Genomic DNA, 114427 nt, shown 5'->3' on the forward strand with positions numbered 1-114427 from the left:
CCTGGCCGCCGCCCTGTCGCTCATCCCGCTCGTGGCCATCGTGGCGTACCTGCTGGCGATGCGGCGCACCGGCGCCTTGGAGAACGTCTGATGCGATCGGTTCGGACCCGGTGGGTACTACGGTGCTGGACCGCCCTGGTGCTGCTGTTCCTGTACGCACCCCTGCTTCTGGTCGTCGTCAACGCGTTCAATGCGTCGCGCAGCTTCGCCTTCCCACCGACCGGGTTCACGCTGCGCTGGTGGGTCGACGCCGCGAGCAGCGCCGGGATGTGGCAGGCCCTGGCCAACTCCGCGGTGGTCGGCCTCGCCGCCACCGCGATCGCCCTGGTGCTGGGCACCATGGCCGCGTTCGCCGTACAGCGGTACCGGTTCTTCGGCAGGCAGGCGGTGAGTTTCCTTGTCGTGCTACCGATCACGCTGCCCGGCATCGTCACCGGCATCGCGCTCAACGCGAGCTTCACCTCGGTACTCGGCGTCACCCTCGGCATCACGACGGTGATCATCGGGCACGCCACGTTCTGCATCGTGATCGTCTTCAACAACGCGCAGGCCCGGTTGCGGCGCCTCGGTACGCATTTCGAGGACGCCTCGGCCGACCTGGGGGCCTCATCATGGCAGACGTTCCGCTACGTCACGCTGCCGATGATGCGCGGTGCGCTGGTGGCCGGCGCCATCCTCGCGTTCGCGCTGAGTTTCGACGAGATCGTGGTCACGACGTTCACCGCAGGGCCGGCGGTGCAGACCCTGCCGATCTGGATCTTCGCCAATCTGTTCCGGCCCAACCAGGCGCCGGTGATCAATGTGGTGGCCGCGGCGCTGACCGCTCTGGCGATCCTGCCGGTGTGGCTGGCGCAACGGTTCGGCGGTGATCCGGCGAACACGCGCCTGTGACGGTCAGCGCGGTTCGCCCAGCGCCCGGTCCAACCGGTCAGTCGCCACCAGCCGGCCCAGCTCGTGGTGCTCGGCGACCGCGCCCTTCACCCCGCCCACCGTCGCCGACACCCCGTCGACCAGCCGCCGCACGTCGCCGTCGACCGCCTCGATCAGTTGCAGGATGAACCGGACGTAGCCGCGCTGGTCGTCGGTCCGCGCGACGATGCCCCCGATCGCCGGGTTCGTCCATGCCAGCCCGTCGGCGGTGCGCTGCACCAGCCCTGCCTGCAGCAGCGCATCCGCCTCCGGACCGTCGAGCGCGATCACGAATGCCTGCGGCCACAGGCCCAGGAGCTCGATGAGATCGCTGCCCCGCCGCACGGCGTCGAAGAACTCGGCGATATGCGCCGAGGTGAACCCGCGGCGCAGAAGTTGGTCGATGGCCCGCAACTGGGCCAGATGGTGATCGTCGTAGATCGCGGCCCTGCCGGCCCGGCGTGGCGGGTCCAGCAACCCACGTTCGCGGTAGGCACGGATGTTGCGGGCAGTCACCCCGGAAACTCGGGCCAGCTCACCCACGCGGTAGTCAGGCAAGATCGAGAGCCGATCCGCGTCTGCAACCATCCATGTTTCCATGCTAGCTCGCAGTTCGGCAGGCTGAGCGAATTCCCCGACGGCCACCGATCACAGGGTTCGAATACCGGGTTCACAGTCTCCATCTGCGCGAATTCTGGTTCGACCTACCCGCGAACCCGCCGACGCCGGCGGCTCCAGCCAACTCCGGACACGTACCACCCGTTGCTGGTGAGCAAATTCACCGGAAATCGATTGGCGATTCGTCCCATCATTTTGGGAGAATATGACAGGACAAAGCTCGTCTTTCCCGATTCCGGCTGTCACCGCCGAAGAGAGGCTGTCGCCGTGCGTCCCTGGATCGTCTGGGCCACCGGGCTACTGGCCTATATCGTCGCCGTCCTCAACCGGACCACCTTGGGTGTCTCCGGGCTGGAGGCCGCCGACCGCTTCCACGCCAGCCCCAGCGTGTTGTCGACCTTCGTCGTGCTGCAGGTGATCGTCTACGCGGGCGCCCAGGTACCTGCCGGTGTGCTGCTCGATCGATTCGGCTCGAAGGTCCTGATCGTGTCGGGCGCGGCACTGATGGCCGCCGGGCAGCTCGCCATCGCGCTCACGGAGTCGTTACCGCTGGCGTTGGCAGCCCGCGCGGTCGTGGGTCTCGGCGACGCCATCACCTTCATCTCGGTGTTGCGCCTGGTACCGCACTGGTTCCCGGCCCGACAGATCCCGCTGCTTACCCAGTTGACCGGCATCTCCGGGCAGGTCGGCCAGGTGCTCTCGGCCATCCCGTTCCTGTCGCTGCTCGGCGTCTCCGGATGGACGTCGGCGTATCTGTCGGTGACCGCGCTCGGGGTACTGGTCCTGGTGCTCGCCGTGGTGGTCGTGCAGAACACCCCGCACGGCCGGCTGGCCGCCACCGAGACCATGGGCGTGCGCGACACCCTGGCCAGCGTGCGCACGGTATGGATGCGGCCCGGCACCCGGCTGGGGTTCTTCACCCACATGGGCACGCAGTTCTCCGTGACCATCTTCGCCCTGATGTGGGGCGTGCCCTACGTGATGGTGGCTCAGCACCAGTCCCGGGCGGCGGCGGGCATGCTGCTGACCATCTCCGTGGTCACCGCCATCATCGCCGGCATCGTGCTGGGCATCTTCACCGGTCGTTACCCGCACCGTCGTTCATGGATGGTGCTCGGCATCATCGGCAGCAACGCGGCGATCTGGACGGTGGTGCTGGCGCTGCCGGGACCCGCGCCCCTGTGGCTGCTGGTCGTGCTCATCGTCATCATCTCGGTCGGCGGGCCCGGCTCCATGGTGGGCTTCGACTTCGCCCGCACCTTCAACCCGAGCGCCACCCTGGGTACCGCCCAGGGCATGGTGAACATGGGTGGCTTCCTGGCCTCGCTGATCCTCATGCAGGCGATGGGCTGGATCCTCGACGCCGCGGGCGGCTATTCGTTCGACTCATTCCACCTGGCGTGGACACTGCAGTACGCGGTCTGGGTACTGGCGGTCATCGGCATCCTGGTGACCCGCAAGAAAGCGCGAAAGCTGCTCGCCGAAGAGGAAGAGCGGGAACTGCTGGAGACCGTCGAGATCGGGGCCGTCCACCCCGCCGACCGCCGGGCGCGCTAGGCGACCAGTCGCCGGGCGAGCGCGTCGGCCATGTGCCGGTGCCCGACGAGTTCGTACCCGACCACCGTCACCATCGGCGCGGCCGTGGCGACCAGCAAGCACAGCGCCATCGACACCCCGGCCAACGCCAGCAGGACCGCAGCCAGCAGCACCGCAGCGGTGAGCGCGAGCAATACGAGATGGAACCAGTCGGTCCCCCGCACCATCAGCGAATAGATCAGGAACACCAGGCAGACGAACAGACCGACCGGGATCACCACCGAGAGCACCGTGCCCACCGATCCCAACTCGGAATGCCCTTCCAGGTAGTAGGCGGCCACGTGCAAACCGGCGCCGGTGGCGACAATCGATCCGAACAAGAAGATGGGCAGATAGCCGAACCAGAACGACTGCTCACGATGGGCGTGCAGCAGGTCTGCGGTCGGCACGATGAAGTACACCCACCACATGCCGAAGGTCAGACCGATGCCGGCGATCGCGACCAGGACGGCATCGGTCGTCCAGCCCTGTTCCTGCACCACCGCCGACAGGGTGGCGACCGTCCCGACCACACCCTCACCCAGGGCGATGATGGCCATCAGCCCGTACCGCTCACTGATGTGATGCGCATGCCAGGGCGTGCCGCCGACCTGCCGCTCGGCCAGCACCGGCACCGAGATCTCCAACAGGATCAGCACACCGCACCAGACCAGCGTCACCATCAGCGAGGTGTGCGTGAAGATCTGGGCGATCCAGCCGATCTGCACCACGCTCACCGAGATCGCGTAGGTGAGGCAGGCCCGCCGCCGCGCCGGATCACCGGCCGCCGCCCGTAACCACTGCGCCACGAGTCCGACACGCATCACCACATAGCCGGCGACCAGCACCGCGTTGTCGACGTGCCCACCGTGCTCGATGGACGCGAACACGGGGGGAATCCCGAGCGTCAGGATCACCACACCGACCATCTGCACCATGGTGGTCACCCGGTACACCCAGTCGTCGGTGTCGTAGGCCGACGCGAACCAGGTGAAGTTGATCCAGGCCCAGCAGATCGAGAAAATCGCGAATGTGAACGCGATCAACCCCGCTCCGATGTGTCGGCTCGTCAACGCATGGGCGAACTCCGAAGCGGCGGTGCCGAAGCCGACGACGAAGGTGAGGTCGAAGAGGAGTTCCAGCGGGGTGGCGACCCGGTGCTGCTCATGCGGGTCTCGCCCCGACATCACCCGGACCCGATGTGTGTACGCACTCATGACACCGCCCCTTCCCCACCCGACGCGCTAGCGTGGGCGGATGCCCACCCCCGACACCCTAGGGTCCGCCGTCGGCGTCGTGCTCGCCGCAGGTATCGGATCGCGGGTCGGCGCCGACGGCAACAAGGCGTATCTCCGGCTGGCGGGCCGTTCGATGGTGGCGTGGTCGGTGCACGCCGTCGCGGCCACCCCCGAGATCGGCCGCACCATCCTGGTGCATCGCAAGGGTGAACGGGATATCGCCGAAAGCACCGTGCGCGAAGACCTTCCGGACACCGCGGTGGAATACGTGGAGGGCGGGGACACCCGCCACGACTCGGAGTCCAATGTGCTGGCCCACCTCGCCGGCGATATCGATGCCGGCGAGGTCGACGTGGTGCTGATCCACGATGCCGCCCGCCCCCTCGCCACGCCGGATCTGATGCGGGCGGCACTGACCACCGCGCGCACCTTCGGCGGCGCGGTGCCCGCGGTGGACGCCCACGGCACGTTGCGGGCCGATACCCTCGCCGGATTCACCGAACACCTGGTGCGGGTGCAGACACCGCAGGCGTTCCGGGCCGCGCCGCTGCTGGCCGCCTACCGGCGGGCCGGTGAGGAGGGATTCGACGGCACCGACACCTCGTCGTGTGTGCAGCACTTCACCGATGTCGACGTGCGGGTGTTCCCCGGGGCGTCCGCCAATCTGAAGGTGACCTTCCGCCACGACATCGCACTGGCCGACCACCTGCTCAGCGGCAGGCGATGAGCGCCTCGATCAACGCGGTGTCGGCCGGCAGGTCCGCGAGGATCGCGTCGGGATCACCTTCGACGGTGACGATGTCCACGTCCGCCAGTGCGTCGACGGCGGCACCGTAGGGGTACTGGGCGGTCCGCAGCGCCGACCGGTCCACGGTGGCCAGGATACGTCCTTGTGCGTCAACGGTTTTGACGGTGTCGGTGACCGGCACGATCGGCACCACCTTGGCGGCGCCGCCGGCCAGCGCCGCCCGCACCCGTACGATCACCTGCGGTGAGATCAGCACCTGACGCGGGTCGGCCACCAGGACATGGGAAACCGCCTCCGCTCGAAGGTGTTCCACGGCGGCGGGTAAGCCGTCACCGTCCGGTGCGGCCAGTACCGTCGCCGCGGTGCCTGTCAGCGCACGCTCGACATCGGCCATCAGGGCCGGCGCGACCGTCACCACCACGCTGTGCAGGTCGGCCGTCGACAACGAATCCACCACGCGCGACAACGCCGGGCGGCCCGCTATCGGTGTCAGGACCGCGGCACGGTGGTCTGCGGAAACCGGCACTATCGCTGAGATCTTCACCGCGGGTCAGATTATCGGGCTGGTCGGACGGAACCGGAGCAGGTAGGTCTCCCAGTCCCAGCCGGCCAGGAAAGCCTGCGCGGCGTGATAGCCCTTGGCGTACAGGGCCTGCACTTGGGCATCGGTGATGTCGAAGTCGAGAAACCCGACCTCGGTCGAGTCGACCCGGATGGTGCGGGCGCTCACCCACGGCTGATTGAGGTAGGCCTGATCCCGCCCGACCAACACCGTGGTGATGACATCGTCGAGCAGCCGCGGCGGCCCCAGCCGGTGCAGCAGACCCCAATCGGGCAGCACCTGGTCGATACCGTCCGGCAGATCGGGCAGCAGCGTGATGCCGAAGCTGGGCCAGCGCGGCGCCACCCCGTCGGTGCGGTCCAGGGAATCGACCGGGAAGTTCGACAGCAGACCACCGTCCAGCAGGGTCGAGGTGAGACCCGCGGCGCTGGTCAAGGTCACCGGACGGAAATAGAACGGAATGGACATCGACGCGCGCACGGCGTCCGCCACACTCTGTTCATCCGGGTCCAGGCCGTAAACCCGCCGATAGTCCCACGGCAGCCGGACCAACTGACCCGTGGTGACATCGGCGACGGTGACGACGAGTTTGTAGCGCTGTTCGGGCGCCAGCTCATCGTCGTCGATGGCGAGATCACCGAACGTGCGGACGCCGAGATTGCGCAGCTGACTCTGCACCCAGTCGTGGGCGTAGTCACCGCGGTACATTCCGTCGCCCAGCAGCACCGCCAGCGAACTGCCGATGACCGGCAGCCGCTGCGCCGGGACGGGATCGCGGAACTTGTGGTAATCCAGTTGCAGCGCAAGGTCTTTGACCTCGGCAGCGGTGAGTTCCGATCCCGCCGCCACGATTGCGCCGACGATCGATCCGGCCGACGTACCGGATACCCGCTGCACGGTGTACCCGGCCTCCAGCAGCGCGACGACGGCACCGACGAGTCCGACACCCTTGACTCCCCCACCGGAGAGCACCAGATCGGCGGACAACGACGACACGATCCGACGATACCGCGGCGGTCAGACGAGTTCGTTCTTCATCACCTTGCCGGTGGCGTTGGTGGGCAGCGCATCCACGAAGTGGACGTACCGCGGCACCTTGTATCCGGCCATCCGTTCCCGGCTCCAGCCGATCAGCTCGTCGGCACCCAGCGGGTCCTCATCCCCCGTCGCTTCGCTCGCCCGGCGGTGGCACACCACGAAGGCCTTGCCCACCTGGCCCATCCGCTCGTCGGGCACGCCGATGACGGCGACCTGAGCCACGGCGGGATGCTGCATCAGGACACCCTCGATCTCGGCCGGATAGGCGTTGAACCCGCCGACGATGAACATGTCCTTCTTGCGCCCGACGATCTTGAGCCGGCCGGATGCGGTGAACTCACCGAGGTCACCGGTGTGCAGCCAGCCGTCGGCGTCGATCGCCTCCGCCGTGGCGGCCGGGTCGTCCAGGTAACCGCGCATGACGCTGTAGCCCCGCACGAGCACCTCGCCGTCTTCGGCGACTCGGACGTCGACGTCCTGGCACGGCACCCCGGCCGTGGTGGCGACGTCGTCGGGCGTATCGCCGGGCCGCGACAACGTGACATTGCCGGCCTCGGTCAAGCCGTAGCCGGTCATCAGGCTCCGGAACGGCAGCTCGTCGCGAATGCGGCTTATGAGTTCGACGGGGATGTCGGCCGCGCCGGTCACTCCCGCGCGCAGCGTCGCCAACTTGGACTTGTCGGCGACGGTCAACAGCGAGTGATACAGCGTGGGCGGCCCGGGCAACATCGTGATGCGTTCGCGTTCAACGAGATCCACCACCGCGTCGATGTCGAACACGGCGACGGGCAACATGGTCGCACCGCGCAGAAAGGAGGCGACGAGGCCGGCTTTGAGCCCGAAGGTGTGGAAGTAGGGGTTGATCATCAGGTAGCGGTCACCGCGGCGCAGATCCGCCAGGGTGGCCCATTCCTCGTACATCCGCAGCGTCTGGCGATGGCACATCATCGCGCCCTTGGGCCGGCCGGTGGTACCCGAGGTGTAGATGACATCGGAGACGTCGTCCCCGTCGACCGCACCCACGAAGGGCGTACCGCTGCTCAGGAAATCCGAGCGCAGGTCGATGCTCGGAACACCGGGAATCGCGAACTCCTGGCCGAGGAAACCTCGTTGCACCAGAACGGCTTTGGCGCCGCTGCGGGCCACCACGTCGGCGGCCTCGTCGGCCTTGAACCGGGTGTTGACCGGCACCAGGACACCGCCGGCGGTCATGATGCCGAACGCGGCGACGATCCACTCGACGGAGTTGGGCGCCCACAGGGCCACCCGATCCCCTTTGCCGATACCGAACTCGTTGAACGCACCCGACGCGTGCCGGATGCGTTCCACGAGTTCGACGAAAGACAGGCGCTGCGGACCGTCGACGACGGCCTCGGCGTCACCGAACCGGTCCGCAGCGCGCAGGACCATCTCGGGGATGGTCCGCCAGTCGCTCACGCGGTGATGAGGCGTCCGAGGTTGCCGCCCATGATCTTCGCCTGGTCTTCCAGGGCGAGATGCTCGAGCGCGGTGATGTAGTGCGTCGGCTCGGCCAGGCCCTCGGGGTGCGGCCAGTCCGAACCGTAGAGCACCTGGTCCACACCGATCAGGTTGATCAGGTCGTCGATGCCCTCTTCGTAGAACGGGCTGACGTAGATGCGGTTCTTGATCTCTTCCATCGGGTTGCCCAAGAAGGCCTCGGGGGCCTTCTTGTACACCTCGGCCATCGAATCCAGCAGCGGGAACATCCACTTCGAGCCGGCCTCGACGATGCCGACCTTCAGCTTCGGGAAGCGGAACAGCGCACCGTGGATCACCCAGGACGCCACCGCATCCTGGATGGGGCGCCACTCGTTGAGGATCGACATGGCGTTGGTCTGGAACGGCAGCATCTCTTGCGCGGCGCCGTCCCATTCGGAGGTGTAGCGCGAGTAGCCGCTGTCCGATGAGTGCATGCCGACGAAGATGTCGTGGTGCACGACCCGCTCCCAGAAGGGATCGAATTCCGGCAGCGCGAAGGAACGCGGCCCGCGGAAGCCCGGCACCGGGGCGGGACGGATCAGGATGGCGCGGGCGCCGCGCTTGACGGCCCATTCCAGTTCCTCGATCGCCTTCTCGACGATGGGCAGCGTGATCACCGGGGTGGTGAAGATGCGGCCCTTGTGGTTGAAGCCCCAGACCTCGTGCAGCCACTCGTTGAGTGCGTGGATGATGACGTGGATGGCGACCGGATCGTCGGACAGCCGCTCCTCGATCAGGCTGGCCAAGGTCGGGAACATCAGGCTGCGGTCGACGCCGAGTTCGTCCATCACCTTGATGCGGGGCTCGGGCTCGAAGAAGGCCGGAATGGCCTTCATCGGCTCACCGAACAGTTCCCGCTTGCTCTTGCCGTCGGGGTTTCCGTACTTGAAGTACTCCTCCCAGGCGCCGGGCTTGGCGACCACCGAGAAGGTGGGGTTCGGGATGTAGTTACTGATCTGGCCCTTGAGCGCGATCTTGGTACGACCGTTGACCTCGACGTACTGAACGATGTCCTTGTACTCCTTCGGGAGGTACTTGGTCATCGCCTCCGGCGGTTCGTACAGGTGGTTGTCCGCATCGAAAAGCGGAAACGGCACGTCGACACGATGCGACAGTTGTCCCATGAGATGCTCCTTTTCGGTTCGTGAGAATCATATTCTCACGAACCGGATGCCGCAATGCCCCTAGGGGGTCTTGGCCGCCGCCTCGCGGACGAGCTGGCGGATACGGAACTTCTGCACCTTGCCGCTGGCGGTACGCGGGTAGTCGTCGCCGTCCGGGACCTGGTGCAACTCCTCGGGCCACTTCTGCCGCGCCGCCCCGGATCGGTCGAAATGTCCTCTGACCTGCTCAAGCGTCGGCATGACCTGACCGCTGCGGACCCGCAGTACCGCCGCCACCCGCTCGCCCAGTCGGGCGTCGGGAGCGGCCACCACCGCAGCCTCGGCAATCTGGGGCATGCTCAGCAGCACTTCCTCGACTTCGAGGGCGCTGATGTTCTCGCCGCCCCGGATGATCAGGTCGGTGGCGCGATCGGTGATGGTCAGGTAGCCGTCCTCGTCGAGTACGCCGATGTCACCGGTGCGATACCAGCCCTCCTCGTCGAAGCATTTCGCGGTCAGCGCGTCGTCGGTGTAGCCCAGGCACAGGTCAGGGCCCCTGCTGAAGATCTCACCGTCGGGCCCGAGCCGGATCTCGACCCCCGGCCGAACATTGCCGTCGGTGAACAGGCGCTTGTCCTCGGGCGCGCCGACACCGGACCCCGTGATGGACGGATGTTCGGTACTGCCGTAGGAGCGGTAGACGAACAGGCCCTGGTCGGCCAACCGCCGGGTGACGGCCGCCGGCACGGTCGAGCCACCGAGGCCTACCGTGGTGAACTTCGCGAGGTGACCCTCGTCGAACCGCGGGTGATCCATCAGGCTGGTGACGAAGTAGGGCGGCCCGCCACCGATGGACAGGCCGTCGCGCTCGATGAGGTCCAGCACCTTGCCCGGATCCCATACATCGCAGAGGTCGATCGGCGCACCTTCCAGCACCGGGATCAGGAACGCACCGATCATGCCGATGAAGTGGCCGATCGGTGTCGCGGTGAGCTGTCGGCCCCGGTTGGGTGGGTAGTTGTCCAGCAGCTGGCGGGTCTCGAAGCCGAGCGTCTGGTGACTGTGCACGACACCCTTGGGTTCCTTGGTGGTCCCGGAGGTGAAGGCGATGAGCGCCCTGGCGGCCGGGTCGGCGGCGACCGTGCCCACCAGCGGTTCGTCGGCCAGTAGATCATCGAAGGTGCGGTGTCCGACCAGGCCGACGATCGGTATACCGGCGCACAGATCGGGCTGGAAGGACATGCGGCCGAACCGTTCGGTGGACAGGAAGACCTTGGGTTGGACGGTGGCGATGATGTGCCCGAGTTCCTTGCGCCCGTAGAAGTGCACGATCGGCACGGTCACCGCACCCAGCAATGCCGACGCCCAGAACGCGACGGCGGCCTCCATCCAGTTGGGCAGCTGCAGCGCCACCACATCACCGGGACCGACGCCACGTTCTTGCAGCCCGGCGGCCAACCTCCTGGCCTGCAGTTCGACCTCGGCGAAGGTGCCCGCGTAGGGCCTGGTCTCGGAGTGCACATAGAAGCCGGCATCCGGGCTGGCCGCCAGGCCGTCGGCCAGCATCTGACCGAGGGTCTCCGGCCGCCACCACCCTTGCTCCACGTACCGTTTGGTCAGGTCAACGGGGATGGTACGCATCTTGGTGATGCTATTCTCACCCTGCGAGAATGCCAATATCGAATCTGGAGAATGCTTGATGGTCGACCTCGAGATCGAGGACGGATTGGCGGTTGTCACCGTGAACCGCCCGCACGCGCGCAATGCCATTTCGTTGGACACCATGAACGAACTCGGCGCGGCGTTGGACAGTGCGGCGGACGCCTCCGCTTTGGTCATCACCGGCGGTGGTGACAAAGCGTTCGTCTCGGGCGGCGATCTCAAGGAGCTGGCCGCGCTGCGCACCGAACTGGAGGCCGCCGAGATGGCCTGGCGCATGCGCACCATCTGCGACCGCATCGCCGGCTTCCCCGGCCCGGTGATTGCCGCCCTCAACGGTCACGCACTCGGCGGTGGCGCCGAGTTCGCCGTGGCCGCCGATATCCGCATCGCCGCCGAGGACATCAAGATCGGCTTCAACCAGGTGTCGCTGGCGATCATGCCGGCCTGGGGCGGAGCCGAGCGCCTCGGCGCGCTGGTCGGCCGCGGCCGCGCACTGCTGCTGGCAGGCACGGGCCGGGTGCTCGGCGCCGCGGAGGCGCAGCGCCTCGGCCTGATCGACGAGGTGGTCCCGCGCGCCGATTTCGCCGAGCACTGGCGCACGACGGCTCAGCTGCTCGCCCGCCGGCCCGGCGCGTCCATCAAGCGCGTCATCAATGGGACCACCACGACCGATGCGGTCGCCGCCTTCGCGAAACTATGGGTGTCCGACGAGCATTGGGAAGCCGCCGACAAGGTGCTGAACAAGGGCAGGTAGCCGCACTCGGCGACAGGGCGAACCTACGGCGCCGCGGGCACCACTTCGGGCACCCCGTCCTCGATGCGCAGCAGCTGACCGTCGGGCAGTGGGATCTCCAGCGGTTGCGCGGGTCCCTCCAACTCGTGCAGCCAGCGCTCCACGAACGCCAGCGTCTCGGCGTGCCCGGCGGACATACCGAGTTCCTGCTCCATGACGAGAACCCGGGACAGGCTGGTGGCGAACACCGTCCACACCACCGGCGGCACTTCCGAGGTATCGAGCCCGTAGCGGTCCAGCGCGGCGGCCACCGCGACACGCTGGTCATCACGAAACCGTTCGGCGAAGTGACCGATCTCGGCGCGCAGCGCCTTGCGATGGTTCGCCAGCCCCATGAACTCCATCGTCAGCCGCGTCGCCGCCGGATCGGTGCCGAACCGCCACAGCGCCCACAGCGGCTGCGCGGTCTGCAATGCCGCCGCCTGCACCGCCAGCCCTTGTTCGGCCCGGCGACGGAAGACCGCGAGGAACAGGTCGTCCATGGTGCGGAAGTAGTAGTGCACCAACTGCGGCTTGAGGCCGGCCTTGTCGGCGACCCGGCGCGACGTCACCGCGGCGTAGCCCTCCTCGAGCATCAGCGCCTCGGCGGCATCGAGCAGGACACCACGATTTTTGGCATCCGGTGCCCCGATCCTGCGCGACGTCGTCATGCTCTCCCCACTATGTGTCGGCGTGCACAGATGGTAGCGATCTGCCACACGTGTGACCTTGACCACGACTCTATCGCCATGCTAAGCAGGTGCACAGCACTTTGAGTGGCGATGACCTTGGATGAGTCGCCGATTCCCCGATTCCCGCACAGCCCTGGGAGAACCGCCATATGACGACCGACTACGCGACGCTGGATTTCCTCACCGAGCAGTCGCTGGTACCCAACCCGTACCCGTACTTCGACTACCTCCGCGACCAGAACCCGGTGCTGGAGGTTCCGCCTTGGGGCTGCATCGCGGTCACCGGCTACGAAGAGGCGGTCGCCGTCTACAAGGACACCGAGACCTACTCCAATGCGATCGCGGTCGGCGGACCGTTCCCGCCGCTGCCGTTCACCCCGGAGGGTGACGACATCTCCGAGCAGCTCGCGGCGCACCGGCACCTGCTGCCGATGTTCGAACACATGGTCACCATGGACCCGCCCGACCACACGAAGGCGCGCTCACTGCTGAACCGGCTGCTCACGCCGAGCCGGCTCAAGGAAAACGAAGACTTCATGTGGCGGCTGGCGGACAACCAGCTCGATGAGTTCCTGTCCAACGGACACTGCGAATTCCTCGCCGAGTACGCCAAGCCGTTCTCCCTCTTGGTGATCGCCGACCTGCTCGGCGTGCCGGAGGAGGACCACAAGGTGTTCCGCACCGTCCTCGGCGCCGACCGACCGGGGGCTCGCGTCGGCTCGCTGGAAGGCGAGGTCGTCTCGGAGAACCCACTGCAATTCCTCGACGACCAGTTCGTCGCGTACCTGCAGGACCGCCGCGCCAACCCGCGCGAGGACGTACTCACCTCACTGGCGACCGCGCTGTACCCGGACGGGTCGGTGCCAGAGGTCATCGACGTGGTGCGCTCGGCGACCTTCCTCTTCGCGGCGGGCCAGGAGACCACCACCAAACTGCTCAGCGCCGCCATGCGCGTACTGGCCGAGAACCCCGAGGTGCAAGACAGACTCCGCAAGGACCGGACCCTGATCCCCACCTTCGTCGAGGAGTCGCTGCGGCTGGAGAGCCCGGTCAAATGCGACTTCCGGCTCGTCCGACGCAAGACCACCCTGGCCGGTGTCGAGATCCCGGCCGGCGGCATGGTGATGGTGCTGCCGGGCGCGGTCAACCGCGACCCCAGGCGATTCGACAATCCGCACGAATTGCGCCTGGACCGCAAGAACGTCCGTGAGCACATGGCCTTCGGCCGGGGCGTGCATTCCTGCCCGGGCGGCCCGTTGGCCCGCGTCGAGGGCCGGGTGTCACTGGAACGGATCCTGGACCGCATGACCGACATCCACGTCGATGCCGACAAGCACGGCCCGGTCGGAGACCAGAACTTCAACTACGAACCGACGTTCGTCCTGCGCGGCCTGACCGATCTGAACATCAGGTTCACCCCGGTCGCCTGACCCGCCTCCGGATCGGCGAACCGGCAGTTCCGAGCACCTTAGGAGCGGCCGGTTCGGCATCGTCGGCTCAGGGATAATGGCCCCGTGACATCCGGGAGTCCCCCAACCGCCGAATCCGGTGATACGCGCCGTCGAATCCTGGACGCCGCGCTGGATCTGGCCTCGACGACCGGACTGCGCAAGTACTCCATGGAGCAGATCGCGCGGACCGCCAAGATCGGCCGGGCCACGCTTTACCTCTACTTCAACGGCCGAGAAGCACTGATCGCCGCGCTGGTGGAGGCCGAACTGGCACGCTACTTCGCCGATATCCAGTCCGTCATCGACCGCTACCAGGACACCGACGACCGATTGGTCCACGGCTTCGCCGCGGCATACCGGGGCCTGCACCACCATCCGGCGTTCACCACGGTCTTACGGGTGAACCCCGAGCTACTCATGCCGTACCTGATCGCGGACAACTCGACGGCCATGGAACTGGCACGCGCTTTCGTCTACTCGGCGGTCCGGGAGGGCGAACTGCCCGACGACGTCCGAGCTCAATTCGCCGAACATGTGGCGCGGGCGATTCACTCGTTCATCCTGATCCCCGGTGGTGTCCTCGAACTCGACTCCGTCGACGGTCCCGAGAACTACGCCCGACGGTTTCTGTTGCCGGTACGCCGGGCCCTCTCCGGCGACCGCTAGCGTTGCACCACGACCCGAAACGGTGATCTCTCATTTCGAGAATGATGTTCTTCAATTTGGCGAAGAAGGAATTGCGTTTCAGCCGAATGAGGGCGACAGTCGATCTATAGTCAGCCGAAGACGACTAGCCGTGGAGGGCGCCCGTGAATTCGGTGGTGAGGAATATCGCGACCCGCGTGTCGACCGTGGCCGTCGTCGCGGGCGTAACGATGACGGCAACCCTGCTCGGGGCGGTGCCTGCGCACGCCGACGATCCGGTGCTGCACCACGTCAAGTACACGGTGGGTGCCAGCCAGCCGATCAACGCCGAGATCTACTACCGGGATACCCAGCCGCCGAACTTCGGTGAGTACAGCCACAATCCCTACCAGTACAGCCCCAAGGCGGTGGCCGAACTCGGCCCCGGCAAACCCTGGGTCCTGGAAGCCACCTTGGCCGATCCGCAAGACTGGGCGATGGTGGTGGCCACCAAGAACGGTCACGATCCAGAACTCGCCGCCCCGGGCTTCGTCTGCGAGCTTCGCGTTGATGACATAGTGGTAGCGACGGATTCGGGGACCAAAGGGGTGCTTTGCTCGCTGCGCACGTGGTAGCACACCCACTGCCGGTGGGTTGCTGACACTGCCAGCGGAAACGACGTTTCCGCTGGCAAATACCTGTTAATAGCACCCGGCCGGGCAACTTCCGGCCCTCGGGTACCGTAGGAAAGATAATGCCATTCTCTAGACGAACGCCAGGCCCCAGGGTTCAGAACGGACAGGAGGCCGGATGCCGTCCCGCAAACCTGCCACGCCCGACATTCCCGATGACGATGCCGGCATGAGCACACCGATCAATACCGACGCCGAGGACTCCCTCGCCCTCGCCGAGGCAGAGGCCCACGAGGCGGAGGCCGCCGCGGCCGCAGCTCGGGCCAAGGCGGAGGTGCTCCGGCTGCGCCGTGACGCCGAAAAGGCGAAGACGGAAGCCAAGGCTGCCGATACCGAGCTTGCCGATACCGAGGACGAGCTCGCCGAGGACAGCGCCGAATCGGTCGCCGATGAGCAGACGGTCCCCGTCAGGTCGGGCCGACTGGGCCGCGCGCTGCGCTGGGCCGCCGCGGTGGTGACGGTACTGATCATCGGTGCCCTGATCACGGCAGGCGCCTGGATCGTCATCCAGCACCGCGGAGTCCAAGCCCATCAACAACGGACCGCCGAGTTCGAGGCAGCGGCGCGCCAGGGCGTGGTGACATTGATGTCGCTCGACTACAACAAGGTCGACGACAACGTGAAGGCCATCGTGGACAATTCCACCGGCGAATTCAAGAAGGACTTCGAGAGCTCAGCCGACGACTTCAAGAAGACGGCCCGCGATTCCAAAGCAGTCACCGAGGCCATGGTCAGCTCCGCAGCGGTGGAAACGTCCACGGACACCGACGCCGTCGTGCTGGTGGCCGCGACCACCAAGGTCACCAATGCCGCCGGCGCCAGGCAGGAACCGCGCAACTGGCGCCTGTCGGTCAATCTCGTCCGTGAGGGCGACCAGATCAAACTGTCGAAAGTCGAGTTCGTGCCGTGACCGCAGACGATAAAGACAGCACCGAGTCCGACGAGGTCGAGCTCTCTGCGAGCAGTGTCGACCAAGACAGCCAGGATGCCGCGGAGCCCGAAACGGACGGCGGCGCAACGGAGACTGTCGCCGCCGCGGCGCCGCGGCGGCGTGCCCCCAAATGGCTGGCAGCCGCGGTGCTGGCGGTGCTGCTCGTTGCCTCGGCCGGGGCGACGACGTGGCTCTACTTCAACCAGTATCGCCCGGATCAACTGGTGGACAACGACGCCCAGCAGGCGGTCCTCAAGGCCGCCAACGACGGCACGGTGGCGCTGCTGTCGTATTCACCGGACACGCTGGACAAGGACTTCACCGAAGCGAAGTCCCACCTGACCGGCGACTTCCTCTCGTATTACACGAATTTCACCCAGCAGATCGTCACGCCTGCGGCCAAGCAGAAGTCCGTGAAGACGTCGGCCGCCGTCATCCGCAAGGGAATCGCCGAGATCAATTCCGATCGGGCCGAGGTGCTCGTCTTCCTGAACCAGGTGACGACCAGCAAGGAAAACCCGGACGGCTCGTACACCACCAGTGCGGTCAAGGTCGGCTTGGAACGCCATGACGGCGCCTGGCTGATATCGGCCTTCGATCCGGTCTAGCGCACGCGTTCACATCCGCGTCAGTGCGAAAGTCCAGGTGTTCATCCCGGGCGGACCATTGAAACAGCCGACGTCGAAACGTGATTCGACCACACCTGCCAGGGTGTTCGCGTCCCAGGTGTAGGTGTCGCGGGTGGGCAGCACCTGACCGAAGCAGCGCAGGCCGTCCGGGACGTCCGTCGTGTAGGAGTACTGGCCATTGGCCAGGTTCGCGACGCCGCCGTAGTACGCGCCGCGCTGCGGACTGGGCAGGGCGGAGATCCGCACGCAGTTGATCGGGGTGCCCGCCACTCCGGGATTGCCTGGGTCGCACGGGTAGGCGGCCCAGATCCAGGCGGCATCCGTCCAACGGTTGCTCAGCACGTTGTAGTTGCCGTAGAGCATCGCCGCGTGCGCTGCGGGCGCCATGACGGTGGCGGCCACCGCCGCCGGGGCCAGCGCGATGGCGAGTATGGATCTGTTCAACTGTCTCCCCATCACAAGTCACCACGCAGCCACAGGGCGGCACCGTCTTTGGGCACGCAGGTCAGGAACAGACCGTCGGGCGCCTGTGCCACCTCGCCGTCGTAGCCGGCACAGTCGGCGTTCTCCACCTTGACGCCGTGCATCTCGGGTGATCGGAACCACCGCGGCTCGTACCGGCGCGGGGATCCACAGAACACCAGGCGGCCCCAATCCGTCACACCGAATACGTAATAGGTGGTGTTGGAACAGTTCGCACCCAGCACCACGTGTGGTGCGATACCCGGGGTGCACACCGGATAGTTACAGGACTCCGGGGTGGGGTCCGCGACCGACGGCGCTGCGGCAATCACCGACGTACTTGCCAGAGCGAGAAGCAATCCCGCGACCGCCACCTTCACACGACGCAGCTTCATGGCAGTCTCCTACAGCTTCCGAAGGGTCAACGGAATGCTGATCACCAAGGGTGTGTTGATTCCGCACGCACCGCTGATGCCGATGGTCCGGTCGTACCCCATCAATGTTCTGACGTCCAACCTCTCGATCTGCCCGTTGGCGTCGGCAGGCTGGAACTGGTATCGCTGCCGCCCAGGCGAAAAAGAGCCGTCCGGGCAGGGTTCCCACCGTTCGTGGTAGCGATCCAGGATCCACCGGGTGGTGCGGAATTCCACCGGTGCGCTCCAGCCCGCATCGCTGTTCACCGTTCCGGTGCAGGTGTGCGCATCGGCGCACGACGTCGAGAATGTCCAGATCTCACGAACCGGCACCTCATCCCGGTACTTCTCGTTGGTCTTGGCCCAGTCACCGTTCGAGGTCACCTCGTATGGGCCGTTGAGCTCGAACCCGAAGTCCGCGTGGGCATCCGGAGCCGAGATCAGACACAGAGCAAAACCTGCGGCCGCAATACTCAGTCGGTTCGTCCGCATCGAATCTCCTCCCACTCGGCCTGATGCCCGCTCACGTGGGCATCAGGTCTTTCCACGAGGTCGGCGCATGTGCACTGGTGACCAGGTTCGTCTGCTGCTCCAATTGGCCACTGCCCGACATGTATTTGCCGGTGCGGGGGTCGTACGGCACCACCGCGACCGACGGTCCGCCGGCGCCGCGGTCGGCATAGCCACTGGGTGCCGCGGGCACCGCGCCGTCGGCGGGCGGCCCCTCCACCGGCGGGATGGGCACACCGTTGAGCGAGTTGCCCGGTGGCGGCGGTGGCGGGGGCACATAGGCGGGTGCCGACACCGCCGGCACGCCGGGGGCCGGGGGCACTGCACCCGGGGCGTCCGGCGGTGTCCCGGAGGGCACCGCCCCCGGAGGCAACGGGGTGCCTTCGAGCGGCGCGAAGATCCGGTCGCCGAAATCCACCCTGTCATCGGGCGGGACGCCCTGGGAGATCAGGTTCGGGTCGAACGGCAGCGGTCCCAGGACATGCTGTCGCTGCGCGATCGGGATGAATCCCTTTGGATCGTCACACAATTGGACGGTCGGTGCACGCTTACCCGGATGCTCGATACACGGGAAGTTCCGGGCACCGCGCACCGAGACCGGCGAGTCCTGTGGCAGCTTGCAGTACAGGTTGTCGGGGGTGTCGATCGTGGTGGTGTCCGCGGGCGAACGCCACGACGACGGCGGCAGAAAGCCGACGGTGCACGGCTGCGGGTCGCCTAGGGTGAGGGTGAAGTCGCCCTGCGGCCACCCGGTGGCGTTGTTCTTGGGCAGACCGAAACTCTGCTGAGCCCCGATATAACCCGGCAGCAACACCATCAACTGCTCGATCGACGGGTTGTACGCGAGCAGCACCTGACCGACCGTGTTCATGTTGGCCAGCAACAGCGGCAGCGTCGGCTTGAGGTCGTTGAGCAGGCCCGACACTTCCTGAGCGAAGCCCGGCCCGCGCTGCAGCACGGTGCGCAGCTGAGGATCGTTCGCCACGACCTGACCGGTGATACCGGCCAGGCTGTGCGCCCAGGTACGGATGGCATCGGTGGTCTGCGCCTGCGAATCCAGCAACGGCCCACTGTCGTCGATCAGCGTGCGCATCTGATCGGACACCCCGTTGGTTGCCGTGCTGATCTTGGTGGCCGAATCCATCAGGGACTGGAAGTCCTCGCCGGCCCCGTTGAACGCTTTATATGTTTCGTCGAGGAGGTCGCTGATCCTGTCCTTGGGGATCGAGTCCACCAGTGCACTGACCTTGTCGAGCGTCGGCCCCACCGCCTGCGGCATGACCGCACGATCGCGCGGGATCACCGAGCCGTCCTGCAGATAGGGGCCGTTCGCGGAGTGCGGCCTCAGGTCGACGTACTGCTCACCGACAGCGGACACGCTGCGCACCTCGGCCTGCAGATCCGCCGGAACTTTGGGCGAACGATCCAGCGACAGGGTGGCCACGGCGCCGTTGTCGGTCAGCGCCACGTCGGTGACCTTGCCGATCTGCACACCGTTATAGGTCACGTTCGAGAAGCGGTATACGCCACCGGTTTCCGGTAATTCCAGCTTCACTGTCAGGCGTCCCACCCCCAGCAACGTGGGCACCTGCATGTACGTGAAGAGCATGACGGCAACGCCGACGACCGAGGCGATGGTGAAGATGATCAACTGGGTTCGGACGAATCTGGTCAGCATCTAGCCACCACTCCCCGGTGTCGGTGCGGCTTCCGGCGCGGGCGCGGGTGCAGAACTGTTGGCATACGGCCCTGCGAAGACGGGCCCGCCCGGGCTGGGCGGGGTGGCCAGCGGCATCAGCGGTGGCGGCGCCACCGGCAGTATCGGCTCGTTGACGACAGGCATGGCACCGGCCGGCGGCGGAGCCGCATCGGGCGGCGGCGGTGAGAGCGGCATGCCCAACGGGTCGTAGCTGTAGTTCAGATACCACGGTTCACCAGGAGCGGGAACGAGTTTCGCGTTCTCGTCACCCCAGCGCGTGCCCAGGAACAGCGACCGCTTCAGCCGAGGGTAGGAGAGGTCGAATATCGCGTACAGGTTCAGGTAGTCGCCCTTTACTGCGCGTTCGACGGCGTTGGGCCCGTATGGGAAGGCCGTCGCGTAGTACAGCGCGGAGGTGATGTCCGGCCCGATATCGGCGAGCGACCGGATGGCCGGTTCCAGGTGCTTGAGATCGGCCACCAGCTGATCGCCGGCGTCGTTGACCAGTCCGGTCGCGGTATCGCTGAAGTTGCCCAACCTCTGCAGCGCCGCGGTGAAGTTGGGTCGCTCCTTGACCAGTACGTCGATGGCCGGCGGGATGTCGCGCAACGCACGTTCCAGCACCGGGGTCTGGTCGGCGAAAGTGTGTGCCACCCGATTGAGCTGCTGAACGGAAGAGACGATGTTGTTGCGCTGGTTGTCCAGCACTCCGACAAACCGGTCCAGCCGGGTGATCAGCTCACGAATCTCGGGTTCGCGGCCCGACATGGAGGTGCTGAAGTTGTGGATGATGTCACCGATCTGGCCCAACCCCCCGCCGTTGACCAGAACCGACAACGAAGACAACGTCTGCTCGGTGGACGGATAGGTTGACGAGGCCTTCAGCGGGATCGTCGTCCCGCTGGCCAACCGGCCCGCGGGCTGCTCGCCGACGGGCGGATTGAGCGCCAGGTGCATGGAGCCCAGAAGACTGGTCTGTCCGACCGAGGCGACCGCGTTGCCTGGGATCACCACCCCCGGATTGACCCTGACCTCCACATCGGCGTGCCAGTTGTCGGCGGTCATCGTGCCGACGCTGCCCACCACCACATCGTCGACCATGACCGGTGAATTCGATTCGAGGGTGCCGATATTGGCGACCTCGACGTGGAAGATCTGCGCATCGCTCTCGGTGCCCTTGACCCCGGGCAGAGCCAGCGAGTTCACTCCCTGGAAGGCACAGCCACTGGCGGTGAGCGCCACTGCGCATCCGGCCACCAGGGCACGGTGGATCATTGCGAGGCGGTTCATGGCGTCGGCGTCCCTTCGGCGGGCAACAGCGGTCCGGCAGCGGGATCCGGCGCAGGGCCGGGCGGCGGGCCGGCGGGAAGCATCAATCCGTTGAACGTCGTCGGACTCGGTGGCGGGGCACCCGGATACACCGGAGGTGACGGATTGGCCGGCATGGCACCGTTCGGCAGGAACGCACTCGGCGGCCCCGGTGGCGCGTTCCATCCGGGCGGCGGCGCCACGTCACCGTTGAGTCCGGTGAAAGCGGATACCGTCGGCGGTGGTTCCGGCGGGCTCACCGGCTGGGTGGTACTGCCCGGCAACATGTTCGGATCGGTGTACACCAATTCGTTCGGGCTGGGAGCCTTCGTCAGGTACGGGTTGATCGGGAAGGGAATCCCGTTGAAATTGAGCAACCGCAGCGCAGGCCCGAGGTACTGGGAGCACAGTTTGGCGGTCTCGGGGGCGGTTGTGTTCTCCACCGCACCAACCATGGAACAGATCATCTGAACCGGGTTGCTGAAGTTCGCGAACGCGAACGATCCCACAGGCGTCCCGCTGCTCGGGTTGTACATGTTGAACGTGTTCGCGATCGCGTTGGGGGTGACGTGCAGGATGTTGCGGATCGCGTCCTTCTGCTCCGCCAGCACCTGGGTCACGTTGGCCAGCCGCTGCACCTGCTCGGTGGTCTCCTTCCGACTGCCGGCCACGAAGCGCTGCACATCGCCGACCGCCACGGACAGTTCGTTGAGCATGTCGTCCAGGCTGGACCGACTGTCGTCCACCACGCTGGTCAAAGTGGCCAGCCGGTCCTCGAACACCACGATCTGCTCGCTGCTCCCGCGTAGCGCGGTGACGAACGTCTGAAGACCCTTGACGATATCAACGATGTCACCGCTGCCGTCGGCGAAAATCCTGGCCACCCCTGATAATTGAGCCAACATCTCACGCAGCTTGGCGCCGTTGCCGTCCATGGCGTTGGCGGCGCTGTCGATGAACCGGGAAGCCGACGTCCCCGACACCCCACTCTGGGGCCCGAGTTCGGTTGCCAGCCGGTTCAATTGGGTCTTGACCTCATCCCACTCCACCGGAATGGCGGTCCGATCCCTGGGGATCACGGCGCCGTCAGGCATCGTCGGGCCACCACCGCCGCGATAGGCGGGCGCCAACTGCACGAAACGGGCCGCGACAAGGTTCGGAGCCACGATGATGGCCTTGGCATCGACCGGAACCTGGATGCCGTGATCCACCCGCAGTGTCAGTTTCGCCTGGTCGCCCTGCGGCTCGATGGTCGTGATCGTACCGACCTTCACCCCGGCGACCCGCACTTCATCACCCGGGTAGATCGCCGTCGCGCTCGGGAACACGGCGGTGATGGTGGTGGGCTTGAAAACCGTTTGGCGGGCCAGGAATACGGCGCCGGCAACCAGTGCCACCGCCACCGCGGCGACGCCGAGCATTTTCAGAGGTTTGCGTGTTTTCATCGTGGCGGTATTCCGTTGAACGGGATCGGGAACTCTGCTCGGGGGCCGGCGTTGTCCGGTGGCTGTCCGGCGTTGACGCCGCGCCGGAATCCGAATGCATAGTCCAGGAACGGTTGGAAGAACTGGCCGAACTGGAGGTTCGGGACGTAAGCGCTGTAATAGAAGCCGTTGGAGACGGCCTCGCCCTGCGTGAGTTCGTACTTGGCCAACCCGGGCAGCGCCTTCGCGATGTTGTCCCGGTTCTTCTCCAGCACCGCGGACACCGAGTTGAGCCGATCCAGGGTCGGTTTGAGTTGCGCCTCGTTGTCCTGCACCACGCCGATGAGGGTCCGCGAGACCTGCGCGGTCTGTGCCAGCAGGGCGACGATCGCCTGGCGGCGGGTGTCGAGCACCCCGACCAGGTCGTTGGCATTGAGGATCAGGGTGTTGACCTGGTCGCTGCGCTGCGCCAGGATGCCGGTGACATCGCCGGCGCTCTTCAACAGCTCACCCAGACTGTCGTTGCGGCCGTTCAGCGACTTCGACAATCGGCTGAGCCCGTCGAACGTCGGGCCGAGTTGCGGGGCGATCTGGTCGATGGTGGCCGAGAGGGTGTCCAGCGACTGATTCAGCGACGTCGTATCGGTACCGGCCGTATTGCTGGTCAACTCGCCCACCGCGTCGGTCAGGGAGTACGGCGACGACGTCCGCGACGTCGGGATGACGTCCATGGCGTGCATGCGACCATTGCCGGCCGGCTCCAGAGCCAGGACTCGTTCGCCGAGCAACGACCCGGTGCGGATGTGTGCCAGGGTGTCCGATCCGAGGCCGTACTTGCCGGCCAGGGTGAACGTCACCAATGCGTCGCCCTTGTCCAGTTTGATGTCCGACACCGAACCGACCTTGATACCGGACAAGGTGACGTCGTTCCCGCTCGACAACCCGCCCGCCTCATCGAAGCGCGCCTGATAGCGCACCGAGGTGGCCCAGTCGATGAGCTTGTCGGGCTGCAGGCCGATCGCGATGACCAGGACGATGAGGACCACGCCGATCACGCCGGACCGAATGAGGTGCGCGCCACGATACTTCAGCATCGGGGCTCACCTGCCCCCGCCGCGGTCACTCCGTGTCCTTGCATCGTCCCTCTTCCTGCTTGATCCACGGATACATCACGGAGCGACCCTGCAGATCGCTGAACCGGAGGGCAACGCCGCAAATGTAGTACTGGATGAACCCGCCGTAGGCACCCAGCCGGATCGCCTTGCGGAAGTTCTCCGGGGCCTTCTGCAGAGATACATCCAGACCGGCCTTGTCGGTATCGATGTTGGTCGCCAGTCGGTTCACCTGAGCGATGGTGTCCTTCAACGGCTGGCGCGCATTGCCCAGGAAGTCCGCCAGTGAGGCGGTGCCGTTGTCCAGCGCAGTGACAGCGGTGCCGATCGGGTCGCGATCCTCGGACAGCCCACCGACGAGCTTGTCCAACTTGTCGATCGCGCCGGAGAACTTGTCGCCGTCTTTGGACAGCGTGTTCAGCACGGTGCGCAGATCATCGATGAGCTGCTCGACCACCTGATTGTTGTCGGCCAGCGAATTCGAGAATGACGACGTCTTCGACAGCAATGACTCGATGGTGCCGCCCTGCCCCTGCATCACCTGGATCAACGAGGCCGTCAGCGCATTGACATCTTTGGGGTTGAGTCCCTGTATCACCGGCTTGAGGCCACCCAGCAGCAGATCGAGATCGAGCGCGGGCAGGGTGCGGTCCACCGGGATTTGAGATCCGGCCGGCTGCACCCTGGTGGATCCCGGTCCGTCGACCAGTTCGAGGAATCGGTCACCGACCAGATTCAGGTACCGCACAGCAGCTTTCGTCCCGGTGGTCAGGGCGACGGTGCGGTCGGCATCGAAATCCACCAGCACGGTGCCGTCGGATTGCAATGACACGTCGTTGACGGTGCCGACCCGTACCCCGGCCACCCGGACGCTGTCGCCCGATTTCAGCCGGGAAGCATCCTTGAACACCGCCGAATACGGGTTGGTCGAACCCACCCGGACCTCGCCGAAGACTGCCAGTAGCGCCGCGGTCAAGAGCACCATGACGACCGCGAAGGTGCCGAATTTGGCAATGGTCCTGCCCATGCCCGTCATCCCGGCTGTCCGATCTGCGCCGAGTTGCGCGGCGGACCGCCCAGCGGCCCGAACAGCCACTGCTTGAGTGCGTCGGAGTTCAGCAGGATGCCCTGATTGCCATATTGGTCGCGGCGTGCTCCGACGTCAGCGATCATGCCCGGCTGCTTGACCTCCGCGGGCACGTTCGGCATCTGGTACTCCTTGCAGAACGGATGATCGGCCTTGGCCGCCACCTTGGGCAGATCGTTCGGATAGCGGTAGCGCTCCTCGCCGAGCACGAAGCTGGCGGCGATCATGATGCCCGGCACCGGGAACGGCGGCGACTTCGCGAACGGCACCAGACCACCGATCGAGCAGTACAGCGCGTCGTGGTACTTGTCGAGAAGTTCGGCGGTGGGCACCAGGATCTGCGCCAAGTTGGTCAGCGCCGGCCTGTTGCTGCCCACCACATCGTTGCCGACATCGGCCAGGCCGATCGCGCTGAGCAGGAACGCATCCAGATTGTTCTGTTCCTCCACGATGCTCTTCGACAGCTTGCTGGTGTTGTCGACCGCGGTAGTGAGGTCCGGTGCCGCATCGGCGTACGCGGTGAACACCTGCGGCATGGTCCCGATCATCCGGTCCAGGTTCGGCAGGCTGGGGTCGATCTTGCCGAGGAAGGTGTTGAAATCCGACAGCGCCTGGCCGATTTTCTCACCGCGGCCGTTGAAGGCCTTGGCGACCGCACCGAGCGTCTGGTTCAGTTTGGCCGGGTCTATCTTGTCGAGCACCTGGGTGAGCTGCTGGAACACGGTGTTGATCTCGACGGTGACATGGTCACCCTGCAGCACCGCGCCCTGCTGGATTGGCTTGGGAGACGGATTCTCCGGAGCCTGGAGCTGGACGAACTTGGCGCCGAACACCGTCGACGACGTGATGTCGGCCCGCACATTGGAGGGAATCAGCTTGAGCTGTGCGGGATCCATCGCCAGGTGCAGGATCGCGGATCCATCGGGGCGGGACTCGATGGAGGACACGTTGCCCACCTGCACACCGCGCATCTTGACCTTGGCATCGGGATTCATCACCAGGCCGGCACGCTGCGAGACCACCGTCAAAGGAACAGTTTTGGTGAAGCTACCCGCGAACAGGCCGACCGCCATGGCCACGATCAACGCGATGACGATGAGGGTGCCCAGGCCGGCGAGCACGCGAATATTGTTGCTCTTCATATCGGTTCTTCCCCTAGCCCGACAGGTTGAAGTTGCCGTTGGAGCCGTAGACGGCCAGCGACACCAGCAGGGTCACCGAAACCACCACGACCAGTGAGGTGCGCACGGCGTTACCCACCGCCACTCCCACCCCGGACGGTCCGCCGGTGGCGAAGTAGCCGAAGTAGGTGTGGATGAACAGGATCGTCAAGGCCATCAGGATCGCTTGCAGGAAGGACCAGAACAGGTCGATCGGGTTCAGGAATGTGTAGAAGTAGTGGTCATACAGGCCACCGGACTGGCCGAAGAGCACCGTGGTGGTGAACTGCGACGCCAGGAACGACAGGATCACCGCGATGGCATACAGGGGCGTGATGGCGATCATGCCGGCCACGATGCGCGTGCTCACCAGGTATTCGACGGGCCGGATGGCCATCGCCTCGAGCGCATCGATCTCCTCGTTGATCCGCATGGCGCCCAGCTGTGCGGTGACGCCGGCGCCGAAGGTGGCCGCCAGCCCGATGCCCGCGATCACCGGAGCGGCGATCCGCACGTTGATGAACGCCGACAGGAAGCCGGTCAGCGCCTCGATACCGATATTGCCCAGGCTCGAGTACCCCTGCACGGCCAACGTGCCACCGGTCGCCAAGGTGAGGAACCCGACGATCACCAGTGTCCCGCCGATCATCGCCAATGCGCCTGCGCCCATAGATATCTCAGCGATCAGCCGGACGACTTCACGGCGATAGTGCACCGCCGCGTGTGGGATACCGGCCATCGCACGGATGTAGAACAGCGTGTGGTCGCCGAGGCTGGACAGCGTGTTGATCGGCTTCTTGACCGTGCGCACCACCCGCGGATAGGTGGAGGCGAGGACCGCTCTGTTGCCCATTGCGCTCACCGCGCCGTCATCTGGATGCCGATGGCGGTGACCACGACATTGACGACGAACAGTGCCATGAAGGCGTACACCACCGTTTCGTTGACCGCATTGCCGACGGCCTTGGCACCGCCGCCGCTGATGGTCAGGCCGCGATAGCACGCGATCAGACCGGCGATCAACCCGAACAGGCCGGCCTTCACACACGAGATGATCACCTCGGGCACCCCGGTCAACAGCGTGATGCCCGCGGCGAAGGCACCCGGGTTCACATCCTGGACGAACACCGAAAAGAAGTAGCCGCCGAGGATGCCGATGATCACCACCAGACTGTTGAGCAGGAGGGCAACCAGACCAGAGGCCAGCATCCGCGGCGTCACCAGCCGCTGCACCGGGTTGATCCCCAGCACCTCCATCGCGTCGATCTCCTCGCGGATGGTGCGCGAGCCCAAATCGGCGCACATCGCCGTCGCACCGGCGCCGGCCACGATCAGCACCGTGACCATCGGACCCACCTGGGTGACCGCACCGAACGCGGCACCCGCCCCGGATAGGTCGGCGGCGCCGAGTTCTCGAAGCAGGATGTTCAGCGTGAAGCTCACCAACACGGTGAACGGAATTGCCACCAGCAGTGTCGGTCCCAGTGCCACGCGCGCGACAAACCATGCCTGCTGTATGAACTCCCGCCAGAAGAACGGTCGCTGAAACAGGAACTTCACCGCATCGGCAGACATCAGGAACAACCCACCGACAGCCTGCATCGGACCTGACGCATTGCGCCCGATCGACACACCCGACGACCAGCGTTCCGGGCCTTTAATCGCCATGCCCATCCGGTCCTTCCAACAGAGTCACAGCCGCTACAGCGGTAGGACCACCGACATTGTGTGCCAACGCAACTCGAGCTCCGTCCACTTGATTGACGGCCTCCCCCCGCAATTGCGCGAACAGTTCGACGCACTGTGCCACACCGGTGGCGCCCGGCGGATGCCCTTTGGCTTTTAATCCCCCGCTGGGATTCACCGGCAGCGCACCGCCGACGCTCGTGACCTCCGTCTCGACGAGCTTGTGGGCCTCGAAGCGGTCGGCGAAGCCGAGATCCTCGTAGCTGATCAGCTCGATACCCGTGAAGAAATCGTGCACCTCGGCGACGTCGATATCGGCCGGTGTCAGGCCGGCCATCCGGAACGCCTGCTTGGCCGCCCGCACCGTGGCCGGGAAGGTCGTCATATCGCCTTTGTGCTGATGCATCACCGAATCGAGCCCGAGACCGACTCCGCGAATCCACACCGGCCGATTGGTGAAGCGGTCCACGACGTCCTCGGCGGCGATCACCAGCGCGGCCGCACCGTCGCTCTGCGGCGCACAGTCGTAGACGTGGAACGGGGTTACCACGGTCGGTGCGTCCAGGGCCTGCTGCAGCGTGATCTCGAAACGCAGCCGGGCCTTCGGGTTGGTCACCCCGTGCCGGTGGTTCTTCACCGCGATCATGGCGAGATGCTCACGGGTGGCCGGGGATTCGTGCAGATAGCGACGGACGTGCAGGGCGAATCCGGCCGGTGCCACCAGGCCCAGGGGGTAGTCCCAGGCCTTGTCCCGGGCCATCCCCTCCCACTCCCACAACATGTCCCTGCTCGTGGTGTCGCGCAGCTTGTCCGCGCCCATCACCAGCACGATGTCGAAAGCCCCGGAGGCCACCGCGTACAGCGCATTGCGTACGGCGTCGTTCCCGGTGGCGCACGAGTTCTCGATGCGGGTCACCGGCAGGTCGGGCAGGCCGAGGGTGTCCGCCAGGATTCCGGCCGGGAACCCGTCGGTGGTTCCCATGGAGCCATACCAAGCGGCTTGGAGATCATGCTTATCCAGGCCCTTGTCGATGCTGCGGACGCAGTCGGCGAAGGCCAAAGGCAGCAGATCCTTGAGTCCGAGCGCGAAATGCTCCCCGAAGGGGGTCATTCCGGCACCGACGATGGCGACGTTTCTCATGACCCTCCTCCGGCGTTCCGGTGGAGCGTACCGAATGCCTTACGGTAATGGTCGCGATCTTTGCGGAAACGGCGCCGGCAGGCGCTCATGCGGCAGCCCTGTCGGGCACGAACGCATACCCGTAATCGGGCACGCCCGAGCGCACCGCCACCCGCCGCAGCGCCATCCGGCCCCGATCACCGATGTCGACGGTGCCCGGCTCGACTCCTGTGACCTTCGCCAGCGCCCGTACCCCCACGCCGTCCAGTTCGACGATGACCAGTGAATAGGGTGTGCGCAGACCCGGTACCGGAACGTGCACCGTCACCTCGGTGTAGACGCTGCCGGTGCGCGGCAACGGCACGAGTTCGTAGTCCATCGCCAGCGATCCGTCCCGGGCGACGCGGAACCGCGGCGGGAAATCCAGCTCGTCACTGCCCGCGAAAGTTCCTGCTTCCCAGCGCACCTTGGCCTCGAAGGCCCGCTCGTAGGCGGCCAACGAGATCGGGATCTCGACGCCCGGCGTGGTCCTGCTTTCCGGTACCGCGCGGGAAGTCGGCTCGCGGCGGTGCGTCTCGGCGACGCCGTTGCTGACCGTGATACCGGACAGGATGGCCTGCTCGACGGCCACCAGCGGACCCGTCTTGCCGGTCTCCGCCAACCCGGCCAGAGCGAAGATGCTCGCGCTGGCGCCGGTGGTGGGCAACCGTGGCGGGTCCGGCAGGCAAAGCTCCAGTGCCCGCTCGTGATCCACGCCTGCGACCGCGGCGGGCGTGTCCAGCCACGCCGCCTCCAGCGAGGCGATCAGACCACGCTCGTGCAGCAGTCGCGGATCGCCGTAGTCCTGGATGCCGGCCTGGGTGCGGATGCGTACCGGCAGGCTGCGCGCCACCCGGGCCGCGGTGCGCACCTGTAATCCGCACTCGGCGGTCAGCAGCGCGGCGGCACCCGCGGGTTCCAGGTCGACGCCGATGATCAGGGTCCGCGGCCGGGCCGAGCTGACCGCGTCGGTCGCGGCGGGGGCTCCGCCGAGTCGCTCGTCGACCTCCAACTCGGAATCGAGGCCGAGGCCCGCCAGCAGCACCGCGGCATTACTGCTCTCCAGCAGAGGAAGGTCGCGACTCACCAACACGACGCGCTCGACCGCCCCGCCGGATTCCAGCGCCGCACGGCCGGCTTCGACGGCGAGGGTGATGGCATCCTCGTCGTCGCCGGGTACCCGGTGCTGGGCAGTACCCCAGCACGGAAGGTAGGTGCCGATAGCAGCGATATAGGGCATGAGCTGTACGACGGACCTCTCTGGTGATCGGTTAAGTAACTGCGCCTGCGGTTTTCAGCTCGATGATGCGATCCCAGTCGAGTCCGAGTTCCAGCAGGATCTCCTCGGTCTGTTCGGCGAATCCCGGCGCACCACCGGTGTGCGGCGCGACGACGTCGAACTGCACCGGATTGGCCACCAGCTCCAGCTCGCCTGCGGTGACGATGTAGTCGTTCGCGCGGATCTGAGGGTCCTCGGCGGCCTGCAGAGTGTCCTGCACCGGCGCCCACGGGCCGGCCAGCGTGGCAAACTTCTTGCTCCACTCGGACAGCGGCCTGGTGGCCATCACCTTGCGGAGGATCTCGACCGCCTCGGGGGTGTGTTCCGCGATCGACTCGGCGGTGGCGAACCTCGGGTCATCGGCCAACTCGGGGAGGTCGACGTGGTGGCACACGTCGGCCCAGAACTTCGTCGGCTGCATCATGACGAACGAAATGTAGCGTTCATCAGCAGTGCCGTAGACCCCAACGAGCGGATTGATCGGAGATCCGTGTACGCCTGGCGGCTGGGCCACCAGCCGTTGCTTCAGGTGCGAGGTGAGCGCGACGGTGTGCCCCATCGCCCACAAGCCACTGCCGAGCAGCGACACGTCCACCACCGAAGGCGCACCGGTGCGCTCCCGCTTCAGCAAAGCTGCGGCGATACCCCCGGCCAGGTTCGTGCCGGAAATGGTGTCACCGTAGGCGGGACCGGGCGGACCGACCATGCCCTCCACCCCCGGTGGGGTGATGGTGGCCGCGGTACCGGCCCGGCACCAGAAGGCGGTCATGTCATAGCCGCCCTTCTCGGATTCCTCACCGCGGGGCCCGAGCGCACTGCCGCGCGCGTAGATGATGGACGGGTTCACCGCGCGGATATCGTCGACATCGATACCGAACTTCTTGCGGTGCCCCGGCAGGAAGCTGGTCAGGAACACATCGGCGCGCCGCGCCAGTTCCAGTAGCACCTCTTTACCTTCGGGCACCGACATATCCAGGCCCAGACTGCGTTTCCCGCGATTGGCATGTTCGATATTCGGGTTGGGATCGCCCTCGACGCGCAGCGGCCCGGTCTGACGCAGACCGCGCTGCGGATCGCCCGTCACCGCGTGCTCGACCTTGATCACATCGGCGCCCCACTCGGCCAGCACCGCGCCGGCCGACGGGACGAACCCGTACATGGCGACTTCGAGAACGCGAATTCCGTCCAGCGGCTTGCTCATTACTGGGCCGCCGGTCCGATCACGGTGGCGAACGTCTTCGACTCCAGGAACTCGTCGAGCCCGGCGGCCCCCATCTCACGACCGATACCCGACTGCTTGAACCCGCCGAACGGGCTGTCGGGGCTGAAGTAGTTGCCGCCGTTGATGGAGAAGGTGCCGGTGCGGATCCTGCGGGCCACCGCCAGTGCCCGCTCCTGACTTCCGAACACCGCACCGGACAGGCCGTAGATCGAATTGTTGGCGATCGCCACCGCGTCGTCGTCATCGTCATAGGCGATGACGACGAGCACCGGCCCGAACACCTCTTCCTGGGCGATCTCACTGTCGGGATCGACATTCGTGAGCAGTGTCGGGGTGTAGAAGAATCCCGGATCCTTCTTCTCCCCACCGGTGACCAGCGTGGCGCCGGCCGCCACGGCGCGCTGCACCATGGCGTCGACCTTGTCGCGCTGCTTCGCACTGATCAGCGGTCCCATATAGACGGACGGATCGGTGGGATCCCCGAAGCGGACGTGCCCGAAATTGGTCTTGATCAGCTCCACGATCTCGTCATGGTGACTGCGCGGCACCAGCAGCCGGGAGGTCAGCGCGCAGCCCTGCCCGGCATGGGTCACCATGCTGAAAGCCGAGAACACGGCGGCCATACCGAAATCGGCGTCGTCGAGCACGATGGCCGCCGACTTGCCGCCGAGTTCCAGGAACACCTTCTTCAACGTGGCGCTGGCGGCCGCCATGATGGCGCGGCCGGTCGGGGTCGACCCGGTGAAGGTGACCATGTCGACATCCGGGCTGGTGGTCAGTACCGCACCGACCTGCGGGTCCGCGCCGCTGATGACGTTGACGACGCCGGCCGGGATGTCGGTGTGATGGGCGATCAACTCACCGAGGGCCAGCGTGATCAGCGGGGTGTCCGGCGCGGCCTTGAGCACCACCGTGCACCCCGCGGCCAGCGCCGGCGCGAGCTTGGCCAGCGCCAGCTGATTGGGGTAGTTGTACGCGATGATCGCGGCGACGACGCCCGCGGCTTCCTTCTCCACCCAACGGTGGTGCAGCGCGCCCCGACTCTCGATATTGCCCAGATCCTCGGTGAGCGGGTAGTCGCGCAGCAGGTCTGTGTAGTACTTCACGATGGCGATCGGCTGATCCAGCTGAGCGCCCAGGTTCAGCGCGGGTGTCGCGCCCACCTCCGCCGTCGTCAGTGCGGCCAGCTCGTCGCGGTGCTCGACGAGAGCCTGGTGGAACTGTTCCAGGCAGCGGATCCGCAAGGCGACATCGGTGGCCCAACCGGAATCGTCGAAGGCCCGGCGGGCGGCCGCGACGGCCGCCTCGGCATCGGCGACGGAAGCATCGGGCGCGTGGCCCAGCACCTCTCCGGTGGCGGGGTTGAGTGTCGCGAAGGTCTGCGCCGCGTCCACCAGTTGCCCGTCGATCAGCATCCGTCGGTCGGCCGCGCCGCTCCGGTTCTCAGACGTGATCGTCGAGGTCTCGCTCACAAAGGGCTCCTCACTGTGATGGAAATTTCATTCTCATCAACGGCGAATCTTACATTCACATGATGAGAACGCAAGAAAACCTAGATGCGCTAGTCCAGACACCCAAGCTGGACGTGAGACCTACTTGTTGTTCCACGCAGCGACGCCGCCTACCTTGCGTGATCAACCCGGCCGAGAGTACGGTTCTCATAATCGGAAGGCTGATTCTTGAGATCGCGACCACACATGAGGAGGCTTTGTAGGTGAAAAATGCTGTCGTGACCGGCGGCGGGTCCGGGATCGGGCTGGCCATTTCGAACCGACTCCGCGCCGACGGTTACCACGTCGCCATCCTCGATCTCAACCCGTCTGACGCGCCGAACTCATTCGTGGCCAACGTCACCGACCGGGCCGCCGTCGACGAGGCGATGAACGCCATCCGCGCCCAGCTGGGTCAAGTCTCCATCCTGGTCAACGCGGCAGGCCTGGACAGCTTCGGCAAGTTCATCGACACCTCGTTCGAGCATTGGCAGCGCGTCATCGACGTCAACCTCAACGGCGTCTTCCACTGCGTACAGGCCGTGCTGCCGGACATGATCGAGGCCGGCTGGGGACGCATCGTCAACATCTCGTCGTCCAGCACGCATTCGGGCCAGCCCTTCATGGCGCCGTATGTGGCGGCGAAGTCGGCGGTGAACGGACTGACGAAGTCACTCGCGCTGGAGTACGGGCCGGTGGGGATCACGGTCAATGCCGTCCCACCGGGCTTCATCGACACCCCGATGCTCCGCAAGGCCGAAGATCGCGGTTTTCTCGGCGACACCGACAAGCAGATCGCCCAGACCCCGGTGCGGCGTATGGGCAAGCCCGAGGACATCGCAGCGGCATGCGCCTTCTTCATCTCCGAGGAAGCCAGCTACATCACCGGACAGATCCTGGGCGTCAACGGCGGCCGGAACACTTAGAACCGAAGGGACTCCTGATGGGAAGCAGTGCGGGCACCGAAGGCCGGGTTGCCGGAAAAGTCGCATTCATCACCGGTGCCGCGCGCGGGCAGGGTCGCAGCCACGCGATCCGGCTCGCCGAAGAAGGCGCCGACATCATCGCCGTCGACCTGTGCAAGAACCTCGACACCATCGGCTATCCGCTGGCCACGCCTGAAGATCTCGAAGAGACCGCGCGCTTCGTCGAGAAGGCGGGCCGCCGCATCGTCACCGCGCAGGCCGATGTCCGCGAGGCCGGCCAGCTCAAGGAGGCGCTCGACGCCGGCCTGGCCGAGTTCGGCAAGGTCGACATCGTCGTGGCCCAGGCTGGTGTCGCCGCCATGAAAGGCCAGCCACCGATGCAGGCCTGGACCGACGGCATCAACACCAATCTGGTCGGCACCATCAACGCCATCCAGGTCGCGCTGCCGCATCTGACCGAAGGCGCGTCGATCATCGCGACCGCGTCCGCGGCCGCCCTCATGGATGCGCACAACAAGCCCAATCCAGGTTCTGATCCCGGCGGCATGGGCTACATGGTGTCCAAGCGGATGATCTCCGAATACGTGCACTATCTGGCCACCGAGCTCTCCCCCCGCGGGATCCGGGCCAACGTCATCCACCCGACCAACTGCAACACGAACATGCTGCAGAGCGAACCGATGTACCGATCGTTCCGGCCCGATCTGGAGCATCCGGAACTCAAGGACGCCGAGCCGGTCTTCTACGTGCAGCAGGCCATGAAGGTGCCGTGGGTCGAGCCGGTCGACATCAGCAACGCGGTGCTGTGGCTGGCCTCCGACGAGGCCCGGTTCGTCACCGGTATGCAGCTGCGGGTCGACGCCGGTGGCTACCTCAAGTGGTACGACTACCACATCTGATCGGAAAGGTGCTGACGCAGTGAAGGTTTCAGTCGACGGTTCACGCTGCCAGGGACACACGTTGTGCTCGATGATCGCGCCCGACTCGTTCGAACTCGACGATGTCGACGGCCACGCGTCACCGGTTTCCGACATCGTCCCCGACGACCAGCAGGCAGCGGTGCGTGAAGCGGCGCACTCCTGCCCCGAACAGGCAATCGTCATCGAATGACCGGCAGGGCCGCCGTCTTGAGTCACGAAAATCATAGGGAGACAACGCCGTGAGCATCGACGACGTGGTTGACGACGACCGCAAGAAGAACAATTACCATTTCGACCGGCACACGCCGGAATACCGGCTGCAGTTCGAGAAGATCACCGAGGAAATGCAGACCCGGTGCCCGATGGCGTGGACCGACGTCTACAACGGGCACTGGGTGGCCGCCGACAGCAAGCACGTCTTCGAGCTGGCTCGCTGCCCCGTGGTCTCCAATGATCACGACATCACCGGTGAAGGAACGGGTTACGAAGGCATCAGCATCCCGCTGGCCAGCCGGGCGGCCACCGTCCGCGGCGGCATCCTGGAGATGGACGAGCCCGACCACAGCACCTACCGCGGTGCGCTGAACCCCTACCTGTCGCCGGCCGCGATCAAGCGGTGGGTGCCGTTCGTCGACGAGATCACCCGCGCCGCGCTCGACGAGCACATCGAGTCCGGCCGTATCGATTTCGTCGACCATCTGGCCAATGTGGTTCCCGCGGTGCTGACCCTGGCGATGATGGGTCTGGACCTGAAGAAGTGGAAGGTCTACAGCGAGCCCACCCACGCGTCGGTGTACACCCCCGAGCACTCACCCGACCGCGCGAAGATCAACGAACAGCATCGCGAGATGGGTATCGACCTGCTCACCAACATGTTCGCGATGAAGGAGAACCCCAAGCCGGGCCTGATCAACGCCCTGCTCCAACTTCGCATCGACGGTGAGCCCGCCCCCGATATGGAGATCCTGGGCAACCTGGGCTTGATCATCGGTGGCGGCTTCGACACCACGACCGCTCTGACGGCACACGCTCTGGAATGGCTGGGCGAGCACCCGGAACAGCGTGAGCTGCTCAGCCGGGAACGTGAGGACCTGCTCAATCCGGCCACCGAGGAGTTCCTACGCTTCTTCACACCCGCCCCCGGCGACGGTCGCACCTTCTCGGCTGACGTCGAGGTGGCGGGCACCCGGTTCAAAGAGGGCGAGCGCCTGTGGATCTCGTGGGCGATGGCCAACCGGGATCCGGCGGTGTTCGAGAATCCGAACACCATCGTCATGGACCGTAAAGGCAACCGGCACTTCAGTTTCGGCATCGGCGTGCACCGTTGCGTGGGCTCCAACGTGGCGCGCACCGTCTTCAAGTCCATGCTGACGGCCGTGCTGGACCGGATGCCCGACTATGTCTGCGATCCGGAGGGCACCGTGCACTACGACAGCATCGGTGTCATCCAGGGTATGCGGAACCTGCCCGCCACCTTCACCCCTGGCCGGCGGCTGGGCCCCGGGCTCGACGAGACGCTGGAAAACCTGCAACGCATCTGCGATGAGCAGGAACTCGCCCGGCCCATCACCGAGCGCAAGGAAGTCGCCGTCATCGACTGGTAGTGGCCAGGCGATACTGTGTCGCTGTGGTGGAAGTGTCGGCGCGCGAGGCCAAGCGGCTACAAACCCGGGAACGGCTGATGGGCGCAGCGATCGCCGAGTTCAAGCGCTCCGGTCTGGCGGCCGCCGACGTGGCCGCCATCGTGGCCGCGGCAGGGGTCGCGCACGGCACCTTCTTCTTCCACTTCCCCACCAAGGAACATGTCCTGCTGGAGTTGGAACGGCGCGAAGAGGAACGGATTGCCAAGCAGTTCAGGCAGTTCGTCAAGACACATGACGATCTGGCCTCGGCGTTGCGCGAAGCGGCCCGGCTGATCGTGGGTCTGGAACGCAGGCTGGGTGACGTTCTGTTCAAGGACTTTCTGGCGCTGCATTTCTCACAGACCCGGCCACCCGCCGAGGACGTTCAGGATCACCCGGTGATCGTCCTGGTCACCGAGCAGATCGAACTGGCTCGGGGGCGCGGCGACATCGACAGCGCGGTCACGCCGATGAACAGCGCCGTGTACTTCCTGCTGGGCCTCTACGCGCTGCTGATCACCACCGGCGACTGGCCCGAGCGCGACGATCTGCTGGACGACTACCTGACCCGCGCACTGCGCAGCATGCAACCGCCGGCCTGACTATGGCTCAACAGCGAATTTCGCCAGTGCCGAATTCTGTGAGTTTGGTAATACCTGCGCCTGCCCGGGAATAATCTGCAAAGCTGCAGCTCAGGACGCCTCTTACAGAGGAATATTCTGCACCCTCGTCCGTCCTGTTAGCCTGTAAAAATCAGCGTGTAACGCAACCGGCGCGAACGACGAAAAGTGTGTGACGCCGGAAACTGGTCCGGGCGGGGAAAGGTATCTAGGCAATGGTGAAGGTGTCGGGAAAGAAGATCGTGCTCACCCTGGTCGGGATGGCAGCCACGCTGCCGCTGACCGCAGGCATCGCGTCGGCGACCCCGGACTTGAGTCCCGTGGTCAACACGACGTGCAGCTACGACCAGGTCGTCGGGGCGATGAACGCGGAACGGCCTGATCTGGCTCAGCAGTTCAGCGCTCAGCCGGTCGGGCAGGCCATGCTGCGCAACTTCCTGGCCTCGGGCCCGGCAGAGCGCCAGCGCACCGCGACGCAGATCGCGAACACTCCGGGCGCGTCGAAGTACTTCGACGGGATCGCGCAGATCATCACGACCTGCAACAACTACTGATCGACAACGGATTCGGCGCGTTTCGTCTTGGACGAGGCGCGCCGAATCTGTTTGTCTGACCTCGCTACTCAGCCCCGAGGCAGGCCGAGCACCTGCTGCGCGATGATATTGCGCTGGATCTCCGAGGTGCCGCCGGCGATGGTGCCCGAGAAGCTACGCGCGTAACGCTCGAACCAGCTCGCGTAATAGTGGTCCAGGTTCATGTGGGCGTACGTCCCGCTGAATGCCGGGTGGATCAATCCCTCCGGACCGGCCGCGATGAGCGCATTGTTCGACGCCCGCAGCTCGGCCTCGGCGCCCAGCAGCTTGGGCACCGACACCGAGGCGACGTCGACCTCCCCCCGAGCGGCTTTGGCCAGCCCGACCGAACCCAGCAGCCGCAACGCCTGGTAGTCCATGATGGTCGATGCCAGCTGGTCACGCTCCAGCGGCGTAGACGGCTTGAAATCGCCGATCGAGTTGGCGATCCGGTCCGCGAAGCCCAGCCACATCATGGTGCGCTCGTGGCCCAATGACCCGTTGGCCACCTTCCAGCCGCCGTTGAGCGGGCCGACGAGGTTCTCCGCGGGCACCCGCACATCGGCGAAGAAGACCTCGTTGAAGTCTTTGTTCTCCTCACCGCAGATATCGGCGAACGGCCTGCACACCACACCCGGAGTGTCGGTCGGGATGATGAGCACGCTGATGCCCTTGTGCTTGGGTGCGTCGGGGTCGGTGCGCACGAATGTCAGCAGCCAGTCGGCGTCGTGCGCACCGGAGGTCCACACCTTCTGCCCGTTGACGACGAAAACGTCCCCGTCATCGCCCGAATCAAGCACGGCTCGGGTGCGCAGCGACGCCAGATCCGAACCCGCGCTGGGCTCGCTCATGCCCAGTGACGCGGTGCGCTCCCCCTTGAGCACCGGCACCGCCCACTGCTGCTTCTGTTCCTCGGTGCCGAAGGTCAGCAACGATGCGGCGATGATGTTGACGCCCTGTGGGTTGAAGCTGTGGTAGATCCGACGCCGGCACAGCTCCTCCAGATGGACATAGGTCTGCAGCACAGATGCGTTGCGGCCCCCAAACTGCGGGGGCTGGGCCGGCAGCAGCCAGCCGTTGTCGAACAGCAGGCGCTGCCAGTCGCGTGCCCACTGCGGCATGTGCGATACCGACCGCGGACGCTCCAAGGTGTCTGCCGCAGAGGGCAAATGCTGGTCGAGGAAGGCCGAGAACTCGGCACGGAATTCTTCGACGTCGGGATCAAATTCGAGTTGCATCGAACTCCTCGGCGATGAGAGCGCGGTGTTCTGCGGCGCCGCCGAGCAGAAGCTCGCCGGCCTTGGCCCGCTTCAAGGCGAACTGAAGGTCGTTTTCCCAGGTGAAGCCCATGGCCCCGAAGGTCTGCAGGCCGTGCTGGAACACCAGTGACTGGCACTCCCCCGCACTGGCCTTGGCCATCGCTGCGGCGATACGACGGCGCGGGTCGTCGGCGGCGATGGTGAGCGCGGAGAAATAGGACAGCGCCCGTGCCCGCTCGATGGCCACGTACATATCGGTGGCCTTGTGCTGGATGGCCTGGAACGAGCCGATGGGCACCCCGAACTGATGTCGGCTCTTGGCGTGCTCAAGGGCCAGGTCGAGGACGCGCTGACAGGCGCCGACCATGGTGATGGCCAGGCCCATCAACGCGATGTGCCGGGACCGTTCGACCAGGGCCGACGCCGCCGACGGCTCGAGGTCCAGCCGGTCGGGCTCCTCGACGCGCAGCCGGTCGAAGGTCACTTCGGCGACGTGCAGAACCGGGTCGAACACATCGCGTCGCCGCGAGGTGATGCCTGGCACCTCTGTTGAATTGACGGCTCCGCCGTCGATCACGAACACCCCGGCGGGTGTCACCACGGCGATCTGCTCGGCGCGATCACCGTCCAGCACGAATTTCGACGTGCCATCCAGCACCCAGCCCTGTTCACTCCACCTTGCACTGACCCCGTCGTAGACCGCGGCCCCGGCCTTCGACGGGTCGAAGCGCTTTCCGACCAGCGGCGCGAACTGCGACAGCGTCGCCAGGAATGGGGTCGGGTCGGTCGCCCTGCCGAGTTCCTCAAGCACGATGGCCAGTTCGACCGCGTTCTCCGGGTCGGCCAGCTCCGTCCAACCCGCTTCCAGATAGGACTGCCACAGTGCGAGTGCGGCCTCAGGCGCCCCCTTGTTCTCTGCGATTCCCCGCACCAATGACGCCGGGCACTGTTTGCCCACCGCATCGCGCACCGTCTCCTGCCATAGCCGCTGGTCAGCATCGAACTCAAGCAGCACGCGGCACCTCCCACCTCACTCGTCCCGACGCGGCGAGAATACCATTCTCCTCTACGGTGTCGTGATTCTCCAGCAGCCAGCGCAGGGTTTCACCCGGCAATCGCCATGCAACTGACCAGCACACACGCCCACCAGCGCGGATGTAAGCGATCCGCTGGAGAACATTATTCTTGATTCGGAAGAACAAGGATCTACACTGGGAGCCACTCCGGCCGGTTCCCGGCCCGGCTTGTGAGGGGAAGGTGGGACCCGGTGAAGCGGTTCGAAGACGGTTCCGGTGTGGTGGATGTGCCCGTCATCGACGCCAGCGTGCACATCTTCTTCGGCTCCAACAAGGACCTGCGGCAGAACTTCCTGCGCGAACCGTTCAGCAGCCGGGGATTCCCGGACTACGAGATGGACTGGTACGGCGCGCCCGGCGGCGAATACCTGAATGAGGCCAAGGGCCCCAACCGCGAATACCCGGGATCCGATGTCGACCTGGTGGCCGAGCACCTGTTCGTCGACCGCGGCGTCGACGTGGCGGTCCTGCACCCGATGACGCGCGGCATCATGCCCGACCGTCATCTGGGCTCCGCGCTCGCCGCGGCTCACAACGACATGATGGTGACCCGCTGGCTCGAACACGACGAGTTCGGTGAACGCTTTCGCGGCACCATCCGCGTCAACCCCGATGATGTCGCCGGCGCGCTGCGGGAGATCGAGAAATACCAGGACCACCCACGGGTCGTGCAGATCGGCGTACCCCTGCAATCCCGCGAGCTCTACGGCAAGCCCCAGTTCTGGCCGCTGTGGGCCGCCGCTGAAGCGGCAGGTCTGCCGGTCGCCGTGCACATCGAGGTCGGTGCGGGAATCCAGTTCTCCCCCACGCCTTCTGGCAAGGCCCGGACGTACGAACAGTACCTGTCCTTCATGTCCCTGAACTACCTGTATCACCTGATGAACATGATCGCCGAGGGCGTGTTCGAGCGAATGCCAGACCTCAAGATGGTCTGGGCGGACGGTGCGGCCGACATGCTGACACCGTTCATCTGGCGGATGGACTGCTTCGGCAGGCCGCATCTGGAGCAGACCCCGTGGGCCCCGAAGATGCCCAGCGACTACCTGCCGGGCCACGTGTACTTCGTCCAGGGCGCGTACGACGGGCCCGGCGACGTCGACTTCGCGGGTGAGTGGTTCGGGTTCACCGGCAAGGAAGACATGACGATGTTCGGGTCGAGTTACCCGCACTACAACGCTGCCGAACTGACGGTGCCGGCGGCATACAGCGCCGAACAACGGGACAAGCTGTGCTGGCGCAATGCCGCGCAGTTGTACGGAATTCAAAGTCCGGCTTTTTCGTCCGCTTCGGGCGCACAGTAGAGCAGGAGGCCACCACCATGTCCGTCACCACCACACCCCGTGTCGCCCCTGCCGAGCGCATCGCCGTTCGGTGCGTCGACTCCGACGTCCATCCCATGCCGCGACGCGGTGAGCTGGTCGAATACATCCCGGAACCGTGGCGCAGCAAGTATTTCCTGAACCACAAAGTGGGCGAGCAGATCTACTACGACGCCCCCGATTACGCACACGCGTACGCGATGCGCCTCGACGCGTTTCCCCCGGACGGCGAGTTCGCCTGCAGTGACCCCGATATGGCGCTGCGTCAGCTGGTGATGGAGGCCGGATCCGATATCGCGATCCTGGAGCCCACCCACGGTGAGATGCGGCTGCCCGAGGCGACATCGGCCTACTGCACGGCCACCAACATCTGGCTGGCCAATCACTGGCTGGACAGCCACAACAACTGGCACGAGCGCTGGCGCGGGTCCATCTGTGTGGCCATCGAGGACCAGCCCGGCGCCGTCACCGAGATCGAGAAGTGGGCGGAACACCCGTTCATGGCCCAGATCCTCATCAAGGCCGAACCGCGGCCGTCCTGGGGCGATCCGTGTTACGACCAGATCTGGGCGACCGCCACCAAATACAACATGCCCGTGAGCTGCCATCTGTCGCGCGGCGTGTATGAGACGCTGCCCATCCCGCCGGTCGGGCTGCCCAGTTACAACCACGATTTCATGGTCACGTACTCGTTGTTGGCCGCGAACCAGGTCATGAGCCTCATCTTCGACGGTGTCTTCGACCGGCATCCGACCCTGAAGATCGTGTTCATCGAGCATGCGTTCACCTGGATCCTGCCGCTGATGTGGCGGATGGACGCCATCTACGAAGCCCGCAAAAGCTGGCTGGACATCAAGCGCAAACCCAGCGAATACGTCAAGCAGCACATCAAGTTCAGTACGCAGCCGTTGGACTACCCCGAGGACAAGACCGAACTCTCCCGGGCCTTCGAATGGATGGAGTGCGACAAGCTCCTGCTCTTCTCCAGCGACTACCCGCACTGGACCTTTGACGACCCCCGCTGGCTGGTCAAACATCTCCCCGAGTACGCCCGCGAGAACATCATGTTCCGCAACTCGATCGAGACCTACAACCTTCCCGACACCGTACCGGTGCTCGAGGGTCAGGTTCGGGTGTTCTGAGTTGGCCGACAACGAGACCCCCCGACTTGCCCAGGGACGCGAACACGTTGTTGCCACCGTCGACGAAATACCTTCCGGCACGCACAAACTCGTTCCCATCGGCCGTCACGGCGTGGGCGTGTACAACGTCAACGGCACTTTCTATGCGATCGCGAACTACTGCCCCCACGAGGGCGGCCCGCTGTGCTCCGGACGCGCTCGCGGTCTGAATGTCGTCGACGAGAACGTTCCCGGTGATGCCGTGATGGTGCGCGACAAGGAGTACATCTTCTGTCCCTGGCACCAGTGGGGATTCGAATTGGCCACCGGCACCACGGCCGTGAAGCCGGAGTGGAGCATCCGGACCTACCCGGTGCGGGTGGTCGGCAACGATGTGCTGGTGCAGGCATGACCAGCCACGAAGGCCCCGCGCTCAAGCGGGGCGAGAAGGTCATCGAGATCAACGGCGGTAACGTCGTATACGAAATACTGGGCAAGACAGGCGATCTCATCGCCCTGACACCCGGCGGACGGTTCAGCAAGGATATCCCCGGGCTGCGTCCGCTGGCCAACGCTCTGGTCAAGGGCGGCTACCGGGTACTGCTGTGGGACCGGCCGAACTGCGGCAAGTCCGACGTGCAGTTCTACGGCCAGAGCGAGTCGCACATGCGCGCCGAGACGCTCTACACCCTGATCTCCAAGCTCGGTGTCGGGCCGTGCATCATCGCCGGAGGTTCCGGCGGCGCCCGGGACTCGATTCTGACGGCGATCCTCTACCCGGAGATCGTCACCAAGCTGATCGTGTGGAACATCGTCGGCGGCGTGTACGGATCGTTCGTGCTCGGTGGGCACTACATCACCCCGAGCATCCTGGCCGTCCACGGTTTGGGTATCAAGGGACTGCTGCACGTGCCGGAGTGGCGCGAACGTATCGATCAGAATCCCACCAACCGGCAGCGCTTCCTGGAGCTGGACAACGACGAGTTCCTCAAGGTGATGTTGCGCTGGCTGAACGCCTTCGTGTCCAAACCGGGCCAGACCATCCCCGGCGTACCGGACGAGACGTTCGAGAACATCACCGTCCCGACGCTGATCATCCGGGGCGGCGAGAACGACTGGGATCACCCCAAGCGCACCTCACTCGAAGTGAGCTGCCTGATCAAGGGTTCCACCTTGATCGATCCGCCGTGGCCCGAGGACGCCTGGGAGCGGGCCGGCGAGAAGTTCGCCCGGAGCGGCGGGAAGAAGTTCTGCTTGTTCGACACCTGGGTGCAGGCCGCGCCGGCGATTCTCGACTTCCTGGACAGCTGACGTGAACTACTCCAGCAGGATGCGCACCTCGCTGTTCAGCGATGCCTCCAGCGCGGTGTGGATCCGGCTCTCGGGCACCCGGGCCAGGTCGGCGCGGCACAGCGTCACCTCCACGATGTCCCAGCCCTCGCCGCTCGGGAAACGCTGCACCCGGCCGGCCAATCCGAAGCCGGCCAGCACACCGTGCGCATCGTCGTCGGTGCCGCGACTGACGAAGGTCAGCACCCCCGGCACCGGGTTGGTACCGAAAGCCTTGCTGCACAGCGTGATAGCTTCTGCCGTCAGCACATCTGGATCGTCGCCGGCCACCAGCACCTCAACCTGGCGCCGGCCGGCCGGCAGTGCACTCAGATCGGCCTCGACCACCTCGGCGCCGAGTTCACGCAACGCTGCCATGCCTTCGGTAAGCCGGGCCGGCGTCAGCTGCCCGAACGGATCCACGTCCACACGCACCACTGCGGTTCTCACGGCACTCAGCCTAACCGTCGCCCGCACGGCGGACGAGCAGGAAAGGACTACCGCATGACCACCACCGCAACGGATCTCGCCACTTCGGTGTGGCCGGGCCTGACCCCGCGCCTGTTGCGGACCGAACAGGGCCCCGAAGATCTCTCCGACTACACGCGTTCCGGCGGCTACCAGGACGTCGACGATCCAGAGCGACTGCTCGGCGAGATCGCCGCGGCGGGGCTGCTCGGCCGCGGTGGCGCCGCGTTTCCGCTCGCGGTCAAGCTGCAGACGGTGCGCGCCGCCCATCTCGCGGGGCGGCAGACCATCGTCGTCGCCAACGGCGAAGAGGGCGAGCCGGCATCGGTGAAAGATCGTTGGCTGCTGCGTAACCGGCCTCATCTGGTGCTCGACGGGCTACGTCTGGCAGCGTGGATCGTCGGCGCGCAACGGGCCTACGTCTACGTCTCCGACACCCACGCCGCCGCCGCGATCGAGGCGGCGTTGGCTGGGGCCGATACCACACCGGCGATCAGCGTGGTGACCGTCTCGCCCGCCTATATCGCCGGTGAGGAATCCGCGGCCGTGCGGGTGATCAACGGCGGACCGGCCAAACCCACGGACAAACCGCCCCGGGTGTTCGACGAAGGTGTCGCCGGGTGCCCGACGCTGGTGAGCAACGTCGAGACGCTGGCCCATCTGCCGTATATCCGGCGACATGGCGCGGATGCGTTCCGCTCGCAGGGCACCGAGGCCTCGCCGGGCACCTTCCTGGCCACGCTCACCGGTGCAGGCAAATCACCCGTGCTCTACGAGCTGCCCTTCGGCACCCCCATCGCCGATCTGCTGACCCTGCACGGCGTTTCCCCCGCGGCCGTGTCAGGACTGCTGATGGGTGGGTACTTCGCCGGACTGCTCGGCCCCGACGCGGTCGGTGCCGGCCTGGACCACGAGACGCTGCGCGCACTCGGCAGCGGCCTGGGCTGCGCAGCGGTGGCGGTGCTCACCTCCGACTGCCCCGTCGCCGTGGCCGCCTCGGTGCTCGACTACTTCGACCGGGAGAATGCGGGACAGTGCGGCTCCTGCTTCAACGGGACAGCGGCGATGGCCGCGGTCACCGGGGCTTTGCGCAACGGTGCCGCCACCGCCGAAGACCTCGAGCGGCTGCAGCGGTGGTCGGTGGTGCTGCGCGGCCGGGGCGCGTGCGCGACGCTGGACGGCGCGGCGAATATCGCAGCCAGTCTATTGGCCCATTTCCCCGACCTGGTCCGTGCGCATGTCGACGGATCCTGCGACAGCTGCCGCACTTTCGAGGCGCAGCGGCCCTTCGAGGTTGAGGCGATCGAAGCAGTGGAGGCGCGTCGATGAGGATCAAATTGGACCGTACCCTGTGCGACGGGTTCGGGTTCTGCGCCAAACACGCACCCGAGTACTTCTCACTCGACGACTGGGGATACGCCAAGCTCGAGGGCTCCGGCGACGTGCCGGCACAGGATCGCGATGCGGTGATGCGAGCCCTGCTGGACTGCCCGGTACACGCCATCCTGGAACTCGGCGAGCGGCGCCCCGATGACGATCACCGGCCACTCGTCGACACGGCCGACCCCGCCGGCAGCCTCAAGACCGAAGACAACGAAGCGCAGTGGGGGTTCACCCGGTGACCGCAGCCCCGGGACGTCCACTGCCCCAACTGACTTCGCAGAACGAGTTCTTCTGGACCTCGGGCGCCGACGGGAAACTCCGCATCCAGGAATGCCAGAGCTGCAACGCGCTCATCCATCCGCCCGCCCCGATCTGTCGCTACTGCCGCAGCCAGGATCTCGGGGTTCGCGCGGTATCGGGCCGGGGCACGCTGGCCGGTGTGAGCATCAATCACCGCTTCGGCTTCCCCGATCTGCCGCCGCCCTATGTGATCGCCGAAGTGGCGATCGCCGAGGATCTGCGGGTCCGGCTCACCACCAACATCATCGACTGTGATCCGGAGAAGCTGGAACTGGGCCAACCCGTCGAGGTGCGCTTCCAGCAGTTCGCCGATGTCTGGCTGCCCGTGTTCACACCTGCGGCCGACCAGACGGCGCCGGCGACGATGCCCGAAGACGAGATCGCACCATCGGAGTTCGGCAAGTACGTCCGCCCCATGCTCACCGCCGAGAAGTTCGAGGACCGCTCGGCTATCACCGGGATCGGCGCTTCCACGATGGGCCGACGGCTGATGGTGCCACCGCTGTCGCTCACCATCGAGGCGTGTAAGGCGGCGGTCGCCGACGCCGGACTGACCTTCGACGATATCGACGGGCTGTCCACCTATCCGGGTCTGGACATCGCCGGGATGGGCGAGGGTGGCGTGTCCGCCCTGGAGGGTGCGCTGGGACTGCGTCCCACCTGGATCAACGGCGGTATGGACACCTTCGGGCCGGGCGGCTCGGTGATCGCGGCGATGATGGCCGTGGCCACGGGCATGGCCAGGCATGTGCTGTGCTTTCGCACCCTGTGGGAGGCCACCTTCCAACAGTTGATGAAGGAAGGCCGGATGTCGCCCCCTGGTGGTGCGCGCACCACCAGCTGGCAACAGCCGTTCGGTGGCATCTCGGCGGCACATACGCTGGCGCAGAACGCCTCCCGGCACTTTCACCGGTACGGCACCACACGTGAGACGCTGGGCTGGATCGCGCTGAACCAGCGGGCGAACGCAGCCCTGAATCCCACCGCCATCTACCGCGATCCGATGACGATGGACGACTACCTGTCTGCCCGGATGATCACCACGCCGTTCGGTTTGTACGACTGCGATGTTCCGTGCGACGGCGCCGTCGCCGTGATCGTGTCGGCCGTCGACGCCGCCAAGGACCTGCCCCACAAGCCGGTGCGGGTGGAGGCCGTCGGCACCCAGATCATCGAGCGGCTGGACTGGGACCAGACCACCCTCACCCACGAACCCCAGGTGCTGGGCCAGTCCGCGCATCTGTGGAGCCGGACCTCGTTGCGGCCCAGCGATGTCGATGTTGCGCAGCTCTACGACGGTTTCACCTTCAACTGCCTGTCCTGGCTGGAAGCGCTGGGCTTCTGCGGGATCGGCGAGGCCAAGGATTTCCTGGACGGCGGCAAGGCCATCGCACGGGACGGGGTGATCCCGCTCAACACCCACGGCGGGCAGCTCTCGCATGGTCGCACCCACGGGATGGGACTGATCCACGAGGCGGTGACCCAGCTTCGGGGCGACGCCGGCGAGCGCCAGGTCGCCGGTGCCAAGGTGGCGGTGGCCAGCAGCGGCGGCCTGACGCCCAGCGGTGTGCTCTTGCTCCGGACCGATGACTGAGCTCGTCCGGCGCCGCATGGTGATGGTCGGTGCGGTGCCGATGACCGCCCTGGTCGCACCGGTCGCCGAGCCGCGGGCGGTGATCGTCGCGATCCACGGCGGGGCGACCTCTTCGGTGTATTTCGACTGCCCGGGCCATCCGGATCTGTCGTTGTTGCGCCGGGCCGGATCGCAGGGTTTCACCGCCATCGCACTGGACCGGCCCGGCTATGGTGCATCCGCGCTGTATCAGGACACCATGGACAGCGCCGCGAACCGGGTGGCACTGGCCTGGGGTGCGGTCGACAAGATCGCCCAAGGCGGGCCGGTGTTCCTGTTGGGCCATTCGTTGGGCTGCGAACTCGCACTGCGGATGGCCGGCCACGAACGCGTCATCGGCATCTCACTGGCCGGCACCGGCCTGCGCTACCACCCCAAGGCGAAAGACCTGCTCAGCACGGCGACGCTGGCCGGCACCCCGACTGGGTTGCGTCAGCTTCTCTGGGAGCCGGCGACGTTGTATCCCGACGGGATACCCAGCTCGGCGCTGTCGGCCCCGGGAGTGCGCTACGAGGGTGCGGTGACGTCCGATTGGGCACGTCACACTTTCGGCGAACTCGCAGCGGCCGTGCGGGTTCCGGTGCAATTCAGCGCCGCCGACCACGAGGGTGTGTGGGAGTCCGGTCCCGAGTCGCTGGCGGCGATCGCGGCCCTGTTCACCGGGGCACCCGGCGTGGACGTCAACGAGATGGCCGACAGCGGACACAATCTCAGTGTCGGGCTGTCGGCTGCCGAGTATCACCGGCGGGTGTTGGCATTCGCCGGTCAATGTGTGTCGAGTGCTGTCGAAGCGGAGGCGGGTTGATGCGGGTCGGATTCATCGGGTTGGGAAGCCAGGGCGGGCCGATGGCTCGCCGCATCGTCGACGGCGGCTATGAGACCACACTCTGGGCGCGCCGAGCGGCCTCGCTGGAGCCCTACGCCGGCACCGCGGCGAAGACGGCCGGGTCACCGGCCGAACTCGGTGCGGCAAGTGATCTGGTGTGCCTGTGCGTCGTCGGCGACGACGACGTGCGCCAGGTGCTGTTCGGGGACGACGGCGTACTCGACGGCCTGGCCCCCGGCGGTATCGTGGCCATTCACTCCACCATCCACCCCGACACCTGCCGCGAGATCGCCGAAAGAGCAGCCGGTCAGGGTGTTTCGGTGATCGATGCTCCGGTCAGCGGGGGCGCGCCCGCCGTCGAGGCCGGCCAACTGCTGGTCATGGTCGGCGGCGCCGAGGCCGATGTGGAGAAGGCCCGTCCGGTGTTCGCCACCTATGCCGACCCGATCGTGCACTTGGGCCCCCTCGGGAGCGGGCAGGTCGCCAAGATCCTGAACAACCTGTTGTTCAGCGCCAATCTCGGTGCGGCCATGAGCACCCTGGAACTCGGCGAAGCGCTCGGTGTGCCACGAGACCGGCTGTGCGAGGTGATCTCCCGCGGCTCGGCCAACAGCAAGGCGCTCGGCAGTATCGCGGCGTTCGGCGGCACGCTGGACCGGTTGGCCCCGATCGCGGGTGCGCTGCTGCAGAAGGACTGCCGGCATGCGACCGCCCTGGCCGAGGAAGCCTCGGCCACGCAGGGTTCGGTGTTCACCGCGGCGGACACGGCGCTGGCCATCATGGACCACCCGCGCTGATGAGGGTCGGCTTCATCGGAGCCGGCCGGATGGGCGCCCCCATGGTCGGCCGCCTGGTCGGGGCCGGTCATCAGGTCGCGGTGCTGGCGCGCACCCCCGAGCGGCGTGAGGCGATTCGCGAACTCGGCGCCACCCCGGTCGGTGATATCGCCGGGGTGGCCACCGAGGCCGTGGTGCTGTGCGTGTTCACCGACGAACAGGTGCGCGATGTGTGCGCGGGGCCGCTACTGGCAGCGATGCCGGCCGACGCCACCCTGATCATCCACACCACCGGCAGCCCTCGGACCGCCCAGGCCATCGCCGCCCAGGCTCCGCAGATCGGGGTGGTGGACGCGCCGGTGAGCGGCGGACCGCACGATATCGCCGCGGGCCGTGTCACGGTTTTCGCCGGCGGCGCCGAGGCCGTCGTTGCCCGGGTCCGCCCGGTCCTGGACAGCTACGCCGCACCCGTCCTGCACATGGGCCCGTTGGGTACCGGGCAGGGCATGAAGCTGGTCAACAACACGATGTTCGCCGCGCAGATCGGCCTGGTCTCCGAAGCGGTGCGGATGGGCGCGCAGCTCTCGATCGACGAGACCGCGCTGCTGGGCGCGCTCGCACACGGCAGTGGCGCAAGCCGGGCGCTGGGCATGATCGAGCGGGCCGGTTCCACGGAGCGGTTCATCGGCGCGGTGGGCGAGTTTCTCAGCAAGGACATCGCCGTGGTGCACCGGACGCTCGCCGATCTCGGTTTCCCGCTCGGCGCGGTGGAGGCAGTCGTCAACGCCGGTGTGCCAGATTGAGTCACGGTGAAATCGGGCATTTCGGCGCGGCTGGCAAGCTCCGCTGCTAGCGTTACAATTTTGCAGCCTTCCGTAATGCTTGGGGTGGCAGCTCCACCCCGAAGGAGGACCCGGAATGACGACGGCCGAACTCGTTTTCGATCCTTTCTCCGAGGAGTACTTCACCAATCCTTTCGAGATCTACCGGCGGATGCGCAACGAAGCGCCGCTGTACTACAGCGCCGACCAGGACTTCTACGCCCTCACCCGGCACGCGGACGTGTCCGCGGCTCTCAAGGACCACGAGGCGTTCTCGTCCTCCCGCGGATGCGACCTGGCGATGGTGCAAAGCGACGAACCGCCGCAGAAATCCATCATCTTCATGGATCCACCGGATCACCGGCACATGCGCAGTCTGCTCAACAAGGCGTTCACACCGCGCGCGGTACAGGCCCAGAAGGACACCATCGTCGAACAGATCGACCGCTTCCTGGGCAGGATCACCAGCGACGAGTTCGACGTCGTCCAGGACTTCTCCGCGCCGTTCCCGGTCGAGGTGATCACCCGAATGGCCGGTGTCGAAGACGAGTACCGCCAACAGGTGCGGCACTGGATCGACACAAGTCTGTCCCGCGAACCCGGGCAGATCGGGTATTCCGAAGCCGGCATGCAGGCCAATATCGACACCGCCATCTACTACTACTCGCTGGTGCAGAAGCGCCGGGAGAACCCGCAGGACGACATGATCAGCCGGCTCATCGCCGCGGAGATCCCGCGCGAGGACGGCAAACTGCACAAGCTCGACGATATCGAGATCACCGGATTCGCCACCTTGCTCGGCGGTGCGGGCGCCGAGACCGTCACCAAACTCATCGGCACGGCGGTGGTGTTGTTCGCGAAGCACCCGGACCAGTGGCAGAAGCTGATCGACAAGCGTGAGCTGGTGCCCGATGCCGTGGAGGAGCTGCTGCGGTTCGAAGGGCCGGTGCAGTACAACGTGCGCTACACCCTCAAGGAAGCCCACGTGCCCAGCGGCGTGATCCCCGCCGGCAAGGCGGTGTTCCTCATCAGCGCAGCCGCCAACCGCGACCCCGACGCGTTCACCGACGCCGACAAATTCGATATCGAGCGGGACCGCACCGAGGCCCAGAATCTCGGCCTGGGCTACGGCATCCACAGCTGTCTGGGCGCCGCGTTGGCCCGCATGGAGAGTGTCATCGCGTTGGAGAAGCTGCTCGACTTCATGCCCCGCTACGAGGTCGATTTCGCCGGTCTCGAACGGGTGCGGATGCAGAATGTGGCTGGCTACGCCAGGGTCCCGGTGAAGGTGGTGCGGTGACGACATGAGTCGCATCGAGGTCGATTTCGGATTGTGCGAGAGCAACGGCGTCTGTATGGGAGTGATCCCCGAGGTGTTCGATCTCGACGACCAGGACTATCTGCACATCCTCACCGACGAAGTCACCCCGTCCAACGAGGGCCAGGTACGCGAGGCCGTCCGGCAGTGCCCGCGTCAGGCCATCTCCATCGTGGACTGAGCGTGCGATTCGTCTTCGTGCACGGCGGTTTTCACGCTGCCTGGTGCTGGGACCGGGTGATCGCCGCGCTGGCCGACCTCGGCCACGGCGGTGTCGCGGTGGACCTACCCGGCCACGGCGCACTCGCGAGACAGGACTCCACCCTGGCCAATCGGCGCGATGCCATCGTCACGGCGCTGCAGCCGGACGACGTGCTGGTCGGGCATTCGGGTGGCGGTTTCGATCAGACGCTGGCCGCCGACGCCCGGCCTGATCTGGTGAAGCACATCATCTACCTCGCCGCCGGGCTGCCCCGCGAAGGCCGTACGTATCCGGAGGCGATGGCGATGCGCGACACCGAAGACGGTGAGTTCGACGGGGACGTCGGGGAAATGCTGAGCTACTTGAACTTCGACGCCGACGGCGCGATGACGTTCGCAGATTTCGACGGGGCGTGGAGGTACTTCTACCACGACTGCGACGAGGAGACCGCCCGCTGGGCGTTCAGCCGGCTCGGACCGGAACGCTTCGGTGACACCACGGTGACACCGGTGTCGGTCCCCACCTTCTGGGCCGCCGATCTGCCCCGCAGTTTCATTGTCTGCGAACAGGACCGGTGCATGCCTCGGTGGCTGGCCGATACCGTGGCGCGTCGCCTGGGCGTCGAACAGCTGTCCATCAACGCATCGCACTCGCCGTTCCTGAGCCGGCCGCGCGAACTGGCCGAGCTGTTGGTGCACGCGACCACCACCAAGCCCATCGGCCCCCTCATCCCGGTGTGATCTGTCACCACATGAGGCCGCGGACCGTTGCACTGAGCGGGATGTCCTCCACCGCGATCAACCCACTGGGCGCCCGGCAGATCCAGTCGATGGCGTTGACCACCCGCGCCGCGGTCGAGATGCATCCGGCGTCGGTCGAGTCCAGCAGGGGGTGCGACACGTGGGTGTTGAGCTCCACCCGCGGTTCACCCTCGACGACGACCCGGTGCACGCCGGTGTGTCCGTCCGGCGGGTAATCCCATTCGGGTGCCGCGGCGCTGGTCAACCGGTTGATGTGCTCCATCGTGATGATCGGCCCACCGCCGCGCACTCCCTCCACCGCGAACCGGGCCGCGGCCATCTGCCCCGGCTCGACGGTGCACATCGTGCACTGGATCCGGGTGTCCGCGTACCACGGTTCGACGCGTTGGCGGATCTCGTCGAGTTCGACCCCGAGCTGGGCGGCGAGATTGCGTATCGGCCCACCCCACATGCTGGTCATCACCCCGGGCAGGAACAGCATGGGCTCACCGTCCTCGGGAGACATGCCGAAACCCATTGACCGGCCGGTGAACTCGTAGTCATCGTAGTTGCCGTAGTCGAAGATCTCCTGAACGGTGACAGACCTGGCCCGGGTCACCAGACTCAGCGCGGCGATCACCTCGGTGTCGCCCGAGTAACCCGGGTCCATCCCGTTCACGTACAACGATGACGTACCCGCCTTACACGCCGCTTCCAGCGGGACGCGCAGCCAGTCTTCAGCGTGATGCGGGGCCACCAGCCACACCATCGACGTCGCGGCCACGTTGATCCCGGCGGACAGGAATCGGGACATCTGCCCGATCGCCTGCACGGGACGGGTCTCGCCCTGTGCGGTGTACACGACACAGTCGGGCTGTAGCGCGATCAGCGCGTCGATGTCGTCGGTCGCGATGACCCCGGTCGCTTCGCACAGGCCGCACAGTTCGGCGGCATCGCGGCCGATCTTGTCCTCGCTTGCCGCATGGACGCCGACGAGCACGAGATCGGGCCGGCCGATGATCGCCCGCAGCGAGTGTCTGCCGACATTCCCCGTGGAGAACTGGACCACCCTGCGCATCGCGACACCCTTTCGTGGCCCACCGAAGTACTGACTTAAGTCAACCATATGCATCGGCTCAAGATGCCGCGATTCGGCGGCCATGGTGATTCTTGACCGTCGATATCAACCCTTGACTCCACTATTTGACTGACTATAGTCAGCGTTTGTGAACCTGCCGACGCGCGATCGTGGTCGCAGACCGGCACCGCACGGCCCCGGCAGCCGGCTCGACGAACACCTGGAGACGTCCCGGCTGGCGCAACACCAGGCCGACAGGTGGCTGATCTCCGGCAGCCTGCTGATCGGCACGGCCGCACTGGGCGTCTTCGGGCTCCCCCTGTTCCTTCGGGGTGTATGGCTGCTCCGCAAGGCGGCCCGCGACGGACTGACCGTGCGCCCGATGCTGGTCACCCTGATCGGCTATCTGGTCATCATCGACGCGGCGATCAACACCGTCGGCTGGGCGCTGGACACCGTCGCCAACCACACCCTGCTGGCTCGAGTCCTGTTGAACGGCTGGGGAAACATGTTCGACGCCGGCTACTTCTGGCACTACAACGAACTCCTGATCGGCGGCGCCGCCGGCCCCGGGGAGAAGGCCATGGAAGTCGGCATGATCCTGACCGTCTTCACCATGCGGATCGCCGCCGGAATCGGCTTCCTGCAGATGAAACGCTGGGGACACCAGTGGATGATCATCACCTGCTGGATGGGCGTCCTGATCTGGTGCGTCTACGTGTTCAACATGACGATGTATGCCGACGTGCGCTTCGCCGGGGTGGTGCTACCGGTCGTGGGGTGGTGGCTCTACGACATCTTCTACATCACGCCTTTCCTCGCGATCCCCTATCTGCACTCCGTGAACCGCGAGATCTTCTCCGACTGAGGAAGGCCAGGCGATGACACCTCCAGCCAGGCAGTCGACGCGCGAGCAGCGTCGACGACAGACCCGCGAACGGATACTCGGTGCCGCCATCGCCGAGTTCACCTCATCAGGGATGGCGCATGCCGACATCGACACCATCGCGACCGCGGCCGGCGTGGCGCACGGGACGTTCTTCTTCCACTTCCCCAGCAAGGAGCACGTGCTGCTGGAACTGGAGGCCCGCGAGGAAGCACGCATGGCCACCGAATTCGGCCGCTACCTCGACGAGGCGCACGATCTTGCCGGCACCCTGGACCACGTCGTGACGCTGATTACCGGGCTCGAACGCCGGCTGGGTCCGTCGCTGTTCAAAGAACTTCTTGCCCTGCACTTTTCGCCGACCCGTCCCGTTGCCGACGAATGGACCGATCACCCGTTGATCGTGCTGCTGGTCCGGGAGATCGAGCGCGCCCGCGGCGACGGGAAGGTACCGCCCGAAGTCGACGCGTTCTACAGCGCAACGTTCTTCCTGCTGGGCATCTACGGCGTCCTGACCACCACATCGAAACCCGACTCACGCGGCGCCATGCTGGCGGGTTTGGTGACCACCGCAGTACGCGGACTCGAAGCCCGATAAGAAAGGAATCCGACGTGGACTGGATCTGGGAGATACTCCGTTACGTCGCCGCCTGGGGTGGAACAGGTTTGATCATCTGGTTCTGGTACTGGATGTTCTCCAACATCGGCACGTTCTGAGCCGATGACATCCGACCTGGCCGAGGCAGACACGGACCACACTGCGATGGCCACCGAACGCAGTTGCGCGGTGACTGCGGTGGCACTCAGCGACGGGCGCCGCATGGGCGCCCGCCTGCTCACCGGACACCATCGCGGATTCGGTTTGAGTACTCAACTCGACACCGTCTACGTGCCCTACCCGCCGCGCCGGGCCTGGACCCGGCGGACACTCACCTGCGGTGTGGCACTGCAGTGTTCGCCGTCCAAAGAGCGATTGCTCGAATACCGGATCAGTGAACTCTCGACTCGCGAGCTCACCGCGCTCACGCTCGTCGAAGCCGGTGTCGCGCTGGGCTGGGTCGCCGAATTCTGGCCCGGCCTGCTCCCCGACCTGCGCAGGGCGCTGCCCACCCTCGAACCCATCCCGGTCGCGACGGCCGCCGAGGAGATGCTCAACCGCGCGATCGCACTGGCGCAATCGCCGCACCCGCTGACGGTCGATCCCCTGCTGGGCAGCCTGCCGCGGGCTTACACCCTGCCGCAAGGGCTCTCCGACAGACTGCGCCGGACGTTCGGACGGATGCCGTGGACCACCGCCGAGAAGCGGCTACCCCGGCCGTACTCGGTGCCCGTCGGCGGCGACGGCGGTGTCCGCAACTCCAATCTGCCCCCGGCCAGCCGGCCGCAGGACAACGATCTCGACGTCACGCCCGAGCACCGGCCCGGTATTCCCTACCCGGAGTGGAACGCCTGGTCGCAATCCTTCATGACCGACCATGTCGCCGTGGTCGAACGAACCCACGTCCCCGGCGATCGGCGCACCCCGCAGGTCGCCGTCGATGTGCGGAAATGGTTCGAGGAGAACACCCACCGCACGATGCGTAACCGCCTGGAGGATGGCTCCGACCTCGATGTCGAGCAGTATGTCAATCACTACATCGACGTCGCGACCGGCGAGGCCGACGAACCGCGTCTCTTCCGGGAGCTGCTGCCCAGCAGGCGCGATGTGACGACCGCTCTGCTGCTGGATGGCAGCTCCTCGCTGGGCGTGCACGGCGGCCATATCTTCACCCTCGAGTTGGCCTGCGCCGACGCGCTGTCCCGGGCCATGGCCTCGGCGCGGGAACGGCACGGCATCTTCGTGTTCACCGGTAACACCCGGCATCGCGTCGAAGTCAGCTGCCTCAAGGATTTCCCGGACCGCCGGTTCGTCCCACCCGGCGGGCTGGGCCTGTCCACCGGCGGGTACACCAGACTCGGTGCGCCCCTGCGCCATCTGACCGGCCGACTGCTCGCCCAGCCATCCGAGCGCAGGCAACTCATCGTCATCGGTGACGGCTTGATCTCCGACGAGGGATATGAGGGGCGCTACGCCTGGGCTGATTCGGCGCACGCGGTCGAGGAGGCCCGCGACGCCGGAGTGGCGATGTACTACATCGGCATCGGACCGGTACGCGTCGACCCGTTGCCGGAAGTCTTCGGGCCCAGGCGGTCCCAGCGCATCCGCCGGATCGAAGAACTGCCCCGCGTCCTCGCCCACGTCCACAGGGAGCTGGTTGCCGCGTGAATACAGATACCTACTTCGCGAATGACAACGAGGTTCAGCTGTTCGAGCAGGCCTACCACCGGCGGCTGCCCGTCATGCTCACCGGCCCCACGGGCTGCGGTAAGACGCGCCTGGTCGAACACATGGGATCGCTGTTGGGGCGGCAGGTCGTCACCATCAGCTGTCATGACGACCTGACCAGTTCGGACCTGGTGGGCCGGTTCAGGGTGACCGGCGGTGACGTGGTGTGGACCGACGGCCCGCTGACCAGAGCGGTGAAGACCGGCGCCATCTGCTATCTCGACGAAGTGGTGGAGGCCAGACACGATTCCCTGGCCATCCTGCATTCGCTCACCGATCACCGGCGCGCGCTGTACCTGGACCGAGCCGGTGAAGTGGTGGAGGCTCCCGCCACCTTCATGCTGGTGTGCTCCTACAATCCCGCCTATCGCAGCTCGCTGAAGGACCTCAAACCCTCCTTCCGGCAACGGTTCGTCACCCTCCCGATGCGGTATCTGCCCCCGGGACGCGAAGCCGAGGTGATCGTGGCCGAGACCCAGGTCGGTCATCCGACGGCCGAGCGCTTGGTGCGCTGCGCCACCGCGATCCGCACCGCCGACGAGGCCTTCCACTTCGAGCCGCCCTCCACCCGCGTGCTCGTCACCGCGGCGAAGCTGATCACCGCCGGCGCAACAGAACTGGACGCCGCGCAGGCCTGCATCTTGGCACCGCTGTCCAGTGACGGCGCCATCACCGAAGGGCTGTTGGAGGTCGCCTCGGCGTGCCTGTCCAGTGCCGATACCGAAAGCCCCCGCGAGAAAGGAATCACCGCCCGTGGTTGACCAGAAAGAGAAGAATCGCAAGAAGGCGCTCATCGTCCTGCAGATCGTCATCTACGGCTACCTGCTGGCGATGTTCGGGATCCAGCTGTACATGTCCTTCGCCCGCGGATGGTGGGACCTGTGACGCTGTCGCAGGCGTCCGTGGGCCTGGAGGAACATCACGACGAATCCCGTTCGGCGCAGCGGCGCGCCGACAAATGGATGATCGTGGGCGCGGCCCTGATGGGCATGTGGGCTCCCGGTTTGATCGGCTTCCCCATCTTCATGCGCGGGGTGTGGCTGCAGCGCCAGGCCCTGCGCTCCGGCCTTTCCGTGCGGCCGATGATCGTCACGCTGATCGGGTACCTGACCCTGATCGACGGCATGCTCAACAGTCTGGGCTGGGCACTGGACCTGGTCGCCAACCACACGCTGATCAACCGGGTCCTGATGATCGGCTGGGGCAACATGTTCGACGCCGGCTACTTTTGGCATTACAACGAGCTGTGGGTGGGCGGTGCCGCCGGTCCCGGCGAGAAGTCGATGGTCTTCGGCATGATCATCACCGTCTTCGCGATGCGCTGCGCGGCCGCCATCGGCTTCCTGCAGATGAAGCGCTGGGGCCACCAGTACATGGTCGTCACCTGCTGGATGGGCGTCGTGATCTGGTGCGTCTACGTGTTCAACATGACGATGTTCGCCGACGTCCGCTTCGCCGGCGTGGTGTTCCCCGTCATCGGCTGGTGGCTCTACGACATCTTCTACATCACCCCCTTCCTCGCGATCCCGTACCTGCACACGGTGAACCGCGAAATCTTCACGGACTAAAGGAGAAACTGTGACCACACCAGCGAGCACCGACGACAAGGCCGACGATCTTCCGCCCGGCACCACGCCCTATTACGCCCGCATGCACACCTGGATCAAGCGCGCGGTGCTCGTGTGCTTGGTGGCGCTCGTGCTCGAAGGCGCCTTCACCTTGCCGTTCATGGCCATCTACTACGGCTACCCCACCTTGAGCCTCACCCAGATCTGCAGCGAACTGCTCAAGGTGCGCTATTCCGATGACACCCTCGAATGCAAGGTGCCCTACCCGGCGTTCGGGCCGCCCGAGGGCGCCGAAGGCAAGGACACCGCCCAGGATCAATGGGGTATCCAGCCGGTGCCGAAGTATCACCGGATCGGCTTCCGCGAACTTGTCCGCATCCACGATCAGCGAGTGGCCCGGGCGCAGGGGCATTAGATGACAACCTCACCGGAAAGCCATGCGCAGAACTGGGATCTACGGCACCCGGACTTCAACGAGAACGACCTGCTGTACGACGTCTACACCGTCATGCGCCAGGGGTGTCCCTTCCCGCACACCGACACCCCGTTTCTCGCCGACACCCCCGGCGGGGCCTGGATCGCGGTGAATTACGACGACTGCTACCGGATCGCCCAGGACTGGGAACACTTCTCCAACAACCCGGTTCCGGGATCGGCCGACTTCGTCATCGGCGATCTGGTGGTGATGATGGATCCACCGCGGCAGCAGAAGCTGCGCAAAGTGCTCAACCCGTGTTTCTCGCCGGCCCAGATGAAAGCGCTGCGGCCCCAGGTCACCACCGAAACCGATCTGCTCATCGACGATTTCGTCACCCAAGGGACCGGCGACCTGGCCCGCGTCGCCTGGCGGCAACCCGGGATCGTGCTGTTCAAGTACCTGCTGGGCATGCCCACCGACGATGTCGGGGTCTGTTTTCAACTCACCGACGACGCTCTCAACGGTGCGACCGAGGACGTCCGGATGACGGCCTGGGCGGGCTTGTATCAGCACATCCACGACGCCGTGACGGCCCGCATCGGCCAACCGTCGCGCGGCGACATGATCGACATCCTGCTGGCCGCCGAGATCGACGGGGAGAGGCTGCCCATCCAGGATGCCGTTGCCAATGCGATGCTGCTCGTCCAGGCCGGGCTGGAGACCACCGCCAGCGCAATGTCTTTCGCCTTTCACCACCTGGCCACCCATCCGGGTGAGCGTGACCGTCTCGCCGCGGACCCCGACCTGCTCCCCCGAGCGGTGGAGGAACTCATCCGCTACGCGGGGTCGATCCACGGGCTGCACCGGACCGTCACCAAGGATGTCGAACTGAGCGGGCACACCTTCCATGCCGGCGACACGGTGGTGGTCAACTTCGCTGCCGCGAACCGCGACGACAGTGTGTTCCCCGATGCGAACCGTTGCATGCTCGATCGCCGGGAGAACCGTCATCTGGGCTTCGGTGCGGGTGTGCACCGTTGCCTGGGCTCCAACTTGGCGCGCCTGGAGTTCCAGATCGGGGTGGAGCGGGTGCTGTCACGCCTGCCCGACTTCCGGCTGGTGACCGGTGCCCGTGCGGACTTTCACGGCAACTCGATCACCCGTGGATTTCGTTCTGTCCCTGTGGAGTTCAGCCCTGGCATACGTCGACATCCACAAGTTCCTGCCGGCCGGCCAAAACGACTCCTCTGATCACGGAACTGGTTGACGGCGTTGTCGGTCAGAACTCTTGATCCCCGGGCGGCGTTCGGGTTCTTACACGGCTCACTGTAGGTCAACGTCTCGCTTCGAGCCAGCACCGTAGAGCAAATGCGATCTGCTCGAAATGCCATGCAGTACCTAAGCGGTGGTGGTCGATGCAGTGGCCCACGCCACGATAGATGCCGCCGGTGACAGTGGCTGCCTGGTGAATGCGCGGACACAGGAACGTTGGTAGTAGCCATTATTCGACCGGCCGAATGACACGTGGGAACAGCGACAACGCCGTGCTTTCGTTGATGGCGGCGAGGCCGGCGGCATCGATGTGAGTATAGGCGGCCGGGGAGGCACGCAACCGACCGAGCGCCCGCCGCCAGTGCCCAGCCTTCGCGGCCATCGTGGCTTCCCACCCTGCGTTCGGTCAGTAGTCAGGGATTTCCTCGGACAGGGCCGGGACAGTGTCTTCTCGTTGTACGAGCGACTGCGCACCGATCTTGAACTGTGCGAGCTTGTCGCAGATCGTCTGCCCGTGGGCGGTGTGTCCCCAGATACTGATGCCTTGGTGCGTCGTCGGCTCCCAGACATCTTCGTTGTCGATCACGATGGGGTTCCATCCCACTTCCCATTCGAATCCCGACGGTGTGACCGCATAGAACGACAGTTCCTTGTCGTTGGTGTGTTGACCGATCGACAGGGCCACCCCGAATCCGTTCTCTGCCATCCGTTGATAGGCGGCCACCATGTCGTCGAGGGCGGCCACCTGGATGTTGACGTGCTGGATTCGGGTGCGAATGGGCTTGATGGGCAACCGATTCACCGAAGCGATGGCCACGCTGTGGTGACGTTCGTTGACTCGCAGGAATCGGATCTTGAATTTGAGTCCGCTGATGGTCTCGTCGATATAGTCCGACAGACGTGCGTCGAACACCGTCCGGTAGTAGCCATGCATCTGGTGTGGGTGCTTGCTCACTATCGCCACATGCCCAAGTCCACTCTCGCCGGTGACGAATCCCTCTTTCGCCAGCAGCACCGGCGCGGTGTGGCTGACGTGCGGGCGCGTGTAGATCTCCTGTATCAGTCCATTGGGGCCTGGGAACCGGGCCAGCCTCTCGACGCCGCGCAGTGCGGCATCCTCGGCGCTACCTTCGGTCAACGCAACGCCGTGTGCGGTGATGCGTGCTGCCACGGCGTCGAAGACATCATGGTCGTCAAGTTCCCAACCGAGGGCGGTGACATCTTCGGCGGGGCCGCGTTGCAGGAGGAATCGGCAACTGTGGTCGTCCAGCCGAAACCGCATGGTGTCGGACAGTGTTTCGTCTACCTGTAAGCCGACAGCATCGCGTCCGAATCTGCGCCAGTCGGCGAATCGCTGGGTTTCGATGACGACGTAACCGAGGTGGACATCACCGAATATCGACTGCGAAGGGGTGAGGTTGCGGGTCACCGGTGTCACCCCCGAGCCAGCGTCGAGTCGGGCTGCAGGAAGTCGGTGACCAGTCGATTGAAGAGCGCTGCGCGTTCCCACTGCATCCAGTGGCCGGTGTGGGAGGTCATCACCAGTTCTGCGTTGGGCAGGGTGTTGAGCAGCGTGGGCCCGCCGTTGGGTCGGTTGACCTTGTCGTCGCGGCCCCACAACACCAGTGTCGGGTTTCGCAGAGTCTTCAGCCGCGGGTCACGGGTGAGGTCCATCCGCCAGAGGGTGCGCAACGCCGTTGGCCCCGACGGGCGCCGAAGCGGAGGCGCTGCCACCACAGCGGGGTCGATGGACGCCAGGTAGCGCTGTTCGATGAGTTCATCGGGAACTGCGGCCCCGTCGTACACGAGGTAGGTGCGGACGAACGACGCAAGCTTCTCGCGGCTGGGCCCTTCGCCCCCGTAGTACGCGAACAGGCTTTTGAGGCCAGCCGTCGGGAGGGCGCGAGTTGTGCCTATCCCGCCGGGGCCCATCAGAACCAGTTTTCCGACACGGTTGGGCGTGTCGAGCGCAAGACGCAAGGCTGCCGCGCCGCCATAGGAGTTGCCGACCAGATGTGCTGTGTCGATGTCGAGTTGGTGCAGCAGGCCCCGGATCATTGTTGCGAGGTAACCGAACGGGTCGGAATGGTCGAAGCTCTTGGTCGAGCGGCCGTATCCGGGCAGGTCGGGAACGATGACCCGGAAGTGCTGTGCGAGCGCGTCAATGTTGCGTGAATAGTTCGACACTCCCGACGCCCCTGGTCCACCGCCATGAAGCAGGACCACCGGCGTTCCGGTGCCGGACTCCACGTAGAAGATCGGGTTGCCCGCCACGGAGACGGTGTTCTCGAGGAGTGCGTGGCTTGTCATGCGATGGCTCCGGTTCTGGTTGAGGGGGCGGCAGCGGCCTTGCCGCAGCCGGCTAAGCCGTGCGGTGGCGGCGGCAGCGGCTCATCGGATTGGGCTGCGCCGTAGACGAATCCGTCGGGGCGCAGCACCACGGCCGCCGCCCTGTGGGTGGCCAGCCAGGTGTTCAATGCGCCAGTTCTGTCGACAACTGTGCCCGGCGCCGGGGGCACGGTGGCGCGATGCACTGCCACACTGGGTATTCCCAGCTGCTCCCAGCGGTGAGCACCGGGCGGTTTCTGCCCCGTGTACAGCAGCGTCCAACGACCGCCGATGACGTCGTCGAGCCGTGCCGTGGCGCACTCGCCGTCGACCACGAGTGGTTGCGGTATCAGTCGACCGGTTGCGGGATGCGGATTTGTGGCAAAGAAGCCACGCGCGTAGTGCGGTTCGGGTACCCAGTAGAACCGCTGTCCCGCTCGTATCAAGCCCGGCACGCGACTGAGCGTGCGCAGCACGTGATTGCGGACGGCAGCGACCCACTGCCGACGCTCAGTGATGACCCGGCCGACGAAGACGGCGCGGCGGGTCACCTCGGTCACGTGTGGCTGTCGTTCGACCTGATAGGAGTCCAGTAGTTCTTCGGATGCCTGCCCCCGTACCACTGCGGCCAGCTTCCAGCACAGATTGGCCACGTCTCGCACGCCGGCGCACATGCCCTGGCCGATCCACGGCGGCATCGCGTGCGCAGCGTCACCGGCCAGGAACACTCGTCCGGCCCGCCACCGGTCGGCCACACGTACGTGGTGGCTGTAGATGACGGATCGCAGGATCTTCACGTGCTGCTCGGTGATGCCCTGATCGTTGAGGACTTTCCAGATCGCTTCGGGTTGAAGAAGGGTGCGATCGTCCTCACCGGCCAGGGCGGGGAACTCCCAACGATGATGCCCGAGGGGCGTGGGGCAATCGACGGTGGGGCGGGCGGGGTTGCAGTGAAACCGCAGTGCGTCGTGGTTCTCCCACGGTTGCAGCATCTCGGTATCGATGACCACCCACCGTTCGGCGTAGGTGCGCCCCGCATAGCCGATGCCGAGTTGACCTCGGATGGCCGACCCGCCACCGTCTGCGGCGATCACATACGACGCGGTCAGCCGTTTGAAGGTGTCGGTCTTCAGGTCGGCCAACATCAACTCGACCTTGTCTCCCTTGGTCAACACCCGCAGACACTCGTGCTCCAGGAGCACTTCGACATTGGGAAAACGCCCCACTCCCTCGCGCAGGACCTGATCCACCGCCGGCTGGTAGATGAACTGTTGAGGCGGGTGCCCCGATCCGCGTGGGGTCAGCGCCAGTCGGACGAACGGCCTACCCGCGGCGTCCACAAATGTCAGCGGGCGGTTGGGCAGCATGTCGCGCTGCAGCTGTTCGGCCAACCCCACCGACTGCCATATCCGCAGCACTTCCTCATCAATCGAGATGGCCCGGGCGCGGCCGAAGATGTCCGGATCACGCTCCAGGACAACGACCTTGAGACCGAGCCGACCGAGGAGATTGGCGGCCGTCGCGCCCGACGGACCGTAACCGACAATCGCGACGTCGTAGTTCTTTTCCTCAGCCAAGGCCATCCTCGTTCACCAGATCTATCGTGTAGTGATCACTACGGTAATGTAGTGATCGATACGGTAGAGTGTTACGAAAGCCACGTCAACCCCCTGAACGCGAGGAGCGTCACCATGCCAACCGAGAAGCCGCAACGCGCGAACACCCGGCGGCACAGACTCGATGGCGCGGCGTCACGCGCGCGGATCGTCGACGCTGCCGCGGAGATCGCGGCCGTACGCGGTTACGAGGGCACCGGTATCGCCGCGGTCAGCGCGAAGTGCGGGCTGCCGGCGAGTTCGATCTACTGGCATTTCAAAGACAAGGACGACCTGATCGCCGCAGTTATCGAGCGGAGCTACGACGAATGGCTTCGAAGCTGGCAGTTGCCCGACGAGGGTTCACCACTGGACCGACTGGTGGCCATGGTGACGCAGATCGCCAAGGCACTTTCGGATTCGCCGGATTTCTTGCGACTGGGGCTCATGCTGTCACTGGAGCGACGTCCGGTCGAACCGCGAGCGCGGTCGATGTTCCTGGAGGTACGCGCCAATGCGGTTGACAGCGTTTCCCGCGCCATCGTCGATCTCGTACCCGGGCTCACCGCGGACCAAATCCGTCGACTGTCGACCTATGCGGTAGCCGGCGCCGACGGACTGTTCATCGCCAAGGAAATCGATGGCGACGCTCTCGATTTGGTGGCGATGTTCGAACAGCACGCGCTGGCACTGTACGGGCTCGCAGAGCGCATGGCCAGTGAGAACTCGCAGTAATGGCATTGAGCGACAACATGATCAACACCGCCGCGGCGGTGTTGGAGACCGCACAGAGAAGCCGGGTCCCGGCTCCGCCACTCACCGAGTCCTATCCCGGATTCACCCAGGGCGACGCCTACGCGGTTCAGCAGGTCAACCTGGACCGCAGGCTGGCGCAAGGGCGCGTCGTCGTTGGCCACAAGGTCGGGTTGACCTCGGCGGCAATGCAACAGCTCCTCGGGGTCGATCAGCCTGATTTCGGCTACATCCTCGATGACATGGTCGTGCCCGACAACGCTGTCGTCAGGGCCGACCAGTTCTGTGCTCCCCGGGTGGAACCCGAGGTGGCATTTCTGCTCCGGGCTCCACTGCGCGGTCCCCATGTCACTGTCGAAGAGGTGTATGAGGCCACAGAGTCGGTGGCCTCAGCACTGGAAATCGTCGACAGCCGCATCGCGGACTGGCGGATCACCCTGCCCGATACCGTCGCCGACAACGCCAGCTGCGGCGCGGTGGTTCTAGGCACTTGGGTGCCCTACCATCACCACCTCCATCTGCCCGGGCTCGGCGCATCACTGCTGATCAACGGAGTTGAAACCGATACCGGCATGGGGACAGCGGTGATGGGTGACCCCGCTGCGGCAGTGGCCTGGCTCGCCAATGCATTGGCCGCGTTCTCGGTAGCCATCGAGCCCGGACAGTTCGTGATGTCCGGCTCGTTCACCTCCGCGCGCTTCATCCACGCAGGCGACACCGTCACCACCGATATCACCGGGCTCGGCGCGGTCTCACTCAGGTTCAGCTGAAGGATTGACATGACAACACAACATCAGTGGCCGGTTGCCGTCATCGGCTCGGGCAACATCGGCACCGATCTCATGATCAAGATCCTGCGCAGTGACGGGCCGTTGACCATGGCTGCGATGGTCGGCATCGACCCGGAATCAGACGGATTGGCCCGAGCACGACGCCTCGGCATAGCCACCTCATCCGATGGGATCGACGGCCTTCTCACGATGCCTGAGTTCGACGGAGTTCGAATTGTATTCGACGCGACATCGGCGAACGCTCACCGCGTCAACTGGAACATGCTGCAGAACACCGGAGTACGGGTGCTCGACCTCACCCCGGCAGCGCTGGGTCCCTACTGTGTGCCGGCGGTCAACCTTGACGAGCATGTCGACGAGCACAACTTGAACATGGTCACCTGCGGCGGGCAGGCCACCGTGCCCATCGTCTCCGCCGTGGGTCAGGCCGGAACCGTCTCCTACGCCGAGATCGTATCCGCGATCTCGGCGAGATCAGCGGGCCCCGGAACCCGGGCGAACATCGATGAGTTCACCGAAACAACCTCTGCGGCACTGGAAGTGGTGGGCGGCGCCCGGCGGGGCAAAGCCGTGATGGTGGTCAACCCGGCCGATCCGCCGATCTTGATGCGTAACACCGTCTACTGCCTTGTCGATGGCGACGCAGACCACGCCGCCATCGAGGAGGCGGTAGAGGACATGATCGCCAAGGTCGGCACCTATGTGCCCGGGTATCGACTCAAACAGCGGGTGCAGTTCGAGACGTTCGGCAGGCACAACGCGCTCTACATACCAGAAACCGGCAGTTTCACAGGTACGCGGGTAACGGTGATGCTGGAAGTCGCGGGTGCAGCACACTACCTGCCCGCCTACGCGGGCAACCTCGACATCATGACGTCAGCAGCCAAGTCCACCGCCGAACGGATCGCCGCCATAGACGACGAGATCGCAGGAGACGCCGCATGATTCATGACCTCTACATCAGTGACGTCACGCTACGCGACGGGATGCACGCCATCCGGCACCAGTACAGCATCAGCCAGGCGGTCACCATCGCGACAGCACTCGACGCCGCCGGCGTGGACTCCATCGAAGTCGCCCACGGTGACGGGTTGGGCGGATCGAGTTGCATCTACGGATTCGGCGCCCACACCGATATTGAGTGGATTGAGGCAGTGGCCTCTGCCGTGCACCGCGCCAAGGTCGCCACACTGCTACTTCCCGGTATCGGGAGCGTGCGGAGATTGAAGGATGCCCACCGCGCCGGCGCAAGCGTCGTCCGCGTCGCCACACACTGCACAGAAGCCGACATCGCCGCCCAACACATCGCCGCAGCACGTGATTTGGATATGGACACGGTCGGCTTTCTGATGATGAGCCATATGACCACACCGCATGCACTCGCCGAGCAAGCCAAGCTCATGGAGAGCTATGGCGCGACTTGCGTCTACATCGTGGACTCAGGTGGCGCCATGACTATGCGTGACATCGCCGAACGTGTCGATGCACTGGCCCAGACCCTGCAGCCCACCACCACAATCGGAATCCACGCCCATCACAACCTCTCGCTGGGCGTCGCGAACTCCGTCGTCGCAGTCGAGCACGGCGCGCGCCGCGTCGACGCCTCGCTGACCGGCATGGGCGCCGGAGCCGGCAACGCACCGCTGGAAGCCTTCGTCGCCACCGCGAACCGGATGGGCTGGCAACATGGTTGTGACCTGCACGCGATGCAGGACGCCGCCGACGACCTCGTCCGTCCGCTGCAAGACCGGCCGGTGCGGGTAGACCGCGAAACTCTGAGTCTGGGCTATGCCGGCGTGTACTCCAGCTTCCTTCGCCATGCCGAGGCCGCCGCAGCTCGCTACGGTCTCGACGCTCGTACCCTCATCGAGGAGGCCGGCCGCCGCGGCATGGTAGGCGGCCAAGAGGACATGCTCGTCGACATCGCCCTTGATCTGCCCGCACCACGGAGCCACCCCGCTCCCCTATGAGGCGAGAACGCTATCCGCGACGAACGCACACAAGTCATCTCAATGCCGAAACCCTTGATCCACCGATGAACCGACGTTTGGTCGGTGCAGCCCCCGACCAGACCTGATCTCGGCGACCATCCGCACCACCCGCGGTCACGCCGTGCCCCGACCCGACCGGGGAACGCGCCCAATGGTGGTGGTACCAACCCTTCGAACCACCACCACCGTCCGGCGAAATCGGCCCCTAGGCGCCGAATCCGTTGAGGATCACGCCGTTACACGTCGCGGCGGCCTGCCGCAATGTGACGGCGGCCTGGTAAGCGTCCGAGTAGTACCAATCGTTGGCCGCCTGCACGGATTCGAATTCCAGCAACACCGTCTGCGTGGTTTCCCAGGTGCCCTCGATGACGGTCGGCTTCCGGTCGACGGCCAGAATGGTGGCACCGGCCATCGCCGGACCGGCGGCCTTCGCGTACTCTCCCATGCCCGCCGGGTCGGTGATCGTCTCGGTCAGCAGGACGTAACCTTTTGCCACGCTTCTAGTCTCCTTCTGTGATGCTGATTGCTTGTTCGGGACACCATTCGACGGCATCCCGGACACCGGAGACATAGTCGTCGGGCACCTCATCGAGAAGCACCTCGGCGTAGCCACCGTCGGCCAGGGTGAACACCTCAGGGCACGCCGTCAGGCACATCCCGTGACCGCGGCACCGGTCCTCGTCGACCGAGACTCTCACGTGTCGAACTCCAGGTGCAGATCGACCAGCCCGCGCAGGATGAACGTCGGGATGTACTTGTACCGGCGACTGTCGGCAGAACCGTGCTTGTCCTCGGCGATCCGGATATCGGTGGTGCGGTCCAGCAGGCGCTCCAGGGCCACTTTGGTTTCCGCGCGGGCCAGCGGTGCCCCCGGGCAGCTGTGGATGCCTCGCCCGAATGCCAGGTGCTGGCGAGCGTTCTTGCGGGCCGGGTCGAAGGTGTCGGGATCGGAGAACCGGCGTGGGTCGCGGTTGGCGGCGCCGTTGAGCACCATGACGGTGGTACCCGAACCGAGCTCGGTCTCGCCGACAGTCACGGGGCAGCGCGACAACCGGAAGTCGCCCTTGACCGGGCTCTCGATCCGCAATGCCTCCTCGATGAAATTCGGTATGAGGCTTCGATCTTCGCGCAACGCGGCCTGGACCGCGGGCTGCTCGGCGATGACCTTCAGGGCCGTGCCCAGCAGCCGAACGGTCGTTTCCTGGCCGGCGGAGAAGACATTCGTCGCCACCCGGGCGACATCGCCGACGTCGGGGATGGAGCCGTCTGGGAAGGTCGCGGTCGCCATCCCGGTCATCACATCGTCACGTGGGTTCTCGCGCCGTTCCGAGACGTAGGACGCGAACAGGTCATAGAGGAATTCCAGCGGGCTGTGCGCCAGGGCTTCCTCGCCGGTACCCCCGACCCCGCCGCCCGCGTTGTGGCTGATGCCGTCGATGAAGCTGTCGCGGTCTTCTTCCGGGATACCCAGCAGATCGGCGATCACCAGCAAGGTGAACGGGCTCGCGAAGCCCTTGATGAACTCGCCCCGGCCACCATCGAGGAAGGTGTCGAGCACCTCGTCGGCGAGCTTCCACATTGCGTCCTCGTTCTCCTTGAGGCGCTTGGGGGTGATCAAGCGCATCAGCAGCGCACGGTGATCGGTGTGGGTGGGTGGGTCGAGCGTCGGCAGCTGATCGCTGAACGGAAGCTCGTTGCGATGCTTCTCGATGAGGGCGGTGACCTCATCCTTCGTCAGGCCTTCCAACGACACCGGAAACCCCGGGAACGGACCGGTGACCGACGTGACCGAGGAGAATGTGTCGGCGTCGTTGTAGACCTGCACGGCCTCGTCCCAGCCGGTCACCATGGTCACGCCGTGCGGGCCGTTCCGATGAACCGGGCAGCCACTGCGCAGAGCCGCGAAATACGGGTAGGGATCCTCGACCAGCTGCGGGTCCCGGAAGAAATCCAAGTCGGTCAGGCCGTCCGCCATCTGTGCTCCGTTTCGGCAATCTCACTCGACGAGAATGTAATTCTCATCTTTGCGTATCAGGTTTCCACAGTGGCCGAACTCCGTCAACGGGCGCGTGCCGTTTTCGTCGGACCGACGCCAAAAGTTGACCCTGGTCAAATATGGCCGCCGGGGTTATCGTGCTGATATGCCGGGTTCCCGCGCGGTGTCCGCGCCTGACCGTGGTCAGCGTCGTGCCTCCCTGGCGCAAGCCAGGTCCAAGGAGACCAAACGTGCGCTGGTGCAGGCGGCGATGGCCCTGTGGCGCACCGGCGGGTACGCGACCACCACCGTGGCCGATATCTGCAGGGCCGCCGGCGTCTCCAAGGCGCTGTTCTACTTCTATTTCCCGCGCAAGGAGGACGTGCTGTTCGAGGTGGGCGTGATGTCCACCCGGTCGGCTCGGCGCGTCGTCGCCGACATGCTCGTCGGTGACTACGACATGCCCGCGGTCATCGCCGCGGCGCTGTCGGATCTGGAGCGGTCCATGGCCCGCAATCCACGCGAGTTGATCATCGAGACGATCCTCGAGGGCTACCGCCACGAACACCGGATCATGGCGGATACCGCCGGCGGACTCGGCAACGACACCCCCGACCTCGACAGCGGGATGTTCACCGCGCTGTTCGACCGTGCCGTCGCCGACGGAAAGCTGCCCGCCCACACCGATGTCACCCACCTGGCCTATCTGGCCATGACGCTGGTCAGCGAGGGCGCCCGACATTGGGCCGCCGGCGCGTTTGGAAACCGTTCGTTCGCCGACGTGGTCGGCGCAGACATCGTCACCCTCATCGCCGGATATCAAAGGAGCTAGCCATGGCATGGGATTTCGACACCGATCCGCAGTTCCAGGAACTGCTGGACTGGGCCGATGACTTCGTGCGGGACGAGGTCGAGCCGCTTGATCTGATCTGGCCGCATCTGCAGTTCACCCCGCTCGACGACACCCGCCGCGCCGTGGTGGATCCCCTCAAGGAACGGGTACGCCAGAAGGGGTTGTGGGCCACCCATCTCGGACCGGAGTTGGGTGGACAGGGATACGGACAGCTGAAACTCGCTCTGCTCAACGAGATCCTGGGCCGCTCGCAATGGGCGCCGGTCATCTTCGGCTGCCAGGCACCCGATACGGGCAACGCCGAGATCATCGCGCACTACGGCACCCCCGAACAGAAGGAACGCTATCTGCGTCCGCTGCTCGACGGGGAGGTCTTCTCCTGTTACTCGATGACCGAGCCCCAGGGCGGGGCCGACCCCACCCAGTTCAAGACCGCCGCGGTGCGTGATGGGGATGGGGATGGGGTGAGCTGGATCATCAATGGATACAAGTTCTTCTCCTCGAACGCCTCCACCTCGTCCTTCCTCATCGTCATGGTGGTGACCAACCCGGATGTCAGTCCATACCAGGGCATGTCGATGTTCCTGGTGCCCACCGACACCCCCGGGGTGACCATCGAGCGCAACTGTGGGCTCTACGGCGAGTCCGACGGTCAGGGCTCCCACGCACTCATCCACTACGACAATGTGCGGGTTCCGGATTCGGCGCTGCTCGGTGGTGAGGGCCAGGCCTTCGTCATCGCCCAGACGCGACTGGGCGGCGGGCGGATCCACCACGCCATGCGCACCATCGGCCTCGCGCAGAAGGCACTCGACATGATGTGCGAGCGGGCGCGCAGCCGCCAGACCGCGGGCAGCCTGCTGGCCGACAAGCAGGCCATCCAGGCCTATATCGCCGATTCCTACGCCCAGCTCACCCAGTTCCGGCTCCTGGTGCTCTACACCGCGTGGGAGATCGACAAGTACAACGACTACAAGAAGGTGCGCAAGGACATCGCCGCGGTCAAGGTGGTGATGCCGACGGTGCTGCACGACATCGCCTGGCGGGCCATGCAGGTGCACGGCGCGCTAGGGGTCACCAACGAGATGCCGTTCCTCGGCATGGTCACCGGGGCCGCGGTGATGGGGCTGGCCGACGGACCCACCGAGGTGCACAAGACCACGGTGGCCAAGCAGGTGCTACGGGGCTATTCGGCGAGCGACGATCTGTGGCCCACCGACTGGATTCCGCGCAGACGCGAAGCCGCGCAGGCCAAGTACGCGCAGTTCCTGGAACTGGAGGTCGGCAACCTGTGACTCTGGACATCGCCCGGCTGTCGGCTTGGCTGGATGAGGCCGACATCCCCGGCAAGGGCGAACCGACTGATATCCAGTTCCTTTCCGGCGGTACGCAGAACGTCATCTACCGCATCACCCGAGGAGAGCACGAATGCGTCCTGCGGATGCCTCCGCCGGGCGCACCGGCCGACCGCGACAATGGCATTCTCCGGGAGTGGCGCATCATCGAGGCGCTCGACGGCACCGACGTCCCGCATACCAGAGCGGTCGGGGTCTGTTCGGACCCGAGTGTTCTGGGCCGGCCGTTCTACCTCATGGGGTTCGTCGACGGGTGGTCGCCGATGGACTCGCGGCACTGGCCTGAGCCGTTCAACTCCGATCACTCGCTACGGCCGGCGCTGGCCTACCAACTGGCCGAGGGAATCGCGCTGTTGTCCCAGGTGGACTGGCAGGCCCGGGGATTGAGCGATCTGGGCCGCCCCGACGGCTATCACGACCGTCAGGTCGCGCGCTGGACCGGCTTCTATGAACGGATCAAAGCCCGTGAGCTGGAAGGCCTTGCGGTCGCGACGGAGTGGTTGCGCACGCATCGCCCACTGGATTTCATCCCCGGCCTGATGCATGGCGACTACCAGTTCGCCAACGTGATGTACCAGCATGGCGCGCCCGCCACGCTCGCCGCGATCGTGGACTGGGAGATGGGCACAGTCGGCGATCCGAAACTCGATCTGGCCTGGATGGTGCAGGGCTGGCCGGAAGACACCGGCGCGCCCGAGGCCGCCCAGTCGGGGTATGTCGACATGCAGGGCATGCCCTCACAGGATCAGGTGGTCGCGCACTACGCCGAGGTGTCCGGACGCCAGGTCGACGATGTGGACTACTACCTGGTGCTGGCGAAGTGGAAGCTGGCGATCGTGCTGGAGCAGGGATTTCAACGCGCCGGCGATGACGAGAAGCTGCTGGCGTTCGGGCCGGTGGTCGCCGATCTGATGCGCTCGGCGGCCGAACTCGCCGAGGCCAGCGACTACCGGTGAGAGCGGCGGTCTGCCCGTTCTACGGACCACCCGAGGTGGTGCAGGTCTGTGCCGTCCCGGTCCCCGTCCTGGCCACCGGCCAGGTGCGCGTCGATATCCGGGCGTCGGCGGTGAACTTCCCCGACGTGCTGCTGGTCGCCGGCGAATACCAGATCAAGGTCCCGCCCCCGTTCGTCCCCGGCAGCGAGTGCGTCGGCGTCGTCACCGAAGTATCGTCGCAGGTAACGGGTTTCGCGGTCGGCGACCGGGTGACGGCCACCGGCATGTACGGCACGTTCGCCGAGCAGGTGTGCCTGTCGAGCGCCGCGCTCGCGCGCATCCCCGACGCGATCGATGATCACACGGCGGCCGCATCCGGGGTCGCCTATCGCACCGCCCATCACGCGTTGCGCTCGACGGCACGCATACAGGCCGGCGACGAGGTGATCGTGCTGGGCGCCGGCGGTGGCGTCGGGCTGGCGGCCGTGCAGTTGGCCACGACGCTGGGCGCCCGGGTCACCGCGGTGGCGTCCTCGCCGGAGAAGCTCTCCACCGCAAGGCAATACGGTGCGCACACGGTGGTCAACCACCGTGCCGTCGACCTGCGAGCCGCACTGCGGGACGCGGTGCCCGATGGCGCCCACGCCGTTCTGGACCCGGTGGGTGGCCACCTGTCCGAGCCCGCGCTGCGCGCGCTGCGCCGCGGCGGCCGGTTCGTCACCGTCGGCTACGCATCCGGCACCATCCCGCGCATTCCGCTGAACCTGGTGCTGGTGAAAGGTGTTGTGCTGCTGGGGTTCCAGTTCCAGGACGTAACACCCGACGAGTTCGCCCGCAACGAGGCGGAACTGGCCGCCCTGTTGGCCACCGGCACCGTCGTTCCCCATGTCGGTGCGGTCTATCCGCTCGAACAGGCCGCCGCGGCGCTGCGGCATGTCGCCGACGGGCGGGCGGTCGGGAAGGTGATCGTGCAGGTCGCCGGGGCCCCTACTTCTCCATGGTGAACTGGACGACGTCCATCTGGCGATTGCGGAACAGATCGGCGCATCCCGTCAGGTACTTCATGTAACGGTCGTAGACCTCCACGGACTGGATGGCGATCGCCTCGTCTCGATGCGCCTGCAGGTTCTGCGCCCAGATGTCGAGGGTCTTGGCGTAATGCGGTTGCAGCGACTGCTCTCGGGTGACCAGAAAGCCGGCGGCATCGGCATGCTGCTCGACCTTCTCGATCGACGGCAGCCGCCCGCCCGGGAAGATCTCGGTGAGGATGAACTTGGCGAAGCGGGCCATCGCCCAGGTCAACGGAATGCCCAGCTCCTTCGCGCGGTCGGGATGGAGCGCGGTGATGGTGTGCAGCATCATCACGCCGTCGGAGGGCAGGAGGTGGTAGGCCTTCGCAAAGAAGTCGGTGTACCGGTCGAAGCCGAAGTGCTCGAAAGCCCCGATGGACACGATCCGGTCCACCGGCTCGTCGAACTGCTCCCACCCCTGCAGCAGCACCCGCCGGCTGCGGGGCGTGTCGAGTTCGTCGAAGCCGGCCTGGACGTGGGCGGCCTGGTTCTTGGACAGCGTCAGCCCGACGACGTTGACGTCGTACTTCTGGAGCGCACGGCGCAGCACCGCGCCCCAGCCGCACCCCACATCGAGCAGCGTCATACCCGGTTGCAGTCCGAGCTTGCCCAGCGACAGGTCGACCTTTGCCAGCTGAGCCTCGGCGAGCGTCATATCGTCGCGCTCGAAGTAGGCGCAGCTGTAGATCTGCGAAGGATCCAGGAAAAGGCGGAAGAAATCGTCGGACAGGTCATAGTGCGCCTGGACGTCTTCGAAGTGCGGTCTCATCGATTCAGCCATGGCCTGCGGCCTTTCGCTACGCGTGCGGCGCGGTTGAGCCATCGACTTGAGATCGATCGTCACATCGTTGTGGCCATCAAAGTTGGGAACCAACACACGGACGCCGTATACGTCCTTGGCGCCGCACTGCTGCCGACCCTCATGGTAGGCGACGACGGTGATACACGAGCGGCAGCGAGAGACGAATCCGCGGCCGGCCACCGCCTCATCACGCGCCGGTATTGAGCCCCCAGCTCCGCTTGACGACCCACGGTCAGTAACCCACACTTACAGGCATCCGCAGTCATAAATCCACACGAGGTGGGCGCGCATGCTTCCGGTAGTACGGCACGACGCCATCGTCGATGCGGTCAACACCGCCTCGACGATCAGTACCGACGAGCTCGTCCGCCTGCTCGGCGTCTCCGCCGAGACCGTGCGCCGCGACCTGGCCCTGCTCGAGGAACGCGGGGCGCTGCGGCGGGTGCACGGCGGGGCCGCCACCGTAGCCCGTGGCGAGGAACCGTCGTTCACCGAACGCGCCGGCATCCACCACCGGGCCAAGGCCGAGATGGCCCGGGTCGCGGCCGGACTGCTGGAGTCCGGGCAGACCATCGTCATCGACCTCGGCACCACCGCCGTCGAAGTCGCCCGCGCGATCCCGCACGGCTGGCGCGGCACGGTGGCCACCCCGTCCCTGCTGGTGGCCGTCGAACTGGCGGGGCGCCCCGGGATCACCGTCCTGGTCTGTGGCGGCCGCGTCCGCGGCGGCGATCTGGCGTGCTCGAATGCACACGCCAAGGCGATGTTCGCCGAGTTGTACGCCGATATCGCCTTCATCGGTTCCGGCGGGGTCGACGCGGCCGCGGGTCTGACCGACTATCACCTCGACGAGGTCGACGTTCGGCGCACCATCATCGCCAACAGCGCCCGCTCGTTCATCCTGGCCGACTCGTCGAAGCTCGGCCAGATCGCACCGCATCGCGTCTGCGGGCTGGATGCGGTCAGCGGGCTGATCACCGATCAGCACAACCCGGCTCTCACCGAAGCCATCCACGAAGCGGGAGGTGCCGTGCTGTCAGCGTGACAGCCTCCGGAAATGGGTGCGGGCGGCGTTGCAGCGCCGCCCGCGGGACCGAACATTCAAAACCAGTCAGAAAGCACGATCCATGACACATGATTCCACATCGTCGGGCGACCAAGAGCCGTCCGGCGTCGCCCGCTTCGGCTACCGCGAGTCCTTCGAGCGCACCACCGGCCGGTTCGCCTCCTTCGCGGTGGCCTTCGCCTTCGTCTCCATCGCCACCGGCATCTTCACCACATACGGCAGTGTCCTGAATTCCTCAGGGCCGCTTGGTATCTGGACCTGGCCCATCGTGGTCGTCGGACAGCTCGCCGTCGCGCTGCTCATCGGTGCACTGGCCGCCCGCATCCCGGTCACCGGATACGCCTACCAATGGGTGTCCCGGCTGGCCAATCCCGTGCTCGGTTGGATCACCGGCTGGATCTCATTCACCTTCCTGGCCATCGTCGTCATCGCCGTCGACTACACCGTGGCCGCCACCGTGCTGCCGGCCCTGTTCGGGTTCCAGGGCACACCCGCGACCGCATTTCTCATCACGGCGACCGTGCTGGTGCTGCAGGCTGTGCTGGTGGGTCTGTCGACGACATGGACCGAACGGGTCAACAACTTCGCGGTGACCGCCGAACTCATCGGAATGGTCGCGCTGGTCGCCCTGCTGCTCATCGTCGGCGTCATCGCGCACAAGCTCGACGTCGGCAACCTGTTCTCCACCGGCGAGGTGTCCCCCGAGCAGTACTGGAGTTTCGGCACCGCCACCTCGGCCGGCCCGTGGATGCTCGGGTTCCTGTTGGGCGCCTTCACCATCGTCGGCTTCGAATCCGCCGCGAACCTTGCCGAAGAGACGAAGCGGCCGGAGGTGGTGGTCCCCCGCGCCATGTGGCAGGCCGTGCTGGCGTCGGGCGTGCTCGGTTTCCTGTTCCTGCTCGTGGTGACCGCCGCGGTCGGCAACCCGGGCGAACTCGCCCAATCCGGGACACCGATCGCCGACGTCATCCAGGACATCCTCGGGTCCTTCGTGGGCACCGCCCTGCTGGTGCTGGTGGCCATCGCGATCTTCGCCTGCGGTCTGGTGATCCTGATGACCGGCGTTCGGCTGGTCTGGGCCATGTCGCGGGACGAGCGGTTCCCCGGCTGGCAGCTGCTGGGCACGGTGTCACCCCGGTTCAAGACACCGCTGAACGCCACGGTGTTCATGACCGTCGTCGCGGCCGCGATCCTCGGCCTGTTCTCGACCAGTACCGATGCCCTGTTCAAACTCTTCTCTGCCGCCACGCTGCTGCCGGCGATCATCTACACGATCACGGTGGCGCTGTACATCGCCAAACGCCGAGAGTTACCCACCAGTGCCGGGTTCAGCCTGGGCCGCTTCGAGCTGCCGATCATCATCGTCGCGGTGGTGTGGCTGCTGTTCGAGCTCTCGCTGTTCCGGGACGCCTCCTTCCGCGATCCCTGGCTCTATGTCCTGGTGATGGTCGCACTCGGCGCCGTCTACCTGGCGTTCCTGCTGATCACCCGCGGCACGCGCGGGTTGCGCATGCCCGAAATGAGGTCCATCGACGCAGAACTCGACGGGGTGGCCACGCCGTGACGGTGCTCGCCATCGATCAGGGCACCTCGGGAACCAAGGCCATCGTGGTGGACCCCACCGACGGGGTGTGCGGGGTCGCGGAAATCCCGGTGCATCCGCGGTATCTCGACGGCGGCGGGGTGGAACAGGATCCGGCCGAGCTCCTGGCGTCGGTGCTGACCGCCGGCCGGGCGGCCGTCGCCGACGCCGGCCGGCCGATCGACGCGGTGTCCCTGGCCAATCAGGGCGAGACCGTACTGGCCTGGGATCCCGGCACCGGGCGCCCGCTGACCCCGGCGATCGTGTGGCAGGACCGGCGCGCCGAGGCACTGTGCGCCGGCCTGTCCGAACACCGCGAAACACTGGCCGCGCGTACGGGTTTGGTCCTCGACCCGTACTTCTCCGCGCCCAAGATGGCGTGGCTGCGCCGCAATATGGAGACCGCCGGGGTGGTGACGACCTCGGACACCTGGCTGCTGCACCAGCTGACCGGCGAGTTCGTCACCGACGCCACCACCGCCAGCCGGTCCCTGCTCACCGACCTGGGTGGCGACGGCTGGAGCCCCGACCTCATGGAGATCTTCGGACTCTCCGGCGAGGCGATGCCACGGATCGCCGGCAACGACGAGATCATCGGTATGACTTCGACTTTCGGGGCCGAGACACCGGTCGGCGGTATCGTCGTCGACCAGCAGGCGGCCCTGCTGGCCGAAGAGTGCCTGGAGGCCGGCACCGCCAAGTGCACGTTCGGCACCGGTGCGTTCCTGCTCGCCAACACCGGAACCGTCCCGGTGTTCTCCAGCACCGGCCTGACATCCTCGGTGGCCTGGCGGGTGGCCGGACAGGACACCTTCTGCGTGGACGGGCAGGTCTACACGGCCGCGTCCGCGGTGCGGTGGCTGGCCTCGCTGGGGATCATCTCCGGTGCTGCCGATCTGGATCCGGTGGCCGCCGCCGACAACGGCGGTGTGCTGTGTGTGCCCGCGCTGGCGGGGCTGGCCGCACCGTGGTGGCAATCGAGCGCCACCGCAACGTTTTCCGGGATGACGCTGGCCGCCGAACGTGGCCATCTGGTGCTGGCGTTGCTCCAGGGCATCGCCGCGCAGATCGGGGAGCTGGTGTCGGCCATCGGACCGCAGACCACGCTGACCCGGCTGCGCGCCGACGGCGGGCTGACCCAATCGAAGGTGCTCATGCAGGCATGCGCCGACATCCTGCAGGTACCCGTCGACGTCTACCCGTCCCCGCACGCCACCGCGCTGGGCGCCGCTGCACTGGCCGAACTGAGCCTGCACCCCGACCGCGGTGTGCGCGGCGTCATTCCCCGGTGGTCGGCGTCGGCGACCTTCGAGCCGGCCTGGGGCCCCGACCGTGCCACCGAATTCCGTTCGAGGTGGCGGGCACTGGCCGCCACCACCTATTCGCATCATGAGGAACCCTGAGTGAACACCACCTATGACATCGTCGTCATCGGCGCCGGTATCGTCGGCGCCGCGATCGCCCGGGAGTTGTCCGGACACCAGCTCTCGGTGGCGCTGCTCGACGCCCGCGATGACGTCGGCGACGGCACCAGCAAGGCCAACACCGCCATCCTGCACACCGGTTTCGACGCCAAGCCCGGCACGCTCGAATCGGCGATGGTCAGCCGCGGCTACACCCTGCTGTCCGAATACGCCCGCCACACGGGCATACCCGTCGAGCACACCGGCGCGATCCTGGTGGCCTGGGACGACGAACAGCTCGACGCGCTACCCGGCCTGCGCGACAAGGCCGAGGCCAACGGGTACCGCCATTGCGAGATCATCGGCGCAGCCGAGGTCTACCAGCAGATCCCGCACCTCGGCGACGGCGCGCTGGGCGGCCTGACGGTGCCCGACGAGTCCATCATCTGCACGTGGACCGTCAACCTCGCCCTGGCGACCGACTCGGTCAACAGGGGTACCACCCTGCTGCGCGGGTATCGGGTCGAAACCGTGGACATCGGAACCGAATTCACCACACTGCACACCAGCGCGGGCCCGGTCACGACCCGCTGGGTGGTCAACGCCGCGGGACTCGGTGCGGACGTGATCGACGCCCGGTTCGGCTTCGACCGGTTCACCGTGACACCGCGGCGCGGTGAACTGATCGTGTACGACAAACTGGCCCGCGCCCTGGTGGACAAGATCGTGCTGCCCGTCCCCACCGCGCGCGGTAAGGGTGTGCTGGTCAGCCCGACCATCTACGGCAACGTCATGCTCGGACCGACCTCGGAGGATCTGCAGGACCGCACCGCCACCGCGACCTCGGAGGCCGGCTTCGAGTTCCTGCTCGACAAGGGCCGCAGGCTCATGCCGGAACTGCTCGATGAAGAGGTCACCGCCACGTACTCGGGCCTGCGCGCCGCCATCGACCACGGTGACTACCTGATCGCCGCCGACGCCACCAAACGCTACCTGCTGCTGGGCGGTATCAGATCGACGGGCCTGACCGCGGGTATGGCGATCGCCGAGTACACCCTCGGCGAGTTGCGTTCGGCGGGGCTCGAACTCATCCCCGACGGCGAGCTGCCCGATCCACCGCGGATGCCGAACCTGGGTGAGGCGTTCACCCGTCCCTATCAGGATGCCGAGCGGATCGCCGCCGATCCCGCGTACGGCAAGATCGTCTGCTTCTGCGAACGGGTCACCGCGGGCGAACTGCGCGATGCGTGCCGATCCACCATCCCCCCGGCCGATCTCGACGGGTTGCGTCGGCGCACCCGCGTCATGAACGGACGCTGCCAGGGCTTCTTCTGCGGAGCCGAGGTGCAGGCCGTGGTCGACACCTTGCCCCCGGTGCGCGTCACCGTCCAGCCCGAGAGGATCCGCCAGTGACCAGCCACCAGACCGCCGACATCGTCATCGTCGGCGCCGGACCGGCCGGCCTGACCGCGGCCGCCGAACTCGCCCCCGGTCTCGATGTCGTTGTGCTCGAACGGGAATCGGCTGCCGGTGGTATCCCCCGGCACAGTGACCACCCGGGCTACGGGGTCCGCGACCTCAAACGCTTCCTCGGCGGACCGGAGTACGCCCGCCGGCTGGTCCGGCGGGCGACCGGCGCCGGTGCCGTCATCCGCACCGATACCACGGTGACCGGATGGGCGGGCGAACGCTCCCTGGACGTGACGTCACCGCAGGGCCGCTACCGCCTCGACGCCCGCGCCGTCATCCTCGCCACCGGCGCCAGGGAACGCCCGAGGCCGGCCCGGATGATCCCCGGCGACCGCCCGTCCGGCATCTACACCACCGGGCTGCTGCAGAACGTCGTGCATCTCAAACACCGCGGCGTCGGCCGGCGCGCCGTCGTGGTCGGCGCCGAACTGGTCAGCTACTCGGCGGTCCTCACACTCAAACACGCCGGCTGCGACACCGCGCTGATGACCACCACCCACCCGTCCCCGGAGTCCTACGCGGTGTTCAACATCGCCGGCCGGTCGCCGTTCCTGGGGCTGGACATCGCGACGCGCACCAGGGTGTCACGGATCATCGGCAAGCCCGCATTGGAAGCGGTCGAGGTCGAGAACCTCGACACCGGCCACCGTCAGATCATCGAGTGCGACACCTTGGTGCTCACCGGGGACTGGATTCCCGACCACGAACTGGCCCGCGCCGCGGGACTGGACATGGACCCGAACACCCTTGGGCCGCTGACGGATACCGCGTTACGTACCAGCCGTCCGGGCGTCTTCGCCATCGGCAACCTGCTGCACCCGGTGGATACCGCCGATATCGCCGCGCTCGACGGCAGGCATGTCGGCGAACCGGTGCGGGCCTTCCTTCGGGGCGCCACCGCGGCCGAGGACGGGCTGCGGCTGCGGGCCGAAGCGCCGCTGCGGTGGATCACGCCGGGCATCGTGCGCGCCGGCGATACCGCGCCGGCACGGCGAAGGCTGTTGTTGTGGACCGACGAACTGATCCGCATCCCCAGAGTGACGGTCAGACAGGACGGCCGAGTGATCGCCCGCAAGACACTGCCGTGGCCCGCGTCGCCGGGCCGGGTGTTCCGGGTGCCGTCCGATGTGCTCGACGGCGCCGACCCGCGGGGCGGACCGGTGACCGTGTCGGTACGTGGCTGAGGGCGGTCAGCTGGCGGGAACCAGATCGGCGGCCACGGCAGGACAGGACATCACCCCGCAGCGGAAGACCTCGACCCGCTCGACCGGCGCGGTCTCACCGAGGGCGGCCAGCGCCTGCGCCTTGAACGCGCGGGCGGCGGCGCTGAGCTCATGCAGCATCGAGTCGACGGTGCTGTCCAGCTCCCGCGGCCAGCGCTGGCCCCACAGGGTCACCTCGGTGAGGCCCTGTTCGAGGGCACCCAGCACACCTTCACGCACGCGCGCATCCGTCACGAACAGATCGGCGGCCACCGCCACCGTCTGTGGGTGCGGGCGCTCTTCCCATTCCCGCATGGCGGTATCCAGATCGCCCGTCTCGACCCCGAGGATGCGTAGCGGCCGCAGGTCGTCATCACCGGAGATCAGCACGGTCACATCCCAGCCGGCCATCACCCGGTCGACCAGCCAGCCACCGGCGGAACGGACGACGTCGGCCACACTGGGCGCCACCACATCGAGTCGGTACCTCATAGTGAACTCCTGCTCGGTTCCCGAACCCCGAAGTCGCGGGCCAGCGCTTCGGCGTATCCCTTGAACACCTCGGCTAGGGGAATTGAAGGATCGAGTAGCCATGCGGTCTCCATTCCGTTGACGAAGGCGAGAATCTCCACGGCCTTGATGGCCGCGTCGAGGTCTGAGCGGTAGCGGCCTTCGCGCTGACCACGGCGGATACCGTCGGCGACGATATTGACCGCGGCCTGCTGACGCGCCACCAGGCGGTCGTGCAGCGGAGCGTCGGGCTGAATGTTCTCCACCAGCAGCACGGTGAAGGTTCCCACCAGCGCGGGAGCCCGGTCGAAGCGCTCTGCGACGCGGGTGATCTGCGCAAGCAGATCCCCGGTGCGGTCGGCGTGGGTGTCATCGTCGAAGTCACGGGCGTCGAGCACGGCGTGCAGCAGCGCTTCCTTGGACGCGAAGTGGTGCAACAGTCCGGCCGCGCTGACACCGGCCTCCCGCGCGATCTGCGCCAGCGACGTGTTGCGCCAGCCGTTGCGCGCCAGCAGGGTCTCCGCGGCACCGAGAATGCGCTGCTTGCGGTCCTCACCTTTGGCCAGCAGCGACTCATAGGGCCGCGATCTCTGGGCCGGCCCCGCTGCCGCGGACGTCGCTGTCACCGCTCTCCCTCGCACTCGCAAACCAACCAACTGAACACACAGTAGGTTGGTTGAGGGGCTGTGACAAGGGTCTTAGGTTACAAATTTCTCGACAGGTGTCATGCCGGGTTCCGCGACCCAGCGCTACGGCGTGGACGCCCGGCCGCCCTCCGCCCGGTGACCTACAGGCCCAGGTCCTTGGCGATGATCACCTTCATCACCTCGCTGGTCCCCGCGTAGATCCGGGCCACCCGGGCATCGGTGTACAGCCGCGCGATCGGATACTCCATCATGTAGCCGTATCCCCCGAACAACTGCAGGCACCGGTCGATCACCCGGGCCTGCATCTCGGTGCAGAACAACTTCACCCGCGCCGCATCCGGCGCCGACAGCGCCCCGTCCACATGCAACGCGACGGCATGGTCCAGCATCGCCTGCGCGGCCTCGACCTCCGTCGAGCAGGCGGCAAGTTCGAACTTGGTGTTCTGAAAAGAGGCCACGGGCGTGCCGAATGCCTTGCGGTCCTTGGTGTAGTCGATGGCCGCCGCAATCGCCGACCGGGCCTGGGCCACCGAACCGACCGCCACCGTCAGCCGCTCCTGGGGCAGATTGTGGCCCAGGTAGCCGAACGCCTCGTCCACTTCGCCGAGCACATTGGCCGCGGGCACCCGCACATCGACGAAGGACAACTCGGCGGTGTCCTGCACCTTGCAGCCCATCTTCTCCAGTTCCCGGCCGCGGGTGAAACCGGGCATCCCGTCCTCCACCACGAACAGCGTGAGCCCCCGGCGCCGGTTGTCCGGATCGGTGGAGGTGCGGGCCACCACGATGACCAGGTCCGCCTGCATACCGCCGGTGATGAATGTCTTGGCGCCGTTGAGTATCCAGTCGTCACCGTCACGCACGGCGGTCGAGCGCATGCCCGCCAGATCGGACCCGGTGCCGGGCTCGGTCATGGCGACCGCGGTGAGCAGGGTGCCGTCGGCCAGCCCGGGGAACCAGCGCTTGCGCTGTTCCCCGTTGGCGTAGTGCAGGAAGTACGGCAGGATCACCTCGAGCTGGGTGCGTACCGTGGACAGGGTGACCAGCGCGCGGGCCGCCTCTTCCTGCAGCACCACGTTGTAGCGGTAGTCGGGCACCCCACCGCCGCCGTACTCTTCGTCGATGGCCATGCCCAGCATGCCCAGGGCACCCATCTTCTCGAACACCTCGCGGGGCATCCGGCCGCCCTTCTCCCACTCGGGATAGGCCGGGACGACTTCCTTTTCGACGAAGTCGCGGGCCAGCTCGCGGAACGCCTCGTGGTCCTCGGTGAACAGATTGCGTTGCACGTGTTGCCCTTTCGACTAGAAGACGTACTCGACCAGCGTGGCGTTGGCGGTGCCGCCGCCTTCGCACATGGTCTGCAGCCCGTAGCGAATTCCGTTGTCGCGCATGTGATGGATCATCCGGGTCATCAGCACCGCGCCGGAGGCGCCGAGCGGATGTCCCAGGGCGATCGCCCCGCCCAGCGGGTTCAGCTTGGCCTCGTCCACGCCGGTCTCGGCCAGCCAGGCCAGCGGCACCGGCGCGAACGCCTCGTTCACTTCGAACACCCCGACCTCGTCGATCCCGACGCCGGCCTTGTGCAACACCTTCTCGGTGGCCGGGATGGGCCCGGTCAGCATCAGCACCGGGTCGGCACCGATCACCGCGCCGGCACGGTAGTACACCAACGGGGTGAGTCCCAGCTGCAGCGCCTGGTCGGCGGTCATCACCAGCAGCGCGGCAGCACCGTCGGAGATCTGAGACGAGTTGCCGGCGTGGATGACGCCGTCTTCGGTAAACGCGGGCTTGAGTCCGGCGAGCTTCTCGACCGTCGTGCCGCGACGGATGCCTTCGTCATCGGTGATCACGCCACCGTCGACGAAGACAGGCACGATCTGATCGAGGAAAGCCCGGGCGTCCTGCGCGGCGGCGGCCCGCTCGTGGGACTGCGCCGAATACTCATCGCAGCGGGTGCGCGACAGGTCCCATTTCTGGCAGATCAGTTCCGCCGAGATGCCCTGGTTGAACGAGAAACCGTCATAGCGGGCAAGCGCTTTCGGGCCGTAGGGCTGGCCGGTCTGGCGGGCCGCGCCCAGCGGCACCCGGCTCATCACCTCGACACCACCGGCGACCACGATGTCCTGCTGACCGGACATCACCGCCTGCACCGCGAAATCCAAGGCCTGTTGGCTGGATCCGCAGGCGCGGTTGACCGTCGTGCCGGGGATGTGCTCGGGCCAGCCGGCGGCGAGCACCGCGTACCGGCCGATATTGCTGGATTGGTCGCCCACCTGCGACACGCAGCCCCACACCACATCGTCGATGAGGGCGGGCTCCACCCCGGTGCGTTCGACGAGTTCTTTGAGCACCACCGCGGACAGATCAGCGGCGTGCTGGTCGGACAGGCCGCCGTTGCGCTTGCCGACCGGGGTGCGCACGGCCCCGACGATGACGGTTTCTCGCATGAGTTACTCCTTGGAGGTCTCGACGGCGGGCGGTACCGCCCAGGTTCCGGTGAACGACGGGTCACGTTTGGCGGCGAACGCCGCGTACGCCTCCGCCGAGTCGATGGTGGCGAAATTGCCCGGCTGGGCGCGCGCTTCGTTGGCCAGCGCCTGGGCGAAACTCGCGCTGGCGCCGTCGTTGAGCAGCGCCTTGCTCTGCGCAAGCGCGAACGGCGGTCCGCCGGCGAGTCGGTCGGCCAGTTCGCCGACGAACCCGTCGATCTCTTCGGCCGCCTTCACCCAGGTCACCAGGCCCAGTCGCAGTGCTTCGTCCGCCGAGATCATGTCGGCCAACATCACCAGTCGCTTGGCCTGTTGCAGCCCAATGAGTTTCGGCAGCAGCCAGGATCCCCCCAGATCGACCGACAGGCCGCGCTTGGAGAAGATCTGGCAGAACTTCGATTCGGGGGTGGCGACCACGAGATCGCAGCCCAGCGCCAGGTTCCAGCCGGCCCCGACGGCGACGCCGGTGACCTTGGCGATGGTCGGCACCGACAGGTGGTGCAGCGCCAGCGCGACATCGGTGAGGCGCTGCAGTTTGCGTCGCGGGTGGATGACCTCTCCGGTCCCGATATCGGCTCCCGAGCAGAAGGCTCCACCGGCGCCGGTGAGGACGAGCGCCCGCACCGTGTCGTCGGTGTCGGCGACGCGTAACGCCTCGGCCAGCGCACCCCACAGCTCCGGGTCGAGGGCGTTCTTGCGTTCCGGCCGGTTCAGGGTCAGCGTCCGCACACCGTCGCGGTCCTCGGTCAGCAGCACGCTCACAGGTACTCCGGACCGATCGCGCCGTCCGAGCGCAAGGCGGCGACGTCGTCGGCAGCGAAACCCAGCTCACCCAGCACCGCGTCGGTGTGCTGGCCCAGGCCCGGCACCGCACCCATCCCCATCTCGAAGCCACTGATGACCGGTGGCGGCAGGAGTGCGGAGATCGTCCCGTTCGGGGTACCGACCTCGCGCCAGCGGTCCCGCGCCTTCAGGTGCGGGTGCGCGATGACCTCACTGGGCAGGTTGTAGCGGGAGTTTCCGATCCCGGCCCGGTCCGCGGTCTCCTGAATATGCGCCAGATCGTGCTGGGCGCACCAGGTTTCGATGGCGGCGTTGAGTTCGTCGCGGTGCGCGCAGCGGTCGGAGTTGGTGGCGAATCGCGCGTCGTCGGCCAGGTCCGGGCGTTCGATGATCTCGCGGGCCAGCCGCTGCCACTCCCGGTCGTTGGTGGTGCCCAACACCACCGTCTGCCCGTCCCGCGTCGGGAACGAGCCGTACGGGGCGACCGCCGGTGAGCTCATGCCGAGCGGAATCTGGTCGATCCCGGAGTGCTGGGTGTAGGTCAGCTGATAGCCCATGATGTCGGTCATCGTGTCGAACAAACTCACCGCCACCGAGGGTGCCGCCCCGGTGTCGCGCTGTCGCGCCCGCCCGAGCAGCAGCGCCATGATGGACAGCGCCGAATACAGGCCCGTGGTGATATCGGCGACCGCCGCACCCGGTTTGGCCGGCATCCCGGCATAACCGGTGGACGCGCACGATCCCGACTCCGCTTGCACCAACAGATCGTAGGCGCGCTTCTCCGACAGCGGCCCGCCCGGACCGTAGCCGTCGATCTCAAGTGAAATGACCTGTGGGTGGCGCTCTTTCAGGTGGGCCGGCGCCAACCCGAGCCGGGTGGTGGCGCCGGGGGCCAGATTGGACACGAACGCGTCGGCTCGGGAGAGCAGCCGGTGCAGCACCTCCATCCCCGCCGGGGACTTGAGGTTCAGCGTGACCGATTCCTTGCCCCGATTCGCCCAGACGAAATGTGCTGCCTGCCCCAGCACCACGTCGTCGTAATCGCGGGCGAAGTCGCCGCCCTTGGGGTTTTCGATCTTGATCACCCGGGCGCCGAAGTCGGCCAGGACCCGGGTGCACATCGGCGCGGACACCGCCTGCTCCATGGCAACGACGGTGATGCCGGACAGCGGCGCGGTACTGGTCACGACTTCACATAACCATGCCGCCGTCGACCGGCAGCACCTGGCCGGTGATGTACGACGCGGCATCGGAGGCCAGGAAGACGAAGGCACCCGCGACCTCTTCGGCCTCGGCCCAGCGCTTGAGCGGGATGCGGTTCATCATGTTGGCCGCGAATTTCTCATTGGTGCGGATGGTCTCAGTCATCGGGGTGGCCGCCAGCGGGGCCAGGGCGTTGACCATGATGTTCTTGGTCGCGAGCTCGCGGGCCAGCGATTTGGTCATGCCGATGATGCCGGCCTTGGCCGCCGAGTAGTTGACCTGACCCAGCGTGCCGGTGATGCCCGCCGAGGACGTCACGTTGATGACGCGGCCGGTCCCGTCGGTGGGGATGTGCGGCAACGCGGCCTGGGTGACGTGGAATGTCCCCATCACGTGGATGTCGAAGGTCAGCCGGAACGTCTCGTCGGTCAGCTTGGGAAACATCGCCGGAGCGGTGACGCCGGCGTTGTTGACCACGATGTGCAGGCTGCCCGCGCCGAGGCCGGCCGCCTGCGCGGCGGCGGCCACCGCTGCGTCCCGGTCGCTCACATCCAACGGGGCGCTGTCTGCTTTACCGCCCGCGGTGTTGATCCGCTCGGCGACCGCGGCGGCGGCGTCGCCGCTGATATCGGTGACCAGCACCGCCGCGCCCGCGGCGGCCAGCGCCTCGGAAACGCCGGCGCCGATACCGGCCCCCGCGCCGGTGACCAACGCCGTGCGGCCGGTCAGGTCGAAGTATGTCCTCATCGAGATCGCTTTCCTCTCTGCATCGCCGACGGCGTCAGTAGCTCTTGGGCAGACCCAGGACGTTGGCGGCCAGGAAGTTCAGGATCATCTCCTGGCTCACCGGGGCGATCTTCATCAGGCGCGACTCCCGGAAGAACCGGGAGATGTTGTACTCCTCCGAGTAACCCATCCCGCCGTGGGTCTGCAAAGCGCGGTCCGCTGCCGAGAACCCGGCATCCGCGCACAAATACTTGGCCATATTGGCCTCGCGGCCACAGGGTTTGCCGTTGTCGTAGAGCCAGGTCGCCTTGCGCAGGATCAGCTCGGCCGCATCGAGCCGGGCCAGCGAGTCGGCCAGCGGGAACTGGATACCCTGGTTCATACCGATGGGCCTGTCGAACACCACGCGCTCGTTGGCATATTTCACCGCGCGATCCAGCGCCACCCGCCCGATACCGAGTGCCTCGGCGGCGATCAACATCCGCTCGGGGTTGAGGCCGTGCAGGATGTAGGAGAAACCCTTGCCCTCGTCGCCGATCCGGTCGCTGACCGGGATCCGCAGATCGTCGATGAACACCTCGTTGGAGCTGACGGCATTGCGACCCATCTTCTTGATCGGGCGGATGTCGACGTGGTCGCGGTCGATGTCGGTGAGGAACAGGGTCAGGCCCTCGGTCGGCTTGCCCCCGCGCCTCTCCACGTCGTCGCGGCTCTCCGTGCGGGTGAGCAGCAGGATCTTCTCGGATTCCAGCGCCTTGGAGATCCACACCTTGCGACCGTTGACCGTGTAGAACTCTCCGGAGCTGTCCCGTTTGGCAAAGGTGGTGATGCGCGAAGTATCCAGCCCCGCACCGGGTTCGGTGACCCCGAAGCAGACGTGCAGGTCGCCGTTGACGATCCGCGGCAACGTCGCCTTCTTCATCTCCTCGGAGCCGAACACCACCACCGGCTGCATCCCGAAGATCGACATGTGGATGGAGCTCGCGGCGTTCATCGCGCCGCCGGAGCGGGCCACCTCCTCGGCCAGGATGGTCGCCTCTGTGATGCCGAGACCGTGCCCGCCGTACTCTTCGGGAATCGTCATCCCGAGCCACCCACCGGCGGCAATGGCGTCGTAGAACTCGGTGGGGAACTCGTGGGCCTGGTCCTTCTCCATCCAGTAGTGGTCATCGAATCTGGATGCCAGTTCCGCCACGGACTTGCGAATCAGCTGTTGATCCTCGGTCAGCTCGAAATTCATTCCCGCAGGCATGGTTCCCTCCTCAGTCCGCGCATACGACGGTACCGGTGCAGGTGTCCCTGCACCGTCCGTCGAAGCTGCTCTCTGGCTAGTCTTTGACGCCGGTGACCGCACGTGCGTTGGCGGTGAAATCTGCGATATCCGAGCCACTGCGCTTGTCGTGGTGACTCAGCGCCTGGATCGAAACATCGTGTCCCTCGGCTTGTTTGCGCAGCGCGCCGACGGTGGCCTGCTCACGCGGGATGTGCGTGAACGGCTCGAAGTGGTACAGCCGCATGGCGTTCTCGTGGGTGATCTTGTTGATCTCGTCGTCGGGAACGTCGTAGGTGTCGAACACCGCGCCGAGCTCCTCGGGAGCACCGGGCCACATGGAGTCCGAGTGCGGGTAGTCCATCTCCCAGCAGATGTTGTCCACGCCGATGGCGTGACGGTTCTTCACCCCGACCGGATCGGAGATGAAACACGTCATGAAGTGCTCGCGGAACACCTCCGAGGGCAGCTTGCCGCCGAAGTCCTGGTGCGTCCACGTCGAATGCATCTCATAGGTGCGGTCCACCCGGTCCAGAAAGTACGGGATCCACCCGGTGCCGCCCTCACTCAGCGCGATCTTCAGATCCGGATAGGCCTTGATCGGCGCCGACCACAACAGATCCGCGGCCGCCTGCACGATGTTCATCGGTTGCAGGGTGATCATCACGTCCATCGGCGCGTCCGGGGCGGTGATGGCCAGCCGGCCCGAGGACCCGATGTGCACGTTCATCACCGTCTCGGTGTCGACCAGGGCATCCCACAGCGGCTTCCAGTACTCGAGGTCGTGAAAGCTGGGATACCCCAGCGCAGAGGGGTTCTCGGTGAAGGTCAGCGAGTGCACACCTTTCTTCGAGACGCGACGGATCTCCTGAGCGCAGAGCACCGGATCCCAGATTGCGGGGATGGCCATCGGAATGAAGCGACCCGGATGGGAACCGCACCACTCGTCGATATGCCAGTCGTTGTAGGCCTGCACCAACGCCAGTGAGAAGTCGGCGTCCTCGGTGGCGAAAAGCCGCGCGGCGAAACCGGGAAACGACGGGAAGTTCATGGTGGCCAGCACCCCACCGGCATTCATGTCCTTGACCCGCTCGGCCGCGTCGTAGCAGCCTTTGCGGATCTCGTCGAGACCCTGGGGCTCCAGGCCGTACTCCTCCTTGGGCCGCCCGGCCACGGCGTTGAGCGCGACGTTCGGTATGACGGTGTCGCGGAACTGCCAGGTATCCGACCCGTCCGGGTTGTGTACCAGCCGCGGCGCCTCGTCCACGTACCTGGCCGGCAGGTGGTTCTTGAACATGTCGGGCGGCTCGATGATGTGGTCGTCGACGCTGATCAGAATCATGTCGTCGTGATGCATAGATGTCCCTTTCGACGTCCCGCCCCGATCGTCGGGCTCGATTCTCACTGAATGCAAACTAACTTCTCTCAGGACGAGAATCAACGTCCGCGCCGATGTCTCGTGCCGCTGACCGTGCTTTTTCCGCTGTCGCCGACGTCCCCCGCGGGTACGACGGCTGACGTTGACATTGACCTTACGGTCAAAGGGTGGAAATCTGTTAGTCAGATATGAGAATATGATTCTCGTAGCGGAGAAGGCGAGGCCGAAGCCACCACGGAAGCGGCCCGGCGCTCGACACCGTCGCATCAACAGGAGAGGTAACACCGTGGCGTTTTTCCCCAAACCAGCCGCCGGTAGCTGGACCGAGAACTGGCCGGAACTCGGCACGGCACCGGTCGACTACACCGACTCGGTCGATCCCGAGCACTGGAAGCTCGAACAGCAGGCCATCTTCCGCAAGACCTGGCTGCACATGGGCCGCGTGGAACTCGTCCCGAAGAAGGGCCGCTACGTTACCCGCGAACTCCCGTCGGTCGGGCCTGGCGTGTCGATCATCGTCGTCAACGACGGCGACGAGATCCGCGCCTTCTACAACCTGTGCCGTCACCGCGGGAACAAGCTGGTCTGGAACGACTATCCCAATGAAGAGGTCTCCGGAAGCTGCCGGCAGTTCGTCTGCAAGTACCACGCCTGGCGCTACGACCTGAAAGGCGACCTGACCTTCGTCCAACAGGAGGGCGAGTTCTTCGACCTCGACAAGGCCGACTACCCACTCAAGTCGGTGCGCTGCGAGGTGTGGGAAGGCTTCATCTTCGTCAACTTCGACGACAACGCCGAACCGCTGGTCGACTATCTCGGCGAATTCGGCGAGGGCCTCAAGGGTTATCCGTTCCACGAGATGACCGAGCACTACAGCTACCGCTCGGAGATCAACGCCAACTGGAAGCTGTTCATCGACGCGTTCACCGAGTTCTACCACGCACCGATCCTGCATATGAAGCAGGCCGAGAAAGAGGAGGCCGAGAAGCTGGCCCAGTTCGGCTTCGAGGCGCTGGCCTACGACATCAAGGGTGATCACTCGATGGTCTCGTCGTGGGGCGGGATGTCACCGCCGAAGGACCTCAACATGGTCAAGCCCATCGAACGGATCCTGCACAGCGGCCTGTTCGGGCCGTGGGACCGCCCCGACATCGAGGGCATCCTGCCCGACGAGCTACCACCGGCCATCAACCCGGGACGCCACAAGACGTGGGGCACCGACTCTTTCGAGTTCTTCCCGAACTGGACCCTGTTGTTCTGGGCACCAGGGTGGTACCTGACCTACAACTACTGGCCGACCGGGGTGGACACGCACATCTTCGAGGCCGACCTGTATTTCGTGCCGCCGAAGAACCTGCGCGAACGGCTCTCGCAGGAGCTGGCCGCGGTGACGTTCAAGGAGTACGCGTTCCAGGACGCCAACACCCTGGAGGCCACCCAGACGCAGATCGGCACCCGCGCCGTCACCGAGTTCCCACTGTGCGACCAAGAGATCCTGCTTCGCCACCTGCACATGACCGCGCACCAGTACGTTGACAGGTACAAGGCGAGCCTCGAAGCGAAGGCAGCCAACGGATCAGCGAACGGCGCGGCAACCACGAAGACCGAGAAGGAATCAGCGAATGTCTAAGCTGCCCGAAGAATTCGCCGACCTGGAGCGGTTCTCCGACTGGTGCCTGCCCACCGAGGAGGAACGGTACGCCAAACGCCTGAGCTCGTCGATGGACGAGATGCAGGAGCTGTACGACGCGGGGATGAAGCGCCTCGAGGACATCATGGTCTACGTCGACGCGCGCTTCCCGCTCGCAGGAATGCCGGACGACGCCAAAGCCCTGGTGCACCTGGGACAGTCGATCGTGATGGTGAGCTTTCCGATCGAGGTGTGGAAGCAGCCACGCGTGCTCGACAGCGGCGCGGCCTATATCAAGCTGATCAAGGAGCCGGTGGTTTAGACGTGTTGACCCTCAAAGCTGCGGGTCTTCTCGACGTCGATGCCGGGGCGATCATTCGCCCCGGCATCGTTCGTGTCGACGGAGACCGGATCGTCGGCATCGGAGAAGGACCCGAAAGCGAGAGCTCCGATGTCATAGACCTCGGCGACGCCATCCTGCTGCCGGGCCTGATGGACATGGAAGTCAACCTGCTCATGGGTGGTCGCGGGGAGAACCCGGGCCTGTCGCAGGTGCAGGACGATCCGCCCACCCGGGTATTGCGTGCGGTCGGCAATGCCCGGCGGACCCTGCGGGCCGGGTTCACCACGGTGCGCAACCTCGGGCTGTTCGTCAAAACCGGCGGCTATCTGCTCGATGTCGCGCTGGGAAAGGCCATCGACGCCGGCTGGATCGAGGGTCCACGCATCGTCCCTGCCGGACATGCCATCACCCCGACCGGCGGGCACCTTGACCCCACCATGTTCGCCGCGTTCATGCCGGGCGCACTCGAACTGACGGTGGAAGAGGGCATCGCCAACGGGGTCGACGAGGTCCGTAAGGCGGTCCGCTACCAGATCAAGCACGGCGCTCAACTGATCAAGGTGTGTGTGTCCGGTGGTGTGATGTCACTGACCGGTGAAGCCGGGGCACAACACTATTCGGACGAGGAGCTGCGCGCGATCGTCGACGAGGCGCATCGCCGCGGATTGCGGGTGGCCGCTCACACGCACGGCGCCGAGGCCGTCAAGCACGCCGTCGCGTGCGGTATCGACTGCATCGAGCACGGTTTCCTGATGGACGACGAAGCCATCCGGGCGCTCGTCGACAACGACCGGTTCCTGGTCACCACCCGCAGGCTGGCCCAGGCCATGGATGTCTCACACGCCCCGAAGGTATTGCAGGACAAGGCGGCCGAGATGTTCCCGAAGGCCGAGACGTCACTCAAGGCCGCGTATGAAGCCGGGGTCAAGATCGCCGTCGGCACCGACGCACCGGCCATCCCGCACGGCAGGAACGCAGACGAACTCGTCACCCTGGTCGAGTGGGGTATGCCACCGGCCGCGGTGCTGCGATCGGCCACCACGATCGCCGCCGACCTGATCAACGCCACCGACCGGGGACGACTGGCCGAAGGGCTCCTCGCCGACATCATCGCCGTCCCCGGCGACCCACTGGAGGACATCACCGTTACACGGGCGGTTACATTTGTAATGAAGGGAGGTAAGGTCTACCGCAATGACTACGCCAAGCAGAACTGATGACCTGATCGATATCCAGCAGGTACTGGCCAAGTATGCGGTCACCATCACCCAGGGTGACATCGAGGGCCTGGTATCGGTGTTCACTCCCGACGGTACCTACAGCGCCTTCGGTGAAACCTATGCCCTGGAACGCTTTCCGGTGCTCGTCGATGCCGCCCCCAAGGGCCTGTTCATGACGGGCACCGCCCTGATCGAGTTCGACGACGACGTGCGCAGCTCGGCGACGGGCACCCAGCCGCTGTGCTTCATCGAGCACTCGGCGCACGATATGCGGATCGGCTACTACCGCGACACCTACCTGCGCACCGACGCCGGTTGGCGGATCAAGACCCGGGCGATGACCTTCATCCGGCGCAGCGGCGCCCACGACCACGGCAAGCCGCATGCCATCGGACGGCCATCAGCGTGACCGAGATCGATCTCCACGACCCCACCAGCTTCCGCGCCGCGCTGCAGGCCTGGCTCGCCGAGAACGACCTCACCCCACCCGAGGACCATTCACTCGAAGGCCACATCCGCCAGTTCGCCCGCGTGCAGAAGGCGTTGTACGACGCGGGCTGGAGCCGCTACGGCTGGCCCGAACACGCGGGCGGGCTCGGCGGTCCGGCGATGCTGCGCGCCATCGTGGGCGAAGAGGTGGTGGGCCGGCGGCTGGCCGAGCCCGGGCCGTATTCGATGCTCGAGGTGCTGGCACCGACGATGATCGACTACGCCCCCGAGGCGCTGGCGGCGGAGATGGTGCCCAAACTCCTGTCCGGCGAGGAACAGTGGTGCCAGGGCTTCTCGGAGCCGGGCTCCGGCAGCGACCTGGCCTCGCTGACCACCAGAGCCGACAAGAAGGGCGATGAGGATCGCTACATCATCAACGGGCAGAAGGTGTGGACCAGCTTCGCCCAGTACTCCCACCGCTGCATCCTGCTCACCCGCACGGGCGACGCGGACACCCCCAATCATCGAGCGATCACGGCGTTCTTCGTCGACCTCGACAGCCCCGGTGTCACCGTGCGCCCGCTGCAGACCATGCACGGCGTCGACGAGTTCTGCGAGGTGTACTTCGACGACGTCGAGGTCGACGCAGCGCGGATGCTCGGAAAACCCGGCGACGGCTGGCAACTGGCGATGGACCTGCTCCCCTACGAACGGTCGACCTGCTTCTGGCAGCGCATCGCCTACCTGTACTCCCGGTTCGACGCCCTCATCGACGAGGTGAAGCGCGACGGGCAGGCGGTGGATGCCGACATGGGCGAGGCGTACCTGGCCCTGCACACCCTGCGCTGCCGGTCCCGCGCCACCCAGCACCGACTGGCCGACGGCCACAAGTTGGGCCCGGAGACCTCGATCGACAAGGTGCTGCTGGCCGGTGCCGAACAGCGGCTCTACGACACCGCCCACGACCTGCTGCCCGGTGTCGTCGAGCTCGATGACACCGAATGGCGCACCGAGTACCTGTATTCGCGCGCCGCGACCATCTACGGTGGCACCGCCGAAGTGCAGCGCAACATCATCGCCCGCCGCCTGCTGGACCTCGGGAAAGAGTGAACATGGCCACCGCGCTCGACGCCGAGTCGCTGACGCTTCTCGAAGACACCCTGCGCAAGACGATGCTGGCCACCTCCGGCCCCGCACTGGATGCGGCCCTCACCGACCTCGGCTGGGCCGAGATGCTGACCGACATCCCCGAACTGGCGGTGCCGCTGGTGTTCCGACTGCTCGGCGAAACCGGTTCGCATGCTTCGGTTCTGGTCGACGTCGTGCTGCACGCCACCGGCAACACCATCGGTGACACCGTCGAACTGCCACTGCCCTACGCGGGTAACACGTGGGTCGTCTGGGACCGGATCTCGGCGGAAACCACCGAACCGACGCTCGGTGGTCTGCCGTTGCGCCGTGAGGAGGAGGGCTATCCGATCCGGGTGGCCGAGGCACGCATCGCCGTGGCCTGGTGGCTGGTCGGCTCGGCAAGGGCCATGTTGTCCCTCGCCCGTCGGCATGCGCTGGACCGGGTCCAATTCGGTAAGCCCATCGCGTCATTCCAGGCGGTGCGACACCGACTGGCCGAGACGCTGGTGGCCATCGAGGGTGCCGAGGCGACGCTGATCCTGCCCGGCGAGGCCAACCCGGATCTCACCGCGCTGCTGGCCAAGGCTGCCGCAGGCAAGGCGGCGCTGACGGCGGCCAAGCACTGTCAGCAGGTGCTCGGTGGAATCGGGTTCACCGAAGAACACGACCTGCACCGCCATATCAAGCGCGCGCTGGTGCTCGACGGGTTGCTGGGCAGCTCGCGGGAGCTGACGAAGAAGGCCGGCGCCGGCCTGCGCGCCCGTGGGTCGGCACCGCGGCTGGCCCAGCTCTGATTCGCATTCCCACGCGACGAACGTCGGTGGTCCGGAAAGCCGCTTTCCCCGTAGCCCTTCTGAAAATGCGGAAATGAGAATATTATTCTCGCCATGAGAAAGCTACAGTCTCCGACACGAGCGTTCGGAGGGGGTCGAGCACCGCGATGCCCAGGCGTTCTCCGGTACAGTCCACTCATGTTCTCCCGAATCGGCAAGCAGCTGAGCAGCCGGTGACCAGCGCAAACGAAGAGCCCGCCTGGAAGCAGCGCGCGGTCGAACGCTCGATCAAGACGGCCAAGCTGCGTGCCGCTCAGCGCGTCCAGCGGTTCCTCGACGCCGCCCAGTCGATCATCATCGAGAAGGGCAGCACGGATTTCACCGTGCAAGAGGTCGTCGATCGCTCCCGCCAGTCGTTGCGCAGCTTCTACCTGCAGTTCGACGGTAAGCACGAGCTGCTGCTGGCACTTTTCGAGGATGCGCTGAGCCGTTCCGCCGACCAGATCCGGGCCGCCACCTCCGGCCAGGCCGATCCGGTCGAGCGCCTCAAGGTCGCCATCGAGTTGCTGTTCGAGTCCTCGCGGCCCGACCCGGCCGCCAAGCGACCGCTGTTCACCGACTTCGCACCCCGGCTGCTCGTCTCGCATCCCTCAGAGGTGAAGGTTGCGCACGCCCCCCTGCTGGCCCTGCTCACCGAACTGATGGAAGACGCGCACGAAGCAGGCAAGATTCGGGCGGGCCTCAACCCACGCCGGATGGCCGCGATGACCATGCAGACCGTGATGTTCGTCGCACAATCCAGCGGCGGTGACGACACCACCAACAAGCCGATCTCGGCGCAGGAAGTCTGGGATTTCGTCGCGCACGGTTTCGCCGTCGACGACTGAGAGTTCGGTTCTTGCAGGCCTAGACCTCTGCTCACATCGGCGTAGCTCCGACTGCCTCGGCTGCGCCTGACCTCTTGCACGCATGCGCTCCACGGTGGACCTCTCGTGCCTGAGGCGCCTCGAGTGAGAGCGTGATTCTTCTAAGCAGAGAGGTTAATTATTCATATCTGATTCTGCCATTGACATGGGCAGACGCGCGGTGACAGAGTGCTGAGCAGGTGCACAAGTTACTCACGCAGAATTGAGGACCAGATGGCAGGCCGGGTAGAGGGCAAGGTCGCATTCGTGACGGGCGCCGCGCGCGGGCAGGGCCGTAGCCACGCCGTGCGACTGGCCGAAGAAGGTGCCGACATCATCGCGATCGACATCGCCGGACCCATCCGGCCCGGCGTGGAAACGGCCATCCCCGCCTCCACCCCTGACGATCTCGCCGAGACCGCCAACCTCGTCAAGGGCCTCAACCGCCGCATCGTCACCGCCGAGGTCGACGTCCGCGACGCCGCCGCCGTCAAGGCCGCCGTGGACAGCGGGGTCGAGCAGCTGGGCCGCCTCGACATCGTGGTGGCCAACGCCGGGATCGGCAACGGCGGTGACCCCCTGCACGAGACCAGTGAGCTCGACTGGGATGAGATGATCGACATCAACCTGTCCGGTGTGTGGAAGTCGGTGAAAGCCGCTGTGCCGCACATCATCGCGGGCGGGCGGGGCGGTTCCATCATCCTCACCAGTTCGGTCGGCGGACTGAAGGCGTACCCGCACTGTGGCAACTACGTCTCCGCCAAGCACGGTGTCGTCGGCCTGATGCGCGGTTTCGCCGTCGAACTCGGCCATCACAACATCCGCGCCAACACCGTGCACCCCACGCACGTCAGCACCCAGATGCTGCACAACGAGGGCACCTTCAAGATGTTCCGGCCCGACCTGGAGAACCCGGGCGCCGAGGATATGGCGCCCATCTGCCAGATGTTCCACACGCTGCCGATCCCGTGGGTGGACGCCATCGACATCAGCAACGCCGTGCTGTTCCTGGCCTCCGATGAGGCCCGTTACATCACCGGTGTCACCCTGCCGGTCGACGCCGGTAGCTGCCTGAAGTAATCGATGTCCGACACTGTCCTCGTCACTGGGGCGTTCGGTCTCGTCGGCTCGGCTACGGTCAGGGCGCTGGCCGCCGAGGGACGCCGCGTGGTGGCCACCGATCTGGACACCGACGCCAACCGGGCCAAGGCCCAGGCGCTTCCGCCCGGGGTGCAAGCGCGCTGGGCCGACCTCACGGTGCCCGCAGATGCGCAACGGCTCATCGGCGATATCGCCCCCGAAGCGATCATCCACCTCGCAGCGGTGATCCCGCCGCCGATCTACCGCAACCCCGCCCTGGCCCGCAAGGTCAACGTGGACGCCACCAAGACGTTGGTGGACGCCGCCGCCGCCGCGCCGAACCCGCCGAGGTTCGTACAGGCCTCCAGTAACGCGGTCTACGGATCCCGTAACCCGTACCGCAATCCGGATCCGGTGACGGCCGAAACGCCGCCGCGGCCCACCGAACTGTACGGCGGGCACAAGCTCGAATCCGAGGCGTATGTCCGAGCCTCGGCACTGGGCTGGGTGGTGCTGCGGCTCGGCGGCGTGATGAGCACCGATCTGGGCGCCATGCCGTTCAGCTTGGACGCACTGTACTTCGAGAGCGCGCTGCCGGTCGACAATCGGATCCACATGGTCGATGTACGCGACGTGGCAACCGCTTTCGCCGCCGCGACCGTCGCCGACGCGGTCGGCGAGATCCTGTTGATCGCCGGCGACGACACCCACCGGATGCTGCAGGGCGACGTCGGCTCGTCGCTGGCCGCGGCGCGTGGACTACCCGGAGTGCTGCCACCCGGTCGCCCGGGCAATCCGGACAGCGATGACGACTGGTTCATCACCGACTGGATGGATACCACCCGTGCGCAGGAGGTGCTGAAATTCCAGCACCATTCCTGGCCGGCCATGCTCGACGAGATCCGGACCCAGACCGGGTGGAAACGGTACCCGGCCCGGCTGATCGCCCCACTGGCACGGGCGTTCGTCACACGCCAAGGGGCCTACCGCAATTCGCCGGGCACCTATGCCGACCCGTGGCGAGTACTCAGTGCACGACTCGGCGACACCAGACTGGATACCGCCGTATCGTGACCGCACAGTAGGCAGGACGCGCTGAGCCACGGGATACCTCGCTCGGATAGCTCAGCGGGCAGCTTTGCGCCGCCCGCTCTTACCCGGTTCGGTCCCGATCACCCCGTCATCGGCCAGGACCGCGATCTCCTCATCGGACAGGCCCAACCCGCTCAGCACCACATGGTTGTGCTCGCCGAGCAGCGGTGCCGGTTCGCGATGGAAGGCCGTGGGCCCGTTGGCCAAGGTGACCGGCAGGGTGCTGTAGGGGGCGACGGGATTCACCGGGTGCCCCACGTGTTCGAAGAACCGGCGGTGCCGCAACTGGGGCAGCTCGGTCTGGCGATGCGGCTGCATCACCTTGGCCACCGGAACCCCGGCACGCCATAGGTTTTCGACGATCTCGTCACCGGTACGGGTGCGGCACCAAGCGGCCAGGTGGTCATCGAGCACATCATGCGCTGCGCGGCGTCCCTCGACGCCGGACAGCGCGGGATCGGCCGACCAGTCCGGAGAGCCGAGTGCCGCTCGCAGCGCCTCCCACTGCGCGTCGGTCTGCACCGCAATGGCCACCCAACTGTCGTCACGGCCGAACTCGTCCGGTTCGGCGCTCCGGTACAGGTTCTGCGGCGCGGCGGTGGGCCCCCGATTGCCGTCGCGCTGCAGCAGCGCCCCGTACGCGGAGTATTCGATGACCTGCTCGGCCGCGATGTTCAGTGCGGCGTCGACCATCGCCGCCTCGACCAGTACGGCCTGGCCCGTGGTGCGTCGATGCTCCAGCGCCAGCATCACGGCGTTGAGGGCGTGCACACCGGCATTGGGATCACCGACCGAGTACGGCTCGAACGGGGGACGGTCCGGGTAGCCGGTGAGCCAGCTCAAACCGGATGCGTCCTCGATGATGTAGGCGAAGGCGGGGTTGTCCCGCCACGGCCCCTGCAGCCCGAAGCCCGGCATGCGCACCATGACGATGTCCTCGCGCAGGGCCCGCACGGCGTCGAAGTCCAGGCCCAGCTGGTCGATGACGCGTGGGGTGAAGTTCTCCACCACCACATCGCTGGCGGCGATCAAGCGGCGCAACACGTCCCGGCCGGCCTCGGTCTGGAAGTCCACCGTGACGCTCTTCTTGTTCGTGTTGAGTGCACTGAAGATCGGGGATCGCTCCCACCACTGCTCCACGGTGGCGGGGATCCCGGCGATCAGCCGGGTCCCGTCGGGACGTGAGGTGGACTCCAGATGGACGATATCGGCCCCCAACATCCCCAGTGCATGGGTGCAGGACGGCCCAGCCCAGAAGGTCGTCATATCCAGCACCCGCAAACCACTGAACGGCAGCCGATCCCGGACCGCCGCCGTGGTGGGCGCCGGACGTGGGGCCAAGGCGGCCTCCCGTATCTCGCCGGTGTGCTCCCCGAGACCGGGTGCGGGCGCGGGTACGCGCAGCGCAGCGCCGGTGAACCGGTACGGGTGCGCGGGCTGGACGAACCCGTCGGCAGGGTTGCGCACGAACGCCTCCCGTGCCACGAAATGGTCCATCGTGGTGACGTTCTCGCCGTTGCCGACGGGTGAGTTCGGGATCCGGAAGGCTGCTGCCAAGTCCCGCAGGTCATCCGCGGGTTGCCGGCGGATCCATTCGTACAGTTCTTCGGCGTGCAGGTTGGCCTGCTCGGTGATGGTCAGCTGCGTGGTCTCGTCGATCCACTCGTCGTGACCCGACATCGCGCACAGGTCCCACCACTGCTGGGCGGTACCGCATCCCAGCGCCACCAGACCGTCGGCCGCCTGCGCCACCCCGGGGACGGTGGGCCGGCGTTCGGTGCGCCAGGGCCGGCCGAGCATCTCGAAATAGGTCACGGGATAGTAGGTGAGGCCGAGGACCTGGGCCTCCAGCTTGGACAGGTCGATGAACTCGCCGTGGCCGTCGCGCAGCGCACGCGCCCGGAAGGCCAGTGTCATCGCGGCGGCGTAGGCCCCGGTCAGCCAGTCCCCCACCTGACCACCGATGGTCACCGGCGCGCGGTCCTGGGTGCCACGACCGATCCCGATGGCCCCGCCGGACCAGGCTTGCAGGGTGAATTCGGTGGCCGGGCGGTCACTCCACGGTCCGTCCAGGCCGAAGGCGGTGACGGCCGTGACAATCAGGTGCGGGTACCGCCGGTGCAGCTCTGCCGGCGACACCGACTGTGCGACCGCCGATTCCGGTGACCACACCACGGCGTCGGCCGATGCGATCAGCCGTTCGAGCAACTCCGAGTCCTGCGCTTCCAGGACCACGCTGCGCTTGCCACCCGCCAGAAAAGCGAACAGGGCACCGCCCCGGGAGCCCGATGCCGACCAGGTGCGCAGCGGATCACCCTGCGGGGCTTCCACTTTGATGACATCGGCACCGCCGTCGGTCAAGATCTTGGTGGCATATGCCCCGGCGATCCCGCTGGACAGGTCGACAACGGTGTAGCCGGCCAGTGGTGCACTCATGACCTACTCCGGTTTCGCCCGGTTCTTCTTGGAGAGCCGGAATTCGGGGGGGAACTTGCTGTCGTTGTCGTTGACCGCGGCCGACAGCCCGGAATCGATCGAGGAGAACATGTCCATATCGTCCTCGTTGTCGTTGGCCACACCGTTGCCCATCGACTCGAAGAAGGCGGACAGCAGGCTGCCCATGTACTCGCCTTGCTGCTGCTTGAAGATCTCGAAGAACATCTTCTGCTGAAAGACGGTGTCCACCGGCCTGTTCCGCGCGCACGCCAAGGCGTACTTGTCGGTCTCGGCTTCCAGCTGATCGCGAGCCACCACCTTGTTCAGGAAATTGCAGTCATACATCTCCGCCGCGGTGAACGGCCGGCCGGTGAAGACCATCTCCTGGAATTTGCGCAGCCCCATCATCTGTACCCACGTCCACATGCGCGGGCCCCATCCGTGATACCGGAACGACGGATGCCCGAACAGCGCATCGTCACTGGAGATCACCAGGTCGGCGTCGGCGCACTGGTAGAAGTGCCAGCCGTAACAGTATCCCTTGGCCTCGACGATGCTGATCTTCTTGAAATCCTGCAGTGCGCGGTTACCGGCCTGCGAGTTGGCGTACCACGAACTGATGGTGGCCCCGTTGCGGAAAGTGCCCTTCGGCGGGTACGTCACGTCCCCGACGCCGTCGTCTTCCAACCTCAACTCCGCCAGCCGCGCTGCCGGATTGTCGTTGCCCTCCATGAATTCCGGGAGATCCGCACCGCTGCCGAGGTTGTCGCCCACCCCGCGGATGATCACCACTTTGACATCGTTGTCGGCGTTGGCCGCGCGCAGGATGTCGGCGTAACGCAACCTGGCCATCGAGGTGGGTGCGTTGAGGAACTCCGGCCTGTTGAACGTGATGGTGGCGATCTTGGTCTTCGGGTTCTTCTCGTAGAGGATGATCTCCTCCGGGGAAGGCCGCTCAGGCATGTGCAGCCTCTCCGTACGATGCCGCGGTGGTGAGCACGTGGGCGCCGTCGGCCGTGATCAGCACCGCGTCCCGGGTGAAGACCGCGCCGACGCCGTGTTTCCAGACGTAGGCGGTGATCGCGAGGACCATGCCCTCGGTGAGGATCTCGGCCTCGGCGGTGGCGCGCAGGTGCGGTGACACCACCGGCGGATCGAAGCCCAGCCCGAGCCCGTGTGCGACCGGCATGGCCGGCAACGGTTCGCCGGCGTGACCGTAGGCGTCCAGCAGTGCACTTGCCGGCCTGCCCGGGCGGCAGGCGCCGACCAGCCGGTCCCACAGCTCATCCCGACGCCGATACAGCGAACGCACCGCCTCTGTCGGTTCACCGGCGCAGACCGTCCGCGCGACCTCGCCGACATAGCCGTCGGCGAGGACACCCGCCGACAGTGCCACCAGATCGCCGTCGCGCACCCGGCCGTCGCCGACGGTCCGCCGCCACGGATGGTCTTTCGAGGTCACCCATGCGGCGTCCTGCGTTGCCGGTGTGCTCACCCCGCCGGCCGCCTCGGCCTTCAGGATCGCACCGGTGAGAACCTGTTCGGTGGTCCCCGGGACCACCTCGGCGACACCCCGCGCCAGTCCCGCCTCGGCGACGGTCAATGCGCGCCGCAGCGCGGTGATCTCCTCGCTCGTCTTCACCCGTCGCGCGGCCCGCATCGCCTGTTCACCGTCGACGAGTTCGGCCGCGGGGAAAGCAAGTGGCAGTAGTGTGGCGAAAGTCGGTGTCAGGGCGTCGGTTCCGACCCGGCGCGCGGTAGCGGCACCCTTGATGCCCTGCAGCACGGAGATCAGCGTCATGGGATTCCACGCCAGCCCGTACAGATTCTCGTGCGGGATCTCCTCGGGCATGCCCTCGTCCCACGTGCTGTTCAGGTGGATCTCACCGGTGGCCCGGACGAAGGTGCAGATCGGCCCGAACGGGCGGGTGCCCACCACCCACAGTTGCGGGGCGCCCGAGATGTACCGCACGTTGGCCTGCCTGCCGAGTACCAGCACGTCGAGGTCGTACGCCTCCATCTGCGCCAGCGCGCGTTCTCGACGGCTGAACCGCAGGGCCCGGTCGTCGGCCTCGATCTCAATTCCCACTGGGCACCTCATAGGGGTCGTACGGATATGCGGTCAACGGCATCCAGCCGCCCTCGGTGACCACCACGATCTCCTCGCCGCGGTAGCCGCCGGTCCCGTCCTCCCACACCACCGGCTCGAACACCAGCAACATTCCCTCCGGGAAGACGAAGTTGTCATCCCAAGCCTGGCCGAGATCCGTACCGATCATCGGCATTTCGGCCGCATTCGCGCCGATACCGTGGCCGAGGTAGAAGTGCGGTAGCCACGGCGGGGTGCCGCCGTTGGCCTCGATCGCCGCGCGGCCGAGATCACCGCAGGTGGCACCGGCCCTGGTCACCGAGAGCACCGCGTCGACGATCCGGCTCCACTTGTCGAACTGCCTCTGCTGAGCCGCCGTCGGATCCTGGCCGACGATCCAGGTGCGCCCATGATCGGAGCAGTAGCCGTGGTAGGCGATGGACACATCGGTCCACAGCACGTCGCCCTGTTGCAGTTCGCGTTCGGTGGTCAGCAGGGGCAGCGCCAGATCACCGGTGGTGGTCCAGGTGCCTTCGGCCCGTGACGCGGGCATCACCTGCCAGATCGAGTCGAACATATTGGTCGTGGCGCCGAGTTCGAAAGTGCGGCGGACGAATTCGGCGGACAGGTCGATCTGGCGCACCCCTGGTACCAGCGACTTCTGAATCTCGGAGACGGCCTGTTCGGTGATCTGGCAGGCCCGCTGCAGGCAGGCGATCTGGTCGATGGTCTTGACCAGTTTCGCCGCGCCGACCACCGGGGCGGCGTCCAGCGGCGCGCCGGGGAACAGCGCGGTGCCGGCCCGCCGCATCGCCCCGGTCAGCTCGTCGGTCGCGATCGTGGCGCCGGCGGGTACCAGAGCGGTCAGGATCTTCGCGAATTCGGCCACCCCCTCGTCGAATTCGAGGTAGATCGGCCCATGCAGATGGTCGGCGGGCAGCTCTGATTCCATGGCCGCCCCTTCACGGAACGGCAGGAACAGATGCGGGTACTCGTCGCCCGCCAGCACGACCGCCACGGGCCGCTCGACATGCGACAGCCCGGCGTCGGCCAGCGGCCACGCGATGCCGGTGGCGTACATGACGCTCCCGTTGCCCAGCAGGACCAGCGCATCCACACCCTGTTCGGCCATCGCGGCCTGCAGGCGCGCACTGACCTCCCTGCGCATCCGGGTGAAGTCGGGCTCCGCGGGGATGTCGAGCCACGAGTACCCGGTCCGGGCGATCTGGGTGACGCCGGACTGAGTGACAGTGCTCATGCGCGATCCGCTCCGCTGCTCGCTGACGTCGTCACGCCAGCCCCAGGAACTTCTGGATGTTGGTGCTGACGATCTTGACGGCGTCCTCCGGGCCGACCGCCTCCACCACTGTCGCCAGTGACTTCTCCGAGTAGCCGAAGGTGGATTCGTTGTGGGGGTAGTCGCTGGACCACATCACGTTGTCCACACCGATCTCGTCGATCAGCCGCAGTCCCAACGGATCCACCATGAACGATGCGCTCATGTGGTGGTCCCAGTAGTGCCGCACCGGATGCTGCAGCTCATGGTTGAACATGTGCCGGTAGGAGGCCAGCATGTGCTCGGCATCCTGCAATGCGGTGGGCACCCAGGCGATACCGCCCTCGAACCACCCGAGTCTCAGCGACGGATGGCGGTCCAGAATGCCGGAGAACACGTACTTCGCGAACTGCTCGCGGAACGAGTCGACGTTGACCATCATGCCGACGACGACGCTGTTGTTCTGGCAGGGCGTCTTGGGCGGCGTCTCGCCGATGTGATGGCTGACCGGCAGGCCGGCGGCCTCGATCTCGTCCCAGACGGCGTCCATCTCGGTGCTGCCGTAGTCGTAGATGTTGCCCTCGTCATCCTTGCCGGGGTTGAGCGGCAACAGGAAGGTCTTGAGTCCCAGGGACTTGAGCTGTTCGAGGGTGGACCGTGTTCCGGCGGGATCCCACCAGTTGATCAGACCGACACCGTAGAAGTGACCGTCGCTGGACTCCTGCAGTTCGGCCATCACCTCGTTGTAGATGCGGAACACCCGCTCCCGAATCCCCTTGTCCGGGTAGTGGAACAGGGCCAGCACGGCATTGGGGAACGCCAGCTCCCTGTCGATACCGTCCTCGCGGAGCTCGCGGATACGTGCGGCGATGTTGTTGGTGGCGGCGCCTGCCAGATCGTCGTACTGCATCAGCACCCGGCCGAAGTCACCGCCGGTCCAGGCCTTACCCTTCATGCCCACCATGTAGGCGCCGTCCTCGTACCAGATGCGGGGTGCGGCACCCTTGAGGTCCTCGGGGAAGCGCTCGTAGAAGATGTCATCGGCCACCGAGATGTGGTTGTCGGCCGAGAAGATCTCGGTGCCGGCGGGCAGTCCGAGATTCCCGCTGGCATGACCGCGCCGATTCTTCGGCGCCCCAAAGCCTTCGGGCGGATAGAGAGTGGTACTCAGAGCAGACATCGTTGTGACTCCAATCAGGGCTGTAGAGCAGACGTCACCAGGTGACGGGAAGTTCGTAGACGCCGTAGGCGAGACGATCGTGTTTGAAAGGCACCTCGTCGAACGGGATGGCCAGACGCAGGGTGGGAATCCTGCGCAGCAGGGTGTGGAAGACGATCTGCAGTTCGGCGCGCGCCAGTTGCTGACCGACGCACTGGTGCCGCCCGTACCCGAAGCCGAGCTGCTGGCCGGCGTCGCGGCTCAAATCCAGTTTGTCGGGTTCGGGGTAGGCCTTGGCATCCCAGTTCGCCGGTGCCAGGTCGATGATGATGCCCTCGCCGGCCCGGATGGTCTCACCGCCGATCTCGATATCCTCGATGGCGATGCGACGCTGTCCGTTCTGGATGATCGACAGGTAGCGCATCAGCTCCTCGCACGCGTTGGCGATGACCTTGGGATCCTCGGCATTACGCAGGAAGTCGGCTTGCTCGGGATTCTCCAGCAGCGCAAGGATGCCGATGCCGATCACATTGGCGGTGGTCTCGTGCCCGGCGATCAGCAGGCCGGTGCCCAGCTGGGCGGCCTCCTTCACGCTGATCTCGCCGGCGGTCACCCGTTCGGCCAGATCTGACACCGCGTCCTCGGCGGGGTCGGCCTGCTTCTTCTCGATCAAGTTGATCAGGTACTGGTGCAGGCTCATCGCGCCCTTCTGCATGGCGTCCGCCGCGGCGTACCGGGCCAGGCCGGCGTTGGCGTGCTCCTGGAAGAACTCGTGATCCTCGTAGGGAACCCCGAGCATCTCGCTGATCACGACCGTCGGTACCGGCAGCGCCAGCTTGTCGACGAGATCGGCGGGCTGCGGGCCGGCCAGGATCTCGTCGATGCACTCGTCGGTGACCTTCTGGATGATCGGCCGCAGGCCCTCGACGCGGCGGAACGTGAAGGGCTTGGAGAGCATCCGGCGGAACCGGGTGTGCTCCTCGGCATCGGCGGTGAACACCGAGCGCGGCCGCTTGTCGACGGTGGCGAGCATATGCTCGTTCCAGTGCGGAAAGCCCTCCCGTCGGTCGTCGACACTGACCCGGGCATCGGCGAACAAGGCGCGGGCCTCATCGTGCCCGGTGATCAGCCAGGGCGTGGTGCCGTTCCAGATCTTCACCCGCGTGAGGCCCTTGGCATTGCCCAGCATCTGCGGCGGTGGCGCGAACGGGCACCGCAGGTCGCGCTCCATCGGGTAGTCCGGAATGTCGACTTCTGTCAGCGTCTCAGACATGTAGTGGTCTCGTTCCTCAGTCTTGAATATCGATGGCCAGGGCTGGGCAGGCCGCGGCGGCGCGGCGGGCATTGTCGTACTGGTCTGGGCCCGGCTCGGGTTCCAGCAGTTCCACCACACCGTCCTCGTCGCGCTGGTCGAACAGCTCCATCGCGTTGAGCACGCACTGTCCTGATGACACGCACTTGTCTTGGTCGACAGCGATTTTCACGCGAGCCCCCCGATCTCGGTGACCGGCGCCCGCCACAGGCCCACGATCGCGTCGATCAGGCCGGCGCCGGCGGCACTCCAGGACCGTCCGCTCGCCACCGCACCGCCGGTGGCCAGCGCCCGTTCCCGGTCGGCACAGCTGTGCATCAACAGGTTGCGGGCCATCACGTTGCGTTCGAATCGCACCTCGGCGGGCAGTTCGGGCAGGCACTGGTTGATCCGGTCGATGACCTGCACCAGCGAGGAGGAGCTCAACGCGTCCTTGACCACGATGGTGTGGTACTCCGGGTCGGTCATGGCCTGGGCGGCGAACCGCGCATACCAGGTCGGGTTCCCCAGTTCGGCGAGATGATCGGTCAGTGGACAGACCAGGCAGGCCACCCAGTCGCGCAGGTCGTCGGAGCCGGATACGGCCTCGATCATCCGCTCCCGCAGCATCTCGATCGGCTGGCGGTGCTTCTGCTCGATGGCGCGCACCAGGTCCACTTTGGCGCCGAAGTGATATCCCACCGCGGCGTTATTACCTTGCCCCGCAGCCTCACTGACCTGCCGATTGGACACCGCGAACACACCGTGCTCGGCGTAGAGCCGTTCCGCGGCGACCAGGATCGCCTCCCGGGTGCCACTGGCACGCTCGGTGCGCAGTGATCTCGCTGCCGTCACCGTTACAGTCAACGCCTCTCCTGTAATTAAGTCAAGCGATTGATTTAAAGTGCAGTCCCCCTCCCGCCCATGTGCACGATTGGGCGGCAAAGTGCGAGAACATGCCGACCGAACGTCGATCTCGGCGTCAGGTCTTCTCCTTACGCACGATGACCTTGCCCGCGACCGTGCCGCCGTCGATCGGCAATACCGTGCCGGTGACGTAGCGCGACCTGTCGGTGGCGAAGTACAACGCGGCTTCGGCTACGTCGTCGACGGTGCCCTCGCGTTTGAGCGGCCGGTCCAGGCGCATCTGTTCGCGGATCGTCTCCTCGAACTCCGACAGGCGCCCACGATCCTCGGCCGAGGCCGATTTGGCCACAATGGCCGTCCGGATATTGCCCGGTGCGATCGCGTTCACCCGAATCTCGTAGTGCGCCAATTCGATCGCGACCGATTTGGTGAACTGGATGACCGCGGCCTTGGAGGCCCGATAGGTCTGCACTCCCCCGCCTGCCTGGATCCCGCCGATCGAGGTCAGGTTGACGATCGACCCACCACCGTGCTCGGCCATATGGCGGGCGGCGTCGCGGGTACCGGCCATCACCGCCCGCAGGTTGATGCGCATCACGGCGTCGAAATCGGCGAGATCATCGTCGAGGAAGCGACGGTGCATGGTGCCCGACACCCCCGCGTTGTTGACCATCACGTGCAGTCCGCCGAACCTCTCCACCGCGGTGTCGACCAGCGCGCCGATCTGCTCGATATCGGTGACATCACTGCGCAGGAAAACCGAGTTCGGGCCGATCTCGGCCGCCAGTGCCACACCGCCCCGCTCGTCGACGTCGCCGAACACCACCTTGGCGCCTTCCGCGGCGAACCGCCGGACCAGACCCGCGCCGAGTCCGCCCGCGCCGCCGGTGATGACGGCGACCTTGCCGTCCAGTTCGATACTCATCCAACCTCTTTCAGGAAGTTCAGCACGACCCGGTTGAGCGCCTCGGACTGCTCGATCTGCGGGCAGTGTCCGGCGCCGTCCACCACGGCCCAGCGGCCGTCGGGAATCTGGGCGGCGATCTCGGCGGCCCATCCCGGTCGCAGCAACTTGTCGCGGGCGCCCTCGACCACCAACACCGGCACCGCGATGCGTGCGTAAGCACGCTGCGATGACGGTGTGGACGGCGCCTCCAGGCCGGGCCTGCGAAACCGGGCCGCCGCCAACGACTCCCACGCACCCGGGGCGATGCTCGAGTCGTACCGCCGCCGCACGTACGCCTCGTCGGCCGGGTAGGACGGATCGAAGAACAACGCGGTCACGATGCGGCGCATCGCCTCCGGCGTCGCGTCATAGTCGTAGAGCGCATCGGTGTGCTCGTTGCGCTGGATGTCACCGCCCCCGCAGATCGCCACGAGGCTGCGGACCGGGAGGACGGGACTCTCCGATGTGGTGTCCACGAGCAGGTTGATCGCACCCATCGAGTTCCCGACGAAGTGCGCCGAGCCGATCCCGAGCACCTCACAGAACCGGGCGATGTGCCGGATCCGCAGGCCGCGGCCATCGTTGAAATCGATGACCTTCGCCGACTCGCCGAAGCCCAGCATGTCGGGCGCGAGCACCCGGTAATGCTCGGCCAGCGCACCGATGTTCCGCTCCCAGCCGAGTTCGGCGCCGGCACCGAACTCACCGCCGTGCAGCAGCACGACAGGCTCGCCGAACCCCGCCTCCAGGTAGCCGGTCGTCAGGCCGTCGACGGCAATGGTCTTGCGCACGACGTTCATTTGATCGCTATCGGGCTGACGGGCGCACCGACCGCGCCGACCACCTTCAGCGGGGGTGCGATCAGCTGGAATTCGTAGACCCCGTCGGTGCGGCAATCGGCGGCCAGCCCGGTCAGATCCCAGTACTCGCCGAGCATCAAGCCCATATCGCGCAGGCACAGCATGTGCATCGGCAGGAAGGTGCCCTCCACACCGTTGGCCGGGTCCGGATCCTCGACCATCAGGTTGTCGGAGGCGACGGCCGCGACCTCGCGATCGTGCAGCCACGAGGCGCACGTCCAGTGCAGGCCGGCGCCGGCCTCGTGCCCGTCGCCGGCGGACAGGAACCGCGTCCACCACCCGGTGTGCACCACCACGATGTCACCGCGTCCGATCTGCACACCCTGTTCGGCCGCGATATCGTCGAGTTCGGCCGGTGTGATCGGCCTGCCGGGTTCGCAGAACACCTCTTCACCGCGGTGGGCGACCACGTCGAGCAGCACGCCGCGCGACACGATGCCCTTGCCGTCCACCTTCTCGATACCGCAGCGGTAGGCCCCGAAACTGGTCACCGAGTCCGCCGGGAAGCCGTTGTAGAGCTTGTCCTCGTAGTACACGTGCGACAGCGCGTCCCACTGGGTGGCGGCCTGCAGCGACATGGTGATCATATCGTCGTTGAAGCGGAAGATGTTGTCGACGAAGAACGAACTGAGCTCCTGCGCAACGGATTTGCGTGCCCATTCCGGTGCGTATTTGACCAGCGTCTCGGCGTCACCACCGTCGACGGTCATGACGTGGATCGGGTTGAAGCGGAACTTGAAGGCCCCCTGCGGGCCGTTCGACCCGAAATCGCCGCCGAGCGAGATCACCTTGCCGCGCCTCACCAGCGACGCCGCCTCGGCAACTTTGTCGGCGGTGATCAGATTCAGTGTGCCGAGTTCGTCATCGTCACCCCAGCGGCCCCAGTTGCGCACATCGTCGGCGACCCGGCGGAAATCCTTCATGGTGGACATTCAGAGGGTTCCTTCCCGGGCCTCATGTGCCGTCTCCGACGGCAGGGTCGCTGCGATCCGGCCGGCGACGGTGCCGCCGTCCACCCAGATCACCTGTCCCGAAATGTAGCTTGCCGCTGGGCTGTTGAGGAAGGCCAGCACCGATGCCTGCTCGTCCGGACCGCATACATGCCCCAGCAGCCTGGGGAACGAATCCAGGTAGTCCGGTCCGTAAGCGCCGCGCAATTGGTCCAGAATCGGCGTCTCGGTCACGCCGGGGCCGGTGCAGTTGATCCGGATACCCTTCTCCCCCAAGGCAAGTGCACGACTCATGCCGTACAGGATGATCGCCTCCTTGGACAGCCGGTAGCCACCGTCGGCCAGTGCCTGCGGGTTGCGGTGACACCACTCGATGCCGTCGGCCATCGAGGTGGTCGCCAGCAGGCCCGCCGTCACCGCGGTGTTGGCCAGGTAGTCGGCGGCGGCCAGCGACGAGACGTTGGCGATCGCCGCCCCCACTGGCATCTGCGGAATCAGCCCTTCGGTGAAATGGCGCATCCCGAGGAAGTTGATGGTGACGACCAGCAGCGGTTTGCCGATACCCGAGGACACCCCGGCGACATTGAACAACGCGTCGACGGGACCGTCGATCGCCGCGACCGCGGCATCGATGGAGGCGACGTCGGCGAAGTCCACCTCGATGAACTGCGCCGGCTCCGTCTGCGGTGTGCGCAGATCGAGCCCGGTGACACGTGCGCCGAGATCGGCCAGTTGTGCGGCGAGATGCGCGCCGATACCCGATGCGCATCCCGTCACCACCACCCGGCGACCGTCATAACGCCAGCGTTCGTCGGTCATCTCTCCTTGCTTGCCTCGCGCTGTTCCTTCTCCAGCTGAGCGGCCTTCACGCGGCCCTCGTTGATCTCGGCCATGGCCTCGGGAATCTCACCGGCGGTGAACTTTCCACCGCGGCCGGTGGGCAGACCGCCGAAGGAGTAGGTCTCGTCGAACAGCGGGGCATCGGAGGGCTGCCGGCGCGCCTCGACCTTCTCGATGACCGGCGCCAGCCGCTTGGCCTTGGCGGCCACCGCCGACTGGTCACGCTCGATGAACTCGGGCAGGATCTCCTTGCCCATGATCTCGATGGATTCCATGGTGCCCTCGTGGCTGCGCGGGTTCAGCAACAGGATGATCTCGTCGACGCCGCTGGCCTCGTAGCCGCGCAGGAACTCCCGCACCGTGTCCGGCGAACCGATGGCGCCGCGGCCCGGACCGTAGGCCAGGGTCGGGTCTTCTTTGACCGCCTCCTGGTAGAGGTCCCACACACCGGTCCGGCCCGGGGTGTGCATACCGGTCAGGTAGTAGTGCATGATGCCGAAGGAGAAGAATCCGCCGCCGGTACCGAGTCGCTGGAGCGCCTCTTCATCGGTTCGGGCCACCATCATCGAGAGGTCGCCGCCGATGGCCAGGATATTGGGATTGATGGCCGGGGTCACCGGTGCGCCCTGCTCTTCGAATTCCTTGTAGTAGCCGTCCACCCGGTCCTTGAGCGCCTCGGGCCCGGTATAGGCGAAACTCAGTGCGCCGATGGCCTTCTGGGCGGCCATCTGCACCGACGACGGGCGCGTGCACGCCACCCACACCGGTGGGTGCGGGCTCTGCAGCGGCTTCGGGATGACGTTACGGGCCGGCATCTCGACGTGCTCGCCCTTGAATCCCGTGAACGGCGCCTCGGTCATACAACGGATGGACACCTCCAGCGCTTCTTCCCACATGGTGCGCTTGTCGGCCGGGTCGATGTCGAAGCCGCCCAGTTCGGCGACCGAGGAGCCCTCACCGGTGCCGAATTCCACCCGGCCGTTGGACAGATGGTCCAACGTGGCGACCCGCTCGGCGATACGGGCCGGGTGGTTGATCGGCGGGGGCAGGTGCATCACACCGAAGCCGAGCCGAATGTCCTTGGTGCGTTGGCTTGCTGCGGCCAGGAACATCTCCGGTGCGGTGGAGTGGCAGTACTCCTCCAGGAAGTGGTGCTCGGTGAGCCAGACGGTGGAGAAGCCGGCCTTGTCGGCGGCTTCCACCTCGTCCAGGCCATGCTGGAACAGCTGGTGCTCATCGCCGTCGGACCACGGCCGTGGCAGCGGGAATTCGTAGAACAGCGAGATCTTCATACGGTTGCCTCTCGATCCAGTTGTGGGGTCATGTGTGAAAGATGCAGTGCCGCGACGTAGCCGAACGTCATGGCGGGTCCGATGGTCGCGCCCGCACCGGCATAGCTGCGGCCCATCACCGCGGCCGATGCGTTGCCGATGGCATAGAGCCCGCCGATGACGGTCCCGTCCTCGCGCAGCACCCTGGCGTGTTCGTCGGTCAGCAGCCCACCCGAGGTGCCCAGGTCACCGAGGATGATCTGGAAGGCCAGATAGGGTGCCTTGCCCAGCGGGGCCAGGTTCGGGTTGGGCAGGGTCTGGTCACCGTAGTAATTGTCATAGGCACTGTCGCCGCGGTTGAAGTCGTCGTCGTGCCCATTGACCGCCAGTTCGTTGAAGCGGGTTGCGGTGCGCTGCAACTCGTCTGCCGGCACCCCGATCTTGGCCGCCAGTTCGCCCATGGTGTCGGCGGCGACCACGATGCCGGAGTCCAGCCAGGCCTGCGGAATCGTGCGGCCGGTCGGCACCGGAGCGAACGGGATCTTCGGGATGGGCAGGTGGCCGCCGACCACGTACCGGTGGAACGACGTGATATCGGTGATCAGCCAGCACGGGATGTGCGGCGCCGCCGTTCCCCCGTCGCTCCGCTCGCCCAGCCACGCCCGCTGGCCCTCGATCATGGCGTGCGCGAAGTCCATATACGGCGCGGCCTCGTTGATGAACCGCTTACCGGCCCCGTTGACCACGAACTGCGCCGGCATCATCCGCTCGTTGAGCATGAACTGCAGCCGCCCGTCGGGCCAGCACATGGCCGGGAACCACCACGCCTCGTCCAGCAGGTCGGTGGCCGCGCCGACCTTCTCGCCCGCACGGATCCCGTCGCCGGTGGCCGCGGGATTACCGAAACTCCAGTCCTTCTCCAACAGCGGCAGATGCTGGCGGCGCCAGGCCATGTCGTGGTCGAACCCGCCGGAGGCGACCACCACACCGCGGCGGGCGGCGACATGCAACGACGTGCCGTCACGTTCCACCACCGCACCCACGACGTTCCCGTCCACGTCGGTGATGAGCTCGGTCATCGGCGCGGACAGCCACAGCGGGATGTTCTTCTCCTTGAGCGCCAGCCGCATCCGGGCCATCAGCGACTGCCCGATGGCGGCCATCCGGTCGCCGAACACCCGGGCCCGGACCATCCGCCAGATCAGCTTGAGCAACACCGCCTTGCCGCGCCAGTTCTGCCGCACCTGATAGAACAGCCGAAGGTCCTTGGGGGCGAACCAGATCCCCTTGGGAGCCAGCGCCAGCGGAGCGAGCAGATTCTGCTCCTCGTCGCCGAGCTTGCGCAGATCGATCTCCGGCACGTTGATGGTGCTGCCCAGCGCGGAACCGCCGGCCAGTTCCGGGTAGTAATCCGCGTAGCCCGGTTTCCACACGAACTCGAACCAGTCGCTGGACTTCTCCAGAAACTCCATCATCTCCGGGCCGGTGTCGACATAGGTGCGCAACCGTGCGTCACTGACCAGCCCTCCGGTGATGGTCTTGAGGTACTCGAACACCCCGTCGGGGTCCGGCGAATAGCCGGTCTTGCGTTGCGACGGGGCACCCGGCACCCAGATGCCGCCGCCGGAGAGGGCCGACGAGCCACCGAATTTCGGCGACTTCTCCACGACGAGGGTGTCCAGCCCGGACGCGGCGGCGCGCAGGGCCGCAGTCATGCCGCCGGCACCGGAACCGATGACGAGGACATCGACGGTGTGATCAAAGGGTTCTGTCATCCTGCACGAACCGCCGTCCGGATCGCGAAGCCCGCGATCAACTCGGGAGCAGCACGGTAATAGCGCTGCTGCGTCTGGTAGTCGCCTTGACTGGCCAAGGCGGCGAAAGCCGCTACCCAGGTGCGGATCTCATGTGCCGAATTGCCGGCCTCGCGCGCGATCCAGTCGTTGGTCCAGCCGTCCACCTCGGCCAGCCGGTTGGTGTCGATCAGATCGAGCAGTGCGTGATCCCAGTCCGGGTTCAGCGGCCGCAAAGGACTCTCCCCGTGCGCGAAGTCGTGTGCGGCCGCGATCACCGCCTGCTGCCGCGCTGCCCGTCCTTCCGGGGACATCGGCGCCCCGCCCACGAT

117 protein-coding genes and 1 pseudogene (2 of these 118 cut by a window edge) are annotated in these 114427 nt (G+C 66.1%); 60 read left to right on the forward strand and 58 right to left on the reverse strand.

What is annotated here, in order from left to right; genetic code table 11:
• Both H7J86_RS23045 and H7J86_RS23050 read left to right on the forward strand, forming a co-directional pair.
• Positions 1-91: the final stretch of an ABC transporter permease gene (locus tag H7J86_RS23045; protein ID WP_090353157.1), read on the forward strand. It extends 752 nt beyond the left edge of the window; 91 of the gene's 843 nt are visible here — the last part of the coding sequence; its start codon lies beyond the left edge, outside the window; the stop codon is at positions 89-91.
• Positions 91-891 (forward strand): ABC transporter permease, encoded by an 801-nt coding sequence (locus H7J86_RS23050; RefSeq protein ID WP_187096371.1) that lies wholly within the window; start codon positions 91-93, stop codon positions 889-891. The genes H7J86_RS23045 and H7J86_RS23050 overlap by 1 nt, the downstream gene beginning before the upstream one ends.
• 3 nt (positions 892-894) lie before the next feature.
• Here the strand turns inward: H7J86_RS23050 and H7J86_RS23055 are convergent, their stop codons facing one another.
• A complete protein-coding gene (locus H7J86_RS23055; RefSeq protein WP_090353154.1) occupies positions 895-1497 on the reverse strand; it encodes a MerR family transcriptional regulator in 603 nt (200 codons plus the stop codon).
• A gap of 297 nt (positions 1498-1794) precedes the next feature.
• Here H7J86_RS23055 and H7J86_RS23060 point away from each other — a divergent pair, with 297 nt between their 5' ends.
• On the forward strand, positions 1795-3084 hold the full coding sequence (locus H7J86_RS23060; RefSeq protein ID WP_090353152.1) for an MFS transporter: 1290 nt from the start codon (positions 1795-1797) through the stop codon (positions 3082-3084).
• Here the strand turns inward: H7J86_RS23060 and H7J86_RS23065 are convergent.
• Positions 3081-4319, reverse strand: a complete 1239-nt coding sequence (locus tag H7J86_RS23065) for a low temperature requirement protein A (RefSeq protein ID WP_235632634.1) — start codon at positions 4317-4319, stop codon at positions 3081-3083. The genes H7J86_RS23060 and H7J86_RS23065 overlap by 4 nt on opposite strands.
• Before the next feature lie 40 nt (positions 4320-4359).
• Between H7J86_RS23065 and H7J86_RS23070 the strand changes: the two genes are divergently transcribed.
• Positions 4360-5067 carry an IspD/TarI family cytidylyltransferase gene (locus H7J86_RS23070; RefSeq protein WP_267293674.1) on the forward strand — a complete coding sequence of 236 codons (708 nt, stop codon included), beginning with the start codon at positions 4360-4362 and terminating at the stop codon, positions 5065-5067.
• Here H7J86_RS23070 and H7J86_RS23075 read toward each other — a convergent pair.
• The 5 genes from H7J86_RS23075 to H7J86_RS23095 are packed head-to-tail and all read right to left on the reverse strand — an operon-like array spanning position 5051 to position 10932.
• Positions 5051-5614 carry a 2-C-methyl-D-erythritol 4-phosphate cytidylyltransferase gene (locus tag H7J86_RS23075; RefSeq protein ID WP_267293676.1) on the reverse strand — a complete coding sequence of 188 codons (564 nt, stop codon included), beginning with the start codon at positions 5612-5614 and terminating at the stop codon, positions 5051-5053. The genes H7J86_RS23070 and H7J86_RS23075 overlap by 17 nt on opposite strands.
• Before the next feature lie 24 nt (positions 5615-5638).
• On the reverse strand, positions 5639-6646 hold the full coding sequence (locus H7J86_RS23080; protein WP_090353148.1) for a patatin-like phospholipase family protein: 1008 nt from the start codon (positions 6644-6646) through the stop codon (positions 5639-5641).
• A 21-nt stretch (positions 6647-6667) separates the two neighbouring features.
• Positions 6668-8125 carry a FadD3 family acyl-CoA ligase gene (locus H7J86_RS23085; RefSeq protein WP_267293678.1) on the reverse strand — a complete coding sequence of 486 codons (1458 nt, stop codon included), beginning with the start codon at positions 8123-8125 and terminating at the stop codon, positions 6668-6670.
• Entirely contained in the window at positions 8122-9312 is a 1191-nt protein-coding gene (locus tag H7J86_RS23090) for an amidohydrolase family protein (protein WP_090353145.1), read from the reverse strand. The genes H7J86_RS23085 and H7J86_RS23090 overlap by 4 nt, the downstream gene beginning before the upstream one ends.
• 60 nt (positions 9313-9372) lie before the next feature.
• Positions 9373-10932 carry an AMP-binding protein gene (locus H7J86_RS23095; RefSeq protein ID WP_267293680.1) on the reverse strand — a complete coding sequence of 520 codons (1560 nt, stop codon included), beginning with the start codon at positions 10930-10932 and terminating at the stop codon, positions 9373-9375.
• A gap of 58 nt (positions 10933-10990) precedes the next feature.
• On the opposite strand from H7J86_RS23095, the gene H7J86_RS23100 reads away from it, so the two are divergent.
• Complete coding sequence (locus H7J86_RS23100; protein ID WP_187096375.1) at positions 10991-11707, forward strand: enoyl-CoA hydratase/isomerase family protein; 717 nt, start codon at positions 10991-10993, stop codon at positions 11705-11707.
• Positions 11708-11730: 23 nt separating this feature from the next.
• Here the strand turns inward: H7J86_RS23100 and H7J86_RS23105 are convergent, their stop codons facing one another.
• The gene (locus tag H7J86_RS23105; protein ID WP_187096376.1) at positions 11731-12396 is read right to left on the reverse strand and encodes a TetR/AcrR family transcriptional regulator; all 666 of its coding nucleotides are present in this window, start codon (positions 12394-12396) and stop codon (positions 11731-11733) included.
• Positions 12397-12566: 170 nt separating this feature from the next.
• Between H7J86_RS23105 and H7J86_RS23110 the strand changes: the two genes are divergently transcribed.
• The 5 genes from H7J86_RS23110 (at position 12567) to H7J86_RS23130 (ending at position 16723) form a co-directional block, all read left to right on the forward strand.
• A complete protein-coding gene (locus H7J86_RS23110; protein ID WP_187096377.1) occupies positions 12567-13847 on the forward strand; it encodes a cytochrome P450 in 1281 nt (426 codons plus the stop codon).
• Between the two features lie 84 nt (positions 13848-13931).
• Positions 13932-14534, forward strand: coding sequence for a TetR/AcrR family transcriptional regulator (locus H7J86_RS23115; RefSeq protein WP_267293682.1), 603 nt, complete (start codon positions 13932-13934; stop codon positions 14532-14534).
• A 209-nt stretch (positions 14535-14743) separates the two neighbouring features.
• Complete coding sequence (locus H7J86_RS23120) at positions 14744-15127, forward strand: Rv2576c family protein (RefSeq protein WP_090353920.1); 384 nt, start codon at positions 14744-14746, stop codon at positions 15125-15127.
• 226 nt (positions 15128-15353) lie between these two features.
• Complete coding sequence (locus H7J86_RS23125; protein WP_267293684.1) at positions 15354-16094, forward strand: Rv1363c family protein; 741 nt, start codon at positions 15354-15356, stop codon at positions 16092-16094.
• Complete coding sequence (locus tag H7J86_RS23130) at positions 16091-16723, forward strand: hypothetical protein (RefSeq protein WP_090353126.1); 633 nt, start codon at positions 16091-16093, stop codon at positions 16721-16723. The genes H7J86_RS23125 and H7J86_RS23130 overlap by 4 nt, the downstream gene beginning before the upstream one ends.
• Positions 16724-16732: 9 nt before the next feature.
• Here the strand turns inward: H7J86_RS23130 and H7J86_RS23135 are convergent, their stop codons facing one another.
• The 15 genes from H7J86_RS23135 to H7J86_RS23205 all read right to left on the reverse strand — a co-directional run bounded on the left by H7J86_RS23135 (position 16733) and on the right by H7J86_RS23205 (position 32680).
• Positions 16733-17188, reverse strand: coding sequence for a hypothetical protein (locus H7J86_RS23135; protein WP_308204859.1), 456 nt, complete (start codon positions 17186-17188; stop codon positions 16733-16735).
• Between the two features lie 11 nt (positions 17189-17199).
• On the reverse strand, positions 17200-17601 hold the full coding sequence (locus tag H7J86_RS23140) for a hypothetical protein (protein ID WP_090353123.1): 402 nt from the start codon (positions 17599-17601) through the stop codon (positions 17200-17202).
• 9 nt (positions 17602-17610) lie between these two features.
• Positions 17611-18111: an Rv2253/PknI dimerization domain-containing protein gene (locus H7J86_RS23145; RefSeq protein WP_090353916.1), complete on the reverse strand. Its 501-nt coding sequence runs from the start codon at positions 18109-18111 to the stop codon at positions 17611-17613.
• A gap of 31 nt (positions 18112-18142) precedes the next feature.
• The gene (locus H7J86_RS23150) at positions 18143-19807 is read right to left on the reverse strand and encodes an MCE family protein (RefSeq protein ID WP_090353121.1); all 1665 of its coding nucleotides are present in this window, start codon (positions 19805-19807) and stop codon (positions 18143-18145) included.
• Positions 19808-21118 carry an MCE family protein gene (locus tag H7J86_RS23155; RefSeq protein ID WP_267293686.1) on the reverse strand — a complete coding sequence of 437 codons (1311 nt, stop codon included), beginning with the start codon at positions 21116-21118 and terminating at the stop codon, positions 19808-19810.
• Positions 21115-22557, reverse strand: a complete 1443-nt coding sequence (locus tag H7J86_RS23160; RefSeq protein ID WP_235632633.1) for an MCE family protein — start codon at positions 22555-22557, stop codon at positions 21115-21117. Before H7J86_RS23160 ends, H7J86_RS23155 begins: the two co-directional genes overlap by 4 nt.
• 20 nt (positions 22558-22577) lie before the next feature.
• Positions 22578-23654: an MCE family protein gene (locus H7J86_RS23165; protein WP_090353117.1), complete on the reverse strand. Its 1077-nt coding sequence runs from the start codon at positions 23652-23654 to the stop codon at positions 22578-22580.
• A 25-nt stretch (positions 23655-23679) separates the two neighbouring features.
• Positions 23680-24708, reverse strand: a complete 1029-nt coding sequence (locus H7J86_RS23170; protein WP_267293688.1) for an MCE family protein — start codon at positions 24706-24708, stop codon at positions 23680-23682.
• Positions 24705-25901: an MCE family protein gene (locus tag H7J86_RS23175; protein ID WP_187096385.1), complete on the reverse strand. Its 1197-nt coding sequence runs from the start codon at positions 25899-25901 to the stop codon at positions 24705-24707. The genes H7J86_RS23170 and H7J86_RS23175 overlap by 4 nt, the downstream gene beginning before the upstream one ends.
• A gap of 13 nt (positions 25902-25914) precedes the next feature.
• Positions 25915-26772, reverse strand: a complete 858-nt coding sequence (locus H7J86_RS23180) for an MlaE family ABC transporter permease (protein WP_090353112.1) — start codon at positions 26770-26772, stop codon at positions 25915-25917.
• A 5-nt stretch (positions 26773-26777) separates the two neighbouring features.
• Entirely contained in the window at positions 26778-27587 is an 810-nt protein-coding gene (locus H7J86_RS23185) for an MlaE family ABC transporter permease (protein WP_090353914.1), read from the reverse strand.
• Positions 27577-28746, reverse strand: coding sequence for a thiolase C-terminal domain-containing protein (locus tag H7J86_RS23190; RefSeq protein ID WP_267293690.1), 1170 nt, complete (start codon positions 28744-28746; stop codon positions 27577-27579). Before H7J86_RS23190 ends, H7J86_RS23185 begins: the two co-directional genes overlap by 11 nt.
• 85 nt (positions 28747-28831) lie before the next feature.
• Positions 28832-30004, reverse strand: a complete 1173-nt coding sequence (locus H7J86_RS23195) for an OB-fold domain-containing protein (RefSeq protein ID WP_267293692.1) — start codon at positions 30002-30004, stop codon at positions 28832-28834.
• A 31-nt stretch (positions 30005-30035) separates the two neighbouring features.
• Positions 30036-31244 (reverse strand): CaiB/BaiF CoA transferase family protein, encoded by a 1209-nt coding sequence (locus H7J86_RS23200; RefSeq protein WP_090353108.1) that lies wholly within the window; start codon positions 31242-31244, stop codon positions 30036-30038.
• On the reverse strand, positions 31244-32680 hold the full coding sequence (locus tag H7J86_RS23205; protein ID WP_276065719.1) for an aldehyde dehydrogenase family protein: 1437 nt from the start codon (positions 32678-32680) through the stop codon (positions 31244-31246). Before H7J86_RS23205 ends, H7J86_RS23200 begins: the two co-directional genes overlap by 1 nt.
• A 299-nt stretch (positions 32681-32979) precedes the next feature.
• On the opposite strand from H7J86_RS23205, the gene H7J86_RS23210 reads away from it, so the two are divergent.
• The 6 genes from H7J86_RS23210 (at position 32980) to H7J86_RS23235 (ending at position 37397) form a co-directional block, all read left to right on the forward strand.
• Positions 32980-33681: an SDR family NAD(P)-dependent oxidoreductase gene (locus H7J86_RS23210; protein WP_267293696.1), complete on the forward strand. Its 702-nt coding sequence runs from the start codon at positions 32980-32982 to the stop codon at positions 33679-33681.
• Between the two features lie 17 nt (positions 33682-33698).
• Positions 33699-34580 (forward strand): mycofactocin-coupled SDR family oxidoreductase, encoded by an 882-nt coding sequence (locus H7J86_RS23215; protein WP_090353103.1) that lies wholly within the window; start codon positions 33699-33701, stop codon positions 34578-34580.
• 19 nt (positions 34581-34599) lie between these two features.
• A complete protein-coding gene (locus H7J86_RS23220) occupies positions 34600-34791 on the forward strand; it encodes a ferredoxin (protein ID WP_090353101.1) in 192 nt (63 codons plus the stop codon).
• Positions 34792-34840: 49 nt separating this feature from the next.
• Positions 34841-36205, forward strand: a complete 1365-nt coding sequence (locus H7J86_RS23225; protein WP_187096389.1) for a cytochrome P450 — start codon at positions 34841-34843, stop codon at positions 36203-36205.
• Between the two features lie 77 nt (positions 36206-36282).
• Positions 36283-36825, forward strand: coding sequence for a TetR family transcriptional regulator (locus tag H7J86_RS23230; protein WP_267293926.1), 543 nt, complete (start codon positions 36283-36285; stop codon positions 36823-36825).
• 233 nt (positions 36826-37058) lie between these two features.
• A complete protein-coding gene (locus H7J86_RS23235; RefSeq protein WP_090353098.1) occupies positions 37059-37397 on the forward strand; it encodes a hemophore-related protein in 339 nt (112 codons plus the stop codon).
• A 68-nt stretch (positions 37398-37465) separates the two neighbouring features.
• On the opposite strand, the gene H7J86_RS23240 is transcribed toward H7J86_RS23235, so the two are convergent.
• Together H7J86_RS23240 and H7J86_RS23245 are read right to left on the reverse strand one after the other, a co-directional pair.
• The gene (locus tag H7J86_RS23240; protein ID WP_267293698.1) at positions 37466-38653 is read right to left on the reverse strand and encodes an acyl-CoA dehydrogenase family protein; all 1188 of its coding nucleotides are present in this window, start codon (positions 38651-38653) and stop codon (positions 37466-37468) included.
• Positions 38637-39689 carry an acyl-CoA dehydrogenase family protein gene (locus H7J86_RS23245; RefSeq protein WP_267293700.1) on the reverse strand — a complete coding sequence of 351 codons (1053 nt, stop codon included), beginning with the start codon at positions 39687-39689 and terminating at the stop codon, positions 38637-38639. Before H7J86_RS23245 ends, H7J86_RS23240 begins: the two co-directional genes overlap by 17 nt.
• A gap of 252 nt (positions 39690-39941) precedes the next feature.
• Between H7J86_RS23245 and H7J86_RS23250 the strand changes: the two genes are divergently transcribed.
• Genes H7J86_RS23250 through H7J86_RS23265 form a run of 4 tightly spaced genes read left to right on the forward strand, consistent with a single transcriptional unit; the run spans position 39942 to position 43501 of the window.
• Positions 39942-41051: an amidohydrolase family protein gene (locus tag H7J86_RS23250; protein WP_187096391.1), complete on the forward strand. Its 1110-nt coding sequence runs from the start codon at positions 39942-39944 to the stop codon at positions 41049-41051.
• A 17-nt stretch (positions 41052-41068) separates the two neighbouring features.
• Positions 41069-42211: an amidohydrolase family protein gene (locus H7J86_RS23255; RefSeq protein WP_090353094.1), complete on the forward strand. Its 1143-nt coding sequence runs from the start codon at positions 41069-41071 to the stop codon at positions 42209-42211.
• A 1-nt stretch (position 42212) separates the two neighbouring features.
• Entirely contained in the window at positions 42213-42602 is a 390-nt protein-coding gene (locus H7J86_RS23260; protein ID WP_090353092.1) for a Rieske (2Fe-2S) protein, read from the forward strand.
• Positions 42599-43501 carry an alpha/beta fold hydrolase gene (locus tag H7J86_RS23265; protein ID WP_267293702.1) on the forward strand — a complete coding sequence of 301 codons (903 nt, stop codon included), beginning with the start codon at positions 42599-42601 and terminating at the stop codon, positions 43499-43501. The genes H7J86_RS23260 and H7J86_RS23265 overlap by 4 nt, the downstream gene beginning before the upstream one ends.
• Positions 43502-43507: 6 nt before the next feature.
• On the opposite strand, the gene H7J86_RS23270 is transcribed toward H7J86_RS23265, so the two are convergent.
• Positions 43508-43969 carry a hypothetical protein gene (locus tag H7J86_RS23270; protein ID WP_090353089.1) on the reverse strand — a complete coding sequence of 154 codons (462 nt, stop codon included), beginning with the start codon at positions 43967-43969 and terminating at the stop codon, positions 43508-43510.
• A 54-nt stretch (positions 43970-44023) separates the two neighbouring features.
• On the opposite strand from H7J86_RS23270, the gene H7J86_RS23275 reads away from it, so the two are divergent.
• The 9 genes from H7J86_RS23275 to H7J86_RS23315 all read left to right on the forward strand — a co-directional run bounded on the left by H7J86_RS23275 (position 44024) and on the right by H7J86_RS23315 (position 51986).
• Positions 44024-45316 carry an NADH-ubiquinone oxidoreductase-F iron-sulfur binding region domain-containing protein gene (locus H7J86_RS23275; RefSeq protein WP_090353087.1) on the forward strand — a complete coding sequence of 431 codons (1293 nt, stop codon included), beginning with the start codon at positions 44024-44026 and terminating at the stop codon, positions 45314-45316.
• Positions 45313-45609, forward strand: coding sequence for a ferredoxin (locus H7J86_RS23280; protein ID WP_090353085.1), 297 nt, complete (start codon positions 45313-45315; stop codon positions 45607-45609). The genes H7J86_RS23275 and H7J86_RS23280 overlap by 4 nt, the downstream gene beginning before the upstream one ends.
• Positions 45606-47264 carry a thiolase C-terminal domain-containing protein gene (locus tag H7J86_RS23285; protein WP_267293704.1) on the forward strand — a complete coding sequence of 553 codons (1659 nt, stop codon included), beginning with the start codon at positions 45606-45608 and terminating at the stop codon, positions 47262-47264. The genes H7J86_RS23280 and H7J86_RS23285 overlap by 4 nt, the downstream gene beginning before the upstream one ends.
• Entirely contained in the window at positions 47257-48108 is an 852-nt protein-coding gene (locus tag H7J86_RS23290) for an alpha/beta hydrolase (RefSeq protein ID WP_267293706.1), read from the forward strand. Before H7J86_RS23285 ends, H7J86_RS23290 begins: the two co-directional genes overlap by 8 nt.
• Positions 48108-48926, forward strand: a complete 819-nt coding sequence (locus tag H7J86_RS23295; RefSeq protein ID WP_090353080.1) for an NAD(P)-dependent oxidoreductase — start codon at positions 48108-48110, stop codon at positions 48924-48926. Before H7J86_RS23290 ends, H7J86_RS23295 begins: the two co-directional genes overlap by 1 nt.
• A complete protein-coding gene (locus H7J86_RS23300; protein WP_267293708.1) occupies positions 48926-49708 on the forward strand; it encodes an NAD(P)-dependent oxidoreductase in 783 nt (260 codons plus the stop codon). The genes H7J86_RS23295 and H7J86_RS23300 overlap by 1 nt, the downstream gene beginning before the upstream one ends.
• Positions 49709-49823: 115 nt before the next feature.
• Complete coding sequence (locus H7J86_RS23305; protein WP_187096398.1) at positions 49824-51026, forward strand: cytochrome P450; 1203 nt, start codon at positions 49824-49826, stop codon at positions 51024-51026.
• A gap of 4 nt (positions 51027-51030) precedes the next feature.
• The gene (locus tag H7J86_RS23310) at positions 51031-51225 is read left to right on the forward strand and encodes a ferredoxin (RefSeq protein WP_090353076.1); all 195 of its coding nucleotides are present in this window, start codon (positions 51031-51033) and stop codon (positions 51223-51225) included.
• 2 nt (positions 51226-51227) lie between these two features.
• Positions 51228-51986 (forward strand): alpha/beta fold hydrolase, encoded by a 759-nt coding sequence (locus H7J86_RS23315; RefSeq protein WP_267293710.1) that lies wholly within the window; start codon positions 51228-51230, stop codon positions 51984-51986.
• 4 nt (positions 51987-51990) lie between these two features.
• Here H7J86_RS23315 and H7J86_RS23320 read toward each other — a convergent pair whose 3' ends face one another.
• A complete protein-coding gene (locus H7J86_RS23320; RefSeq protein ID WP_267293712.1) occupies positions 51991-53064 on the reverse strand; it encodes an NAD(P)H-dependent amine dehydrogenase family protein in 1074 nt (357 codons plus the stop codon).
• Positions 53065-53212: 148 nt separating this feature from the next.
• On the opposite strand from H7J86_RS23320, the gene H7J86_RS23325 reads away from it, so the two are divergent.
• The 8 genes from H7J86_RS23325 (at position 53213) to H7J86_RS23360 (ending at position 59513) form a co-directional block, all read left to right on the forward strand.
• Complete coding sequence (locus H7J86_RS23325) at positions 53213-53932, forward strand: hypothetical protein (protein WP_267293714.1); 720 nt, start codon at positions 53213-53215, stop codon at positions 53930-53932.
• Positions 53933-53945: 13 nt separating this feature from the next.
• On the forward strand, positions 53946-54548 hold the full coding sequence (locus H7J86_RS23330) for a TetR/AcrR family transcriptional regulator (protein WP_267293716.1): 603 nt from the start codon (positions 53946-53948) through the stop codon (positions 54546-54548).
• A gap of 123 nt (positions 54549-54671) precedes the next feature.
• Positions 54672-56216 (forward strand): nitric oxide reductase activation protein NorD, encoded by a 1545-nt coding sequence (locus H7J86_RS23335; protein WP_267293718.1) that lies wholly within the window; start codon positions 54672-54674, stop codon positions 56214-56216.
• A complete protein-coding gene (locus H7J86_RS23340; protein WP_187096403.1) occupies positions 56213-57037 on the forward strand; it encodes a CbbQ/NirQ/NorQ/GpvN family protein in 825 nt (274 codons plus the stop codon). Before H7J86_RS23335 ends, H7J86_RS23340 begins: the two co-directional genes overlap by 4 nt.
• The gene (locus H7J86_RS23345) at positions 57030-57161 is read left to right on the forward strand and encodes a hypothetical protein (protein ID WP_263988211.1); all 132 of its coding nucleotides are present in this window, start codon (positions 57030-57032) and stop codon (positions 57159-57161) included. The genes H7J86_RS23340 and H7J86_RS23345 overlap by 8 nt, the downstream gene beginning before the upstream one ends.
• Positions 57146-57844, forward strand: a complete 699-nt coding sequence (locus H7J86_RS23350) for a hypothetical protein (RefSeq protein ID WP_267293720.1) — start codon at positions 57146-57148, stop codon at positions 57842-57844. Before H7J86_RS23345 ends, H7J86_RS23350 begins: the two co-directional genes overlap by 16 nt.
• Before the next feature lie 10 nt (positions 57845-57854).
• Complete coding sequence (locus H7J86_RS23355) at positions 57855-58259, forward strand: hypothetical protein (RefSeq protein WP_267293722.1); 405 nt, start codon at positions 57855-57857, stop codon at positions 58257-58259.
• A complete protein-coding gene (locus H7J86_RS23360; RefSeq protein ID WP_267293724.1) occupies positions 58260-59513 on the forward strand; it encodes a cytochrome P450 in 1254 nt (417 codons plus the stop codon). It begins immediately after the preceding gene.
• 427 nt (positions 59514-59940) lie between these two features.
• Here H7J86_RS23360 and H7J86_RS23365 read toward each other — a convergent pair whose 3' ends face one another.
• From H7J86_RS23365 to mhpA, 3 genes are read right to left on the reverse strand one after another with little or no spacing between them, the layout of a single operon-like run.
• A complete protein-coding gene (locus H7J86_RS23365; RefSeq protein WP_267293726.1) occupies positions 59941-60963 on the reverse strand; it encodes a VOC family protein in 1023 nt (340 codons plus the stop codon).
• 5 nt (positions 60964-60968) lie between these two features.
• Positions 60969-61844: an alpha/beta fold hydrolase gene (locus H7J86_RS23370; RefSeq protein ID WP_090353059.1), complete on the reverse strand. Its 876-nt coding sequence runs from the start codon at positions 61842-61844 to the stop codon at positions 60969-60971.
• Complete coding sequence (gene mhpA, locus H7J86_RS23375; protein ID WP_372517319.1) at positions 61841-63445, reverse strand: bifunctional 3-(3-hydroxy-phenyl)propionate/3-hydroxycinnamic acid hydroxylase MhpA; 1605 nt, start codon at positions 63443-63445, stop codon at positions 61841-61843. The genes H7J86_RS23370 and mhpA overlap by 4 nt, the downstream gene beginning before the upstream one ends.
• A gap of 108 nt (positions 63446-63553) precedes the next feature.
• Between mhpA and H7J86_RS23380 the strand changes: the two genes are divergently transcribed.
• From H7J86_RS23380 to H7J86_RS23400, 5 genes and pseudogenes are all read left to right on the forward strand, one after another.
• Positions 63554-64192: a TetR/AcrR family transcriptional regulator gene (locus H7J86_RS23380; RefSeq protein ID WP_090353056.1), complete on the forward strand. Its 639-nt coding sequence runs from the start codon at positions 63554-63556 to the stop codon at positions 64190-64192.
• A complete protein-coding gene (locus H7J86_RS23385; RefSeq protein ID WP_187096411.1) occupies positions 64192-64980 on the forward strand; it encodes a 2-keto-4-pentenoate hydratase in 789 nt (262 codons plus the stop codon). The genes H7J86_RS23380 and H7J86_RS23385 overlap by 1 nt, the downstream gene beginning before the upstream one ends.
• 9 nt (positions 64981-64989) lie before the next feature.
• Entirely contained in the window at positions 64990-65946 is a 957-nt protein-coding gene (locus H7J86_RS23390; protein ID WP_267293730.1) for an acetaldehyde dehydrogenase (acetylating), read from the forward strand.
• Complete coding sequence (gene dmpG, locus H7J86_RS23395) at positions 65943-66971, forward strand: 4-hydroxy-2-oxovalerate aldolase (protein WP_267293732.1); 1029 nt, start codon at positions 65943-65945, stop codon at positions 66969-66971. Before H7J86_RS23390 ends, dmpG begins: the two co-directional genes overlap by 4 nt.
• 125 nt (positions 66972-67096) lie before the next feature.
• Positions 67097-67201, forward strand: a pseudogene (locus H7J86_RS23400) (hypothetical protein); the annotation flags it as partial.
• Here H7J86_RS23400 and H7J86_RS23405 read toward each other — a convergent pair.
• Genes H7J86_RS23405 through H7J86_RS23415 form a run of 3 tightly spaced genes read right to left on the reverse strand, consistent with a single transcriptional unit; the run spans position 67198 to position 68967 of the window.
• A complete protein-coding gene (locus H7J86_RS23405) occupies positions 67198-67488 on the reverse strand; it encodes a DUF1330 domain-containing protein (RefSeq protein ID WP_090353050.1) in 291 nt (96 codons plus the stop codon). The pseudogene H7J86_RS23400 and the gene H7J86_RS23405 sit on opposite strands and share 4 nt — an antisense overlap.
• Positions 67489-67492: 4 nt before the next feature.
• Positions 67493-67690 (reverse strand): ferredoxin, encoded by a 198-nt coding sequence (locus H7J86_RS23410; RefSeq protein ID WP_090353048.1) that lies wholly within the window; start codon positions 67688-67690, stop codon positions 67493-67495.
• Positions 67687-68967 (reverse strand): cytochrome P450, encoded by a 1281-nt coding sequence (locus H7J86_RS23415; RefSeq protein ID WP_090353047.1) that lies wholly within the window; start codon positions 68965-68967, stop codon positions 67687-67689. Before H7J86_RS23415 ends, H7J86_RS23410 begins: the two co-directional genes overlap by 4 nt.
• A 166-nt stretch (positions 68968-69133) precedes the next feature.
• Between H7J86_RS23415 and H7J86_RS23420 the strand changes: the two genes are divergently transcribed.
• Genes H7J86_RS23420 through H7J86_RS23435 form a run of 4 tightly spaced genes read left to right on the forward strand, consistent with a single transcriptional unit; the run spans position 69134 to position 73114 of the window.
• Positions 69134-69799 (forward strand): TetR/AcrR family transcriptional regulator, encoded by a 666-nt coding sequence (locus H7J86_RS23420; protein ID WP_090353045.1) that lies wholly within the window; start codon positions 69134-69136, stop codon positions 69797-69799.
• Between the two features lie 2 nt (positions 69800-69801).
• Positions 69802-71115 carry an acyl-CoA dehydrogenase family protein gene (locus tag H7J86_RS23425; RefSeq protein WP_267293734.1) on the forward strand — a complete coding sequence of 438 codons (1314 nt, stop codon included), beginning with the start codon at positions 69802-69804 and terminating at the stop codon, positions 71113-71115.
• Positions 71112-72131, forward strand: a complete 1020-nt coding sequence (locus H7J86_RS23430; RefSeq protein ID WP_267293736.1) for a phosphotransferase family protein — start codon at positions 71112-71114, stop codon at positions 72129-72131. The genes H7J86_RS23425 and H7J86_RS23430 overlap by 4 nt, the downstream gene beginning before the upstream one ends.
• Positions 72128-73114, forward strand: a complete 987-nt coding sequence (locus H7J86_RS23435) for an NADPH:quinone oxidoreductase family protein (protein ID WP_267293738.1) — start codon at positions 72128-72130, stop codon at positions 73112-73114. Before H7J86_RS23430 ends, H7J86_RS23435 begins: the two co-directional genes overlap by 4 nt.
• Here H7J86_RS23435 and H7J86_RS23440 read toward each other — a convergent pair.
• On the reverse strand, positions 73098-73961 hold the full coding sequence (locus H7J86_RS23440) for a cyclopropane mycolic acid synthase family methyltransferase (protein WP_187096417.1): 864 nt from the start codon (positions 73959-73961) through the stop codon (positions 73098-73100). The genes H7J86_RS23435 and H7J86_RS23440 overlap by 17 nt on opposite strands.
• Before the next feature lie 310 nt (positions 73962-74271).
• Here H7J86_RS23440 and H7J86_RS23445 point away from each other — a divergent pair, with 310 nt between their 5' ends.
• The 5 genes from H7J86_RS23445 to H7J86_RS23465 all read left to right on the forward strand — a co-directional run bounded on the left by H7J86_RS23445 (position 74272) and on the right by H7J86_RS23465 (position 80687).
• Positions 74272-75027, forward strand: a complete 756-nt coding sequence (locus H7J86_RS23445) for a DeoR/GlpR family DNA-binding transcription regulator (RefSeq protein ID WP_267293740.1) — start codon at positions 74272-74274, stop codon at positions 75025-75027.
• An 82-nt stretch (positions 75028-75109) separates the two neighbouring features.
• Complete coding sequence (locus H7J86_RS23450) at positions 75110-76612, forward strand: amino acid permease (protein WP_267293742.1); 1503 nt, start codon at positions 75110-75112, stop codon at positions 76610-76612.
• Positions 76609-78033 (forward strand): FGGY family carbohydrate kinase, encoded by a 1425-nt coding sequence (locus tag H7J86_RS23455; protein WP_267293743.1) that lies wholly within the window; start codon positions 76609-76611, stop codon positions 78031-78033. The genes H7J86_RS23450 and H7J86_RS23455 overlap by 4 nt, the downstream gene beginning before the upstream one ends.
• A complete protein-coding gene (locus tag H7J86_RS23460; protein WP_267293745.1) occupies positions 78034-79446 on the forward strand; it encodes an NAD(P)/FAD-dependent oxidoreductase in 1413 nt (470 codons plus the stop codon). It begins immediately after the preceding gene.
• On the forward strand, positions 79443-80687 hold the full coding sequence (locus H7J86_RS23465; RefSeq protein ID WP_267293747.1) for an NAD(P)/FAD-dependent oxidoreductase: 1245 nt from the start codon (positions 79443-79445) through the stop codon (positions 80685-80687). The genes H7J86_RS23460 and H7J86_RS23465 overlap by 4 nt, the downstream gene beginning before the upstream one ends.
• 6 nt (positions 80688-80693) lie before the next feature.
• Here H7J86_RS23465 and H7J86_RS23470 read toward each other — a convergent pair whose 3' ends face one another.
• The 9 genes from H7J86_RS23470 to H7J86_RS23510 all read right to left on the reverse strand — a co-directional run bounded on the left by H7J86_RS23470 (position 80694) and on the right by H7J86_RS23510 (position 89693).
• Entirely contained in the window at positions 80694-81197 is a 504-nt protein-coding gene (locus tag H7J86_RS23470; protein WP_090353032.1) for a hypothetical protein, read from the reverse strand.
• Complete coding sequence (locus tag H7J86_RS23475) at positions 81194-81841, reverse strand: TetR/AcrR family transcriptional regulator (RefSeq protein WP_090353031.1); 648 nt, start codon at positions 81839-81841, stop codon at positions 81194-81196. The genes H7J86_RS23470 and H7J86_RS23475 overlap by 4 nt, the downstream gene beginning before the upstream one ends.
• 161 nt (positions 81842-82002) lie before the next feature.
• The gene (locus tag H7J86_RS23480) at positions 82003-83151 is read right to left on the reverse strand and encodes an acyl-CoA dehydrogenase family protein (protein ID WP_267293750.1); all 1149 of its coding nucleotides are present in this window, start codon (positions 83149-83151) and stop codon (positions 82003-82005) included.
• A gap of 15 nt (positions 83152-83166) precedes the next feature.
• Complete coding sequence (locus tag H7J86_RS23485) at positions 83167-84312, reverse strand: thiolase family protein (RefSeq protein ID WP_090353028.1); 1146 nt, start codon at positions 84310-84312, stop codon at positions 83167-83169.
• A 3-nt stretch (positions 84313-84315) separates the two neighbouring features.
• Positions 84316-85110, reverse strand: coding sequence for an enoyl-CoA hydratase/isomerase family protein (locus tag H7J86_RS23490; protein ID WP_267293928.1), 795 nt, complete (start codon positions 85108-85110; stop codon positions 84316-84318).
• Positions 85111-85112: 2 nt separating this feature from the next.
• Complete coding sequence (locus H7J86_RS23495; protein ID WP_267293752.1) at positions 85113-86324, reverse strand: CaiB/BaiF CoA transferase family protein; 1212 nt, start codon at positions 86322-86324, stop codon at positions 85113-85115.
• Positions 86325-86328: 4 nt separating this feature from the next.
• Complete coding sequence (locus H7J86_RS23500) at positions 86329-87087, reverse strand: SDR family NAD(P)-dependent oxidoreductase (protein ID WP_187096426.1); 759 nt, start codon at positions 87085-87087, stop codon at positions 86329-86331.
• Positions 87088-87121: 34 nt separating this feature from the next.
• Positions 87122-88318 carry an acyl-CoA dehydrogenase family protein gene (locus H7J86_RS23505; protein WP_267293754.1) on the reverse strand — a complete coding sequence of 399 codons (1197 nt, stop codon included), beginning with the start codon at positions 88316-88318 and terminating at the stop codon, positions 87122-87124.
• A gap of 76 nt (positions 88319-88394) precedes the next feature.
• A complete protein-coding gene (locus tag H7J86_RS23510) occupies positions 88395-89693 on the reverse strand; it encodes an amidohydrolase family protein (RefSeq protein WP_267293756.1) in 1299 nt (432 codons plus the stop codon).
• 307 nt (positions 89694-90000) lie between these two features.
• On the opposite strand from H7J86_RS23510, the gene H7J86_RS23515 reads away from it, so the two are divergent.
• The 9 genes from H7J86_RS23515 to H7J86_RS23555 all read left to right on the forward strand — a co-directional run bounded on the left by H7J86_RS23515 (position 90001) and on the right by H7J86_RS23555 (position 98299).
• Positions 90001-91344 carry an aromatic ring-hydroxylating oxygenase subunit alpha gene (locus H7J86_RS23515; RefSeq protein WP_090353018.1) on the forward strand — a complete coding sequence of 448 codons (1344 nt, stop codon included), beginning with the start codon at positions 90001-90003 and terminating at the stop codon, positions 91342-91344.
• A complete protein-coding gene (locus H7J86_RS23520; RefSeq protein ID WP_267293758.1) occupies positions 91337-91666 on the forward strand; it encodes a hypothetical protein in 330 nt (109 codons plus the stop codon). The genes H7J86_RS23515 and H7J86_RS23520 overlap by 8 nt, the downstream gene beginning before the upstream one ends.
• Positions 91667-91668: 2 nt before the next feature.
• Positions 91669-92904 (forward strand): metal-dependent hydrolase family protein, encoded by a 1236-nt coding sequence (locus tag H7J86_RS23525; RefSeq protein ID WP_267293760.1) that lies wholly within the window; start codon positions 91669-91671, stop codon positions 92902-92904.
• Complete coding sequence (locus H7J86_RS23530) at positions 92882-93316, forward strand: nuclear transport factor 2 family protein (RefSeq protein WP_090353014.1); 435 nt, start codon at positions 92882-92884, stop codon at positions 93314-93316. The genes H7J86_RS23525 and H7J86_RS23530 overlap by 23 nt, the downstream gene beginning before the upstream one ends.
• Positions 93313-94446, forward strand: a complete 1134-nt coding sequence (locus H7J86_RS23535; RefSeq protein WP_090353012.1) for an acyl-CoA dehydrogenase family protein — start codon at positions 93313-93315, stop codon at positions 94444-94446. The genes H7J86_RS23530 and H7J86_RS23535 overlap by 4 nt, the downstream gene beginning before the upstream one ends.
• A gap of 2 nt (positions 94447-94448) precedes the next feature.
• Positions 94449-95261, forward strand: a complete 813-nt coding sequence (locus H7J86_RS23540) for an acyl-CoA dehydrogenase family protein (RefSeq protein WP_187096431.1) — start codon at positions 94449-94451, stop codon at positions 95259-95261.
• A 146-nt stretch (positions 95262-95407) separates the two neighbouring features.
• Positions 95408-96127 (forward strand): TetR/AcrR family transcriptional regulator, encoded by a 720-nt coding sequence (locus tag H7J86_RS23545; RefSeq protein ID WP_187096432.1) that lies wholly within the window; start codon positions 95408-95410, stop codon positions 96125-96127.
• 252 nt (positions 96128-96379) lie between these two features.
• Positions 96380-97225, forward strand: coding sequence for a mycofactocin-coupled SDR family oxidoreductase (locus H7J86_RS23550; protein ID WP_090353008.1), 846 nt, complete (start codon positions 96380-96382; stop codon positions 97223-97225).
• 3 nt (positions 97226-97228) lie between these two features.
• A complete protein-coding gene (locus H7J86_RS23555) occupies positions 97229-98299 on the forward strand; it encodes an NAD-dependent epimerase/dehydratase family protein (protein ID WP_267293762.1) in 1071 nt (356 codons plus the stop codon).
• Between the two features lie 51 nt (positions 98300-98350).
• Here the strand turns inward: H7J86_RS23555 and H7J86_RS23560 are convergent, their stop codons facing one another.
• The 15 genes from H7J86_RS23560 to H7J86_RS23630 all read right to left on the reverse strand — a co-directional run.
• Positions 98351-100753 carry a CaiB/BaiF CoA transferase family protein gene (locus H7J86_RS23560; protein ID WP_267293764.1) on the reverse strand — a complete coding sequence of 801 codons (2403 nt, stop codon included), beginning with the start codon at positions 100751-100753 and terminating at the stop codon, positions 98351-98353.
• Positions 100754-100756: 3 nt separating this feature from the next.
• Positions 100757-101716, reverse strand: coding sequence for an enoyl-CoA hydratase/isomerase family protein (locus H7J86_RS23565; protein ID WP_090353004.1), 960 nt, complete (start codon positions 101714-101716; stop codon positions 100757-100759).
• Entirely contained in the window at positions 101709-102842 is a 1134-nt protein-coding gene (locus H7J86_RS23570; RefSeq protein WP_187096436.1) for a M24 family metallopeptidase, read from the reverse strand. Before H7J86_RS23570 ends, H7J86_RS23565 begins: the two co-directional genes overlap by 8 nt.
• Positions 102832-104100, reverse strand: a complete 1269-nt coding sequence (locus H7J86_RS23575) for a M24 family metallopeptidase (RefSeq protein ID WP_267293766.1) — start codon at positions 104098-104100, stop codon at positions 102832-102834. Before H7J86_RS23575 ends, H7J86_RS23570 begins: the two co-directional genes overlap by 11 nt.
• A 31-nt stretch (positions 104101-104131) precedes the next feature.
• Positions 104132-105298 (reverse strand): amidohydrolase family protein, encoded by a 1167-nt coding sequence (locus H7J86_RS23580; RefSeq protein ID WP_090353000.1) that lies wholly within the window; start codon positions 105296-105298, stop codon positions 104132-104134.
• Positions 105299-105332: 34 nt separating this feature from the next.
• Positions 105333-106550, reverse strand: a complete 1218-nt coding sequence (locus H7J86_RS23585) for a cytochrome P450 (protein WP_090352999.1) — start codon at positions 106548-106550, stop codon at positions 105333-105335.
• A gap of 16 nt (positions 106551-106566) precedes the next feature.
• Positions 106567-106761: a ferredoxin gene (locus H7J86_RS23590; protein WP_090352998.1), complete on the reverse strand. Its 195-nt coding sequence runs from the start codon at positions 106759-106761 to the stop codon at positions 106567-106569.
• Positions 106758-107423, reverse strand: coding sequence for a TetR/AcrR family transcriptional regulator (locus H7J86_RS23595; RefSeq protein ID WP_235683366.1), 666 nt, complete (start codon positions 107421-107423; stop codon positions 106758-106760). The genes H7J86_RS23590 and H7J86_RS23595 overlap by 4 nt, the downstream gene beginning before the upstream one ends.
• A gap of 127 nt (positions 107424-107550) precedes the next feature.
• Positions 107551-108360, reverse strand: a complete 810-nt coding sequence (locus H7J86_RS23600) for an SDR family NAD(P)-dependent oxidoreductase (protein ID WP_267293768.1) — start codon at positions 108358-108360, stop codon at positions 107551-107553.
• On the reverse strand, positions 108357-109181 hold the full coding sequence (locus tag H7J86_RS23605; protein ID WP_267293770.1) for an alpha/beta fold hydrolase: 825 nt from the start codon (positions 109179-109181) through the stop codon (positions 108357-108359). The genes H7J86_RS23600 and H7J86_RS23605 overlap by 4 nt, the downstream gene beginning before the upstream one ends.
• Complete coding sequence (locus tag H7J86_RS23610; protein ID WP_267293772.1) at positions 109178-110173, reverse strand: cyclase family protein; 996 nt, start codon at positions 110171-110173, stop codon at positions 109178-109180. The genes H7J86_RS23605 and H7J86_RS23610 overlap by 4 nt, the downstream gene beginning before the upstream one ends.
• Entirely contained in the window at positions 110174-111010 is an 837-nt protein-coding gene (locus H7J86_RS23615) for a coniferyl-alcohol dehydrogenase (protein WP_267293774.1), read from the reverse strand.
• Positions 111007-112323, reverse strand: coding sequence for an LLM class flavin-dependent oxidoreductase (locus H7J86_RS23620; protein WP_090352991.1), 1317 nt, complete (start codon positions 112321-112323; stop codon positions 111007-111009). Before H7J86_RS23620 ends, H7J86_RS23615 begins: the two co-directional genes overlap by 4 nt.
• Positions 112320-114077, reverse strand: coding sequence for an FAD-binding protein (locus H7J86_RS23625; protein WP_267293776.1), 1758 nt, complete (start codon positions 114075-114077; stop codon positions 112320-112322). Before H7J86_RS23625 ends, H7J86_RS23620 begins: the two co-directional genes overlap by 4 nt.
• Positions 114074-114427 carry the 3' end of a 3-carboxyethylcatechol 2,3-dioxygenase gene (locus H7J86_RS23630; RefSeq protein ID WP_267293778.1) on the reverse strand. Its footprint extends 603 nt past the window's final position, so only the last 354 of its 957 coding nucleotides appear in the window; its start codon lies off the right edge, out of view — the gene reads right to left on this strand; it ends in the stop codon at positions 114074-114076. Before H7J86_RS23630 ends, H7J86_RS23625 begins: the two co-directional genes overlap by 4 nt.

The organism is Mycobacterium hackensackense, from assembly GCF_025822555.1.
Lineage (GTDB): Bacteria > Actinomycetota > Actinomycetes > Mycobacteriales > Mycobacteriaceae > Mycobacterium > Mycobacterium fluoranthenivorans.

Bases quoted from the DNA above. Each gene is read 5' to 3' on its own strand.
- H7J86_RS23605 (WP_267293770.1), bottom strand. From the start codon at position 109,181: ATGAACGTCGTGCGCAAGACCATTGCCGTCGACGGCCTGACGACCGGC.
- H7J86_RS23255 (WP_090353094.1), top strand. From the start codon at position 41,069: ATGTCCGTCACCACCACACCCCGTGTCGCCCCTGCCGAGCGCATCGCC.
- H7J86_RS23175 (WP_187096385.1), bottom strand. From the start codon at position 25,901: ATGAAGAGCAACAATATTCGCGTGCTCGCCGGCCTGGGCACCCTCATC.
- H7J86_RS23620 (WP_090352991.1), bottom strand. From the start codon at position 112,323: ATGAAGATCTCGCTGTTCTACGAATTCCCGCTGCCACGGCCGTGGTCC.
- H7J86_RS23585 (WP_090352999.1), bottom strand. From the start codon at position 106,550: ATGTCTGAGACGCTGACAGAAGTCGACATTCCGGACTACCCGATGGAG.
- H7J86_RS23545 (WP_187096432.1), top strand. From the start codon at position 95,408: ATGCCCAGGCGTTCTCCGGTACAGTCCACTCATGTTCTCCCGAATCGG.
- H7J86_RS23095 (WP_267293680.1), bottom strand. From the start codon at position 10,932: ATGCGTACCATCCCCGTTGACCTGACCAAACGGTACGTGGAGCAAGGG.
- H7J86_RS23385 (WP_187096411.1), top strand. From the start codon at position 64,192: ATGGCATTGAGCGACAACATGATCAACACCGCCGCGGCGGTGTTGGAG.
- H7J86_RS23215 (WP_090353103.1), top strand. From the start codon at position 33,699: ATGGGAAGCAGTGCGGGCACCGAAGGCCGGGTTGCCGGAAAAGTCGCA.
- H7J86_RS23310 (WP_090353076.1), top strand. From the start codon at position 51,031: ATGAGTCGCATCGAGGTCGATTTCGGATTGTGCGAGAGCAACGGCGTC.
- H7J86_RS23350 (WP_267293720.1), top strand. From the start codon at position 57,146: ATGGTGGGACCTGTGACGCTGTCGCAGGCGTCCGTGGGCCTGGAGGAA.
- H7J86_RS23065 (WP_235632634.1), bottom strand. From the start codon at position 4,319: ATGAGTGCGTACACACATCGGGTCCGGGTGATGTCGGGGCGAGACCCG.
- dmpG (WP_267293732.1), top strand. From the start codon at position 65,943: ATGATTCATGACCTCTACATCAGTGACGTCACGCTACGCGACGGGATG.
- H7J86_RS23415 (WP_090353047.1), bottom strand. From the start codon at position 68,967: ATGGCGGACGGCCTGACCGACTTGGATTTCTTCCGGGACCCGCAGCTG.
- H7J86_RS23105 (WP_187096376.1), bottom strand. From the start codon at position 12,396: ATGACGACGTCGCGCAGGATCGGGGCACCGGATGCCAAAAATCGTGGT.
- H7J86_RS23445 (WP_267293740.1), top strand. From the start codon at position 74,272: ATGCTTCCGGTAGTACGGCACGACGCCATCGTCGATGCGGTCAACACC.
- H7J86_RS23050 (WP_187096371.1), top strand. From the start codon at position 91: ATGCGATCGGTTCGGACCCGGTGGGTACTACGGTGCTGGACCGCCCTG.
- H7J86_RS23170 (WP_267293688.1), bottom strand. From the start codon at position 24,708: ATGACGGGCATGGGCAGGACCATTGCCAAATTCGGCACCTTCGCGGTC.
- H7J86_RS23420 (WP_090353045.1), top strand. From the start codon at position 69,134: ATGCCGGGTTCCCGCGCGGTGTCCGCGCCTGACCGTGGTCAGCGTCGT.
- H7J86_RS23485 (WP_090353028.1), bottom strand. From the start codon at position 84,312: ATGCGAGAAACCGTCATCGTCGGGGCCGTGCGCACCCCGGTCGGCAAG.
- H7J86_RS23120 (WP_090353920.1), top strand. From the start codon at position 14,744: ATGACGGCAACCCTGCTCGGGGCGGTGCCTGCGCACGCCGACGATCCG.
- H7J86_RS23540 (WP_187096431.1), top strand. From the start codon at position 94,449: ATGGCCACCGCGCTCGACGCCGAGTCGCTGACGCTTCTCGAAGACACC.
- H7J86_RS23580 (WP_090353000.1), bottom strand. From the start codon at position 105,298: ATGTCTGCTCTGAGTACCACTCTCTATCCGCCCGAAGGCTTTGGGGCG.
- H7J86_RS23370 (WP_090353059.1), bottom strand. From the start codon at position 61,844: ATGACAAGCCACGCACTCCTCGAGAACACCGTCTCCGTGGCGGGCAAC.
- H7J86_RS23155 (WP_267293686.1), bottom strand. From the start codon at position 21,118: ATGAACCGCCTCGCAATGATCCACCGTGCCCTGGTGGCCGGATGCGCA.
- H7J86_RS23305 (WP_187096398.1), top strand. From the start codon at position 49,824: ATGACGACGGCCGAACTCGTTTTCGATCCTTTCTCCGAGGAGTACTTC.
- H7J86_RS23185 (WP_090353914.1), bottom strand. From the start codon at position 27,587: ATGGCGATTAAAGGCCCGGAACGCTGGTCGTCGGGTGTGTCGATCGGG.
- H7J86_RS23450 (WP_267293742.1), top strand. From the start codon at position 75,110: ATGACACATGATTCCACATCGTCGGGCGACCAAGAGCCGTCCGGCGTC.
- H7J86_RS23530 (WP_090353014.1), top strand. From the start codon at position 92,882: ATGACTACGCCAAGCAGAACTGATGACCTGATCGATATCCAGCAGGTA.
- H7J86_RS23125 (WP_267293684.1), top strand. From the start codon at position 15,354: ATGAGCACACCGATCAATACCGACGCCGAGGACTCCCTCGCCCTCGCC.
- H7J86_RS23560 (WP_267293764.1), bottom strand. From the start codon at position 100,753: ATGAGTGCACCACTGGCCGGCTACACCGTTGTCGACCTGTCCAGCGGG.
- H7J86_RS23565 (WP_090353004.1), bottom strand. From the start codon at position 101,716: ATGCCTGAGCGGCCTTCCCCGGAGGAGATCATCCTCTACGAGAAGAAC.
- H7J86_RS23180 (WP_090353112.1), bottom strand. From the start codon at position 26,772: ATGGGCAACAGAGCGGTCCTCGCCTCCACCTATCCGCGGGTGGTGCGC.
- H7J86_RS23145 (WP_090353916.1), bottom strand. From the start codon at position 18,111: ATGCGGACGAACCGACTGAGTATTGCGGCCGCAGGTTTTGCTCTGTGT.
- H7J86_RS23555 (WP_267293762.1), top strand. From the start codon at position 97,229: ATGTCCGACACTGTCCTCGTCACTGGGGCGTTCGGTCTCGTCGGCTCG.
- H7J86_RS23055 (WP_090353154.1), bottom strand. From the start codon at position 1,497: ATGGTTGCAGACGCGGATCGGCTCTCGATCTTGCCTGACTACCGCGTG.
- H7J86_RS23510 (WP_267293756.1), bottom strand. From the start codon at position 89,693: ATGCATCACGACGACATGATTCTGATCAGCGTCGACGACCACATCATC.
- H7J86_RS23240 (WP_267293698.1), bottom strand. From the start codon at position 38,653: ATGCAACTCGAATTTGATCCCGACGTCGAAGAATTCCGTGCCGAGTTC.
- H7J86_RS23625 (WP_267293776.1), bottom strand. From the start codon at position 114,077: ATGACAGAACCCTTTGATCACACCGTCGATGTCCTCGTCATCGGTTCC.
- H7J86_RS23090 (WP_090353145.1), bottom strand. From the start codon at position 9,312: ATGGGACAACTGTCGCATCGTGTCGACGTGCCGTTTCCGCTTTTCGAT.
- H7J86_RS23280 (WP_090353085.1), top strand. From the start codon at position 45,313: ATGAGGATCAAATTGGACCGTACCCTGTGCGACGGGTTCGGGTTCTGC.
- H7J86_RS23165 (WP_090353117.1), bottom strand. From the start codon at position 23,654: ATGCTGAAGTATCGTGGCGCGCACCTCATTCGGTCCGGCGTGATCGGC.
- H7J86_RS23190 (WP_267293690.1), bottom strand. From the start codon at position 28,746: ATGAGAAACGTCGCCATCGTCGGTGCCGGAATGACCCCCTTCGGGGAG.
- H7J86_RS23330 (WP_267293716.1), top strand. From the start codon at position 53,946: ATGACACCTCCAGCCAGGCAGTCGACGCGCGAGCAGCGTCGACGACAG.
- H7J86_RS23235 (WP_090353098.1), top strand. From the start codon at position 37,059: ATGGTGAAGGTGTCGGGAAAGAAGATCGTGCTCACCCTGGTCGGGATG.
- H7J86_RS23320 (WP_267293712.1), bottom strand. From the start codon at position 53,064: ATGCGCAGGGTGGTCCAGTTCTCCACGGGGAATGTCGGCAGACACTCG.
- H7J86_RS23290 (WP_267293706.1), top strand. From the start codon at position 47,257: ATGACTGAGCTCGTCCGGCGCCGCATGGTGATGGTCGGTGCGGTGCCG.
- H7J86_RS23425 (WP_267293734.1), top strand. From the start codon at position 69,802: ATGGCATGGGATTTCGACACCGATCCGCAGTTCCAGGAACTGCTGGAC.
- H7J86_RS23275 (WP_090353087.1), top strand. From the start codon at position 44,024: ATGACCACCACCGCAACGGATCTCGCCACTTCGGTGTGGCCGGGCCTG.
- H7J86_RS23300 (WP_267293708.1), top strand. From the start codon at position 48,926: ATGAGGGTCGGCTTCATCGGAGCCGGCCGGATGGGCGCCCCCATGGTC.
- H7J86_RS23160 (WP_235632633.1), bottom strand. From the start codon at position 22,557: ATGCTCGGCGTCGCCGCGGTGGCGGTGGCACTGGTTGCCGGCGCCGTA.
- H7J86_RS23200 (WP_090353108.1), bottom strand. From the start codon at position 31,244: ATGAGCAAGCCGCTGGACGGAATTCGCGTTCTCGAAGTCGCCATGTAC.
- H7J86_RS23205 (WP_276065719.1), bottom strand. From the start codon at position 32,680: ATGCTGATCGACGGGCAACTGGTGGACGCGGCGCAGACCTTCGCGACA.
- H7J86_RS23440 (WP_187096417.1), bottom strand. From the start codon at position 73,961: ATGGCTGAATCGATGAGACCGCACTTCGAAGACGTCCAGGCGCACTAT.
- H7J86_RS23140 (WP_090353123.1), bottom strand. From the start codon at position 17,601: ATGAAGCTGCGTCGTGTGAAGGTGGCGGTCGCGGGATTGCTTCTCGCT.
- H7J86_RS23265 (WP_267293702.1), top strand. From the start codon at position 42,599: ATGACCAGCCACGAAGGCCCCGCGCTCAAGCGGGGCGAGAAGGTCATC.
- H7J86_RS23360 (WP_267293724.1), top strand. From the start codon at position 58,260: ATGACAACCTCACCGGAAAGCCATGCGCAGAACTGGGATCTACGGCAC.
- H7J86_RS23550 (WP_090353008.1), top strand. From the start codon at position 96,380: ATGGCAGGCCGGGTAGAGGGCAAGGTCGCATTCGTGACGGGCGCCGCG.
- H7J86_RS23150 (WP_090353121.1), bottom strand. From the start codon at position 19,807: ATGCTGACCAGATTCGTCCGAACCCAGTTGATCATCTTCACCATCGCC.
- H7J86_RS23470 (WP_090353032.1), bottom strand. From the start codon at position 81,197: ATGAGGTACCGACTCGATGTGGTGGCGCCCAGTGTGGCCGACGTCGTC.
- H7J86_RS23110 (WP_187096377.1), top strand. From the start codon at position 12,567: ATGACGACCGACTACGCGACGCTGGATTTCCTCACCGAGCAGTCGCTG.
- H7J86_RS23390 (WP_267293730.1), top strand. From the start codon at position 64,990: ATGACAACACAACATCAGTGGCCGGTTGCCGTCATCGGCTCGGGCAAC.
- H7J86_RS23610 (WP_267293772.1), bottom strand. From the start codon at position 110,173: ATGTCCACCATGAAGGATTTCCGCCGGGTCGCCGACGATGTGCGCAAC.
- H7J86_RS23520 (WP_267293758.1), top strand. From the start codon at position 91,337: ATGTCTAAGCTGCCCGAAGAATTCGCCGACCTGGAGCGGTTCTCCGAC.
- H7J86_RS23100 (WP_187096375.1), top strand. From the start codon at position 10,991: ATGGTCGACCTCGAGATCGAGGACGGATTGGCGGTTGTCACCGTGAAC.
- H7J86_RS23500 (WP_187096426.1), bottom strand. From the start codon at position 87,087: ATGAGGACATACTTCGACCTGACCGGCCGCACGGCGTTGGTCACCGGC.
- H7J86_RS23335 (WP_267293718.1), top strand. From the start codon at position 54,672: ATGACATCCGACCTGGCCGAGGCAGACACGGACCACACTGCGATGGCC.
- H7J86_RS23195 (WP_267293692.1), bottom strand. From the start codon at position 30,004: ATGCCCTATATCGCTGCTATCGGCACCTACCTTCCGTGCTGGGGTACT.
- H7J86_RS23380 (WP_090353056.1), top strand. From the start codon at position 63,554: ATGCCAACCGAGAAGCCGCAACGCGCGAACACCCGGCGGCACAGACTC.
- mhpA (WP_372517319.1), bottom strand. From the start codon at position 63,445: ATGGCCTTGGCTGAGGAAAAGAACTACGACGTCGCGATTGTCGGTTAC.
- H7J86_RS23600 (WP_267293768.1), bottom strand. From the start codon at position 108,360: ATGAGTATCGAACTGGACGGCAAGGTCGCCGTCATCACCGGCGGCGCG.
- H7J86_RS23070 (WP_267293674.1), top strand. From the start codon at position 4,360: ATGCCCACCCCCGACACCCTAGGGTCCGCCGTCGGCGTCGTGCTCGCC.
- H7J86_RS23615 (WP_267293774.1), bottom strand. From the start codon at position 111,010: ATGACCGACGAACGCTGGCGTTATGACGGTCGCCGGGTGGTGGTGACG.
- H7J86_RS23295 (WP_090353080.1), top strand. From the start codon at position 48,108: ATGCGGGTCGGATTCATCGGGTTGGGAAGCCAGGGCGGGCCGATGGCT.
- H7J86_RS23575 (WP_267293766.1), bottom strand. From the start codon at position 104,100: ATGAGCACTGTCACTCAGTCCGGCGTCACCCAGATCGCCCGGACCGGG.
- H7J86_RS23505 (WP_267293754.1), bottom strand. From the start codon at position 88,318: ATGCCTGCGGGAATGAATTTCGAGCTGACCGAGGATCAACAGCTGATT.
- H7J86_RS23230 (WP_267293926.1), top strand. From the start codon at position 36,283: ATGGGCGCAGCGATCGCCGAGTTCAAGCGCTCCGGTCTGGCGGCCGCC.